Source organism: Bythopirellula sp., from assembly GCF_041737835.1.
GTDB lineage: Bacteria > Planctomycetota > Planctomycetia > Pirellulales > Lacipirellulaceae > Bythopirellula.
Map to the genome: position 1 here is coordinate 1 of NZ_JBGSQY010000051.1, position 91,926 is coordinate 91,926.

84 protein-coding genes and 1 rRNA gene are annotated in these 91,926 nt (G+C 55.0%); 42 read left to right on the forward strand and 43 right to left on the reverse strand.

The features are described 5' to 3' along the window. Positions 1-126, reverse strand: a 16S ribosomal RNA gene (locus AC6T8Q_RS16330); the annotation flags it as partial. Between the two features lie 599 nt (positions 127-725). Between AC6T8Q_RS16330 and AC6T8Q_RS16335 the strand changes: the two genes are divergently transcribed. Beyond that, entirely contained in the window at positions 726-902 is a 177-nt protein-coding gene (locus tag AC6T8Q_RS16335) for a hypothetical protein (protein WP_500680101.1), read from the forward strand. A gap of 436 nt (positions 903-1,338) precedes the next feature. Beyond that, positions 1,339-2,628: a DUF8689 domain-containing protein gene (locus tag AC6T8Q_RS16340; RefSeq protein ID WP_500680102.1), complete on the forward strand. Its 1,290-nt coding sequence runs from the start codon at positions 1,339-1,341 to the stop codon at positions 2,626-2,628. Positions 2,629-2,666: 38 nt separating this feature from the next. Here the strand turns inward: AC6T8Q_RS16340 and AC6T8Q_RS16345 are convergent, their stop codons facing one another. Together AC6T8Q_RS16345 and AC6T8Q_RS16350 are read right to left on the reverse strand one after the other, a co-directional pair. Next, entirely contained in the window at positions 2,667-5,186 is a 2,520-nt protein-coding gene (locus tag AC6T8Q_RS16345) for a DUF1592 domain-containing protein (protein ID WP_500680103.1), read from the reverse strand. Continuing rightward, a complete protein-coding gene (locus tag AC6T8Q_RS16350; RefSeq protein WP_500680104.1) occupies positions 5,186-6,499 on the reverse strand; it encodes a DUF1552 domain-containing protein in 1,314 nt (437 codons plus the stop codon). Before AC6T8Q_RS16350 ends, AC6T8Q_RS16345 begins: the two co-directional genes overlap by 1 nt. Positions 6,500-6,860: 361 nt before the next feature. Between AC6T8Q_RS16350 and AC6T8Q_RS16355 the strand changes: the two genes are divergently transcribed. Both AC6T8Q_RS16355 and ahr read left to right on the forward strand, forming a co-directional pair. Then, positions 6,861-8,066, forward strand: a complete 1,206-nt coding sequence (locus AC6T8Q_RS16355; protein ID WP_500680105.1) for a LamG domain-containing protein — start codon at positions 6,861-6,863, stop codon at positions 8,064-8,066. Positions 8,067-8,164: 98 nt separating this feature from the next. Next, on the forward strand, positions 8,165-9,175 hold the full coding sequence (ahr, locus tag AC6T8Q_RS16360) for an NADPH-dependent aldehyde reductase Ahr (protein ID WP_500680106.1): 1,011 nt from the start codon (positions 8,165-8,167) through the stop codon (positions 9,173-9,175). A 4-nt stretch (positions 9,176-9,179) separates the two neighbouring features. On the opposite strand, the gene AC6T8Q_RS16365 is transcribed toward ahr, so the two are convergent. Both AC6T8Q_RS16365 and solA read right to left on the reverse strand, forming a co-directional pair. Then, the gene (locus tag AC6T8Q_RS16365; RefSeq protein ID WP_500680107.1) at positions 9,180-9,395 is read right to left on the reverse strand and encodes a hypothetical protein; all 216 of its coding nucleotides are present in this window, start codon (positions 9,393-9,395) and stop codon (positions 9,180-9,182) included. Positions 9,396-9,461: 66 nt separating this feature from the next. Beyond that, positions 9,462-10,574, reverse strand: a complete 1,113-nt coding sequence (gene solA, locus AC6T8Q_RS16370) for an N-methyl-L-tryptophan oxidase (protein ID WP_500680108.1) — start codon at positions 10,572-10,574, stop codon at positions 9,462-9,464. A gap of 152 nt (positions 10,575-10,726) precedes the next feature. On the opposite strand from solA, the gene AC6T8Q_RS16375 reads away from it, so the two are divergent. Then, positions 10,727-11,317 carry a hypothetical protein gene (locus AC6T8Q_RS16375; protein ID WP_500680109.1) on the forward strand — a complete coding sequence of 197 codons (591 nt, stop codon included), beginning with the start codon at positions 10,727-10,729 and terminating at the stop codon, positions 11,315-11,317. On the opposite strand, the gene AC6T8Q_RS16380 is transcribed toward AC6T8Q_RS16375, so the two are convergent. The 3 genes from AC6T8Q_RS16380 to AC6T8Q_RS16390 are packed head-to-tail and all read right to left on the reverse strand — an operon-like array spanning position 11,314 to position 14,867. Next, entirely contained in the window at positions 11,314-12,453 is a 1,140-nt protein-coding gene (locus AC6T8Q_RS16380) for a bifunctional 2-methylcitrate synthase/citrate synthase (protein ID WP_500680110.1), read from the reverse strand. The two genes, AC6T8Q_RS16375 and AC6T8Q_RS16380, sit on opposite strands and share 4 nt — an antisense overlap. A gap of 15 nt (positions 12,454-12,468) precedes the next feature. After that, positions 12,469-13,359 carry a methylisocitrate lyase gene (gene prpB, locus AC6T8Q_RS16385; RefSeq protein WP_500680111.1) on the reverse strand — a complete coding sequence of 297 codons (891 nt, stop codon included), beginning with the start codon at positions 13,357-13,359 and terminating at the stop codon, positions 12,469-12,471. After that, on the reverse strand, positions 13,359-14,867 hold the full coding sequence (locus tag AC6T8Q_RS16390; RefSeq protein WP_500680112.1) for an MmgE/PrpD family protein: 1,509 nt from the start codon (positions 14,865-14,867) through the stop codon (positions 13,359-13,361). Before AC6T8Q_RS16390 ends, prpB begins: the two co-directional genes overlap by 1 nt. A 231-nt stretch (positions 14,868-15,098) precedes the next feature. On the opposite strand from AC6T8Q_RS16390, the gene AC6T8Q_RS16395 reads away from it, so the two are divergent. Continuing rightward, complete coding sequence (locus AC6T8Q_RS16395) at positions 15,099-18,200, forward strand: DUF4332 domain-containing protein (RefSeq protein ID WP_500680113.1); 3,102 nt, start codon at positions 15,099-15,101, stop codon at positions 18,198-18,200. On the opposite strand, the gene AC6T8Q_RS16400 is transcribed toward AC6T8Q_RS16395, so the two are convergent. Both AC6T8Q_RS16400 and AC6T8Q_RS16405 read right to left on the reverse strand, forming a co-directional pair. Further along, positions 18,197-19,468 (reverse strand): PEP-CTERM sorting domain-containing protein, encoded by a 1,272-nt coding sequence (locus AC6T8Q_RS16400; protein WP_500680114.1) that lies wholly within the window; start codon positions 19,466-19,468, stop codon positions 18,197-18,199. The two genes, AC6T8Q_RS16395 and AC6T8Q_RS16400, sit on opposite strands and share 4 nt — an antisense overlap. Positions 19,469-19,508: 40 nt before the next feature. After that, positions 19,509-20,096 (reverse strand): methylated-DNA--[protein]-cysteine S-methyltransferase, encoded by a 588-nt coding sequence (locus AC6T8Q_RS16405; RefSeq protein WP_500680115.1) that lies wholly within the window; start codon positions 20,094-20,096, stop codon positions 19,509-19,511. Positions 20,097-20,300: 204 nt separating this feature from the next. Between AC6T8Q_RS16405 and AC6T8Q_RS16410 the strand changes: the two genes are divergently transcribed. Next, positions 20,301-21,044, forward strand: a complete 744-nt coding sequence (locus tag AC6T8Q_RS16410; RefSeq protein WP_500680116.1) for a hypothetical protein — start codon at positions 20,301-20,303, stop codon at positions 21,042-21,044. Between the two features lie 6 nt (positions 21,045-21,050). Here AC6T8Q_RS16410 and AC6T8Q_RS16415 read toward each other — a convergent pair whose 3' ends face one another. Together AC6T8Q_RS16415 and AC6T8Q_RS16420 are read right to left on the reverse strand one after the other, a co-directional pair. Next, on the reverse strand, positions 21,051-22,421 hold the full coding sequence (locus AC6T8Q_RS16415) for a sigma-54-dependent transcriptional regulator (protein ID WP_500680117.1): 1,371 nt from the start codon (positions 22,419-22,421) through the stop codon (positions 21,051-21,053). A 16-nt stretch (positions 22,422-22,437) separates the two neighbouring features. Then, positions 22,438-23,832, reverse strand: a complete 1,395-nt coding sequence (locus AC6T8Q_RS16420) for an ATP-binding protein (RefSeq protein WP_500680118.1) — start codon at positions 23,830-23,832, stop codon at positions 22,438-22,440. A gap of 161 nt (positions 23,833-23,993) precedes the next feature. On the opposite strand from AC6T8Q_RS16420, the gene AC6T8Q_RS16425 reads away from it, so the two are divergent. Further along, on the forward strand, positions 23,994-25,010 hold the full coding sequence (locus tag AC6T8Q_RS16425; RefSeq protein WP_500680119.1) for a DUF1559 family PulG-like putative transporter: 1,017 nt from the start codon (positions 23,994-23,996) through the stop codon (positions 25,008-25,010). Then, complete coding sequence (locus tag AC6T8Q_RS16430; RefSeq protein ID WP_500680120.1) at positions 25,010-25,462, forward strand: carboxypeptidase-like regulatory domain-containing protein; 453 nt, start codon at positions 25,010-25,012, stop codon at positions 25,460-25,462. The genes AC6T8Q_RS16425 and AC6T8Q_RS16430 overlap by 1 nt, the downstream gene beginning before the upstream one ends. Positions 25,463-25,470: 8 nt before the next feature. Here the strand turns inward: AC6T8Q_RS16430 and AC6T8Q_RS16435 are convergent, their stop codons facing one another. The 6 genes from AC6T8Q_RS16435 to AC6T8Q_RS16460 form a co-directional block, all read right to left on the reverse strand. Beyond that, positions 25,471-26,973: an HTTM domain-containing protein gene (locus AC6T8Q_RS16435; RefSeq protein WP_500680121.1), complete on the reverse strand. Its 1,503-nt coding sequence runs from the start codon at positions 26,971-26,973 to the stop codon at positions 25,471-25,473. A gap of 108 nt (positions 26,974-27,081) precedes the next feature. Next, complete coding sequence (locus AC6T8Q_RS16440) at positions 27,082-28,431, reverse strand: redoxin domain-containing protein (protein ID WP_500680122.1); 1,350 nt, start codon at positions 28,429-28,431, stop codon at positions 27,082-27,084. A 133-nt stretch (positions 28,432-28,564) separates the two neighbouring features. Beyond that, entirely contained in the window at positions 28,565-28,963 is a 399-nt protein-coding gene (locus AC6T8Q_RS16445) for a response regulator transcription factor (protein WP_500680123.1), read from the reverse strand. 108 nt (positions 28,964-29,071) lie between these two features. Continuing rightward, entirely contained in the window at positions 29,072-29,563 is a 492-nt protein-coding gene (locus AC6T8Q_RS16450) for a DinB family protein (protein ID WP_500680124.1), read from the reverse strand. After that, on the reverse strand, positions 29,560-30,537 hold the full coding sequence (locus AC6T8Q_RS16455; protein WP_500680125.1) for a hypothetical protein: 978 nt from the start codon (positions 30,535-30,537) through the stop codon (positions 29,560-29,562). The genes AC6T8Q_RS16450 and AC6T8Q_RS16455 overlap by 4 nt, the downstream gene beginning before the upstream one ends. Positions 30,538-30,565: 28 nt before the next feature. Continuing rightward, positions 30,566-31,390 carry a fatty acid desaturase family protein gene (locus tag AC6T8Q_RS16460; protein WP_500680126.1) on the reverse strand — a complete coding sequence of 275 codons (825 nt, stop codon included), beginning with the start codon at positions 31,388-31,390 and terminating at the stop codon, positions 30,566-30,568. A gap of 223 nt (positions 31,391-31,613) precedes the next feature. On the opposite strand from AC6T8Q_RS16460, the gene AC6T8Q_RS16465 reads away from it, so the two are divergent. The 3 genes from AC6T8Q_RS16465 (at position 31,614) to cydB (ending at position 35,450) form a co-directional block, all read left to right on the forward strand. Then, entirely contained in the window at positions 31,614-32,705 is a 1,092-nt protein-coding gene (locus AC6T8Q_RS16465) for a Gfo/Idh/MocA family protein (RefSeq protein WP_500680127.1), read from the forward strand. A 169-nt stretch (positions 32,706-32,874) separates the two neighbouring features. Then, positions 32,875-34,431 carry a cytochrome ubiquinol oxidase subunit I gene (locus AC6T8Q_RS16470; RefSeq protein WP_500680128.1) on the forward strand — a complete coding sequence of 519 codons (1,557 nt, stop codon included), beginning with the start codon at positions 32,875-32,877 and terminating at the stop codon, positions 34,429-34,431. A 2-nt stretch (positions 34,432-34,433) separates the two neighbouring features. Next, positions 34,434-35,450, forward strand: coding sequence for a cytochrome d ubiquinol oxidase subunit II (gene cydB / locus AC6T8Q_RS16475; RefSeq protein ID WP_500680129.1), 1,017 nt, complete (start codon positions 34,434-34,436; stop codon positions 35,448-35,450). Positions 35,451-35,544: 94 nt separating this feature from the next. On the opposite strand, the gene AC6T8Q_RS16480 is transcribed toward cydB, so the two are convergent. From AC6T8Q_RS16480 to AC6T8Q_RS16490, 3 genes are all read right to left on the reverse strand, one after another. Beyond that, on the reverse strand, positions 35,545-36,690 hold the full coding sequence (locus AC6T8Q_RS16480; RefSeq protein WP_500680130.1) for a UDP-N-acetylglucosamine--N-acetylmuramyl-(pentapeptide) pyrophosphoryl-undecaprenol N-acetylglucosamine transferase: 1,146 nt from the start codon (positions 36,688-36,690) through the stop codon (positions 35,545-35,547). Between the two features lie 236 nt (positions 36,691-36,926). Then, the gene (locus tag AC6T8Q_RS16485; protein WP_496918872.1) at positions 36,927-37,412 is read right to left on the reverse strand and encodes a hypothetical protein; all 486 of its coding nucleotides are present in this window, start codon (positions 37,410-37,412) and stop codon (positions 36,927-36,929) included. A gap of 61 nt (positions 37,413-37,473) precedes the next feature. Next, on the reverse strand, positions 37,474-38,979 hold the full coding sequence (locus tag AC6T8Q_RS16490) for a Mur ligase family protein (protein WP_500680131.1): 1,506 nt from the start codon (positions 38,977-38,979) through the stop codon (positions 37,474-37,476). 332 nt (positions 38,980-39,311) lie between these two features. Between AC6T8Q_RS16490 and AC6T8Q_RS16495 the strand changes: the two genes are divergently transcribed. Together AC6T8Q_RS16495 and AC6T8Q_RS16500 are read left to right on the forward strand one after the other, a co-directional pair. Then, positions 39,312-40,019, forward strand: a complete 708-nt coding sequence (locus AC6T8Q_RS16495; RefSeq protein ID WP_500680132.1) for a PTS sugar transporter subunit IIA — start codon at positions 39,312-39,314, stop codon at positions 40,017-40,019. 64 nt (positions 40,020-40,083) lie between these two features. Beyond that, entirely contained in the window at positions 40,084-40,932 is an 849-nt protein-coding gene (locus AC6T8Q_RS16500) for a hypothetical protein (protein WP_500680133.1), read from the forward strand. On the opposite strand, the gene AC6T8Q_RS16505 is transcribed toward AC6T8Q_RS16500, so the two are convergent. Next, on the reverse strand, positions 40,918-41,661 hold the full coding sequence (locus tag AC6T8Q_RS16505; RefSeq protein ID WP_500680134.1) for an ImmA/IrrE family metallo-endopeptidase: 744 nt from the start codon (positions 41,659-41,661) through the stop codon (positions 40,918-40,920). The genes AC6T8Q_RS16500 and AC6T8Q_RS16505 overlap by 15 nt on opposite strands. 183 nt (positions 41,662-41,844) lie before the next feature. Here AC6T8Q_RS16505 and rimO point away from each other — a divergent pair, with 183 nt between their 5' ends. The 4 genes from rimO (at position 41,845) to ispG (ending at position 46,507) form a co-directional block, all read left to right on the forward strand. Continuing rightward, positions 41,845-43,242: a 30S ribosomal protein S12 methylthiotransferase RimO gene (rimO, locus tag AC6T8Q_RS16510; RefSeq protein WP_500680135.1), complete on the forward strand. Its 1,398-nt coding sequence runs from the start codon at positions 41,845-41,847 to the stop codon at positions 43,240-43,242. Positions 43,243-43,403: 161 nt separating this feature from the next. After that, entirely contained in the window at positions 43,404-44,033 is a 630-nt protein-coding gene (gene pgsA, locus AC6T8Q_RS16515) for a CDP-diacylglycerol--glycerol-3-phosphate 3-phosphatidyltransferase (protein WP_500680136.1), read from the forward strand. Between the two features lie 12 nt (positions 44,034-44,045). Further along, positions 44,046-45,152: a CPBP family intramembrane glutamic endopeptidase gene (locus AC6T8Q_RS16520; RefSeq protein WP_500680137.1), complete on the forward strand. Its 1,107-nt coding sequence runs from the start codon at positions 44,046-44,048 to the stop codon at positions 45,150-45,152. A 218-nt stretch (positions 45,153-45,370) separates the two neighbouring features. Continuing rightward, complete coding sequence (gene ispG / locus AC6T8Q_RS16525) at positions 45,371-46,507, forward strand: (E)-4-hydroxy-3-methylbut-2-enyl-diphosphate synthase (RefSeq protein ID WP_500680138.1); 1,137 nt, start codon at positions 45,371-45,373, stop codon at positions 46,505-46,507. A gap of 529 nt (positions 46,508-47,036) precedes the next feature. Here ispG and AC6T8Q_RS16530 read toward each other — a convergent pair. Next, entirely contained in the window at positions 47,037-48,359 is a 1,323-nt protein-coding gene (locus AC6T8Q_RS16530; RefSeq protein WP_500680139.1) for an esterase/lipase family protein, read from the reverse strand. A gap of 251 nt (positions 48,360-48,610) precedes the next feature. Between AC6T8Q_RS16530 and AC6T8Q_RS16535 the strand changes: the two genes are divergently transcribed. The 11 genes from AC6T8Q_RS16535 (at position 48,611) to cdd (ending at position 57,936) form a co-directional block, all read left to right on the forward strand. Then, entirely contained in the window at positions 48,611-49,000 is a 390-nt protein-coding gene (locus AC6T8Q_RS16535) for a hypothetical protein (protein ID WP_500680140.1), read from the forward strand. A 166-nt stretch (positions 49,001-49,166) separates the two neighbouring features. Continuing rightward, positions 49,167-49,751 carry an NADPH-dependent FMN reductase gene (locus AC6T8Q_RS16540; RefSeq protein ID WP_500680141.1) on the forward strand — a complete coding sequence of 195 codons (585 nt, stop codon included), beginning with the start codon at positions 49,167-49,169 and terminating at the stop codon, positions 49,749-49,751. 224 nt (positions 49,752-49,975) lie between these two features. Then, entirely contained in the window at positions 49,976-50,449 is a 474-nt protein-coding gene (locus AC6T8Q_RS16545) for a nucleoside deaminase (protein ID WP_500680142.1), read from the forward strand. A gap of 28 nt (positions 50,450-50,477) precedes the next feature. Further along, entirely contained in the window at positions 50,478-51,251 is a 774-nt protein-coding gene (locus tag AC6T8Q_RS16550; RefSeq protein ID WP_500680143.1) for an AMP nucleosidase, read from the forward strand. A 115-nt stretch (positions 51,252-51,366) separates the two neighbouring features. Next, positions 51,367-52,380 carry an endonuclease/exonuclease/phosphatase family protein gene (locus AC6T8Q_RS16555; protein ID WP_500680144.1) on the forward strand — a complete coding sequence of 338 codons (1,014 nt, stop codon included), beginning with the start codon at positions 51,367-51,369 and terminating at the stop codon, positions 52,378-52,380. Positions 52,381-52,429: 49 nt separating this feature from the next. After that, a complete protein-coding gene (gene deoC, locus AC6T8Q_RS16560) occupies positions 52,430-53,152 on the forward strand; it encodes a deoxyribose-phosphate aldolase (protein ID WP_500680145.1) in 723 nt (240 codons plus the stop codon). Positions 53,153-53,261: 109 nt separating this feature from the next. Then, positions 53,262-54,095, forward strand: a complete 834-nt coding sequence (locus AC6T8Q_RS16565) for a purine-nucleoside phosphorylase (RefSeq protein WP_500680146.1) — start codon at positions 53,262-53,264, stop codon at positions 54,093-54,095. A 3-nt stretch (positions 54,096-54,098) separates the two neighbouring features. Beyond that, positions 54,099-54,923, forward strand: a complete 825-nt coding sequence (locus AC6T8Q_RS16570) for a purine-nucleoside phosphorylase (RefSeq protein WP_500680147.1) — start codon at positions 54,099-54,101, stop codon at positions 54,921-54,923. 18 nt (positions 54,924-54,941) lie between these two features. Continuing rightward, positions 54,942-56,225: a thymidine phosphorylase gene (locus tag AC6T8Q_RS16575; RefSeq protein ID WP_500680148.1), complete on the forward strand. Its 1,284-nt coding sequence runs from the start codon at positions 54,942-54,944 to the stop codon at positions 56,223-56,225. Positions 56,226-56,228: 3 nt separating this feature from the next. Continuing rightward, entirely contained in the window at positions 56,229-57,500 is a 1,272-nt protein-coding gene (locus AC6T8Q_RS16580; protein WP_500680149.1) for a DUF2254 domain-containing protein, read from the forward strand. 40 nt (positions 57,501-57,540) lie between these two features. Beyond that, positions 57,541-57,936, forward strand: coding sequence for a cytidine deaminase (gene cdd, locus AC6T8Q_RS16585; protein WP_500680150.1), 396 nt, complete (start codon positions 57,541-57,543; stop codon positions 57,934-57,936). A gap of 6 nt (positions 57,937-57,942) precedes the next feature. On the opposite strand, the gene hpt is transcribed toward cdd, so the two are convergent. From hpt to AC6T8Q_RS16635, 10 genes are all read right to left on the reverse strand, one after another. Further along, positions 57,943-58,500: a hypoxanthine phosphoribosyltransferase gene (hpt, locus tag AC6T8Q_RS16590; protein ID WP_500680151.1), complete on the reverse strand. Its 558-nt coding sequence runs from the start codon at positions 58,498-58,500 to the stop codon at positions 57,943-57,945. A 68-nt stretch (positions 58,501-58,568) separates the two neighbouring features. Continuing rightward, the gene (locus AC6T8Q_RS16595; RefSeq protein WP_500680152.1) at positions 58,569-59,795 is read right to left on the reverse strand and encodes a NupC/NupG family nucleoside CNT transporter; all 1,227 of its coding nucleotides are present in this window, start codon (positions 59,793-59,795) and stop codon (positions 58,569-58,571) included. Between the two features lie 34 nt (positions 59,796-59,829). Beyond that, positions 59,830-60,513, reverse strand: a complete 684-nt coding sequence (upp, locus tag AC6T8Q_RS16600; RefSeq protein WP_500680153.1) for a uracil phosphoribosyltransferase — start codon at positions 60,511-60,513, stop codon at positions 59,830-59,832. Positions 60,514-60,662: 149 nt separating this feature from the next. After that, on the reverse strand, positions 60,663-61,508 hold the full coding sequence (hemQ, locus tag AC6T8Q_RS16605; protein WP_500680154.1) for a hydrogen peroxide-dependent heme synthase: 846 nt from the start codon (positions 61,506-61,508) through the stop codon (positions 60,663-60,665). Between the two features lie 41 nt (positions 61,509-61,549). Beyond that, positions 61,550-61,924, reverse strand: a complete 375-nt coding sequence (locus AC6T8Q_RS16610) for a hypothetical protein (protein ID WP_500680155.1) — start codon at positions 61,922-61,924, stop codon at positions 61,550-61,552. A 154-nt stretch (positions 61,925-62,078) separates the two neighbouring features. Beyond that, on the reverse strand, positions 62,079-62,564 hold the full coding sequence (locus tag AC6T8Q_RS16615; RefSeq protein WP_500680156.1) for a hypothetical protein: 486 nt from the start codon (positions 62,562-62,564) through the stop codon (positions 62,079-62,081). Beyond that, a complete protein-coding gene (locus tag AC6T8Q_RS16620) occupies positions 62,561-64,096 on the reverse strand; it encodes a SpoVR family protein (RefSeq protein ID WP_500680157.1) in 1,536 nt (511 codons plus the stop codon). Before AC6T8Q_RS16620 ends, AC6T8Q_RS16615 begins: the two co-directional genes overlap by 4 nt. Positions 64,097-64,146: 50 nt before the next feature. Further along, positions 64,147-64,338 carry a hypothetical protein gene (locus AC6T8Q_RS16625; RefSeq protein ID WP_500680158.1) on the reverse strand — a complete coding sequence of 64 codons (192 nt, stop codon included), beginning with the start codon at positions 64,336-64,338 and terminating at the stop codon, positions 64,147-64,149. A gap of 1 nt (position 64,339) precedes the next feature. Next, positions 64,340-65,446 carry a DUF444 family protein gene (locus AC6T8Q_RS16630; RefSeq protein ID WP_500680159.1) on the reverse strand — a complete coding sequence of 369 codons (1,107 nt, stop codon included), beginning with the start codon at positions 65,444-65,446 and terminating at the stop codon, positions 64,340-64,342. A gap of 78 nt (positions 65,447-65,524) precedes the next feature. Beyond that, entirely contained in the window at positions 65,525-67,576 is a 2,052-nt protein-coding gene (locus AC6T8Q_RS16635) for a PrkA family serine protein kinase (protein WP_500680160.1), read from the reverse strand. 986 nt (positions 67,577-68,562) lie between these two features. Here AC6T8Q_RS16635 and AC6T8Q_RS16640 point away from each other — a divergent pair. Together AC6T8Q_RS16640 and AC6T8Q_RS16645 are read left to right on the forward strand one after the other, a co-directional pair. After that, positions 68,563-70,035: a DUF6666 family protein gene (locus tag AC6T8Q_RS16640; RefSeq protein WP_500680161.1), complete on the forward strand. Its 1,473-nt coding sequence runs from the start codon at positions 68,563-68,565 to the stop codon at positions 70,033-70,035. A 362-nt stretch (positions 70,036-70,397) separates the two neighbouring features. Further along, positions 70,398-70,664 carry a hypothetical protein gene (locus AC6T8Q_RS16645; protein ID WP_496918904.1) on the forward strand — a complete coding sequence of 89 codons (267 nt, stop codon included), beginning with the start codon at positions 70,398-70,400 and terminating at the stop codon, positions 70,662-70,664. A gap of 74 nt (positions 70,665-70,738) precedes the next feature. On the opposite strand, the gene AC6T8Q_RS16650 is transcribed toward AC6T8Q_RS16645, so the two are convergent. Continuing rightward, on the reverse strand, positions 70,739-71,833 hold the full coding sequence (locus tag AC6T8Q_RS16650) for a PDZ domain-containing protein (RefSeq protein ID WP_500680162.1): 1,095 nt from the start codon (positions 71,831-71,833) through the stop codon (positions 70,739-70,741). A 98-nt stretch (positions 71,834-71,931) separates the two neighbouring features. Here AC6T8Q_RS16650 and AC6T8Q_RS16655 point away from each other — a divergent pair, with 98 nt between their 5' ends. The 3 genes from AC6T8Q_RS16655 to AC6T8Q_RS16665 all read left to right on the forward strand — a co-directional run bounded on the left by AC6T8Q_RS16655 (position 71,932) and on the right by AC6T8Q_RS16665 (position 75,577). Next, positions 71,932-73,092, forward strand: a complete 1,161-nt coding sequence (locus tag AC6T8Q_RS16655) for a Gfo/Idh/MocA family oxidoreductase (protein ID WP_500680163.1) — start codon at positions 71,932-71,934, stop codon at positions 73,090-73,092. A gap of 119 nt (positions 73,093-73,211) precedes the next feature. After that, positions 73,212-73,757: a hypothetical protein gene (locus tag AC6T8Q_RS16660; protein WP_500680164.1), complete on the forward strand. Its 546-nt coding sequence runs from the start codon at positions 73,212-73,214 to the stop codon at positions 73,755-73,757. 428 nt (positions 73,758-74,185) lie between these two features. Continuing rightward, positions 74,186-75,577: a trypsin-like peptidase domain-containing protein gene (locus AC6T8Q_RS16665; protein ID WP_500680165.1), complete on the forward strand. Its 1,392-nt coding sequence runs from the start codon at positions 74,186-74,188 to the stop codon at positions 75,575-75,577. A 2-nt stretch (positions 75,578-75,579) separates the two neighbouring features. On the opposite strand, the gene AC6T8Q_RS16670 is transcribed toward AC6T8Q_RS16665, so the two are convergent. The 4 genes from AC6T8Q_RS16670 to AC6T8Q_RS16685 form a co-directional block, all read right to left on the reverse strand. Next, positions 75,580-75,777, reverse strand: a complete 198-nt coding sequence (locus AC6T8Q_RS16670) for a hypothetical protein (RefSeq protein ID WP_500680166.1) — start codon at positions 75,775-75,777, stop codon at positions 75,580-75,582. Positions 75,778-75,830: 53 nt separating this feature from the next. Continuing rightward, entirely contained in the window at positions 75,831-76,070 is a 240-nt protein-coding gene (locus AC6T8Q_RS16675) for a hypothetical protein (RefSeq protein ID WP_500680167.1), read from the reverse strand. A 136-nt stretch (positions 76,071-76,206) separates the two neighbouring features. Further along, positions 76,207-77,694, reverse strand: coding sequence for an aldehyde dehydrogenase family protein (locus AC6T8Q_RS16680; RefSeq protein WP_500680168.1), 1,488 nt, complete (start codon positions 77,692-77,694; stop codon positions 76,207-76,209). Between the two features lie 159 nt (positions 77,695-77,853). Beyond that, positions 77,854-78,066 carry a hypothetical protein gene (locus AC6T8Q_RS16685; protein WP_500680169.1) on the reverse strand — a complete coding sequence of 71 codons (213 nt, stop codon included), beginning with the start codon at positions 78,064-78,066 and terminating at the stop codon, positions 77,854-77,856. 154 nt (positions 78,067-78,220) lie between these two features. On the opposite strand from AC6T8Q_RS16685, the gene AC6T8Q_RS16690 reads away from it, so the two are divergent. Beyond that, the gene (locus AC6T8Q_RS16690; RefSeq protein ID WP_500680170.1) at positions 78,221-78,634 is read left to right on the forward strand and encodes a VOC family protein; all 414 of its coding nucleotides are present in this window, start codon (positions 78,221-78,223) and stop codon (positions 78,632-78,634) included. A 19-nt stretch (positions 78,635-78,653) separates the two neighbouring features. Here the strand turns inward: AC6T8Q_RS16690 and AC6T8Q_RS16695 are convergent, their stop codons facing one another. From AC6T8Q_RS16695 to AC6T8Q_RS16710, 4 genes are all read right to left on the reverse strand, one after another. Further along, positions 78,654-78,977 carry a cupin domain-containing protein gene (locus AC6T8Q_RS16695; protein WP_500680171.1) on the reverse strand — a complete coding sequence of 108 codons (324 nt, stop codon included), beginning with the start codon at positions 78,975-78,977 and terminating at the stop codon, positions 78,654-78,656. Between the two features lie 105 nt (positions 78,978-79,082). Beyond that, positions 79,083-79,991 (reverse strand): GNAT family N-acetyltransferase, encoded by a 909-nt coding sequence (locus AC6T8Q_RS16700; RefSeq protein ID WP_500680172.1) that lies wholly within the window; start codon positions 79,989-79,991, stop codon positions 79,083-79,085. A 257-nt stretch (positions 79,992-80,248) separates the two neighbouring features. Further along, positions 80,249-81,181 carry a lysophospholipid acyltransferase family protein gene (locus AC6T8Q_RS16705; RefSeq protein WP_500680173.1) on the reverse strand — a complete coding sequence of 311 codons (933 nt, stop codon included), beginning with the start codon at positions 81,179-81,181 and terminating at the stop codon, positions 80,249-80,251. Positions 81,182-81,357: 176 nt separating this feature from the next. Next, a complete protein-coding gene (locus AC6T8Q_RS16710; protein ID WP_500680174.1) occupies positions 81,358-82,404 on the reverse strand; it encodes a Gfo/Idh/MocA family protein in 1,047 nt (348 codons plus the stop codon). A 168-nt stretch (positions 82,405-82,572) separates the two neighbouring features. On the opposite strand from AC6T8Q_RS16710, the gene AC6T8Q_RS16715 reads away from it, so the two are divergent. The 5 genes from AC6T8Q_RS16715 (at position 82,573) to AC6T8Q_RS16735 (ending at position 90,243) form a co-directional block, all read left to right on the forward strand. After that, positions 82,573-83,049 carry a tRNA (cytidine(34)-2'-O)-methyltransferase gene (locus tag AC6T8Q_RS16715; protein WP_496918920.1) on the forward strand — a complete coding sequence of 159 codons (477 nt, stop codon included), beginning with the start codon at positions 82,573-82,575 and terminating at the stop codon, positions 83,047-83,049. A gap of 241 nt (positions 83,050-83,290) precedes the next feature. Further along, positions 83,291-84,169 (forward strand): UDP-N-acetylmuramate dehydrogenase, encoded by an 879-nt coding sequence (murB, locus tag AC6T8Q_RS16720; protein ID WP_496918921.1) that lies wholly within the window; start codon positions 83,291-83,293, stop codon positions 84,167-84,169. A 107-nt stretch (positions 84,170-84,276) separates the two neighbouring features. Beyond that, positions 84,277-85,275: a cell division protein FtsQ/DivIB gene (locus AC6T8Q_RS16725; RefSeq protein ID WP_500680175.1), complete on the forward strand. Its 999-nt coding sequence runs from the start codon at positions 84,277-84,279 to the stop codon at positions 85,273-85,275. A 99-nt stretch (positions 85,276-85,374) separates the two neighbouring features. Further along, positions 85,375-86,538: a prenyltransferase/squalene oxidase repeat-containing protein gene (locus AC6T8Q_RS16730; RefSeq protein ID WP_500680176.1), complete on the forward strand. Its 1,164-nt coding sequence runs from the start codon at positions 85,375-85,377 to the stop codon at positions 86,536-86,538. 297 nt (positions 86,539-86,835) lie between these two features. Then, positions 86,836-90,243: a hypothetical protein gene (locus tag AC6T8Q_RS16735; protein ID WP_500680177.1), complete on the forward strand. Its 3,408-nt coding sequence runs from the start codon at positions 86,836-86,838 to the stop codon at positions 90,241-90,243. Here the strand turns inward: AC6T8Q_RS16735 and AC6T8Q_RS16740 are convergent. After that, on the reverse strand, positions 90,240-90,479 hold the full coding sequence (locus tag AC6T8Q_RS16740) for a carbon storage regulator (protein ID WP_496918924.1): 240 nt from the start codon (positions 90,477-90,479) through the stop codon (positions 90,240-90,242). The genes AC6T8Q_RS16735 and AC6T8Q_RS16740 overlap by 4 nt on opposite strands. A 243-nt stretch (positions 90,480-90,722) precedes the next feature. Here AC6T8Q_RS16740 and AC6T8Q_RS16745 point away from each other — a divergent pair, with 243 nt between their 5' ends. Both AC6T8Q_RS16745 and tsaE read left to right on the forward strand, forming a co-directional pair. Next, a complete protein-coding gene (locus AC6T8Q_RS16745) occupies positions 90,723-91,667 on the forward strand; it encodes a thiamine-phosphate kinase (protein WP_500680178.1) in 945 nt (314 codons plus the stop codon). Between the two features lie 5 nt (positions 91,668-91,672). Next, a partial coding sequence (tsaE, locus tag AC6T8Q_RS16750) for a tRNA (adenosine(37)-N6)-threonylcarbamoyltransferase complex ATPase subunit type 1 TsaE (RefSeq protein ID WP_500680179.1) occupies positions 91,673-91,926 on the forward strand: 254 nt, incomplete at its 3' end.

Below are 91,926 nucleotides of genomic sequence, written 5' to 3' on the forward strand. Positions count from 1 at the left end.
AGGGCATGTAACCACGCGTTACTCTCCCTTCCGCCGCTGTCCACCCCGAAGGGCTTCTCGCACGACTTGCATGCCTAATCCACGCCGCCAACGTTCATTCTGAGCCAGGATCAAACCCTTCAATTTTATATGCTTTAAACACCCAAGCCGAAGCTTGAATGCCTGTAAACAGTTTCAACCGAAAAATCTAATTGCTCTGGTCGGGTGCTCGGTAAAACACCCTATTTGCAATTCGCCATTTTTGCTTCAATTCACTCCGCTCGAAAGCTTCGCAAATCGAGGCTAAACGACCTCGCAATGCTGAACTCAACAGAAGTTTCATCACCAAATTGTCAAATATCAGTTAGCCTTAGGTCTCGTTCAGGCACTTCGTTTGCGAGCAAACTAAGTGTCCGGCGAGTTGTCTCAGGCAGGTCCCGTAGTATCGGGTTCGCAGGTCACTTCGTCAACCGCTCTTGCCAAAACTTCTTGAAAAACTTTTGGTTCGATCCGTTGACTTTTGCGTTTCACTCGGGTGAGTGGCACGCGTTCGGTAACAGCGAGGCGGAAAGATATAGGCACTCGGTCGTGCTCGCAAGAGCCTTTCGCAAGTTTCTTCAATTTCTTTTTTCTTACCGCTGTTTTTGGCTGTGAACACGTCATTCAACGCTTGTCTGTGAGCCTTGAACTCGTTTGCATCCTGAGTGTTTCGGTTGCTTTGAACGGTTTTCGTGATGGAAATCTGGATGAACCCGAGTTTCGGCATGTTCGGCACAGCTGTCTTTGGCTCGCTGACGGCGGGGGGTACCTGGAAGGGATTGGCTGAGCAAATGCGACTTGCTGGCCCGATGAAGTTCGATGACTGGGCACTAGTGGTTGGTCTCCCGGGGCTGTTTTGCAGCGGAAACTGTTATTTGGTCTAGCCTTTTGGTTTTTGTTGACATGACTCGAGCCTCCAACGATTCCAACGATTCGAGATTGCGGGAGTCATCCAAGGGCTCTTCAGTCGATCATCAACTCGATGCACTCATATCGAGAATCCAGTCATTAAGTGCTGGTGATCCGAGTTCACGGGCGTCGGATGATGCAAATCGCCCAAGACAACAGCCAAGGCCAGCATCCGGCAGCACGCCTCCGGGCTACGCCAGAGAGGTGAGTCAATCCTTTCAAGCGGAGGCAGTTGAAGTTGAGCCTCGCGAACGAAGGGATGCATCAGAACACGATTTGGCTAGCCGCGGTTCTGCGGGCAGACCAATGGCTCCATCCACGAACGAACCCAATCGCAACCCAGCACCGGCATCAATTCCGAGTTTGTTGCGAGCTACGCCAAAGAGCGAGCCCTCTCAAGGGCAGGTCGTCATGGCTCGCGGATTTACGCCTTGCCGTGATGAGCCTTGGCGACCGTCGGAGCCTGAGACCCTGCATTCCGCAAGGATCAATGAGACGATTCTGGAGGCGATTATTTATCGGGCGTTGCTTAATTCAGGCGAAATGGAGGGGCGTGCGGTCAGCGAGCAGATCAAACTGCCTTTCCGAATCGTTGAGCCTTTGCTTTCTCGGCTCAAGATGGAGCAGAATGTTGCTTACAAGAATTCGACGGCGACGAATGATTACGTTTATATCTTGACGGAAGCAGGCCGAGCGATCGCTCGCAATCACAATCAGGACTCGACGTATTTTGGTGCCTGTCCGGTTCGTTTGCAGGATTACATCCAAAGTGTCAAATTGCAAACGATTGAGGGGCAGTACCCCAAGAAAGTCGATCTGCAGAACGCTTTCAAGGATTTGTTGATCAATCCGCAAATGCTTCAACGTTTGGGTCCCGCAGTGGCCAGCGGTCGCGGAATGTTCTTGTTCGGATACCCAGGAAACGGCAAAACCTCCATTGCTGAGCGGGTGACGGGGGCTTTTGGTAAGTACATTTGGATCCCACGGAGTATCGACATTGACGGCGATATTCTCCGCGTTTTCGATCCCATGAATCATGAGTTGTCCATGCCCGATGCGTCGGTGGGGATTCTTGATGTCGTTGATTACGATCGGCGCTGGGTGCGTATAAAACGCCCCACGATTGTCGCTGGCGGCGAGTTGACGATGGATATGCTCGAGGTTCGCCAGAACTCGCAGAGCGGAATCAGCGAGTCACCGCTTCAGATGAAGAGCAATTGCGGAACACTTGTAATCGACGACTTTGGTCGCCAGAAAATGAGCGTCGACCAATTGCTCAATCGTTGGATCGTGCCGCTTGAAAAGCGATTTGATTATCTCAACATGGCCAGCGGCAAAAAGATCCAAGTGCCGTTCGACCAGCTCGTGATCTTTAGCACGAATCTTGAGCCGAAAGACCTGGTGGACGACGCGTTCTTACGACGTATTCCCTACAAGATCGAAGTTCCTAATCCGCCGGAAGCAGACTTTCGACGACTCTTTGAAATCATGTGTAAGGTGACGAAGATTCCGTACAATGCGGACGCGATTGACTACGTCATTAAGACGCATTACTTGCCGGTCAATCGTCCGTTTCGTAACTGCCAGCCTCGTGACTTATTGCTTCAAGTTCGCAATTTCTGTCTCTATAACGACTTGGAAGTCGAGCTCAAGAATGAATATTTCGACTTCGCTTGCGATAACTATTTCTCCGTGATGTAGTCGCTCACTGGTCGTGGTTTTGAGGCCAGTTGCGAGAACTATCGCTGGAAAAGCTCGCTTGTAACGATCGATTCGATCAGCTCAGCGGTGGTATAATCCTTGGCTTGAGCGTTCGTCAAAATTGCATCCACGGCGCCGCGGTCGAGCGGTTCGATCCGACGACCAAGCGCGTAGGTGAGTAAACGCTCCGTAAACGTTCTCGCAAAGAAGTACTTTCGATCGAGCAACTTTTGTTTCAACTCGGCGGGGCCGGCGAACTGTTCCCCACCAGGCAAAGTGCCCGACGTATCGATCGGGATCTTTTGTTTCTCGTCATAGAACTTGCGTGACTGGCCGATGGGATCGAATCCTTCCAGTGCAAAGCCAAGCGGGTCGATGCGTCGATGGCATTGGAAACACGCTTCGTCTTCGCGATGTTTCGTGAGTTGGTCTCGTATCGAAGAGGCTCCGCGAGTGTCAGGATCGATAGCGGGGACATTGTCCGGTGGTGGTGGCGTGGGTGTGCCGAGAATGTTCTCCAAGAGCCAAACGCCTCGAACGACCGGCGACGTTTCGATTCCATTCGCAGAGACCGTGAGAATGCTGGCTTGTCCAAGCAGACCTCCGCGATTGGGGTCGTCAAAAGTCACACGGCGAAACTCGTTTGCCGTATCCACCGGGACTTTGTCGACGATGTCATACAGCTTTGCGAGGTCTCGGTTGATGAAAGAGTGGTTTCCAGCGAGCATTTCAACGATGGAGCCATCGCGGTCGATCAGGTCTCGCAAGAACATTTGTGTTTCGGTCTTGGCGTCCGTTTCCAGGCCCGCGGCGTAGTAGAACCAGAACTCGCTGGGATCCGGTGGCATTGTTCCGACGTCTCGTAACGAGAGCCAGCTATCCAGAAAGTCTGCAACGAATGCGTCAGATGCTGGGCTCGCAAGCAAACGCCTTGTTTGGCGACTCAGTATCGCGGGATCCGATAACTCACCACGGTCGGCGCACTGACGCAATTCATCGTCTGGCATCGTGGACGTCAAGAAATATGACAGTCGTTCGGCCAGGGCGTAGTCGGTGGTGGCGGTGGTCTCATTCGCTGGTGATGGAGGTTCTTTGAAATACAGAAACGCCGGCGAGCACAAAGTTGCCTTGAGAGTGTCTTTGAACGACTGAAACGGACTTTTGTCATCGGCAAGTCGTGATTGATAAAACGCCATTAAGGATTGGACTTCTTCGACGCTTGCACTGCGGCGATAGGACCGAGACGCGAATTTTTCGATGAGCGATGGGGCGTTGGCTTCATGGAAGTCTGGGCTGCCTAAAATCGCTTGTTGGCTTTTTGTTGGCCATTCCGCGTCGACAGGTCCACGAATTTGGACTTCATCAATACGAATTTGTGGCATTTGCCCATGCTGGATGACTGCGACTCGCTGCTTCGCAATCCCCTGATCACCCTGAACGGACTTTGGCAGAGTGTCTTGGTGGTAGCGATAGACTTTGCCAAATGAGCTGCGGACGTCGTGTATTCCGTTTTCGAACGTGAAGCGAGGCGAGAATCCGCGGTCCAGCGGCACGCGAAATGTGTACCACCGGAACTCGTCGTCTGCGATCACTGCTTCAGCAAGTTTGGGTTGGATTGGCTGCACATGAACCATGTCGCCGATCGCGGTGTTACCGGGGCGAATGCCCATGCGAAAGGGTTCGTCGAGATCGATGCGGACGGCCTTGTTGCTGTATGGCGTATCGCGGTGCATGGCTTTCGCATGCACGCGGATTTCGTAGATTCCATCGACAGGCACACCCGAACGAAACTCGCCTAAGTGGCCGTAGGCGCCCTCCGGTTTATCGTTGAACGGATGGTCGTAAAGGCAGATGAATCGATTGCCAAACGATTTGCTATGGGCTGTCGCGAGTTCCGGCTGCTGGTAAAAGTTTTTGTTAAAAATCCATTCTCTCTGTTCAGGCCGTTCCATTACGGCGAGTGACTTTTCCACGCAAAGATCGGCGGCTTCGAGGTAGTTTTCTAAAAGATGTCCCGAAGTAATCAGTGCATCGCCAACGTTATCAAAGTTGGCTGAGAGGTTGTCGCCCGGAAACTCGATGGTGGGATCGAACATCGTCATGTCGATCGCAAGCAAATCACCGATCGTCCGACGATACTCCCGTTTGGAAAGTCGACGAAGGACGGTGCGTCCGCCTGTGCTCGTTGTGGCCTGGCGCATCGCGTCTAGCCGGGTCGTCAGGGCTTTGATTGCCGTTAATCGCTCTTTCGAAGTCGGCTGGCTCGCGTCCTCCGGCGGCATCGTTGCCAGAGTCAGTTGGTCAATGATGTCTTGTAGAAGGATCTGATTGTCAAGGCTTGGGGCTTCGAGATCCAAGCTTTCGAACTCTCGTTCGCCTGACGGATCGTCGGCGGTGTGGCATTGGATACAGTAGTTCTCGATCATGCTTGCCAAAGACTGTAGTTCGCCAGTGGCTTCCTCTTTCGCCAAGACAGCAGTCGCGAATGCGGTGAACGCGATGTAGGAGGTTGCAAGGACGATGGTTCGGACGATCCGGGGACATCCAAGAAGGTTCATCACGTCAAGCCTCGCAGTGTCCCCGTGGCTACACCGAACTGGTCGGTTTCGGCCCCGAAGTTTTGCAGTATCGAGACAAATAGGTTCGACAGTGGCGGTCGGTTTCGATCGCTTGGGTCGTAGGAAAGTAGGCGACCGTGGCGGAAACCACCACCCGCGAGCACAATCGGCAGGTTATTGTTCGTGTGTGAATTGGCGTTCCCCATGCCGCTGCCAAAGAGCACCGAGGTCTGGTCGAGCAGCGAACCGCTCTCGTCTTTGGTTTCAATGAGCTTTCCAACAAACCTCGCGAATTGCTCCACTTGGTATTGTTCGATTTTGATCAGTGCATCGATGTTATCTTGGCGTTGGCCGTGGTGTGAAAGACTGTGATAGCCACCGCGAATGCCAAGATCGCTCGGTTCAAAGTCGCCACCGATTTCGAGCGTCGCTATCCGTGTCGAGTCCGTTTGAAGAGCCAGTGCAATCAAGTCATAGAGCAACGGGAGGTCTTCGACCATGTTGCGATTTTTGGGTGTTGGGAACGGCGCATCTGGTTTGGGTATGTCGACCCAGTTACCTCGTAATTCGAGTCGCTTCTCAACATCGCGGACCGAGGTCATGTATTCGTCAAGCTTGTCCTTGTCTCGTTGATTGAGTTTTTTCTTTAGGTTGTTTGCGTCGCCTTGCACTAAGTCGAGGATCGATGTCTGCATCCGGAATCTATCTTTTTCCGCATCTCGGTGTTTTTCATCCGTGCTTTCAAACAGCTTTTTAAAGAGTTGTTGTGGGCCTGTGATTGGTGGGACTCGCGTGCCGCTACGAGTCCAAGACAATTGGCAACCGCCGTGGATTCCGGATTCACTACCGATTGTCAATGTTGGAAAACGAGTTTGGCCCGGTATGAACTCAGCGGCAAATTGGTCGAGCGTTACATTTGCCGTCGGCATGGATTTCGCATCGATTTGCCGTACACCCGACAGGAAGGCGTGGATGGCGAAGTGACCTCCTTTGAGGCCATGGTCGAGTCCGGAAACAACCGTCATCCGGTCCAGCAATGGTTCCAGCGAAGCCGTCGTTTCGCCCAGTTTGAATTGCCCCAGCGCTGACTCTCGCAAATCGGCTCGCGGCCCCGATGGCATGGCTGTGTGATCAGTTTTCGGCCAAAATGCCTCGGGATAAAAACCAAGCATGTTGCCAATGCAAACCATGCGTTTCTTGGGTGCTATCGCGTTTGGCTCGGCGGATCGTCCCAAGGAGGCAAAAAAAGGTAACCCCATGGAAACGCCGGCGGCTTGTAAGAAATGCCGTCGTTGAGCGGGTGAGTTCAGCATAATGCGAAATGGTTTGAGTCGAACGAAGTGACGGTCGGAGCCTTGGAAACCACAGCGTTCGAGTTAAGAGGAGAATGCTAGGTTTCCGAGCGGCATTTTAGCATAAACGCTCGGAAACTAGGGGGCTCGATTTCTGCATGTATGCACGCGTCGCCTGGCTCAATTTCATTTCGCTCCTGGGTTTCATTCAGGCTTGCTGATGCCAAGCGATGCCAAGCGATGCCAAGCGTCTCAAGGGAGGCGAAAAAGGAGTTTGAAGAGCTGTTAGCTCACTAAGGCTCGAATTTTGATAAACTCACAACCAGGAGTCATTCACCAACTCTGGTTGACCAGTTGTATGAATTTTAGAGCACCCAAAACGATGGTCTGTCAACTGGCCATCGTCTTTTTATTGCTTGGCATAGGTCAGTCCCGAACTGGCACGGCAGAAGAATCCACCACGCAACAATTCCGGCGGGCAAAGAATGCAGGTCTCGCATTAAAATTTGACAAGCAATCGACTGAGCTTCAACTCGCCCCTTCCGCCCAACTTGAGCCACCTGAATTGACAATCGAGCTCTGGGCCAAACTTGAACGTGGTCAGCCAGAACACGCCCAATTTATTCGCAAGCTTGCAAGTTGGGAGAAGCCAGGTCTAACTTTTGCTGCCAGTCAGTCAGGATATAACTGCGTTCAATTTCGTTGGTGGGATCAGTCCTTACAAACCCTCCCCGACTCACTGTTGGCTACGTGGTATTACGACCATTGGCATCATTTCGCAGCTGTCTACTCGAGAAGTTATCGTGCGCTCTACATTGATGGTAGAAAAGTGGCCAAACTGCCGAATGAGCCAAAGACTGCATTGCAGCACGATCACTCAGTGCCTTGGAGAATTGGGGCCGAAGGGTTATTAGGTGAAATAGACGAACTGCGGTTGTGGAGCGAAGCTCTCACCGAAAAAACCTTGCAGCAGAATCTGTATCGTACTCTCAAAGGGAATGAAAAGAACCTCGTTGGCTATTGGCGCTTTGATGAACCAGACGCCAACGACCTTTCGCCATCAAACTATGTTTGGCAAGACATTTCCAATCTGAGCGACCGTTTGGTCGAATCGTCTGCTCCGTTGCATACGCCTCGTTTTGTCCACGAGCATCGTCTTCGCTCACGTAAAATAATTTCTGGTCGCGAGGAAGTAGAAGCCGTTGCCAGCAAATTGCCGCCACTTAATGCCACTATTTATCGATTTGCAACGTCGCTGGCCAACGAGCCCTTCGGGAGTGGCGACTGTTGGAACTTTGTGAATCATGCCATGCATCTGGCAGGCGCGCGTGGGCGCGACGTTTATGTTTTTGGTGAATCGGTCAGTCGCGAAGATGCCATCCCGGGTGATCTCGTTCAATTCGAAAAATTCTCATCACCTTCCTTCAGTAGCAATCGTCACAGTGCGATACTCTGGCGGAATCACGGGGACGGAAAAATTACTGTAGCGCATCAGAATGCGCCACCTCATGGGATGAAAGTTGGCCTTTGGGAGATTGATACAAACAACGGCCAAGGCGAGGTTTATTTTTATCGCCCAACAAAATAACCAAGATTGCAGTTTCGCACCACACATGCTTACATCGAGGCTGGAGCGCGATACAATACGCTCTTCATCTCCGCCAGTAATCCGCAGGAGCCCTCGCCATGTCCACTGCCCAAGCCTGGGTTGCCCCCGCCGCTAAAGAAAAGTTTCTCCGCCAGGAAATTGATCTTGGTCAGCTCGCTCCAGACGACGTGGAAGTCGCCGTCGAGCATTGCGGCCTTTGCCACTCCGACCTTTCTGTATGGCACAACGATTGGGGCGGTTCGACTTACCCGGCGGTCCTGGGGCATGAAGTCATCGGCCGGGTTACCGCGGTTGGTTCAGCCGCCAAAGGACTTCAAGTGGGCCAACGCGTCGGCGTCGGCTGGACGGCAGGCAGCTGCATGTGTTGTCGCCAATGCCTTTCCGGCGATCAACATTTGTGCGCGCAAGCCATCCCGACCATCATCAAACATCTTGGCGGTTTCGCGAATGTGGTTCGCTCGCATTGGGCCTGGGCAGTGCCACTTCCCGAAAACATCAACGCCGCCGACTCCGGTCCCCTGCTCTGCGGTGGGATCACGGTATTTAATCCACTCGCCATGCATGCCAAGCCCACTGACCGCGTGGGTATTGTCGGCATCGGCGGCTTGGGGCACATGGGGGTGAAATTCGCCGCGGCGTATGGCTGCGACGTAACGGCTTTCACATCGAGCGAAAGCAAATTTGAGGAAGCCAAAGGCTTCGGTGCCCATCATGTTGTTTCCAGTCGCGATTCCGCAGCCATCGCGAAACTCGCTGGTTCGCTGGATATGCTGATCGTGACCGTGAATGTCCCGCTCGACTGGAATGCTCTAATCGGTTCCCTAGCGCCAAATGGTCGGATGCACGTGGTCGGTGCGGTGATGGAGCCGATTCCAGTTGTCGCGATGTCGCTCATCATGGGCCAAAAGAGCGTGTCGGGTTCCCCCACGGGTTCGCCCATCGATATGCGCACGATGCTCGAGTTCGCCGCGCGGCATAATGTGACGCCCCAGACCGAGCATTACCCCATGAGCCAGATCAACGAAGCCTTCGCACGACTCGAAGCGGGCAAGGCTCGTTATCGCATCGTGCTCGACGCTGACTTTTAACCTCTTACCCAGGTCCCACGGTGTTGAAAACATCGCTGACCCACCATTCGATGTAGCCATCGATGATCGGCACGGGGTGAAAAACTAGCATAGGGTAATACAACCACATCACGCCGTAAAAGCCGTCCCAGCGCGTGGCTTCGCGCAAGCGAAAGGCGATTCCCAGCACCGGCCCTATGCTGAGCAAATAGAGGAAAACGACAACGGTGATGATTATCACTCTGCGCCGCCACCGGCTGGGCGTAGGCGCATGAGAATACCGATCTTCTGGCATTGTTTGCATCAGCTACCCCCCAAACCGCCCCGCCCCTAAAAACTCCACTGCCAGCTCCGTCCCCCCTGCGAGCGCCATATCCGCGAGCGCCTTACCCAACACCGGTACAAACTTGAAGCCATGCCCCGACAATCCCGCGGCGAAGACGACGTTCGGCTCACTAGCATGTCTATCCACAATGAAATTCTCGTCGGGTGACATTGTGTAGAGACAGGTCTGGTGCTCTGCTAACCCGTTAGTAACTTCCGGCAAGTGTGTCTGAATAAAATTCTGCACGCGCTCGGCGTCGTAGGGATCAATCTCGCGGTTGTATTGCAGTGGATCAGGGATTGTTTGCCCGCCAGAGTGTTCCGCGACTTTCAATCGCCCTTCGATCTCAGGAAATCCATAAAACACGCCGTGCGGCAGTTCATATAAATAGCAAGGCACCTTGGCATACGGTTGCCTCGCCGCGTACCAAAAGACGCTCTTCCGCCGCACTTCGAGTTGTAAGTTGAGATCACCGAGCAAACTCTCAGCCCACGCCCCCGCAGTAATGATGAGTTTCTCGGCAATGATCGTTCCCTGAGTGGTGTGCAAATGTATGGGCGTCCCCGGTTCCCAATCCAAGACTTCACATGGCGCTGCAATGGTCGCTCCTGCTTGCTTCGCTGCTTCCAGATAGCTGGCCACGCATTCTTCAACTAACAAGTATCCGGCGCGCGGTTCGAGCACAGCAGTCAATTGCTTTGGTACGCGCAACGCTGGCCACTTGGCTTCGACCTCTATTGCCAAATATTGTTCGACACTGAGGCCATGTTCCTTAGCAGCCTGAAGAACGCCGGGGACCACTTGCCCATTTTCGGGTCCGACCTGCAATAGTCCCGACTCAAAAAAAAGTTGCTTGCCGGAGTGGCTTTCCAGTTCACTCCACAGCTTGTAGCTTTCCAGCAACAGAGGCGTGTAGCGCGGATCTTCGAAGTAGGCTTGGCGGATGATTCGCGTCTGGCCATGCGAACTTCCTCGGTTGTGCGGCGCGATAAACCGGTCAATGCCGATTGTGCGGGCCCCAGCCGAGGCCGCCTGCATTAAAGCGGCACTGCCAACGCCACCTGTTCCCAAAACAACCACGTCGTAGTTGGCCATTTTTAAGCTTTGATCCGATTACCATTCGGGGAAATGCCACAATCCACACATCTATTATGGTGGGTACTCCACACTCGTGAGATAGGTTTTGATATCGAATCAAAATTTCTCGTCGCTGCAATCTTATTTGTGCATCAAGGATCAGGCCACCGATGGAAGCCGTGCTCGAAAACACGGATGTTGGCTCATTACCGCTCATCGAGTGCGTAAATTGCGTCAAAACGTTGCCCTTGCGCATTTCGCGTGACTTGGAGCAATCGTCCGTTTGGATCTGCGCGGGTTGCGGTGTCTCATTTGTCGGTCTGGCTCACCCGGGATTGCTCGAGCGGCAAGGCCGTTTGATCCGCCTGCACGATCAATATTTCGATGACACGACGCTTCCCGATATTCCGGTACATATTCGCCGACACATTGCCTCGCTCGCGACGCGGAGTGCTCTACCCGCGCATCTGGAAAAGCGACGCTCGGAGCGGGTCTACAGCGCGATGGTCATTCAAGCCATCGAAATGGATCGCAACTTTGTCCTCCAAAACAAAGTGATGAAAGTGATCCTTACGGACATTTCGCGCGACGGCGTCGGGCTCGCGATTCCTCAAACATTGTCGCACAATCTGTTGGCCCTAAAATTTCCAGCGGCCAGCGGTAGCGCGATCCAAGCGATTGTTAGCGTTGCACGGCAACGCGACTTGTCTCCCCCGTTTATCGAATTCGGTTGCGAGTTCGTCGCGCGGTTGGGCAACTAGCGTCGATTCGTCAGCGTCACGACTTCACGCGGCGCGGGTCCAATATATTCGGCAAGCGGACGAACCAAGCGGTTGTCGGCCAGTTGCTCGGACACGTGCGAAACCCAACCCGCCGTGCGAGCCATCACGAAAATCGGCGTGAAAAGATCGATTTCAAAGCCCATCAAAAAGTAAGCAGGTCCCGCTGGGTAATCCAAGTTGGGATAGATTTTCTTTTGAGCAACCATGTGCTCTTCGAGGATATTGGAAATCTCGACCCACTTCTGTTCGCTTTTGAGCTCGGCCATTTGGTCGCGGAATTTGGTCATTGTGGGGACGCGTGAATCGCCCAACCGATAGATACGGTGCCCAAAGCCCATTACCTTTTCTTTGTTTGCCAGTTTCTTGTCGAGCCATTCCTTAGCTTTATCCGGTGAGCCGATTTCTTGCAGCATGTACATCACTTCTTCGTTCGCGCCACCATGCAGCGGCCCCTTGAGTGTTGCAATCGCTCCGGTGATTGCTCCGCACAAATCGGCGAGCGTCGACACGACGACCCGTGCCGCAAACGTCGAAGCGTTGAAACTATGCTCCGCGTACATCGTGAGTGAACCATCAAACGCCTTCACCACGACCGGATCCGGAACTTCGCCAAAGCACATGTGGAAGAAGTTGGCCGCTATCGACAAATCTTGCCGCGGAGCGATCGCCGGTTTGCCGTGACGCATCCGCTGAAACGCGGCGATCGCCGTGGGAATTTTGGCCAACAGCAACACGCCCTTCGCGAGTGCAGACTCGGCGGTTTCGTCGCCAGCGAACTCGGCTTCCATCCCCAGATAACTGACCGCCGTGCGGATCGCGTCCATGGGATGGCCCTTGCGGGGAAAACGCTCGATGACTTCGACCAAGGGGGCACTGAGCTCGCGGGCAGCACGTTCTTTCTTTTCAAATTCTTCAAGCTGCTTCTGTGTCGGCAGTTCGCCGTGCATCAACAGATAGGCCGTCTCTTCAAAACGGCAATTCTCAGCCAATTGCTGCGCTGGATAGCCACGGTAATAGAGCGCCTTTTCCGTGGCGATCACGTTGGAAATCGCCGACGTATCGAAGACAATCCCTTCTAGGCCCTTCTTGGCAACAAATTTATCGTAATCAGTCATGAGATTGTCCCGCCGTTACAGTTTGAAATTAAAAAGCTCTTTATCAATGGCTGCGTATTTTTCGTAACCAAGTAGTTCGTAAAGCCGCGCGCGAGTTTGCATCTTGGGCACAAGGGATTCTTGAGTTCCCTCGTCGGCAATGACGCGTAAACCATCTTCAACGGCTTTCATCGCCAGCCGCAATGTGGTGACCGGGTAGATGACCAAATTGTAACCCAATTCGGTCAGTTGCTTGGTGTTCAAGAGCGACGATTTCCCGAACTCCGTCATATTGGCCATCAACGGCACGTCGATCGCTTGCCGGAACGCCGCGAATTCATTTTCATCAGCGAGTGCCTCGGGAAAAATCATTTCCGCGCCTGCGGCGACATAACGGTGTGCCCTATCTATGGCGGCGTTGAGGCCATCGACACCGCGAGCGTCGGTGCGCGCAATGATCAAAAAGTTGGGATCAGTTTTCGCGTCCACGGCGGCTTTAATCTTTCGCACCATGTCGTCGACGCCGATCAATTGTTTGCCATCCAAATGTCCGCAACGCTTGGGGAACAATTGATCTTCCAAATGGCAACCAGCCAGTCCCGCTTGCTCCATCGTTCGCACGGTGCGAGTGACATTCGCGGGTTCGCCAAAACCCGTATCGATATCCACCAGCGTGGGCAGATTCACCGACCGTGTGATAGCCTCCGCGCGTGCGGACACTTCAGTAAGGGTCGTTAAACCAATATCAGGAAGTCCCAAGTCGGCCGACAACGCAGCGCCGGAAATGTAGACCCCTTCAAATTGCAATTCGGCGATCAACATTGCCACCAGCGGCGAAAACGCACCGGGAAAGCGCAGGAGCCTGCCACTCGCCAGTTCACTACGAAACTGCTGACGGCGTTCGGCGGCATTAACGACTTCATTCATCAGAATATCCCCGCCGTGTTGCGCTCAGTCGAATCGACAGATCCTGCGGGGAGTTGCACGTTGAGCATGCCGATTTCCGCCGCCGTTAAATTGTTCAAGCGCTCACACAATCCGAAAAAGCGTTCCTGCTCGGTGGCTTCCACCAAACCGGCTGTAATCGTGCTGAACTTATTCTTGTAGTCGGCCCGTGCAAATGGCCGAGCACCAAAGGAATGGGCATTCGCTACCGCGAGCTCGTCGCTCAGCTTCTCGCCGTTCTTGAACTCGATCACCACGCGCCCGCCAAACGCCTTCTTAGCGGGATCAGCTGTGTGATAGCGCTCGGTCCATTCGGGATCTTCGACGGTTTCAATCTTCCGCCATAACGCCACCGTGGCTGGCTGGCTCGCTCGCTCCGGCGTGTAACTATCCACATGATGCCAACGCCCATCTTCGAGTGCCACCGCAAAGATATACATGATGCTGTGGTCCAGCGTTTCACGCGAGGCCGTCGGATCGAACTTCTGCGGATCGCCCGAGCCGGTGCCAATCACATAATGGGTGTGATGGCTGGTGTAGATCGTGACTCGCTCGATATCGTTGATGCTTTTGATCTGTTCGCGCATTTTGAAAGCCAGATCAATCAACGCCTGCGATTGATATTCGGCGGAATGTTCTTTCGTATAGGACTGCAAAATTGCTCGTCGCGGCTCGCCCGGTTCTACTAATGGCACTATATATTCGCTTTTCGGTCCATCGAGCATGTAAGCCAACACGCTGTCTTCGCCTTCGTATATCGGCGAAGGACTTCGTTCCCCGCGCATCGCACGGTCGACCGCCTCGATGGCCAGCTTTCCTGCATGGGCCGGGGCGTAGGCCTTCCAGCTGGAAATCTCACCCTTCCGCGATTGGCGCGTTGTGAACGACACATGCACCGCCTGTTGAATTGCTTGATAGACCACTTCCGTGGGGAGCTTGAGCATCGCCCCAATCCCCGCAGCCTGGGCGGGGCACAAATGGGCGATGTGATCTTTCTTGTGCTTGTGCAAGCAAATGCCGGTCACGAGCGACATCTGCACTTCGTAACCAACCACCGCGCCGCGCACGAAATCCGCGCCCGAACAACCCAGCTGCTGTGCCACCGCGAGAATCGGCGGAATATTGTCGGCCGGGTGGGAATAGTCCGCGGCCAAGTACGTGTCGTGCATATCGAGTTCGCGCACCGCCGTGCCGTTGGCCCAGGCGGCCCACTCGGCATCAAACCGCTTGCCGTTATTGATTCCAAACAGCGTCGCCCCCGCTTCACGAGGATGAGCCAGCGCCTGCTCACGCGCGGTTCTCACCGGCTGCCGATTGATAGCAGCCACCGCCACGGCGGCGTTGTCGATCACACGATTGGCCACCATCTCAGCCACCTCCGGTTCGACCGGCACGGGATCGGTGGCCAACTCGGCCAATTTCCAGGCGAGTTGCTCTTCGCGCGGTGGCGTGGCGGCGGACGGAAAAACTCGAACGGTATGCTGCTTCATCGTAGATTGGGTAAGGTGCCGAGAATGAAAGATTTCTATTTTGCACAACCTGCCCACTCTATGCGAGGGCACAGCTATCACAACTTGCCAAAAGTAAACCCGTGTTGTGGTAATCTCGGTAATTCGGTACGTTGCCAGCCGCTCTAGCATTCGCCGACCTCCACTCCGCCGGGGTCAGCGACGCGCGACCACTTAGGGTCCGCGACGATTGCTTATTTCAAGGAAGAACCCATGAGAATCGCCCAGCTAAGCCTCGCAGGACGAGGGGCCTGGCCCGACCTGCATATCGAGCAGCTTGATCCCCAGCTTAACGTATTTTTTGGTAAGCCCGCCGCAGGCAAAAGCACGGTGGCTCAGCTTGCCAATCACCTGATCTACGGAAAATCGCACAGCCCCTGGCGGCAGCAGTTCGGCCAGACCGTTCCGCTGACCGAAGGCCGATTGGTCGTGGAAAGTTCCCGCGGCAATTTTGTGCTGCGCCGGCACTTGGACACCGACCGCACGAGCCGCCTGACCGTGGCTGCCGTGGGTGGTGGCGCTGTTGATAGCCGCACGGTGCAGCAACTGCTGGCTGATCTTACGCCGCAAGTGATCGCCCAATTGATGGCAGTCGACTTCGCCGAGGCTCCATCGGTCGATTGGTTGTTGAAAAAAGATTTCACCCGTGAGCTCGCCAAGAATCATGGCAAGCATTTGAATTCCCGCGCGGGGAATTACTGCACCGTGGGTCAAGAAATCGAACCCACGAATTCGCTCGATCGCCGCCGCGTGGACGAGCTTATCCGCCAGCGCGATGCGATCGCCGAAGCGATTGAAAAGCAATTGGGGATCCGCCGCCAAGAAGGCAGCGTGCTCTCCAATGAACTCGCCGACATCGAACATTTGCTCGAATCCAAACGCCGCGAACTCGAAGCCGTGCAAGCTGACTTGCGGGTCGTGGTTGGCGAAATTGCCGAGTGCGAAACACGCCTTCGCTATGTGTCGCTCGAAACGGCGGTCACTCGGCAAGCCAAAGATCACAACCTGCAGGCCAAACGCCAAGAACTCACGCAGCTGGAAAGCGAAATCACGCGCTGCCGACAAGCTCTCAATGATTTGCAAGCTCGTGAAGCGGTGGTCCGCGCGGAATTGGCACAAATTGCCCCCGACGGCACGGCCGACCGCGTGAGTTATCTGACCGATAGCCGCACGACGCTCAATGTTCTCGAAAAACTCGTGGCGGACCTCGACGCTGAAGTCGCCCTGCTCGCCCGTGCGCATGAACCGGGTCGCTGCTTGGGCCACGATTCGCATGCCAAGTTGTCCCCCGTCGCCGCGATGCTTCGCCAACAGGTCTATACGCTATGCGGATTGGTGACCGAACAAGAACGCTATAACCGCCGGCAACAACTCAACATCGAATCACGCCAAGTTTCACGGGCCCAACTCGATTTGAGCGAACGCCTGGAACACTTGCTCTCCCGGCGCGAATCGTTGGTGAACGAATTGAATTCGGTGGGGCAACCCGTTCTCTTGCGGCCACAATCCCCGGCCGTCGAGCATTGCCAATGCGATCATCACACCGAATTTGTCAGCCATGCCGATCCTTTGCTGGTTGGCTACGGCACGCGTCATCCGCAAGAAGCCGAATTACGTGCTCAGTATCAACACTTGTTGCAGCGGCAGGAAACTTTACAGACTGCGGCCGATGCACTTGCCAATGATCTGGCCGATTTGGAAACCCGCTGGAACGATGTTCAGCGCGAACGCGCGGGCCTCGTCGGCAATGCCAGTCTCGAAGAGCAACGGTTCGAACTAGAGCGGTTGGAAATCAAGATTCGCGAAGCGCTCAAGCCAGCGACTCAAACTGTTCCAACACAACAAGCCACTTGGCGGGCTTCCGATATTCTCGCGCAACTTACCGCTGGTAAGCTCGTGCAAATTCGTTTGGAGCGTGATGGCCGTCATCCTGTGGTGATCGATCATCTCGGCCAAGCCTTCGAACTGGGTTCGCTGAGCACCGCCGCACACGACCAATTGTATCTGTCACTCACGCTTGCGCTCGTTTCTTCGTTCGCTCGCCGTTGCGTGCATCTGCCGTTGATTCTCGACGAACCATTCCTCCGCCAGGATGCCAGCGGCAGCGCTGCCCTGGCAGGCGTGCTTGACGAATTCGCCCGCGCTGGGCATCAAATTCTCGTCTTCACGGAAGATATGGATGCACTGCGACGATTTGAATCGCTCAATTCGACGATCCACGATCTCGCTCGCCTCCGCCGTCAGGCGACTCCTGAACCGGCCCCAGAAGTAGCGACCGCGGAAACCACGCTCACTCGCTTAGTCCGTGAAACGGAAGACGGGAGAATTACTCCCATCCTGCAATTCCGCGATCCTGGCGTGAATCCAGAACATCACTTTTACTTGACCGAGGAAAGTTCCCTGGCGGAATTCCCCGTCCTGGGCAGCGGCACAACGGACGCCTTTGCAAAAATTCAAATTGTCGAAGTCGGACAGCTCATTGCCGCAGACCCTGCGGTTGTGGCCGCACAATTGAACCGCACTTCCGTCACTGCGGAAACCGTTGCCTTGTGGCAATCGCATATGCGGCTCATGTGCGCTGTGCCGGGGCTTACACTTAACGACGCGCAAGTGCTCACGGCCTGTGGGATTCGCAGTTTTGCTGAATTGCGCAAGGCCGTGCCTATCGAACTCGAAGCCACGATTCGCGAATTCTTGCGCAGCGATCGCGGGCAACGTTTTGCCAATGCGATTGGCCGATTCAACGCATCGCAGATCCGCGAATGGGTTCATCTCGGCACACATACCATCAAACCAAGTCAGTCTCCGGTACGAAACACGAAAACGCCAACTCCGAAGGCACCGAAACTCCGAACAATCGCACCCGCTGATCGTGAACCACAATTTCACTTGAGCCTTCACAGCGAAATCGAAGCGGCCCCTTCGATTGGCCCTCAAGCCGCCAAGCATTTCAATGCCGTGGGGATTCGCACGGTCGCGGATTTGTTAAATGCCAATGCCGCGTCCGTGGCGGCGGAACTGGGACAGCATCATATCACGGCTCACACGATTGCCGATTGGCAAATGCAGGCACGGCTCGTCTGCCAAATCCCCGAGCTCCGTGGTTATGGGGCGCAGCTTCTGGTGGCTTGTGGCTTCACGTCGCCAGAGCAAATCGCCGGCACGCGTGTGGCTGACTTGATTCGCAAGATTCAAGCGTTCTGCCAATCGAAGCAAGGACAGCGGATCTTGCGAAACAGCGAAGTTCCTTCGCCCGCGAAGATCAAGCGGTGGATTCAAAACGCGGCCCAGCGTCGTCCTCTCGAAGCGGCCTAACGAAGCCGACGGCCTGACAGTAGCAACACACTTGCCAGCAACAGAATCGTGCTTGGCTCGGGCACGGCCACGGCTGCAGTGAGTGGTCCTGGCCCCGTGTAGGCCCGCTGCCAGAACAGAAAATCTCGGCCATCGCTGTCGCCGTCGTTATCAGTATCGCCGTTGGGATTCACGCCGTAGGCGCTTTGCCAGATCAACAGATCGGCACTATCCACATCACCGTCTTCATTGAAATCGGCCGGATTGAAGACGGGTGTCGGGGTGATGGTCGTGTAACCGATGTCGCGCAAGAAGGCCAAATCGAGCGCCGTGAGCGATTTACGAGAGCCTTGCGTGAGTGTGGGGTCCATCACCGCTTCCTGGGCCGCACCATCGGAAATACGAGTGCTCATCACTCCTGAAGCGATGTGGTCGCCCGCGCCGTTGATAAGCCCCGCCCCGCTCCCCTGCAAGGCGATCACATTCGAGCCGGTCCAACTGGTTCCCGACAGTTTCGAGTCCCACGTATCCGAAGCGCCAATGCCGATGGCATGCATCATTTCATGCAGCGCGACGGAGTAAAGATCGTTCTTACCGGTAGCGACGGGAGTCGTATGGTCAAAATGCCAATAGGCATTAAGTTGGGAATCGCTATCTTTTGCGCCATTATTGTTGCCGTCCCAATCCAGACTCAAAAATCCATGGCTGATTGTGTAAGGCATAGCGATGATTGCATTGTTGCTACCGTAACTTCCTGATCCTTCGGCAACGCCGATTACTGGTCCACCACCACGGCGATAAGCAGTTTCTGACAGATCTTCTGCCTCCGCAACCGCCGCGACCCATTGATTTGGGCTACCACCTGCCGTGAATTGGTCGAGATCGAGCGAGACTCCTCCAGGTCCACCCAAGCCAAGAGTAGTCCCAAGGATACTTCGAGCTCCCACGTGCATGGTCACGGTATTAGCAGCAATTGTCGCTGTCGGTACAAACACATTGTTAGAAGACGTCGAAGGATCGAGATAATAAAACTCCCACCCTAAAGTAGCGGTTGTACCACTTACTGAACCCGTATAGGCATCCGTCGTGATTGCTGACAGATTTGAGGTAATCGCTGCGGAAAGATCAGCCGCTGCGGCATTGATGGCAGCTTTAGCGGTGGCTTCATATCCCTGAAACATATTACTGGCTGGATAGACTACATTGATATTGATCGCCGAAGCAGCCTGGGCCGCAGCCAACAACAAAAGAAATGCAGCACAACCCGGCAATACAAATCTTCGCCTCATACTTTGACTCCCTGAAGTCGAAATCTGTCTCTACCTTACTTTAATCAGACATAGCTGCACTGAGAACCTTATTTGCGATTGATGTTGCAAATCGGTCAGATTGCTCCATGTCCAGCAACCGCCGCTTCATCGTCAAACCTTCCGCCGCGGAATACCCACCAATCTTCCCGCCGGAGGCCAACACCCGATGACAGGGCACGATCAGAGGAAAGCGATTCTTGCGCATCACGGTCCCCGCGGCCCGGGCGGCACCGGCGTGGCCCACTTCCTCGGCCAATTCACCGTAGCTAACAGTTTTACCCCAGGGAATCGCCCGGCAGGCGGCAACGACTTCGGCTTGAAAATCACTCATGCCGCGTAGCGAGAGCGGCACATCATCGAAATCCACCGACTCACCCTCGGCGAAGCGAGTTAACAAGTTGACCACGTGCTCGCTGGTCCGCGCCGATGCCGTCGAGTTGTCCAGCATGGCCTCGCGAATTTGGTCGTTTCCTTCATGGGCCTGAAACCGCTCTAAGGACTGCCGCGCGGCACGAGCCGACGGGTGCCCAAACGAAATGCCAATGACTTCGCCGTCTAATACGGCCAGCGAAATGTATCCCAATTCCGTGGCAAACTCGACAATCATCCTCGACCTCCTTCGGAATCGACGAATTTCTAAGCATGCTCATCATAGCCGATTTTTACCCTGATCAAAGAAAAACTTGCAATGGTGCTGTTTTTCACGGGGTTTCTAAGTCGGCAGCCCATACCTATACTAAAATTAAGCCCGGAACTCATGGATTGAGAAACAGAGTCACTCCGGGCCGATCAACTGGGATGCCCTCACACGATGAATTCGTATCATTCGCTTGCCGACGACTACTACGTCAACATGAATCTCAGCACAGAGATGGAGCTTCCCAGCAATCGGGAAACGGTGCTGCATTTCTTCGAGCAGCTTCAAAAAGCCTATCCCGAGATGCGGAACTTCTACACCCGCGAGAACCGCGATTTCGTGTTGGAAGAAGACAAAGATCGTGCCAGCCATCGCTGGTGCACCGTCGAACCGCGGAGAATTTCCTCGGGCTGTGTTAATCCCGACGAGTTTGATACGGCGCTGATACAGCATCGCAGCGTGCTCGACATCGCTCCCTATGCCCTTTCGGTGAGCCCGCTTGATTGCGAAGCGATGGATTTGCTGATGGGTTTTGATTTCAATTACCGCGGCAACCACAACCAATTGATGGCCGAGGCATTGGGACTTAGCCCCGCGGTGGAAGGTTTGGCGGCTTTACCCGGTGCGACCATCATCAATCATGAGCCCAGCATCACGATCGCGCTCGATGACGATTGCCGTTTGCAATGCCGCTTGAGTGTCGAATCGCGAACCAATGCATTTCAGATTCGCACGGGCGATTATCAAGACGAGCAATTGAGCGTTTACGTCACGGCCCGCCACTACGGCAGCCTGCCGCCTGGCCAAACTTATCTCGACGTGCTCGTACGTTTGCAAGAAGTTTGCCGGAAGGTCGTCGACAATTACGCCGTGGAAGCGGTCTTGCATCCGCTCGCCCGCGCGATTGCCCTCGGCTAAGTGGGTCTACTTAGTCATGCCGTACTGATCGAGCTTGCGCTTGAGCGTCGTGCGATGTAGTCCCAAAGCCCGTGCCGCGGGGGCGCATTCATTCGAATAACGATCCATTGCACTCGCTAATAGCGCGGGCTCAAGTTCTTCAAGAAACTTTTCGTAGACGAAGCCCTCGGCTTCGGGATCGTCGAGCAAATCCGTGGCCCGTTGCTTGGCCAATTTCTCCAAGGTGTCGTGCGATCCCAGTCCTCTCGATTCCGTTTGTAGCATCGGCAGTGCCGCCGGCAAATGCTCGGGCAACACAAGCCCTGCCCGCGCAACCACGAGCGCGTGTTCGATCGCGTTGCGCAACTCGCGAACGTTCCCATACCAAGGCCGCGAACTCAGCTCATTGATTGTCTCTTCGGCAAAGCTCACCGTGGCGCCACGTTTTTCGAGTGCAAAATGCCGGGACAGCAGAGGAATATCGGCCTGTCGTTCGCGCAGCGGCGGAATCTCGATCTCAAAAGCGCTCAAACGAAAATACAAATCTTGCCGGCACTCACCGGTTTGAACTTTGCTAAGCAAGCTTTCGTCACTTGCCGCAATCAAACGGCAATCCATTTTGACCGGCTGTTCGCTTCCCACGGGAACAATTTCGCCCGACTCGAGCGCGCGCAGCAACTTGGCTTGCACGCCGAACGGTATCTGAGCCGCATCTTCCAAAAACAACGTTCCGCCCGCGGCTTCAGCCAAGAGGCCATCCCGGGCGTGACCGTGGCCTTCACCAAACAATTTGGCTTCAGCCTGAATTGCATCCAAGCCGGCCAAATTCACCCTCACGAACGGCCCCGCAGAGCGAGCGCTGTGCTGATGAATGGCCCGCGCGGCTGTGGCTTTGCCGACACCGCTTTCCCCTTGCAACAGAACCGCCGCATCGGAACTCGCCGCCAAGGCAATCCGCTTGAACACGGCTTGCATCACCGGCGTCTTGCCAACCATTCCCTCGGTTTGTTCGTTGGGTTGTTGATTGATCGTCGCATCATTGACGATCAAAGCGCGGCGGATCGTGCCGCGGATTTCTTCCAGATCAAAAGGCTTGAGCACATATTCGAACGCGCCGTTCTGCACGGCTTTGACGGCCGTGGGCAAATCGCCAAACGCCGTGATGACCACAATCGGTGCCTCGCCCAGAATACGGCGAAACTCCTGCATCGCGCTCAGACCGTCCATCCCCGGCAACCGTACGTCGAGAATAAGTAAATCAGGCTGACTTTCCGCGGCGAGCCGTAGTCCCTGCTCCGCCGAAGAGGCCACGAAGACTTGGGCCCCCAGCGACTGCCCCAGTTTTTCGAGGCCCCAACAAATGGTTTGTTCGTCATCCACGACGAGAATTTTGGACATGTGTTCCGTTCCTTTCTTAGGAGGCCAAACCTTGCATAAGCGGCAATCGCAAGCGGAAGCTTGTTTGGTTATTCGTTCGGCTCCAGGCAATCTCGCCGCCATGGGCTTGGGCCACCTGCTGCCCAACGGCCAATCCTAATCCTACTCCCTCGGCCTTGGTGGTGACAAATGGCTGAAAGAGCTTTTCCGCGACCGCATCGGCCAGCCCTGCCCCTGTGTCGTTGACTTCCAGTTCCGCCCAATGGTTTTCCGTGAGCCCTAGCCTCACTTGTACTTGGGCCGATTTCGTGTGGGAAAGTTTCTGCGCGGCCTCGATCGCGTTGAGCAGCAGATTGACAATCACCATGCTCAACAATTCACGATTGGCGAGCACTGTGATGGCTGCTTGACTCGGCTGCCAAGAGAGCGTCACACCCGTATGACGAGCCGCGGGCAGGACCAGTGGTATCAGTTCGTCGAGCAACAATTGCAAATCGAGGGGTTGTTTGATTGTTGTCGAATCTTCGCGGCCCAGTTGCAGAAAACTTTGCAATCGGCTTTCCATGAGTTGCAACTGACTTTTCGCGACGGTCAAGCTGTCATCATTCGCCGAAAGCGAACAATTTTCGGCATGAAGATCGACAGCTAAACGACAACCCGTCGCCGCATTGCGCATTTCATGGGCGAGTCCTGCCCCCAACATTGCTACCGTACGGACTTGTTCGGTCTGCCTGACATGCTGCTCGTATTCACTCAGCCGAGTGGCCGTTTGATTGACCGCGATGGCCAAATCTCGCACTTCATCATCGCGCTCAGGGAGTTCCAGTGGCTTGAATTCTCCGCCGGCCAAGCGCTGCACACCGGTTCCCAGGCGCGCGAGATTGCGACTGATTCGTTGCGCGATCCACTGAGTCACCATAGCGACCGCGAGAACTGCGAACATCCCGATCACCAGCGGCGGCAAGAACGCGCTCCGCCAAGCTGCGTCATACTGTTCGCGCGGAAACAACACATGCAGCACACCGCTCGCCGACTCGCCCAAGGGTCGCTTCAATTCCACGGCCGAGTGAAAGTACGCTTTATCACCCAAGGAAATCTGCGGGCCCAAGGCGACTTCTTCAGTCGTGTTCGCCAGCGGCGTGCGGGGAAGTTGCACCGAACCAGGGGAAATACTTTTCGAAATTGGCAAACCTTCCTGACTTATCAAAACAAACTCCGCGCCGGAAAGATCTTTCATTTGGCGCAGCACCGCGTCAGTCAATGGAAAGTTCGAAGACTTCAGAACGCGAACCACCCCCTGCAATTGACGGTCGATGGAGGCCTGCGTTTCTTGCGTGGCCCGCCGCGCATTGATAGCACCAACAGCCAATAAGCTCGCCGCGGCCACCACCACCAGCGGCATCATGATTTGATATTGAAGGGGAATTCGCACCGATACGCTCGAAATAAGGCCAACATGCCAGTGTCGCGCAAGTCGACAGGGGCGACGAATGTTTCAGCAGGCAATTTTAAGCACAGCTTCTACGAATACAATCTGACGACACCGCTCACAACTCGCGAGCAGACCGACTTTTACGAAAAGAGGGACTTATTATGACCCAACACAACCCGCGTCGAAATGGATTCACGCTCGTCGAACTGTTGGTGGTCATCGCTATTATAGGCGTGCTCGTGGCCTTGCTGTTGCCCGCAATTCAAGCGGCCCGCGAAGCGGCACGGCGCTCACAATGCCTTAACAATATGAAGCAAATGGGCCTAGCCTTTCTGAATTATGAAAGTGCTAAGAAAGAGTTTCCACTGGCAACAATCAATCCAGACCCATTAGCCCCTCCGGGCACTCCAGTCCCTGGTATTAACAATTGGGCACCTTTCATCTTGCCCTACGTTGAGCAGGGAAATTTAATCGTGGGCTACGATCTCGACGTAGATTGGTGGCGTGAACCGAACCGAACAATCGTACAAAATCCTCTGGCACTTCTGCTTTGCCCCTCCACTCCCAACCAAGAACGCTTTCAAGACAAGCCAGAATCGTCTCCGCCAAACAAGACGGGATATTGTGGCGATTATTTTGCTCCAACTGGGGTCCATATGGACATCAACACCTCCCTGCCCGCCGACCAGCAAGTCGTCAACTATAATGAAAAACTTTCGACAGGGGATGATAACCTCGTCCTTGATGGTGTGATCGCCGAGCAATACGAATTCAACAAGAGCAATCAAATCAAGAATGTCTCCGATGGGATGTCGAATACAATCATGCTAGGTGAATGCGTGGGACGCGAGGACGTTTACCATGGACGGGAATTCTTTGGAGTCGATTACACCGGAAGCCCACCTATTCGTGCCCGCGGCGGAGCTTGGGCGACTACGGACAACCCCTACCCCATCGGTTCGCGTAACCCTTGGAAGGCTGCCTTTGGCACTATTCCCGGCACGGTTTCGATTAACAACTCAAACGAGTGGGGACACTGCTACTACAGCTTCCATCCCAGCGGTGCTAATTTCACTTTTGCCGACGGCTCGGTTCGCTATTTAAATGAGGACATCAACTTACGAACTCTTGCCGATCTTACGACGCGCGCAGGCAGCGAAATCATAAGGGAACAGTAGTGGGTCGCCTGGGCATTAAGAATTTCAATCGCTGTAAAACTGGTTTTATTTTGCTCTTGGTTTGTCCGGTGTTTGCCGGATGTGGAGAAGCACTGCCCACGCTTGCGCCCGTGAGTGGCACGATCACACAGGCAGGCAAGCCCGTGGCCGAGGCGAAAGTCACTCTTTTTCCTCAAGGTGAACGACTGGCGGGCTTACCGTTGCCCATCGCGATCACTGATGAGAGCGGTAATTTTTCTATAACTACGATTTCGAGCAATGACGGCGCACTTCCGGGGACTTACACGGTAACAGTGGAATTGCGGGCTCCGCGGCGCGCAGGTGAAGAATTGGTGCGCGACGGCAGGCATCTGCTTCCACCTCGCTATGCCGATCCTGCCACCAGTGGGATTGTCAAAGAAGTTACGGCGGAACCGAATCAATGGGAAACCATTGAGTTGTCGGTGCGCTAGCTTGGCCGTCACTCACGAATAAACACGTCGTGATATTTCCGTGCTTCGTTTTGCCATTCGAATAGCACCTCTTTGTCGAGCGGCTGGGGCGTGGCGAAGCTTGCGCCCAGAACTTCGATTTCGTTCTCGCCGTCGGCATCTTTCGCAGGCTCCACGTAAACAATCTCGAGCCCTAACAGCTTGTGGACGTCGTGGTGCCGACGGTCGCGATCGAGCAGCAGGTAGTCGCCCAAGAATTCTCGCACGGTTTTGGCACCGGGCGATTTCAAATTCGTGCAGAGCTTTCGCCAACGCATGTTGGGGAAGTTTGCTGACGCCAGTGACGGTTTCTCATAGGAAACGGGACTAGCCCCGGAGAGCAAATCTTCGCTATGTCCGTCGGCGAACTGGGCGTGAAAGACGAACCAACCGTCGACCGCCTCGTGGATATTCGTGAACATTTTCCAGCTTTGCCGCCAACGGAACACTCGCTCCAGATTTCGCACGACTTCCGGCATCCGCCAACTTGGGGTGACAACGGTTACGCAGGACCAAAGCGATACCAATATCGCCAACGCCAGAAATGTCTGCTTGCAGCCCCGCAGCACAACGTGCGTTCTCGGCGGCTGATACATTCTCGTTTCGCTTGTAGCAGGATCTTTGAGCACCGCCGTCCAAAATTTTTCAGGCAGAAATGCCATGTAAGCCACCAAGCACACATACGGGAACAAGCCAATCGTAAAGCACGCCGCCAAAGCGATATGAAACAGAGCTAAGACCGCCAGCACCGCCACGCGCAGCCAACCTCTTGAAAGCAAAATCGCCAGCGGGCTCAAGAGCTCCAGATAGAGCGTCGCAGGCGTGAGCGGCTTGAGCCATTCAGGATGCCCGGCAAGCCACTGTCCCCAACCAGTGACGACATAATCTTTGGAAAGCGCCAGTTGAGTCGCATCGCCCGTTTGCCACACGTTCTGTTGCCACTTGAGCAGCGCGGTGCTCACATACACGAAAGCCACTTGCAAATAGAGCGCAAAACTCGCCAATGAAATGACTGTTGTAGCTTCGGTCTTAATGCCCTGCTTGGCATCAACAGACCACTTCGCCCCGCACGGCAAAAAAATCCCCCAAAACGTCAGCAGCGCCAGATACTTGTCCCCAGCGTTGAGAATCAGCGGGTTCCGGAGGTGAAGCGATGCCAAGAGTACCCAAGAAATCGTCGCGGCCCAGGTCGTTCGATAGCCGGCAACCAACATCCCGGCGGCGATCCCCGCGACACAAAACAATAGTGCCTGAAACCAGGGCGCACCATTAACCAAATGCAACGACCAATGAGTCAACGCATTTGGGCTGGTAGTGAGCAGCGACCGCGGCAAGAGACCTTGATCAGTGTAAAACGCCACGAGATCGCGCGAACGGAGCAACAGATCGATCAGTATCAGCAGCCCCAAGCCGATCCGCAAACAAGCGAGCGAGCGAAGATCGAGCGCAAACAAACGTTTGATCGGCTCAATAACCGACGAAAGTCGATCCATCGATTTCGCTCGTTACAATTACTGTTTGAAAATTTGTTGCAGAATCGAGAACGCCCAGGGATTGCAATCCCTGGGCGTTTATATCGTACTCTTGCGTTGATTTAGGACCTAGTCCACATCGGCGGCGTCTGCAGCTGGTGCCGCTTCCTCAGTTTCCGACTTTACCTCATCAGCCTCGTCTGCGGGCTCGGCACTTTCCTCTTCCTCGCCGCCTTCGTGTTCTTCCAATTCGGCGGTCGCTAAATCTTTGCCAGCCAGAATATCGTCCAACTCTTGAGTGAGCTTCTGTTCAAGATCGCCCCCAAATCCCACATGAACAACTTGAATCCGTCCCGCCTTGTCGATCAACACCGTTTGTGGAATCCCCGAAACTCCATACATGTCGCTGATCGAAGAATCTTCATCCAACAAGACCGGAACATTCAGATTGCTTTCGGTAAGAAACTCTTTGATCACATCCGGCGTTTCAGCCACATTCACTGCGTAAAACGTCACGTTTTTATCAGCAAACTCGCCAGCAACCTTCGAAATGATCGGCAGCGCTGCCGTACACGGTCCGCACCATGTTGCCCAGAAGTCGAGAATCACCGCGTCTTTATCTTTGTAGGACGCCAACGAAACTTCATTGCCTTCCAAATCCTTAACCGTAAACTCCGGTGCTGGTTCGCCCAACAGCGGATGTGGCGGCTGCTTGGGCGTCAACGCCTCGGCCAACGACTTGGCCTTCTTGGCTCCTTCGGGAGGAGTAAACACAAAAGCGCCGTCAGCAGGTTTTTTCTCGAGGTCCCAATCGGTGAAATCCAAGTTGGCGACTATTTTGACCGAATCAGCTTGCCCGGGGGGCGCGATCTTCGTAACGTCGGGCACAATCTCGACTCGCCGCACCAGCATGTGATTCGCCGGATCGGCCCAGACCTTCAGCTGCGTGCCGTTGTCCCGTTCAAACGTCGCGACCTGATATTCTTTGCCATCGATAACTTCACTGGGCAACAGTTTTGATTTCTTCGTGTCTTGCAATAAAAACTTTTCGAGCCCCTCGCCCTGGAAAATCTGCGCGAGTGAACCAGCCCCCAAGATCATCAACGACTGTTCATCGTCGAGTGAAGGGATCGTCTCGTCGGACAATTTTTCGACGACATAGCGATCCACCATGGGAAGATAGGTGGTCACCTGCTCGCCATCAGATATGCTCGTCCCCCCCATCGCGCCGCTTTTACGAACGATGGCCCAACGATTCGGTTTTTCGATCACGATATCGAACGCCGCGTCCATGTTCTGCTCTTGGCCTTGGACCGAGATATCGAGCGCCACTTCCAAGTCCGTGCTGTAGAAAGGCAATTCCTTGAGCGATTTCTCGATCTGCTCGACGAATTCCTGGGGAGTTTTGGCGGCTTGATTCGAGCAACCAAGCAAAGCGCACACACAGAGACAAACAGCGCACCAAACCGAGCGAGTCATGGTCAGCTCAACTTATATGAGTGTAAGGCCAAGAAAAGCGCACGAGCCAGCCGTGCCACGGCCACTCATTATCTGCGACTTGTCGAAACCCGGCAATTAGCAAATCGGCTGAATTCGCCGGTTATGTACCAACTCATGCACTCAGCAGACGGTCGACGCTTTGGATCAAGCGGTCCATTGGGAAAGGCTTGCGGACGTAATCGTCGACGCCCAGCATTTCGGCATAGGCTTTGTGCCGTGCCCCTTCGTTGGCGGTGATCATAATGATCCGATGCCTTTTTTCGCCCATTCGCTTCAAGCGTTCGAGCACCAAGAAACCGCTCCGCTTGGGCATCATCATGTCCAGAATGATCAAATCGGGCGATTCACGCTCGATCAAGGCGAGCCCTTGGTTGCCGTCGCGAGCCACCAGCACTTCATAGTCGTTGGCTTCCAAAGCCAAACGCAACGATTCGATGATTTCGGCATCGTCGTCGACGAGAAGAATCCGTTTATTTCCGCTTGCCTGACTATTTTCGCTTGACTGCGCCATGACCGGTTTTTCGTTCTGGGTTGTGCGTACACTGGCAAACCTTCAAGATTACCGATCTACCGGCAATTTACAAGGGTAAAGAGCCTTGGGAAATCGACGGATTCCCCGCTATTTTCCAGTCCGCAAGGCCGCCCGCTTGTCGCGAATAAAGGCCACATGATGGGGAATATGTTTGCTCACCCGCTCGATCAACTGCCGCAACGTGAGCGGGCCGTCGGTACTATGGATGCCGCGGCGTTGCCAAGCTTCATCGGGAATATTTCGCAAGATGAGGGCTGTTTGGTTGCGAATCGTTTGAATCAACGCCAGCTCTTCGGTAACGTCTCGTTTTTCGTAGAACAACGTGCGCTCAAAATTATCCGGCTCGCCGTTGAATAAGGTCGGATCATCTTCGGCTAGCACCCGGCGAATCCGCTCGGCATAAATGACTTCGAAATCGGCAATGTGGCAAACAACTTCCTGCACGCTCCACCTGCCGGGCGCGATCCGCGTTCGCAGTTCCTCCGGAGTGAGATCCGCAACCGCGTCGACCAATTCCCCCGCAGCGTCTTGGTAACCCGTGATGAGATCGTTGTTGGAGAGTGATTCTGAGGCGTTCATACGGTTTCCTTAGTATCTGCCCAAGTCTGCCTGTCAAAGGTCATCAGCATACCAGCTATAAACATCATCGCACCCAAATAAGCTGGAGCCAAATGAGTGAATGCGGTGTATCCGATGGGGTAGTGAACGCCGATGGCTGTACCAAAGCCCGCCAATCCAGTTATAGCCAAAGCTTGCCACAAACTTCGTGACGGTCCGCTGCAATAAATACACAGCAGCATCGTCAAACCACAGCAGCAAACCCCACCACCAAATCCAGCGCGATCGTGGGCGATCAATGGAATTAAGCGCGGATTAACGGCATCTAAATCTGCCGTGCAGAGGTTCATGAATTCCAGGTCTTCGGGCACAAAGACGACGGTCATTCCAATACCCATGATGATAAGTCCGCCAGCGATGAGCGATACCGAAGTCGCTAGCAAGAGAATTCGGCCAATGCCATAGCGAGTTTTCCACGCACCGTGCCAGCCTGCCATGAACAGAGCGCGAATTGATTGTTCCGGCGGGAGTAGCGTGATAGATCGATACATGCCGACGCAGTAGACGGGCAACAAAACGAGCGTTGCCACGCCGTGCCATGTATCAAGATAGCCGTAGCCCAAATAAGTCAGGAAACTCATAAAGCCCAGCATGCCGCTCAACAAAAAAGTCCACCAAGCCCAAACCGCGCCAGACCTTAGAGGAAATTCCGCAAGCCACAAATAAAGCACCCCCACGCCAAAGATCGCCCCACCAAAGGAAACGCGATCGTGGATCATGAAGTGGGCGAGCCTTTGGTCTGCAATGGAGTAAAGCGAATCCGCCGTTACACCGAGGTATTCAAGATCGTGCGGAAGGAAATGCCCCGTCGCGGCTAGAAAAAAAGCGAAGAGGCCCGACCCGATGAGGCCAATCCCGGTGAGTTTCAGAAGCCCAAGTCCATCGCCGACCAGAGCTTCGTACAAACTCTGCTGGCTGTTAAATCCTGCCGACATATCAAGAACATAACGGAGGGGCTGTTTGTCAAAATCCCAACTTAATCGGCTCAATACCAGCCGCATCGAGATAGGGGTCCAATCGACGCGCCAGTTCTGGCCAATGGTGGTGTGGCACCGCTGGATAGAGATGATGTTCTAAATGATAGAGATGCTCCATAGCAATAAGCGAAGCCAATTTTCCTCGAAAACGGCGTGTTCGGTGCAATTCATCCGCTCCATCCGCGCGGTGCGGCACGTAAGATGTGAACAGTGGTATCACCCAACTCCCCATGATCATGAGCGCGGTGTAGATAAAGAATATAGGCGTCCATGTAAGTGCAGCTATTGAGGCCGCAACGATGGCTGCACAACAAATACCTTCAAAAATAATCACGGCATGATCCTTGCTTGATCGGCGTAGTGACCAGATCCAGACGCGAGTTTGCAACAAAACTCCTTCTAAAAGAGTGCGTAGCAGCGACATATTTGCTGCCACTCCTTCAATATCATCATCGTGAGGAAATCGAGCATGATGATTGAGATGAGCCAACCGGTATGCGTGGCCGCTCCGCAGGGCAATCATTTCGATGACTGAAAGTAAAACATGATTCATCCGCCTTGGTAGGCCAAGATTTGCATGAACTAAATCGTGCGAAATCGAACCATAAGTCGTAAAGCTCAAGGCGGCCAAACAGAAGATTGCCGCAGTCCATAGCTCCGCGGCTGCGAAAGCAAAATACAGGCCACACCACAGAAAAGGCAAACTAAGACTAACGAAAAGCCTCAGGCCACTAAGCTTCGTCAAACCAAGCGAAATTTCCTTAAATGATGGTAAACAAAGGGGAGACCCCGAATCTTGAAAGTTATCCATGCCAGTGCTCATCCAAATAGCTTGTCAAATGCTTAGAGAACTAAAATCAGCTTATTCTGAAAACCGCACTTACCGACACTGTGTAAACAACATCAAACGGTTGTGCTACGTGGCTACCAAATTCGCCTAATCACAAGCGTGAAAGCATCGCGAACTGGCCCGAAAATTGCTACGCTATTGCCCTTTATTGAGACCCACCGCATACACCGCCAAGTTCGCCCCTATGAGCAAACAGCCTGCTAAAAAACCTGCCAAGCAAATCCCATTTCCGAATTTGCCTTATCTTCCGCGCGATCCCAAAAAGTATTCCCCGGAAATCGCGCTCATCGGTTGCGGTGGTATCACGAAGCATCATCTTACCGCCTACCACGCGGCGGGCTACCGCGTCACCGCACTCTGCGATGTGAAAATCGAGAATGCCGAAAAACGCCGGCAAGAGTTTTATCCCCACGCGCAAGTTTTCACCGACTACCGCGAGATGCTCAGGCTGCCCAACATCGAAGTCGTCGACGTCACAACGCATCCCCACAATCGCCCGCCGATTATTAAGGATTGTCTCAAAGCGAAAAAGCATGTCCTCAGCCAAAAGCCGTTCGTGCTCGATCTCGACGTGGGGCAGAAGCTCGCGGATCTCGCCGATCAAATGGGGGTGCTGCTGGCCGTCAATCAGAATGGTCGTTGGGCACCGCATTTTAGTTACCTGCGTGAAGCCGCGCATTCCGGCCTGTTGGGCGAGATCGTCGGCGTTCATTGCGGCGTGCATTGGGATCATAGTTGGGTCAAAGGAACTCCGTTTGAACAAGTCGAGCAACTCATCCTTTATGATTTCGCCATCCATTGGTTCGATTTTCTTTCCACGGTGATGAGTGCGGAAGCACCGACGCGTGTTTATGCTTCGACGGCCAAAACTAAAATCCAAACGATCAGCCCCGCGCTATTGGGGCAAGTGCTCATCGAATACGACAATGCGCAGGCCACGCTCACCTTCGACGGCAACGTGCCCAAAGGTTCATGGGATCGCACGCTGATCTCGGGCACACAGGGGTTGATTCGTTCCGCGGGAGTGAATCTCGCGGGGCAACGAATCGAAATTGTCACCGCCGACGGAATCATTTCTCCCAAGATCAAAGGGACATGGTTCCCCGACGGTTTCCACGGCACGATGGGCGAACTGCTCTGCGCGATCGAAGAGAAACGCCAACCCTCCCACAGCGCGCGAAACAATTTGCGTAGCCTAGAACTCTGTTTCGCCGCGGTAGCGAGTTCATTACGCCATAAGCCGATCGCGCCAGGAACGGTGCGCAAGCTCTTGTAAAATTATTTTCCCGCTCGCACAGGATTGAGCCACATCGCACGAAGCTTCGTGAATTCCTTGCCAAATCTTTGGCGGTCCCTAGGCCGCAAATCGCTTCTCTTGTAGACTGGCCGACGGATGAACATGCAGGCGCGTAAGACTAGCGCCGCAGTTGCATCGGACTTGGGCCATGTTGCTAACCGAAAATTTGCTGTTTGCCGAATGGTTGGACGTGGTGATGTTGTCGCGCATTCAGTTCGCGCTGACCATCATGTTCCACTATCTGTTTCCCCCGCTCACGATCGGTATGGGGGTCGTGCTTGTCTATCTCGAAGCCCAATATCTGCGCACTCGGGAAGCCATCTACGAAGAGGCCGCGCGGTTTTGGACGAAAATTTTTGCCGTCAACTTTGCCATCGGCGTTGCCACGGGCATCGTCATGGAGTTTGAATTCGGCACGAACTGGGCCACGTATTCCCGCTTCGTAGGTGACGTGTTTGGTTCGGCGTTGGCGGCGGAAGGCATTTTTGCGTTCTTTCTCGAATCAGGCTTCCTCGCCGTATTGGTGTTTGGTTGGGACAAGGTGAGCCCCGGCTTTCATTTCTTTGCCGCGTTGATGGTGTCGCTTGGTTCGATTTTCAGTTCGATCTGGATCACGGTCGCCAACAGTTGGCAGCAAACCCCCGCCGGACATCATATCGTCCCGATCATGCGCGACGGCCAGCCGTGGGTCATCAACGGCGAAGTCATCCGCCGGGCCGAGATCACCGACTTCTGGGCGATGGTTTTTAATCCGTCGACCGTGCACCGCCTCATCCACGTTTGGCTGGGGTGCTTTATTCTCGGTGCGGCGTTTGTAATGAGCATCTCCGCCTGGTATTTGCTCAAGAATAAGCATCGTGACTTTGCGGAACGCTCGTTCACGGGCGGATTGTGGCTCGCCACGATTTCGAGCCTCGCCATGCTGGTGAGCGGACACTTCCAAGCCCACAATGTTTATGAAACGCAACCGGCCAAGCTCGCCGCCTTTGAAGCCCATTTCAAAACGGGTCCCGCGGATATGAGCATCATCGGCTGGCCGGATTCCGAATCGGAAACGATCAATGGCAATCTCGCGATTCCCGGCGGGTTGAGCATGCTGTTGTTTAACGATCCCGACGCGACGGTGATCGGCCTCGACCAGTTTCGGGAAGAAGATCGTCCCCCCGTGGCGATTCCGTTCTTCAGTTATCACATCATGATCGCCATCGGCATGTTTTTTATTGCCATCACCTTGCTGGCGACGTTCTTGCGATTTCGCAACACGCTGTTTAGTCACCGCTGGCTGATGTGGACGTTTGTCTTTGCCGTGATCCCCGCTTTTATTGCCAACGAAGCAGGCTGGGTCGCCGCCGAAGTGGGCCGTCAACCGTGGATTGTCTATCCGCCGTTTGAACAAACGGAAAGTGGCGAGCGGCTTATCAACGACGCAGGGCAATTCGTTTACGACGAAGAGGGAGGTTTGCGAACCACCAAAGCCGTGTCGCAAGCCATCACCGCCGAGCAAGTCGTCGGTTCGATTATTATGTTCACTGCCATCTACATGTTGCTCTTTGTGATTTGGGTTTACGTCTTGCACCAAAAGATTCAAAAGGGCCCGGAGAGCGTGTCCCAGGAAGTGACGACTGACAAACCCGGAGCGATAGGTGCAGCCACCGCACGCGTCGAGCATCGCGAGTCGCTCACCGATGCCAAGGAGCAACACTAATCATGGATTTGAATCTGATTTGGTTTGTGCTGCTGGGGATTCTGCTCGCTGGGTATGCAATTCTCGATGGCTTTGATCTTGGCGTGGGCATTCTGCATCCGCTGGCCCGCAGCGACGAAGAACGCCGGCTCGTGATGGGTTCGATCGGTCCGATCTGGGACGGCAACGAAGTTTGGCTGGTGACCTTCGGTGGCGCGCTCTTCGCAGCCTTCCCCGAAGCTTATGCGACGATCTTCTCTGCGTTTTATACCCCATTCATGCTACTGCTGTTTTGCTTGATCTTTCGCGGCGTGAGCTTGGAATTTCGCAGCAAGGTTTCCTCGGCCCAATGGCGCAACTTGTGGGACTATGCCTTTTTCGGCTCGAGTTTGATCGCGTCGTTTTTGTTTGGTGTCACCACAGCCAACGGCCTGCTGGGTATTCCACTCAATGAACGGGGCGAATTCATCGGTGGCATTCACGATCTGTTGCGCCCCTACCCCATTCTCATTGGTCTGCTCACCGTGGCGATGTTCGCGTTGCACGGCGGGCTTTACTTGCATCTGAAAACCGAAGGGGGCACGCAGCGACTCTTCTATCGCTGGATTTGGCATGCCTGGGGTCTGTATCTCGTGCTCTGGAATTTGGCGACGATGTACACGCTCGCCGAAATCCCTCGCGCGACGGCGAATTTCAATCACGCCCCGTGGGCCATGGGTATCGTGTTGATCAATGTGCTAGCGATGGCCAACATCCCGCGCTGTATTTATTACAAGAGTATCGGCCAAGCTTTTATTTCGTCATCTCTAGGAATCGCTTGCCAAGTGGCACTTGTGGGGATCGCACTCTTTCCGAATCTCGTGACAGCCAGCAACGACCCCGCCAACAGTCTCACGATTTACAACGCCGCATCAAGTCAGAAAACGCTGACGATCATGCTGATCATTGCCGCGATCGGCATGCCCGCCGTCATTAGCTACACGACGGTCGTCTATTGGACCTTCCGCGGCAAAGTGACCGAAGACATTTACGGGCATTGAGTGCCATCTAGCCGGTCCGCAAGGCGGTCCGGGAAGCAGGACGAAGAAGTTTTCCCGGATTGCGTTGCAATCCGGCCATGAAGAAAACCGAAGATTACGCCGCGATGTTTTTCTTCGCGCCATACAGCGCTTCGCATATCGCAGTGGCTATCTCGGCCGAAGCATGAGGGCGAGCTAAGCCTCGCATGTTGAGCGCCATTGTCTTACGCAAATTTTCGTCAATCAGAATGTGCGTCAGTTCGCGGGCCAGGGCTTTATCGAGCGAGCCGACTTGCGACGCCTCATCAATCAAGCGGCAAGCCTTCGAGGCGGCGTAAACTTTGGCGTTCGCCAATTGTTGATCTTCGCGGGAAAAGGCGTACGGCACCAACAAAGCGGGCACACCGGCGAGTGCTAATTCCGCAAGCGTCGTGCCTCCGGATCGGCAAACAACCAAATCGCTTTCGAACATCACTGAGGCAATTTCATCGATGTACGTCACCGCCAACGCGGGCACGCCCAACTGGCGGTAACGCTGCTCGGTTTCTTGCAATTGGCCTTCGCCCGTTTGATGGACGATTTGCCAATCGGTCAAAAGTTCCTGAAGTTGCTTGAGCGCCGCAGGCATCGATTCGTTGAGCGAACGTGCCCCACCGGCACCGCCAAGGATAACCATTCGCTTTTGCCGGAGCGGATTCGGTTCGCGCATGCGTTTTTGCTGCAAGCGGTTAAACAGCGCTTCAAACGCTGGCCGAACGGGATTCCCCGTCACTTTCACAGGGGCCTGTACGTGCAGATGGGGCTTAGTTTCTTCAAAAGCCACGCACACCATTCGGGCCGCGCGTGCCAGCCAACGGGTGGTGCGGCTCGGCACGGAATTTTGTTCGAGCATGATAAACGGCGTACCGCGTTCGGCGGCGGCTCGCACGACGGAGGTGCTCGTGTGCCCGCCGAGCCCTACGACTAGCGACACATGCTGTTCTCGCAGAATCCATTTCGCGGCGCAATAACCGGCGATGTTGTCCGTGACAAACCGCAAGGCCTGCATTGGATTTCGCGGCAATGGCTGTGACGGCACAGTCACATATTGATATCCGGAAGTTCGGACAGAATGCTTTTCACGGCAACGGCCAGGACCAGCGAACGAAATCACGGCCTGAGGGATTTGCTGGGCAACGTGGGCTGCCACCGCGATCCCGGGAAAGAGTTGCCCCTGAGCCCCACCGCCGGCAAACATGATATGAGGCGACGACGTGGTCATGATTTGTGATCGCTACGGGTTTCAAGAAAATCCGCTGAGCAACCGGGGCAACGCGACGCGTTACCCCGGTGCCCAGACATAAGCTTCATCGTGAAGCACCTATCAGGCAGCTGACCCAGAAGCTGCCTCGGATAGGCTCTATTGCTCCGACCCCAGGGAGGGCAGTTTGTCAGACCCCGCAATCCAACAAAACTTACGATGAAGCTTCAACAGTTTCCAAAAGTTTCTAGCTGTGCTTAAGCTGCTGCCGACAACGAAAACTGGGCACGATCGTCGAGCAAATCGACGAGCCGGTCACAGCCTTCCTGATCGACGCCCAAGAGCAACACTGTGTCGCCGGGCAACAATCGACAGGCCAACAACTCACAAGCGGCACGACTATCGCGACAAACGACAACATTGGCAAGGTCAAGTCCGGAGTCGCGGGCACCGATGGCCACTTCACGGCCAGACATGCCGCAGCTCACCAGCACCGACGCGCCACCTTCGGCGACGATGGACTGACCAAGTTGCCGTCCCGCACTGATTTGCGACGTATCGCACAGCACCATGCGACGACCGGTGGCTCTGAATCCTCGCAGTAGCTCCAGGGCCTCGGTCGTTTCCTGATGCGTGACAATATCCGCACAGAGTAGTGATGTACCTTGTGCAACGCGTACTTGCATCGCTTCGCGATGGATACGCAGATGCGTGACTTTGTGTTGTGGTTTTGGCTCTAACATAAGAGTATCAATCCATTCCATGGTCAAACTGGGTCCTATCTTCAAGCGTTGACTGAAAACCTTAGGCAACCAAGCGAAGCATGGGCTGCTTCACTCGGGCATACAATAGATGGCGAGTCAACGCGGCATCGCCCTCTTCTCCGTTTACGGCAAATGTTCCATAAGCTCGCTGCGGCTCCCACCGACAGCCAGCAATCACAACTACGTCACCGGGTTGAGCCAGACCCACCGCACAAGCGATGGCTTCCGCCCGATCGGTCACGATTTCCACGGTCGCGCGTTGTTCGCTATCGCCGACGCCCACTTCCTCTTCGGGAAAGGGGCGGGCCACAATCGCGATGTCGGCCAAACGGCTCACCACATGAGCCACAGCCAATTGTTCTGTATAGGTTGCATGGCCAGGATCACCCAACACGCACACCACGCGGCCGGTGCACAACTGCCGAGCGGTTCGCAAGCTCGCCCGCAGCGACTCGGCGGTGTCGGCGGCATCGACATACACGGGAAATCCTTGCCCGCAGTCGACACGTTCCATCCGGCCGGGAAGATTCTCAACCGCTTCAATTCCCGCAGCGATCAACTGCAAGTCGATGCCGTATGTCAAAGCGATAGCCGCCGCAGCCAGACAATTCGAAATATGATGCTCACCGATCATTGTGGTCCGCATCGCAGCTGACTGGCTGCCGGCAGAAATCATGAAGACTTGTTCGTTGGAATGCTGTTCGATCAGGTACGCTGAAACTTCAGCTTGACCTTTCGTGCCGTAGGTCAGCACGGGTCCGTCGACGTGATTGAGCCACTTGATGCTCACGGGATCGTCGGCATTGAACACCGCCACGCCCGCTGGATCGAGTGATTCGAGAATCCGCCGCTTGAGATTACGATAACTTTGCACCGAGTTATGCAAATCGAGGTGAGCGTCCGACACGTTCGTGATACACACCGCATCAAACGCGACACCGGCAAAAGCAGATTGAGCAATCGCTTCGCTCGAAACTTCCATCAAAGCGTGGGTGCATCCCGCGGCAACCATTCGCTCCATCCGTGAAGCCAATTCAGGCGCCGAGGGAATTTCAATACCTGCGCTGTGGGACATGCCGTCGTAGCAGCCGAGGCCGCTGATCTTACCGCAATGCTTGCCTGCCATCGCGAAGATCGAATCCAACAAAGCGATAACCGTCGACTTGCCGTGGGTGCCGGTCACGGCGATCACGGGCAAAGTCACGTGAGGATTGCCCGACAAGGCTTGGCAAAGCTTGCCGTAAGCCACGCGGCTATCTGCCACGATATAGGTGGGCACGTCGAACACGGGAACCGGCTCTTCGCAAACAATCGCGATCGCGCCCCGTTCGACGGCTTGTTGAACGTAGGGGTGGCCGTCTTCTTCTTTGCCGAGTCGTTCGGAAAGGGCTACGAAAACGTCGCCAGCTTGAACTTCACGCCAATCGCTCGTGCAAGTCGTGGCGAGAATGGACTGAGAACCGGTACGGGTGGCGTCGGCCAACAACCGCTCCAGTGAAACACTGCCGTGCAAATCGGCGGCGCAAGTTTTTGTCGCGTGCATCATGCCAGGCCTCCTTGCCTGGGAGCCGACACCACTACCAATGCGGGGGGAGCGGTGTCTGCCGTGACGGCTCGTGCGAAGAAATCCGTTTCTCCGCTTTTGCCCTCGAGTGGTGAAGAATCTCTGGGAAGGCTCTTCTGCGAGGGCGAGCCGGATTGTGTTCATTTGCGAAAATGTGTCAAGGCGACTTGCACGAGATTCAAAATCAACACCCTATCAGCGTAATCCTGCTGGTTTGCCGTAGACTTTGTCCCCCGCTTGCGCTGACAATGCAGCTAGCGTTAGCCGGTATCGTGCCGATGCCGCGTCCAAAATTATCAAACATTTTGCTAACAATGGCTGAAGAAGATTTCGACGTCGCCGCGTTGGCTGCTTATTTGCATATGCTGCCCACGCAAATCTCCAAACTCGCCGATCGCGGTAAGATTCCCGCGCGGCGTGTGGGTGGCGATTGGCGCTTTTCGCGAGCCGAGGTTCACCATTGGCTCGAAGATCGTATTGGCCTCTCCGACGATGGCGAGCTCGCTCAACTTGAAACCAGCCTCGAACGCGCCGATAAACTGACTGAAGGCGATCTTTCGATTTCAGCATTGCTGCCCGTGGAAGCGATTGCCGTTCCCTTGGGAGCACGCACTCGCAACAGCGTGATTACCGATATGGCCCAACTCGCGGCCAACACGGGGTTGTTGTGGGACGCCGCCAAGATGGCCGAAGCGGTGACCGCGCGTGAAGCGATGCATCCCACAGCACTCGACATTGGCGTAGCGCTCATGCACCCCCGCCGACCGCAAATTTCAATCCTTAGCGAGGCCGTGATTGCACTGGGGATCACCAGCCAAGGCATTCCCTTCGGCGGATCCAGCGGTCTGACCGACGTTTTTTTCCTAATCTGTTCCACGAACGATCACGAACATTTGCGCATCCTGGCCCGTTTGAGCCGCATGATCACCGACCCCGATTGGCTGTTCGCATTGCGCGATGCCCCCGATGCAATCGCCGCCCACGATTTAGTCGCCCAACGCGACAGTGAACTCAATGACTAACGCGTCTCATCCCCCTCTCCGGTACTCCGGGAGTGGCTAGGGGAGGGCAACAGGCCTAAGAATAATGTTGTCCACTCCAACCATAGCCGAATCACGACACGTAACTTGCTTAGGTTCTTCCACAACTACCATCCTCACCATCGGTGATTGGAGCCAAGGCGAGTTCGCCATTTGTGTTTCACAAATCAAAGGGGCCAGCGACTGGCTGTTTGCCGAAGACTCCAACTCCGCCTGCAAAATCCTAGCGGGCGATCAATTCCAGCCGCAGCTGATCCTGCTCGCGCAAGCCTTGCCTGGCAGCGTTCAACAACGCGAGATCGAACACCTCCGCCAACACGCGCCGCTAGCGAAGATCGTTGTCGTCGCTGGCAGTTGGTGCGAAGGGGAACTTCGCACGGGAGTGCCTCTTACCGGCGTGCTGCGTCTGTATTGGTATGAATTCCTAACGTGGTGGCAACGACAACTGGCAGCTAACGCGGCGTGGTCACCTAACTTGGATGGCCCCCTGACGCCAAGGGATTTCGCGGTCGATTGGGATTGCGAGTTGGATGCAATCGCCGCCGTGCATTCACCCTCGCTCGCCAGCTTTGAAACTATCGCCGCGACTTTAGAGCATCACGGCATCAACTGCGTTTGGTCTCGTGAAACTTCGCAAATCCCTGCGGACGCAAATCTCGGTCTTTGGGACGGTGGGCAACTCGATCAAAAGGAATTGGCCCAGTTGCAAACCTTCGCCAGCACGATTCAACAAGCCGGTGGCAACATGATCGTGCTGCTCGACTTCCCCCGCAAAGAAAAATTCACCCAGCTCCGCGCGATGGGCATTCACACAATCCTCGGCAAGCCCTACATCATCAACGAACTCCTCGCCGCTTGCGGCTTAGCGATCCAAACAACTTCACCAATCTTCTAACGCCGTTCGCAAAATCTCGCGTTTCCAATCCGGCTCATGCACGGGCCAACACCGCACGTCGCGCAAACCCTCGGGCAAGTCCTGACAATCATATTGCGCTGGCTCGCCTTGTTTGTGAGCCACCTGCCAAGTGCTCAATTCCGCTGGCACCATCGCCGGTGACCGCCGCAGCACGTTACTCTTTCGCCAAACCAGCTTCCCTTGATCGAATAGCGAAATGATCACACTGGGCGACATCGAGAGCATCCGCCGCGCGATCAGTTCGTGGCTGGCCGTCGTGTAAATCTGCTTGAGCTCACACAGATCCCAATCAACGGCAAAACCATCCGCGCGAAACCACTCGAACGGCAACAACAGGGCGTTAGCCAAATGATTGGCCATCTGCTCACGCTCCGCCGCGACAAGATCGGTCGGATCGATCCCCAACTCTGAGAACACCCGGTGTGCAGCGTATTCGCCGATCTCGTGAGCGACCGCCCACTGCCGGCGTTCAGGCCGGGGATCATCGGCGAGCAATATTGTTCCCCGCCCCGCGCGATTGGGAAGCCCCACGCGGATAAAGCGTGCCCGCACCGCGGCTTGATCGTCGCGTGCGACGACCAATTTCAGCCGCTCCGCGATAAGCATGGCATCGATCGGTGGGCGGTCGATCCCCGCTCCGGCCAGCAATTCCTGGGCACAATCGTTGATCGTTTCCTTCAGTTGTTCGACGGGAATCTCGGTCAGCATGATCGCCCTCCGCAAAACAGTTTGTGTACATATGTATAGTACACGAGTTTGGCGATTTGGCAAGCCTTAGGGCCTTGGATCGCGGCTGCGCGGCTATTCCCAATCTCTTCCAAGAGGTATGATAGGGGATTGTCTGCCCCGTTCGGACGCGAACAGGGGGCGAGCCAACTCCAGGGACGTTTTGTGACCACAATATATAGTACCGACTACGATACGAAGACGGACCGCACTGGCCCCAAGGGTCGTTATGCCTTCATCAGCCTTGGCTGTCCCAAAAATTTGGTCGACAGCGAGCGAATGCTGGGCATGCTGCAGCTCGACGGCTATCAACTGGTCAACGATCCCCAGGGGGCCGACTTTGCGATCGTGAACACCTGCGGCTTCATCGAGCAAGCTCGCCAGGAGTCGTTCGGTGCGATCGATGAAATGCTTGAGCTCAAACGCCAGGGCAAACTCCGTGGCGTGATCGTTTCGGGGTGCCTCGCCGAGCGTCAAAAGGAATCACTCCTGGTCGACCGCCCCGGGATCGACCAGCTCGTCGGCGTGTTCGGTCGCGAAGAAGTCACTAAAGTTGCCGACCGGCTGATCGGTGGGCTCGCCGAACAGCGGAGCGTTTTTCAACCGGCCCCCACGCACACGCTCCCCGATAATCAGCGATTGCGGATCACCCCCAAGCATTTCGCCTTTCTGAAAATCAGTGAAGGCTGCGACCGGCTCTGCACGTTCTGCGCGATTCCTAAGATGCGCGGCAAGCATGTCACCAAACCGATTGAAACCGTCATCGCCGAAGCCAAAGAACTTGCCGCCGATGGCGTGCGTGAGCTGGTCGTCGTCGCTCAAGACACGACCTATTACGGGCTCGATCTGTACGGTGAAACTCGGCTGCCGGAACTATTAAGGGAATTGGAACAAGTCGAGGGCCTCGAGTGGATTCGGCTGATGTACTTGTATCCGATGTATTTCAGCGATGAGCTGATCGACGTGATTGCAGCCAGCAAAAAGATCGTGCCCTATCTCGACATGCCGTTGCAACATGCGAGCGACTTCATGCTCCGCCGCATGCAACGCCGCGTCACGCGGAGCGAAACCGAAACTTTGCTCGGCAAGCTGCGTGCTGCGATCCCGAATCTCGTCATGCGTACCACCATGATCACTGGCTTCCCCGGCGAGACCGAAGAACATGTCGCGGAACTTGAAGAGTTCATCCGCACGCAAAAATTTGAGCGGCTGGGTGTGTTTACTTATTCGTTCGAGCCCGACACCCCCGCGGCGAAACTTCCCGACCATCTTCCCGAAGAAGTAAAGGCCGCGCGTCGGGATCATCTGATGGGCGTGCAGCAAGAAGTTGCGTTCCAGTGGAACGAGAGCCAAATCGGTCGGCAGGTGGATGTGATCCTCGATTCGCAAGTCCCCGGCGAGACCAACGCCTGGATCGGCCGCAGCCACGCCGATGCCCCCGACGTCGACGGCATTATCTATGTTTCCGGCGAAGGCCTTGCCGCGGGGAAGATTGTCCCCTGCGAAATTGTCGCCCGGCAGGAATACGATCTCATCGGGGTGGCGATTGGTGAGCCGCGGTAGCTGACCATCAGTCAAGAGCTAAGAGACAAGAGTCCAGAGCCAATCAGCCTGGCTCTGGACTCTTGTCTCTCGACTCTCAGCACATTCACAATAGACCATTCTCGAAACTTCAATTAAGCTAATATCAGCGTCGATTAGCGTCCCTCCGCGGTTGATTTCTTATGTCTGAATCCACGGTCACCAACCCGTCCACCACCGTGTGGAATTTTCCCAACCAGCTCACGCTGGCGCGGATCGTGTTGGCGTTGGCGTTGTTCGTCTGCTTGCCGTTGGGTTGGTACAAAACTTCGCTGGCTTTGTTCGTTGTGACGGTCGGCACCGATTGGCTCGACGGCTACTGGGCGCGCAAATATCAGCAGATCACGCAGTTCGGCCGCGTGGTCGATCCGTTCGCCGACAAGTTGCTCATCTGCGGCGTCTTTATTTTGCTCGCGGCCATTCCACCCCTGACCAACGGAGTTTGGCCATCGGGCATTGCTGCTTGGATGGCGGTCGTCGTGACGGGCCGCGAATTGCTTGTGACCGCGCTACGAACTTTTGTGGAACAGCATGGCGGCGACTTCTCGGCCAAGTGGGTCGGCAAATGGAAGATGGCCCTGCAATGTCTGGCTGCCGGTTGGAGCATGGTGCATCTCACTTACGTCGATCAGGCCACGAACACTTGGCGAATTGCACCCCCCACGTGGATGACGCAGGGCCTCACCGCCGTGGCCTGGGCGATGGTGCTGCTCACGCTCTATTCCGGCGTGAGCTACGTCCGCTCCGCAGTGAAAAAATTTAGCGCCAACTGATGCGATACGAACATGCCTGTTGAAACCAGCTTCGCATCGCAGGTGTTCATCATCGGCACCTATCTGTCGAGCCTCGCGGCCTTGTTCTTCCTGTTTCAGCGTCACATTTTTGGCATGCGGCTGCTGGCCTACGAACCCCGCTACCGCGTTCCCTGGGGATTAAGTGTTGCGCTGTTGGCATTGCTTTTTCCACTACTGGGGATTGTCAGCGCGTTCTTGCAGGTCGATTCTCCGAAAAGTCCCCAGACCGTTGTCGAGCAACACACGCCGGAGATCGTCGAAGAAGTTGAAGCGGCAGCTACGGACGACGCGAATTCTGACGACGCAAACGACGACGACCATTCAAACTTTGTGATCAACGCCTTGGTGTCAACCACACTGATGCTGTTCTTTGTGGTGGCTATCGCGCTCCTCTTACGCTCCACAGTCAACGCGAATAGTAGCGATCTCGGCGTGCCGCAAAATAAAGAAGAATGGGTGCATGGTGCGAAAGCCGGCGTCGTGGCGGCCCTGGCTTCGATTCTGCCCGTCTTTCTGATTCAACTGTTTTTGATTCTTGCTTTGCAACCCGAGAGCGAGCATCCCCTCATCGAGGAGCTAAAGCAAACGCATACACCGGCGATGATGTTGATGGGCATGGTGATGGTCGTCGTCGCGGCTCCCATTTGCGAGGAATTCACGTTTCGTTTGTTGTTTCAGGGTTGGCTCGAAAAGTTTGAAGACGAACTGATGGGCTTCACTGCCACCGAACGGCCACAACCGGTTGAAGTTGAAGGCGACAACGCACTTTCGGAAGAGGACGAGGTAACTTCTGATCCGCTTGATGATGACGACGAAGAGCCCGACGTCATTCCGCTGCCTTTCACTCCGCAACCGATGCAACTCCCTCGCGAAGGCTTGCTCCCCGGCGTGCCGCACGGTTGGTTGCCAATTCTCTCCAGCGGCACGATCTTCGGCATCGCCCACCTCGGCCACGGCGTGTCCCCCGTCCCGCTGGTTTTATTCGGAATCGTGCTGGGCTACTTGTATCAGCGCACCCATCGCCTGGTCGCGCCAATTGTCGCCCACGCCGTGTTCAATTCCTACTCAATGATTCTGCTGTGGCTGAGTTTGCCTTAACAGCTTACTGAGCCCAATTAAGTCATCCTGAGAGAGGCTCGCCGACCGAAGGATCTAGCTTCCAATCCGTAATCGCGTGGCATTACCCTTGAAGATTCAAGCCAGATCCCTCTGGTCGTAGACCACAGAACACCCATAGGCCCTCGGGATGACAAGTTCAGCAGAGATTTCCTATAATTTGTCTTGAGACACACCACCCATCTGCTTGGAAAATCAGCTTGAATATCACCCGCAATCCCACCCGCTCGGTTCGCATCGGCACGACCTCCATCGGCGGCACGCATGCCATCGCCGTGCAAAGCATGACCGCCACGCACACGCAGAACATCGACGCCACGGTCGCGCAAGTAAATGCCCTGTATGAAGCTGGAGCCGACGTCGTGCGGATCGCCGTCGATAATCAGCAAGATGCCGCCGCGCTCGCCGAAATTCGTCGCCAGACAAATGCCAACCTCTCGGTCGACCTGCAAGAAAATTATCGCCTCGCCGAGTTGGTTGCCCCGCACGTCGACAAAGTTCGCTACAACCCGGGCCACCTTTATCATCACGAGCGCACCAAGCCGTGGCAGGAAAAAGTGAAATATCTCGCTGGGGTAGCCACCGACAACGATTGTGCCATCCGCGTCGGCGTCAATTGCGGCAGCGTCGATCCCGACAAACGCAATCAATATCCCGAAGATGATTCGATCAGCCCGATGCTCGACAGCGCGCTCGAGCATTGTCGGCATTTCGATGAGTTGGGTTTTACACGTTACTGCGTGTCGCTCAAGGATTCCGATCCCAACAAAGTAATTGAAGTCAATCGCCGCTTCGCCGAAGATCGCCCCGACGTGCCGCTGCATCTGGGCGTGACCGAAGCCGGCATGCCCCCCGACGGTATCATTAAGACCCGTATCGCGTTCGAGCAACTCATCAGCCGCGGCATCGGCGACACAATTCGCGTATCGCTCACGGTTTCCAATCCGCGCAAGCCCGAGGAAATCGCCGCGGGGCGGCAAATCCTGGCCGACATCGCCGCCGGGCGCGTCCGCTCGTTCGTCGATTACGGCCTCGACACCCTCAACATCATCAGCTGCCCCAGCTGCTCGCGGGTCGAAAACGAAGCCTTCATCGAGCTCGCCGAGCAAGTGAAGGAAATGACCCGCTACGCCGCGGAAAAGGCGATCACGATTGCCGTGATGGGTTGCCGCGTAAACGGCCCCGGCGAAACCGACGACGCCGACCTCGGCCTGTGGTGCGGCCCGAATTACGTCAACCTCAAACGCCGCAGCGAATCGCTGGGGCAATACCCTTACAACGAGATTTTGCCGAAGTTGAAGCAGGAACTGGATGCGCTGATCGCGGTGGGGAAATAATCACGAAGCATAGTTTTCTGCTCCTGTAAAAATGTGATTTTTATTTTTAAGAATTTGCTTTGGTGGTTCCAGAAAGTCTTGACAACCAATTGGCACTAGCTATTTTACACAATCTGTACATTGTAACTTTAATATTCACTACGGATTAGGTAATTATGATGTTAACTCGCTATCTTGCGATTAGCTTCGTACTCCTCGGCATGTTGTCTTCAGTCGCTGACGCTAGGCCATTTAGCAGAAGAGCTTGGCGTAGACAAACGACAACGAAATGTTTGCCCGATACAAGGGCGTGCAGAGAAGTAAAAGAGTGTTTGGATACCTGCTGTAATCCGTGCGCTGATATCGCCTCTTGCTGCCCGTGCGAGGACGGTTGCGGTTGCTGCGATAGTTCATACGGATGTTATGGCGAAGATATTTTAACAGTCGAAAGTGAAATAGAGCAATTACAGCGACAAATGGGATATTTAACAAAGCGCGTTGAAGAATTAGAAAAAAAACAATCCCTTGATACAAATCAGTAGAAGCTTTTTTATTTTCCCCTTTCTTCTAATGCCTCTTCCCAAAAAACGGATGGATTGAAATTCTCATCAATTCTTCTAAGGCTGATAATTTTGGATTCCTCTAAGATTAAACCTAAGTTATTTATTCCGAGTACACCTTCGACAATTAAAGCAGTGCTATTTGGGTTGACTTCCGGATCAAATTTTTCTGTTTTAAATCTAGCAATTAAGCCACCTTCTTTTGGCGATGGAATTCCGGGCATATCCTTAATAAGATCAAGCCCGTAACTCGATGAGTCTTTTGTGAAATTCATATCCACAATCTTAGCCAACCAGACTACAGATTTTCCTTGATAGTTCTTCTTGAACTCATTGAATCGTATAGGGTCATTGCGTCGCGTTGTAAAATCAGCCCAAACATCTTCGAGAGTTTTATCTAGTGGAATTGATGTTGACAAAAGATTGTTAGTGATTAATTCATCAACTGACAAGAATACTTGCTCTTCATCATTCTCCGGCTTGCAAATTGTAAAATGATTTGCATCAATTGGGAGTGTTGTGCAATTAGTTAATCCTGTTTCACTAGAGCCAATCGGCACAATCAGCCCAATACTCACACCACGAATTCTAACTGGTTCGTTTTCAAAAAAAGCCTTGTGTTCGATTTCGCTCATAGATGCAAAATTCTTGTACTGATTCGCTAGATCACGGAGTTCAGGATTATCGCGTATCAACTGCTCTGTTTGCACTGATTCTCCATACACTTCCGCAATAGCTGAAAGCTTTTCAGGCAAATCAGACCCATTATGAGGGGTACCCAAAAAAACGACGGCTTTTGCATTTTCTGCTATTTGTTTCCAGTTATTGCCCGCCTTCGCTGAAGCAGTCCATGCTTCAACCAACATTTTCTTGGTTATTATTCCCCCTAGACTGTGTGTCACAAATACCGTTGGCTTCTCACCTAACTTCTTCAATCTCATTTGCTCAAGGAGGTTTCGCGCTCGATCTTGTATTGGCATCGCATTGCCATACCAAGAAGTAGGCGATGCATTGTACTGGACTGACCAAACGCCTATATCTTGGTGTTTTTTTGCCAACTCCTCGGGCCAAACGAAATTATTACTTGCCGTCCAAGTAGTTAGATAACCGCCCCCTAGGCCATGGATGAAGACGACGTCACCACGCCTGTCATCTTCTTTGGACCCTCCAATAAAATTTATGAGCTTCGCATCAGAATCGTCCTTAGGGCCAGCTTGGGTAATAGCTGTATTTGAAGCTGGCTTGCTATCCGAAGAGCAGCCAGAGGTGAGAGCAATCGATAATATCGCATAGACCAATAGCAAACTTTCCACACCTAGGGATCCATTGCACTTGGAATTCATCTTGTCACCTTTAAGTAAAACGCAACTTCATGAGCCAATATCGAAGGGATTGTAATCATTTACATCTTCGATGCAATCACCCTAAATAGCTATCTAAATGAGTTAGTTACAACAATCACTTTTGTTGCCAGAAGCCTCTACTAAACAGCTGATGCTCCTCTAGGCAAGTGAAATTTGACGATATAATGCAGCTTTTCACTTCAAAACACAGGAAAGTCAACATGTTACGGCAATTCTTCACATGTCTTTTCATTCTCACTTGCCCCCTTTCCCCCGCCCTTGCCGCCGAGAAGTCTGCTGAGAAAACCATCACCGTTCCTCAAGAAGGCGTGACCAAGTTCACCGTCACCGGCAAGGCGCCCTTGTTTCGTCTGACGGCGTCGACAATCTCCGGCGGTTCGATTGAAGCCCCCAAGATCACTGGCAAAGCGAAACTTGTTGATTCCTATTCTGTGATCCACGTCGGCGAAGGGGGGCCATTGATCGGCGCGCATCAGAAGGAGTTTGTCTTTCAAGCCACGGGCACGGGGACGGTCACGATTGAGTTCAAGAAGACCTATCCGACGCAGCCTGAGCCGGAAACCGAGACTTATACGGTGACAGTGAAGTAGTTGCGAGTAGCGAGAGAGAATTTCACAAAAACTGAGGCTACTAAAGAAGTTCTTATCTCCGTGATCTCTGTGTCTCCGTGGTGAAGTAATTCCCGAATCCAAGTCGCTGGGCCAAGCTGCGTGGATTTTGCTACAATACGCTCTCACACACATAGGAGAGTAAAGCATGTCGCAAAAAGTTCCTCGCATCTTGGCCTTTGCTGGTAGCGCCCGCAAAGATTCTTACAACAAGAAACTCGTGAAGATCGCGGCCGATGCGGCCCGGGCGGCGGGTGCCGAAGTGACGCTGATCGATCTGGCCGATTATCCGCTGCCGATTATGGACGAGGACTTGGAAAAAGAAGGCTACCCGGAGAATGCCCTCAAGCTGCGCAAACTTTTTCTCGCCAACGATGGGCTCATGATCTCTTGCCCGGAATACAACAGTTCGATCACCCCCATGTTAAAGAATGTGATCGACTGGGTGTCGCGTCCCCAACCGGGCGAGCCCCGCTTGGCGGCTTACATCGATAAGGTGGCCGTCTTGATGGCCGCGTCACCCGGCACGCTCGGCGGCTTGCGTGGCTTGGTTCACGTGCGTGCGATCCTGGGGAACATCGGCGTGCTCGTGTTACCCGATCAACGTGCCGTCCCCAACGCTCATCAGGAATTCACTGACGATGGCCAACTACGTGACGAGCCGTTGCTTAAGGGCGTTCAAGGCCTAGGGGAATCGCTGGTGAAAATGCTTAAGCGTTTTGGCGAAGCTTAAGGCTGTGGTGGATTCTGCGTAGGCCCCGCATCCAAGCGGATTGACGCTAGGCGTTAGCTAGCTTTTTCTGGTATTCTAGTAGCAGCTAGAATTTTATTGGATGACCGTGCTGAGCCTGGGTGCCACTGCTGGCTTGCCCAGCAGTGTCTTCGCAGCACGGGTGGGCAAGCCACCCGTGGCACCCGGTATGGTTTGTTCACCACATTCAGTCTGAGGTGTAGCGAATGATCGATCCCGCCGAACTCATGCAAATGGCCATCGAAACCTGCCGTGAAGGGATTGCCCACGGCCAAAGCCCGTTTGGTTGTGCCATTGCCATCGGTGACCAAGTGATCTCCCGCGCCCACAACACGGTGGTGCTGACGACCGACATCACGGCCCACGCCGAAGTGAACGCGATCCGCGTCGGTTGCAAGACGATTGAGAACATCTTCCTTACCGACGCGGTTGTCGCCACAACCTGCGAGCCCTGCCCCATGTGCATGGCGGCGTTGCATTGGGCCCGCGTGGGGACCGTTTACTACGGTGCATCGATTGCCGATGCCGACACGGCAGGGTTCAACGAACTGCAACTCCCCGCCGCGGAATTGTTGCGGATCGGCAAGAGCGACGTGAAATTGATTAGTGGGTTGCTGACCGAAGAGTGTTGTGAATTGTTTGACTTGTGGAAGGCCAATCCCAGCAAGGTCGCGTACTGAAATTTAATGAGAAAGGATTGCGGCGACGATGGTTACCAAATTGGATCTGACGAGAGACTGGCTCCCCCGCTACACGGGCATGCCGCTCGAAAAATTTGGGCCTTACGTGCTGCTCACGAACTTCCGCAATTACGTCAGCAAATTTGCCAAGAAATTTGATTGCGAAGTCCACGGCGAGGATCGCCCCATGCAGGCGGCGACGAACAGCGAAGGGCTGACGATCATCAATTTCGGCATCGGCTCGCCGAACGCCGCGACGATCATGGACTTGCTCACGGCCTATCATCCGCAGGCCGTATTGTTCCTAGGTAAATGCGGCGGGCTCAAGAATTCCACCGAAATCGGCAATTTCATTTTGCCGATTGGCGCGATCCGCGGCGAAGGAACCTCGGACGACTATTTGCCAACGAAAGTCCCCGCGCTCCCGTCGTTTAAGCTGCATAAGTTTGTGTCCGATAAACTCGTTTCGCGCAATCTCGATTATCGCACAGGTGTGATTTACACCACCAACCGCCGCGTGTGGGAGCATGACGACGAGTTCAAGGAACGGCTCAAGGATTACACGCCGATCGCGATTGATATGGAAGTCGCCACGCTATTTATCGTCGGGCACAAAAATGAAATCGCCCGCGGGGCGTTGCTGTTGGTGTCGGATCTCCCCATGACTGAGCATGGCATCAAAACCCAAGCCAGCGATAAGCACGTCGACACGAATTGGTCGGACGTGCATCTGGATATCGGCATTGAATCGCTCACCGAGATCGGTGAAAAGGGCGAAGAAATCAAGCACTTCCGCTATTAGTTTGCCTTTCGTTCTTCCACATCGCTCGTGGAATCCCCCGGGCAATTCGGTTACGATTGAGCCTGCTCTTTGCCTCGCTAACTCTGCGCGGCTTCATCATGCTGGAAGGTTTGCTATGCGTTTTTGCCTTGTTGTGTTTGCAATTCTGTTATCGAGTTATTTTCCAGCGCAAGCAGAAACGCCTCTCCGCATCATGACGTTCAACGCCGAGATCCTCACGGCCCCCGGCGAGCGCGGCGGCGACATCGAAAAATATCGCTGGGACGTTGCCCGCGAAGAGCAGTTCGAGCAAATCGCCGCGGTGATCGAAGGCCTCAACCCCGACGTGCTGAACCTCGTGGAAGTTGTTTCCAAACAAGGGGTCGATAAGCTCGTCGAGATCTTGCATGAGAAAGGACTCACCGATTATCGCGGTTATCACATTGATGGATTCGACGATTATTCCAAGTTAGACGTTGCGCTGATCAGCCGCATTGAACCCGAAACGATCGACGGCCAGCAGATTCGTTTGTTCCATTCTCCGGAAAGTGATCCTACGTGGCGGCAAAGTTTTCAAGCCCCTGGTCGCGATGGCAAGCCATTCAATGCGAATGCTTCGTTGCAACGGCATGCCGTTTATATGATGGACATCGGTGGCCACAAGCTGGGCTTTCTCGGTTTGCATCTTAAATCGAATCCCAGCGATGATTACTCCAACGCCCAGCGGACGGCGCAAACCGATATCGCGCGCCGCATTTTGCGTTCACAAATCACCGGCAAAGGTTATCAGCCGATCGTTCTGGGGGACATCAACGATTTTGATCCCGACGTGCCCGATCAGGATGACAATCAGGACACGGTCACCGATGTGATCAAGAATCTCAAGGATTTTGATCCCGAAAGGCCGGGGCCAGAACTCGAGAATGTCGCCAAGCTGATGCCCCGCAAGCAAGACCGATTCACCTGCTTTTGGGATCGTAACGAAAACGGCGTGAAAGATCCTTATGACGTTTTCTCGATGCTCGATCACATTTTTTTCCCCGCGGAAATGATGCCTTACGTTAAACGGGCGTTCATTTTCCACGGCGTGCCGCTCACCGCTTCGGATCACTATCCCGTGGTGGTCGACTTGGTGCTGCCCGACCGATAAGATGGAGCGGTCAATTTTGTGAATCAGAGAATCTGTGAGTAGGTAGTTTATGAGTCAATCCGTTGTTGCACTTATCGATCATGCTGTACTGAGCCCGACGCAAACCGACGCCGATCTGCGCGATGCCTGCGCAATGTGCGTCAAAGTCGGCACGGCCAGCGTCTGCGTGAAGCCTGCGATGATTCCACTAACGGCGGAGTTGCTCGCGGGTTCAAGCGTCGTGCCGAGCACAGTCATTGGCTTTCCGCATGGCGGGACGACCACCGGTACCAAGGTTCGCGAAACGGAAATCGCCTGCCGCGAGGGGGCCAAAGAAGTCGACATGGTCGTGAATATCGGCCGCGTGATTCAGCAAGATTGGGGCTATGTGGCCGACGACATCCGTGCGGTCGTTGAGGCAGCAAAGGCCGGCGGCGCGATCACCAAAGTGATCTTCGAGACGGGCCTGATTCCCAACGACGACCTCAAGATTCGTCTGTGCCAGATTTGCGAAGAAGCCGGGGCAGCGTTTGTGAAGACCAGCACGGGCTTCGGCTACGTCAAAGGTGCCGACGGCGCGATGCAGGCCACAGGCGCCACGGAAAATGACATCAAACTCATGCGCGCCAACGTCAGCGAGAAGGTGCAAGTGAAAGCCTCCGGAGGTATTCGCAACTACGCCGATGCTTTGAAGTTCGTTCAGCTCGGAGTGACACGGCTCGGCACGAGCGGCACACAAGCCATCTGGCAAGGCGAACAAGGCCAACACGCCGAAAACACCGCTGCTTACTAATTTTTTGAACCACGAATCTTACGAATAGCACGAATGAAGAATATTCAACGCAGTATTTCCTGATTCGTGCAATTCGTTCTATTCGTGGTTAATCAGTTTGGAAGAAACTATGCTAGAGCTTTACGATCAAATCCAATCGGCGGCTGCCGCGATTCGTCAACAATGGGATTACACACCGCGCGCGGGAATCATCCTTGGCACGGGCCTTGGTGGTTTCGCCGAGCGGATCGAATCGCCCGTTGCGATCGACTACGAGAACATCCCCAACTTCCCACGCTCCACCGCGACGAGCCATCGTGGCCGCCTCGTGTGTGGGATGCTCGAAGGAGTACCGATCATGGCGATGGAAGGCCGCTTCCATCAGTACGAAGGCTATCCGCTCAAGCAAATCACGTTGCCGGTCCGAGTGATGAAGGCCATGGGAGCCGATCTGCTGATCGTCACTCAAGCCGTGGGGGGCATGAACCCACATTATGTTCCTGGCGACGTGATGATCATCGACGATCACATCAATCTGATGGGCGACAACCCGCTCGTGGGAATCAACGACGACCGGCTCGGCCCGCGCTTTCCTGACATGAGCGCGCCTTACACGCCCGAGTTGATTGCCGTGGGGCAGGAAGTCTCGCGTAGGGGCAACTTCCCCGTCCAGCGCGGCGTGATGGTGGCCGTCACCGGCCCCAACTTGGAAACCCGTGCCGAGTATCGCTTCCTGCGTGCGATGGGCGCCGATGTCGTTGGTATGTCGACCGTGCCCGAAGTCGTTGTCGCGGTGCATAGCGGCATGCGTGTCTTTGGTCTCTCGGTGGTTACCGACATGTGTTTCCCCGATTCGCTCAAGCCGGCCGACATTAACGAAATTATCGCGTTCGCCAATTCCGCCGAGCCGAAACTACGTGCCCTTGTGCTGGGTGTGCTGGCGCACGAGAAAGCGCGAGGCTAACCGATGCTGCACGTTGCTGAACAAATCAACGCCGCGACGAAAGCCGTCCGTGAGCGCTGGTCCGTCACTCCCGCCGCAGGCATCATCCTGGGCTCAGGCCTGGGAGGGCTCGTTGAAGAAATTTCCGTTGAGGGAACCATCGATTACGGTGACATTCCTCACTTTGTGAAGAGCACCGCGATTGGCCACAAGGGCCAACTGGTTTGCGGTCGGCTCGAGGATGTACCCGTCATTGCGTTTCAGGGTCGCTTCCATTTGTATGAAGGTTACTCGGCGGAACAAGCAGCACTGCCCACGCGATTGACGAAAGCCCTGGGCGCTAACGCGCTCGTGGTTTCCAACGCTGCCGGGGGATTGAATCCGCATTTTGTTGTGGGCGACGTGATGGTGATCGAAGACCATATCAATCTGATGTTCGCCAATCCGCTTATCGGGGTAAACGACGACCAACTCGGCCCGCGTTTTCCGGATATGTCGAGCCCCTACGATCGTGAATTCATGGAAACCGCGGCTCGCGTGGCGCGGCGTGAAGATTTCGTGCTGCATCGCGGCGTGTATGTCGCGATGAAAGGTCCCACTTACGAAACCCGCGCGGAGTATCGCATGGCCCGCCGCTTGGGTGGCGACGTCGCGGGCATGTCGACCGTCCCCGAGGTGATCGCCGCGCGGCATGCCGATATGCGTGTCTTTGGTTTGTCGACGATCACGAACGTCGGTTCCCCCGATGCTCCTGTGGGAACCACCGGCCACGATGTCATCAATGCCGCCCAATCGGCCACCTCGAAACTTAACAAACTCGTGCGAGGCGTGGTCGCCACTCTTCGCTAACTCAGCAACGAGACAATCATGAATCCCGTTTGGATTATCGCCAAGAAACGCGATGGCGAAGAACTCACTAGCGAAGAAATTGGCTACTTTATCAGTAACTACGCCAAGGGGGACATACCCGACTACCAGATGTCGGCTCTCGCGATGGCGATCTACTTGCGTGGCATGACCACAGCCGAGATCGCCGCGCTGACCGACAACATGCTCGCCTCGGGGGCGCGATTTTCTTGGGATGCCGGTGGTCCGCCGAAAGTTGACAAGCACTCCACCGGCGGCATCGGCGACAAAGTTTCTTTGCCGCTCGCTCCGATGCTCGCCTGTTGCGATTTACAGGTGCCGATGATTTCTGGCCGCGGCTTGGGTGCGACCGGCGGCACGCTCGACAAACTCGAAGCGATTCCCGGCTACCGTACAAATCTCTCGATGGACGAAATGCGCGCCGTCATGGAGCGCGTTGGCTGCGTGATCAGCGGTGCGACGGCCGATTTGGTTCCCGCCGACCGCAAACTTTATGCACTCCGCGACGTAACTGCCACTGTACCTTCGATTCCTTTGATCACCGGCAGCATCATGAGTAAGAAGCTCGCCGAGGGGCTCGATGCTTTGGTGCTCGACGTCAAATTCGGTAGCGGGGCGTTCATGAAGTCCGCGGAGCTCGCCCGCGAGTTGGCCGTTTCGATGGTCAACACCGGCAAGCGAATGAACGTGTCGACAACCGCCGTGCTGACCGATATGAACCAACCGCTCGGCCGCATGGTGGGGAACGCCGTGGAAGTGAACGAGTCAGTGGCATCGCTCGAAGGCCGAGGCCCCGCCGATTTAATGGAAGTGACGCTCGCGCTGGGCGCCGAGTTGCTCGTCTCTACGAAGAAGGCCACCACGATTGAAGCGGCTCGCAAACAGTTGCAAGCCACGATCGATTCCGGCAAGGCGCGTGAAAAATTCGCCGAGATGGTTGCCGCCCAAGGAGGCAATCTCGAAGCTCCACGCCCGTTGGCCCCAGAAAGCCCCGTCACAACGGACCGCGCGGGTTACATCGCCGCGATGAACGCCGAAAAGCTGGGACAGGCCGTCATCGCCATGCGCGGCGGCCGCAAACAACTCGGCGACGAGCTCGATCTTTCCACCGGCTTCGAAATGCTCGTCCGACTCGGCGACCGCGTTGAAGCAGGACAGCCACTAGCCACGCTGTTTTCCCCGGCTAATCTCGCCGACGAAGGCCGCCGCATGCTGATCGAAGCGATACAAATCAGTGAAGAGCCATCGAGCGTCGGGCCGTTAATTTTGGAGCGAATCGGTTAAAGCATGATCTCTAAGTGGCGATGGATTCTCCTGCAGGTATCGCGCAAGCTGTGGGTCCGTGCGACCCTCTTTGCGGTACTCGGCGTCGTGACCGCCCTGATTTCCATCGTTGCCGAAGATCATTTGCCGTGGGAACTTCCGGGGAAAATCGGCGCCGATGCCGTCGATAATATTCTCAATATTCTTGCTTCGAGCATGTTGGCGGTGACCACGTTTTCGCTTAGCGTGATGGTCGCCGCTTATGCGTCGGCAACGAGCAACGCGACACCACGCGCGACCAAGTTGCTCATGCAGGACACCACGACGCAGAACGCCTTGGCCACGTTTATTGGCACGTTCCTGTATAGTCTTGTGGGGCTGATCGCGTTGAGTACCGGCGCGTATGGAGATCGTGGTCGGGTTGTTTTGTTTATTGTAACGGTCGGCGTCGTTATTCTGATCGTGGTGACGATTTTGCGGTGGATTGATCACCTCTCTCGCCTGGGCCGCGTTGGCGAGACAACCGACCGGGTTGAAAATGCAACCGCGAAAGCGATTGAAGGGCGAATTGATCATCCCTGCTTGGGAGGCAGACCATTAACAACGGACCTTCCAGCACATAAGTCGCTCATTGATGTCTTTCCGGAAACGATTGGCTATATTCAGCATATCGACGTTCAACAGTTATCGACGTTCGCGGACGATCACGATTGTCTCGTTTACTTGATGTCGCTGCCAGGAACGTTTGTTCATCCTGCTCGCAAATTATTTTGTTTGCAGGGCGTGGATGATGAGGAAGCAGCACAAAAGCTTCGCTCGGCATTCACCATCGCCGACGAGCGAAGCTTTGACCAAGATCCCAGATTTGGACTGGCCGTCTTGGCCGAGATCGGCTCAAGGGCCTTATCTCCGGCCGTTAACGATCCTGGAACGGCCATCGACGTCATCGGCCGCGGAGTCAGATTGCTGGCACAGTGGCGCGATTGCCCAACGGATGTTGACGAAGATGATCTTCCATATCCGAAGGTGTTCGTGCCCCCCTTAGAAATTGACGATCTCTTTGATGACGTTTATTTGAGCTTGGCCCGCGATGGTGCCGGCATGATCGAAGTGCAATTGCGTTTGCAGAAGGCTCTGCTGGCTCTGGCTCAGTTGGGGGATGATCGCTACAAGGCCAACGCGGCACGAGTTTCCCGTATCGCCTTCAAGCGTAGCGAACAAGCGATGCAAATTGATTCAGAAATTTCGGCCTTACGTGAAGTAGCAAGTGAAATTGAAAGTTTAAATTCCAACTAATTCTGTCTCGTTCCCTGAATTGTAAGAGGAAACTCTCCCCATGAACCACGCCTTTCAACCACTCATCGACGCTGCTTTGGAAGTTCGCAAGAACGCCTACGCGCCCTATTCCAAGTTTCTTGTAGGGGCCGCCGCACTCACCGAAGATGGCACGATCTTTACTGGGACGAACGTCGAGAACGCTTCCTACGGGCTCACGATCTGCGCGGAACGCATTGCCGTAGGTTCGGCTGTGGCCGCAGGGCATCGCATGATCACGGCAATTGCTGTCGCTACGGAAGCCGCGGCCTCACCCTGTGGGGCCTGCCGACAATTCCTGTGCGAGTTTGGCGGCGACATGAAAGTTTTACAGGTGAACGCCGATATCCCGTCGCACATCATCGAGACATCGCTCGACGTGCTGCTACCCGAGCAGTTCGACTTCGAGAAGAAATAACGCCGTCTAAAGCGCGTGCGTTTCGCGGGACATTTCCTGATGCTTCAGAAGGTCTTCATCCTCAAGTGCCGCGAGGTAGGGCAGATTGCGGTACATGTCCTCGTAATCGAGGCCGTACCCCACCACGAATTCATCGGGAATATCAAACGCTGTGAAGTCGGGTTCGTAAACCACTTCTTGCCGACCATGCTTTCGGAGAAGTACGGCGGACTTCACGGACTTCGGTTCAAACTCGTGCAGCTTTTCCACGACGTTCTTGAGCGTGTGGCCGGTATCGAAAATGTCGTCGACCAACAACACGTCGCGGCCCGAGATATCGAGCATCAACTCGGAATTGATAATCAACCCACCGCGTTCGGTCGTGGCCCCGCGATAGCTGGAAGCTTGAATCACCCCGACGCGCATCGGCTGCTCGATCAAGCGGATCAGATCGGCAAGCAACACGACGCTCCCCGTCAGCACGCCGACAATCGTCAACTGGCGGCCTTCGTAGTTGGCCTCGATCTTGGCCGCCATGTCGGCAACGCCGCGATGCAAGGTTGCTTTGTCAAATAGAGTTTTCATGTCCGCCAATCCTTGGTGCTAAAATTGCCGAAATTGCTGAGATTCATGCCTTCGAGGAACACTTGTTTTTACAGCAATAGCCCGGCGAAGCAAGCCGTCATAAAACTGGCCAAGGTCCCGCCGAGCATGGCTCGCAGCCCCAAACGGGCGAGATCACCCCGCCGATCCGGAGCAATGCCACCGATTCCGCCGAGCTGAATGCCGATCGAGCTAAAATTGGCAAAACCGCACAAGGCAAACATCATGATATCACGCGAACGCTGGCTGATTTCAATCGTGCTGTCGGGGGTATTGAATTTGGCCAATTGACCGTAGGCCACGAATTCATTGGTGGCCATTTTCAAACCCAACAACTGACCAGCAGCAGCGCAGTCGTTGGTTTCAATCCCGATCAGCCAAGCGATGGGCCAAAACAGCTTGCCGAGCCCCGCTTCGAGAGACCAAGCATTGGCATCGACAAAGCCGAAATAGCCACCGATCCAGCCGAGCAATCCATTGATCACGGCAATCAATGCCAGAAAGACAATCAACATGGCTCCGACGTTGAGTGCCAGTTGCAGCCCCCCCACGGTGCCGTTGGCGACCGATTCCAACACGTTGGCGCTCTCATCTTTGATATCGATCTTCAGCGAGCCCATCGTCTTGGGCTCGTCCAACTCGGGTTGAATCACCTTCGCCAACAACAAACCACCCGGGGCCGAAATCATCGACGCGCATAACAAGTTGCCAGCATCGAAGCCCATCGAAGCCAAGGCCCCCAGCACGCCCCCCGCCATCGTTGCGAAGCCACCGATCATGACGGCATTGAGTTCCGATATGGTCATGCTGCTAATATAAGGCTTGATCACCAAGGGAGCTTCCGTCTGGCCAACGAAAACATTCGCTGCCGCGGAAAGCGTCTCTGCCCCCGAAGTCCGCATCGTTTTCTGCATGACGATGGCCATCACACCAACGATCTTCTGCATCACGCCGTAGTAGTAAAAGATCGACATGAAGGCCGAGAAAAAGATGATCGTCGGCAGCACTTTGAACGCAAAGAAATGGTCGGCATAGGTAGGACCAAAGACGAAACTTGTCCCCGCGTCGACACAACTCAGCAGCGACACAAAAATGAAGTCGACTTGCTCAAAAAGCCATTCCCCTTGCGATGTCTTGAGAAAAATGACTGCAAAAACAAATTGCAGCGCCAAGCCACTCACTACGGTCCGCCAAGGGAACTTATCCTTGTGCGAACTCATTAACCAGGCCAGGGCGATCATCGCCACAATGCCAAACACGCTTGTCAGATTTTGCATAAATCGATCTCGGAGCTAGGCCGCACGTTGAGAATTAGTGTGGATGGACGGTGTTGAAAATGCGGTCACCGGCGTCGCCTAGCCCCGGGACAATGTATTTGCGGTCGTTGAGAATCGGATCGACCACGCAGACAAAAATTTGTGCCTCTGGAAATTCCGCCGCCACGGCATCGACCCCTGCTTGTGAAGCGATCAGTGAAACGACCTTCACTTGCTTCACGCCCCAAGCCCGCAAGGTCGTGAGCGCCGCCATGACCGAGCCCCCCGTGGCCAACATCGGATCGAGCACAATCGCGACGTCGACCGGTGACTTCTCCGGCAACTTGTCGTAATAGCGCACCGGCTGGGCCGTTTCCTCGTCGCGGTACAAACCCAAGTGCCACACTTCCGCCGTGGGAACCAAATCCAACACGGGATCCACCATTCCCAATCCAGCACGCAGAATAGGGATCAACCCCACGCGCTCGGCCAACTCGACGCCATCGGTTTCTTCGAGCGGCGTCTCCACGCGGGTCTGTTCGAGACTTAAATCCTTCGTGGCTTCGTACGCAATCAGCGCGGCGAGTCGCCGAACCGACGCCCGAAACAACGAGGGGTGAGTGAACTTGTTCCGCAGCTTGGTGAGATGCACTTGCACAAGCGGGTGATCGACCACGGTCACGCCGCCGATTTGGCTGGCCGGGAGGTCCATAGATTTGTCCAAGGTACTGCTGGGCATGGGGAAATCCTCGACAACGGGCGGAGGTGCACGAGTGGCCCCATTCTAATCGTGCGATTCTGCGGTGAAAAGCAGCAATGGCCGCGATTCAATGAATCGCTGAAATCCGCAACTCGTGGAGTCGTGGCAATCAACACCAACGCTACACTTTAACCCACCTGGCAATGCTCGATCATCTCGGCGGGGGTGCAGACATAGCTCACCACGAACGGCCCGAACTCAGCATAGCGGGCACTCGCTTCGTCGAAGCGCATCCGGTAGACGATGTCTTTGAGATACTCAGGCTTGGTCGCCCAGAGCGTGACGCCCCATTCCCAGTCGTCGAGCCCCAAACCAACGGTGATGAGCTGGCTCACTTTCCCCGCAAAGGCCATCCCGCTGCGGGCGTGCTCGCTCATCAAATGGTTGCGATCTTCCTTGGAGAGCGTGAACCAGTTCTCGCCCACTTTGCGCTTCTTGTTCATCGGATAGAAGCACGTGTTGGGATACGCCGGGAAGTCGGGCGTGAGCCGCTGCTTGTTCATCCCTGCCAAGCGATTGGCATAGCCTTCGACCTTCGCCGCGTAGGTGGGGCTGTCGGCCGTTTCCCCTTCGGCAATCAAACGCTGACCGAATTGCTCGACCGAGGGAACATATTCGCTAATCTCGGTCATCGAAACAAACGAGTAGCCGGGAATGAGCGCCTGGCCCAAGGGCGATGCGAGAAGTCGTTGATTGACCCGTTCCACTTTCAATGGATCGGGATCCATCAGCATCAAACCGAAATCGGCCTTGTGGCCACTGACCAGCGACGTTTGCAATCGCAGCGGAGCGTCTTCAGCCGCGGGGTCTAGTGCTGCAATTATTGCGGCAGTGGCTGCGGAGCGTTCCGCTCGGTCCATCCGCGCGAGAGCGGCGCGATTCCACGAGTAGTAGAGATGGCTGCAATGCCATCCGCCCGCGGCAGGCGCTAAAGAGATCTCGGTAGGAGTTGAAGTAACGTGCGGGCGGCTCATGATGGCTAAGTCGACGAAGCAATTGGAGCAAGTGAGCAAAATCAGTCCGCATCGTAACAAATCTCCCGTAATGGTGGTAAGGGGTTAGAAAGTTCGAGGCAAGATCCACTCAACGCAGGACAAGGAGCGTATCTACTTTTGTGTACGCAGAATTCAAGGATTTGTTGGCTGCACAAGTTCATTCCTTGCGCAAGTTGCTGAGAAAAGCCATAAACACGGCGACAGCCGTCAGAGAAGAGCGCCATCCCAGCGGCGATCACGTAATCGATGCCGCCACATTTAACGGGATTGGCTTCGACACGCCCGGCTAACCGCCGCAGCGTGCGATGCACGGCACTGTTGCCCTCGAAATGCATGCTTCCCTCGATGAGGGCCCAGTTGAGATCGCCATTAAGTGGGCTTTCGTAACTCTGCATATCTTTAATTTTAATTCGGCTCCTCGGGTTGGCTAGTTAACGAAAAGCAAAATCTTAATAGGATTCGTTAATTGTCTTCATCCTAGCCGCAGGCGGCAGCCAGCGGTGGTAACTTGTAAACCGTTGGCTCCCGCCTGCGGCTAAGATAAGAGCGTTAAGTAGTCACCTCCACCACGGCTCGATCAAAATCTTCAACCAAACGGGCGAGCACCTCATGCGTCAACGTCGCGGGCACGATCGCCCGTGGGTTCGCCGGTTGCTTCTCATAGCGGCACAACGACACACACCCGCCACGGCGTAGGGTGAGCTCGTAGTACTTCAGCCCGTTATCATCTTTATGGGGGGGATTGCTGCGCATCTGCACCACACACCCCGTCGCATCGATTTCAATAGGCGAAATCGGTTCGAGCAAATAGGTCACCCGCAGGCACAGCGCCCGACTAGCTGCTTGCAGTTTCGCGATATCGGCGTGGGCAAGTTCCGCTGTTTCCAGCGTGAAATCACACACCGAAGCACTCAGGCCATCACACTGCTCGACGCGGCACTTCACGGTACGCGGTCCATCCGTTGCCACGACACGCTGCTGTGTCTGCCCGATGAGTTTGCGTAATTCCTGCAAGAAATCGTCGCGGAGTTTCATATCCCCCCCTCCGCTTCGTCGAGCAAATCAATCATGTCTCCTTTTTCGATCTCGTGGTCCGAACCGTCAAAGGACAGTACGGTGCGGGTCTCTTCCAGACACGTTTCTAAATGGACCGGCCGGCCCCAAATCCGCTGCAAATTTTCGAGCGTGTCGCGGGCGTAATCCATCTGCAACTCGACACCCGAGAATTTGTGTTCCAGATACAACTCGCCACGGTTTTTGTAATTGCCGTCAACCACGGCGATCCTCGGTCGGCCGCGATTGGTCAGACTTTCGAGCAGTTGCTGTTTGACCTTGGGAAACTCCCGGCTCTCGATCTCATAGACGTCGCTGCGCGTGTTGTAACCAAAACGAAACAGTTTGTGCTCGCGAACGAATTCCAACGTCAAAAATTCGTCGATAAACGTCAGGTCATTGTGAATCTGACGAACCTCAAAAATCTTTTTGCGGCCCAACCCCGCATCGGTGTTCCAGGTTTCGCGGACTCGGTGGTCGTCACAATTTTCGTACTCCGAACCAAATGCGCCTCGATTCCAGCGATCTTCAATGTTGCGGAACAGTTCTATACCCACCTTATAGGGATTCAACTGCGTAGGCGAACTCGCCAGCGTGCCACTGTGATGGTCGCAGTAATTAATAATGTCGGCCCCGGTCAGCCCCTGACGGATCATGATCGTTGAGTGCCAGTAGCTGGCCCAACCTTCGTTCATGATCTTGGTCTGCGCCTGCGGAGCGAAGTAATACGACTCATCGCGCAAAATCGCCAACACGTCGGCCTGCCAACTATTGAGGGGCGCGTGCTCCAGCAGGAACAACATCACGTCTCGTTCCGGCCGCTCGGGAAATTTGCGCACCGGTGGAGCTTCTTCATCTTCTTCGGCCTGCATCCGATGCCGAGGATTTATGAACGCATCCATGTAATCCTTAGCCTCAAACCTCGCCGGGCCACGTCGTTCTTCCTTGGCATCGCCGTGAAAGTCGTAGCGGCTTTTATCGTCGCGGCGGCGGATGAACGGCGAGTGAATATCGATCAAGTCCTCGATGCTCAGGCAGGTGTCGATAAAGCTTTCCACCTTTTCGATCCCGACTTCGTCCATGTAGCGGCGAATCCGGTTACCGTGATTCGCCATCTCGTCCATCATCTTGCGGCTGGTGTGGGCAAACCACTGATTGTTCTTGAAGAAGTCGCAATGCCCATACACGTGAGCCATCACCAGCTTCTGGTCGATCAAGCCGTTGCTCCGCATCAAGTAGGCGTAGCACGGATTGTTGTTGATGACCATCTCGTAGATTTTTTGCAGCCCGTAGTGATAGCCCTTGCTGAGCTGCTCGTACTCCATCCCAAACCGCCAGTGCGGATAGCGCGTGGGAAAACCACCGCGAGCGGCGATTGCGTTCAGCTGATCGGCGTCGATCAACTCGAATATTGTCGGATAGAAATCCAGGCCATAAGCGGCCGCATAACCTTCGATCTCCACTTGGATCGCGGCCAGTTCCGGCGTCAAATTTCCGAGTTCCGCTAATGCCATGTTGATACTTCAGTGCTAGCCGCAGGCGGAAGCCAGCGGTTCAATTACATCTACGCAGCCTTCTGCAACTCAAATCGCGTCGACTCCAGCGCACGGATCAAGTCATAAAATCGTGGCAACTCACGAGCGAACTCCCGCCGCGCGAGCGCGATTGCTTCGACTTCATCGTGCGCGATCACCACGACTTCCAAATGACCAACCCGCACCCGATAGCGGTGTATTGTTTCAGCCGAGTTCACCATATCACTTGCCCTTCCCTAAAAATGTCTTGATCGATTGATAGATGGCTTCTTTGTCAGGAATTTCTGAAAGGATTAACGAGGGATGATTCGCGAATTGCTTCTGCAAGGCGTCGATAAAATCGCCGCTACCGTACGGGCTTTCAACCTGCCCGTAGCAAAAGGCATTCACCGCGGGGAGGAGTTTCTGTCCCAAAATGTCAAACGCCACGCGATTGTCGTCACCCCAGTTGTCGCCGTCGGAAAATTGGAAGCAATAAATGTTCCATTCCGATAACGGGAAATCGCGTTCAATCAAGTCAGCACACACCTTGTAAGCCGAGCTGATCCGCGTCCCACCACTTTCCCGGGTGTGATAAAACGTGTGTTCGTCGACTTCTTTCGCCACGGCGTCGTGAATGATGTACCGCTTCTCGATTCCCTTGTATTGGTGACTGAGCCAGGCATCGATCCAAAACGCTTCGTTCCGCACAATTTCCTTTTGCTCGTCCGTCATCGAACCCGAAACATCCATCAAATAAATCGCCACCGCATTCACTTCCGGCAGCGGCACGTCGTTCCACGAGCGATACTGCTTGTCGCCCTTGATCGGCACGACATTCGGATTGTCGGGGACGTATGTTCCGGTCGAAATCTGCCGCTTGATCGCCCGCAGATAAGTCTTCTTAAAATGTTTGAGCGATTCCGGGCCCGTTTGGCGGATGCTGTTGTACTTGGCTTTTTCGCTTTCAATCGTGGCCGTGCCTTTGGGTTGAATCCGCGGCAGTTCCAATTCCTCGCCGAGCATTTGCGCCAACTCGTCGAGTGAAACCTCCACTTCCATCAAGTGGCCCGAACCTGGCTCGCTCCCCGCACTGCCGGCGCCTTCTTGACCTTCGCCTTTTCCCAACGGATCGCCAACGTCGCCGTCACCTTGCCCGACTCCACCCGAACCGTTCTTGCCATATTTGAAATGCGGCACGTCGAGCTGCGGCACGGGGATGCTCACCGCATCGCGTCCCTTGCGGCCGATCATTTCGCCATGAGTGATGTACTTGCGCAGATTCTGCCGAATTCGTCCGCGGACGATTTGCTTAAACCGGCGTCGATCGCGTTCAATGTCCATCACCATTGGTCAATCCTCTTGTCCATACCCTAGCCCGTCGCGCAAGCAATGGGTCCATCGGCTCGCGCCGACGGCTATTAGAGGTTAATGCTTCTCTTTAGCATCACCCCGCGCGAAGATGCTCGCCACGTAGTTCAACACGTCGGTCGCACTTTCGTCGTCGTAGCCGTGATCTCGAATCAACCGGCCTTTGACCACGTCGATTTTCTTTTGGGTATCTTCGTCGATCACGTTGGAAACCAAGCTCGTGAGCTTGATGGAATCCTTTTGATCTTCAAAGAGCTTCAATTCCAGCGCTTTGTTCAGCCGTTCATTCGTCTTGTAATCAAACTTCTTGCCGTCGATTGAAAGCGCGCCGATGTAGTTCATGATCTCGCGGCGGAAATCATCCTTTCGGCTGTCGGGGATATCGATTTTCTCTTCAATCGAACGCATGAGCCGTTCATCTGGCTCTTCATTCTGGCCGGTGAAGGGATTCTTCACTTTTTCCTTCTGCGTGTAGGCTTTGATATTGTCGATGTAGTTGCCGCACAGCCGCTTGAGCGCATCCTCGTCGGCGGCAATCGCCCGCTGCACTTCCAGCTTCACGATGTTTTCGTACTCTTCCTTCACAACGCCCAAGAGATCGCGGTATTCCTGCTTCAATTCCTCGTCGTTGATGAGGCTATGATGCTTAAGCCCGCTTTCCAATTCGTTGATCACCATGAACGGATTGATTGAACGTGCTTCGGGATGTGCCACCAACGCGTTGGAGATCTTGTCCTGCACATACCGCGGCGAGATTCCCACGAGCCCTTCGTTGTGAGCATGCTCGCGCAGCTCGGCGATGTTTTCCTCGGTGAAGCCGGGCAAACTCTTGCCGTTGTACAGCTTGAGTTTCTGCAAGCGGGTCAAACCAGCGTGCTTTGGCTCTTCCAATCGCGTGAGAATCGCCCACATCGCGGCCATTTCAATCGTATGCGGAGCGATATGCCGATCCTTCACCGTCTCCGCGTTGTAATCCTTCTCATAGATCAGCTTCTCATGTTCGAGCGTCGTGACGTACGGAATATCGATCTTCACCGTTCGGTCACGCAGCGCTTCCATGAACTCATTATTCTTCAACCGGCGATATTCTGGCTCGTTCGTGTGGCCGATGATCACTTCATCGATATCAGTCTGCGCGAATTTCTTCGGCTTGATCCGATGCTCCTGGCTCGCGCCCAATAAGTCGTAAAGGAACGCCACGTCGAGTTTCAACACTTCCACGAACTCGATAATCCCGCGGTTCGCGACGTTGAATTCGCCGTCGAAGTTGAACGCCCGCGGGTCGCTGTCGCTGCCATAAACGGCGATCTTGCGATAGTTGATATCGCCGGTCAGTTCCGTAGCGTCTTGGTTCTTCTCGTCCTTGGGCTGGAACGTGCCGATGCCGACGCGATCCTTTTCGCTCAAGATCACGCGCTTCACGCGAATATCTTGAATCACGCGGGTCCAGTCGCCATCGTACTTTTTCAGCCGCTGCTGGTACATAAACCGGCAGTACGGATCGAGTTCACCGCGAATGCGAACCTTGAAATCGCCTTCTTTGTGGCCTTCATTGAGACTCGTCGCGACGCCCTCGCGGAAGCGCTCGGGAATCAGGTGCAACGGCTCCTCGTTCATCGGGCACCAATGCACTTCCTCGGGATCCTCGTCGTCGACCCAACCCAAAGTGTAGAGCGCGCCTTCATCTGATTCGCTGTAACGCTGCAAACCTTGCTTCAACAGCCGCACGATCGTGCTCTTGCTGCTTCCCACGGGACCATGCAACAGCAACACCCGCTTCTCGATGCCATATTCATAGGCCGCGCTCTTGAGCGCGTTCACCAAAAGATGCAACGGTCCCCGCAAGCCATACACGGCGTCGTGACCTTCGTTCGTGGGGTCGTCGAAGAAGTGGTAGTGATGCTCCTTCTCGCGGCCTTTTTGGATAACGTCCACGCCGTACGAGAGGATCATGTCGTAGATGCGCTGATAAGCGGTCCGCGTCACCTTGGGGTTTTCGCGAACGATGTCTAGATATTCCTCGAAGGTACCGACCCAATTCTTACGGCGAAATTGGTCGCGGTCCTGACGTTGCGATATGATCGAGATGATTTCACTTCCATTGACCATCGTAATGCTCCTTGGCGCGACGGTGGCCCCCGCTGTATCGGAGGTCGGCGTGACGCGGATTCCTCTCTGTGGCTCTGGGTTGGTAAGGGGATGTTAGGAAAGCGAATAGTGATTCAGTCGTGGGGACGTAGGTCTCCTTCATCGGGTATGGTTTTCAACAGCGCTTCGTTCAACTGGGCGCGTCCTTGCGCGGACACTTAGAGACACATCCCAACCATTCGGGTTCTCGCGATCAATTCACACTGCGGGGAGAGCGGGTGCGAACGGCCAACAAAAGCAGTCGGGCAAAGTTGGCCAAGGCGGGGAGTCGGCGATCAAGATCGTGATGCCGAGCGGCGCGAGACTCGTAAGCAGGGTTGGTAAACTGACCGGGCCCTATCTTACAAGCGAGGGGGCGGACCTAAGCGAAGGTTGGCAAAGAGCGTGGAGAATTTCTCTATCCGGGTGGGGCGTGTCGTCGTCTGGCGGTGCCCGCGAGAGCGAGCACAACATTTGGCTTGTTATTGTGCTGTCTCTATCTCCAGTATCGACTCCGATTTCAATGCAGGCAACATCGACTTCGTGTTGAGTTTCTTGGCGCGATACTCGTCGAGACAGCAGACACCACTCGCAAACTATTGCTAGCAAACAATTTGTGGCCGAGCAAAATCCGAAAATGGAATGCAAGATCAGGCCAAAATAACTTGGAATTTGACTCGATTATCGCACTCGCGACATTCAATTTCATTGAAGAAATCGCAGGAATCTCAAGACGAAACATAAATTCCAACCGGTGCTGGCACCCAAAAGGAAAACTTGAACGGTTGTGCAAAGTTTTCTCAAAGTTCCTGTCGTAGCGGGTCGATAACCTCATTACACGTTTTGTTCTCGGGGGGGCTACCGAGACGCAAGCGGTGCTGGCATTTATCCAAGCCACGACCTGCTGCGTCGATCTCCAAGGCAAAACCAACGTGAAAAACTCACGCTGGTGGCCTGAGAGGCGATCGATGACTAGCTCACGACTCTGCAGCATTAAGCTTCTCTTCACTAGTTTCGTCGCGACGATGCTCTGCATCGCCACGGCCAGTGCCCAAGATAATTCGCTCCGGTTTCAACGTCCGGGTCGCGCTGGCGAATCCTCGGCAACGACCAGCCAACAAAAATTCCGCGCGCCTTCGCAAGCCGTCGCACAACCGGTGAAGCAACCAGTTGTGGTACAACGAGCAGCCGAGCAACCTGTTGCTCAGTCCGTTGCGAAGAAGCCGGCTCCCAAGAAAGTTGCCGCCAAGGCACCGGTTCAAAAAGCAGCCGTTCCGGTTGCGACGAAAAAAGTCGTCAAACAACCCGTGCGACGAGACACTCAAGTTCGTCGCGCTCAAAGCGAAGAACTCCCCATGACCACCGAAGCGGAAACTTGGGAAGAGCCCGTGTACGTCGATGGCTCGGGTATGGATCCTTCGATGCAAGGTGATATGGGCGGCTATTCCGAGATGGCCATGGGTCCACAGCAAATGGGCGGCTGCCAATGCGATTCCTGCATGCGTGGCGGAGTCGGTTGTGGCATGATCGATCCGGGCTGCGGCATGACGGACCCCGGCTGCGGCTGTGCCGAGCCAAGCTGTGGTGTAGCGGGTTGCGGTGATGCCGTTCGTCCCCGCGGGCCCGATTACTGGTGCTTCCCCGTGTGTCTGCCTCGCTTGAAGGACGTCAGCGCCTGGGGTGGTGTCCACGGTTTCCGCGGTCCGCGTGACTTCATTCCTGCTGGCCGGAGCGATTCCAACTTTGGTTTCCAAGAGGGGATCAACCTCAGCGGTCGCGCCCCGTTCATCGGTTTCATGTTTCCTGAACTGAACTATCAATTAGGCTATCAAGCCTTGCAAAGTCGTCTCTCCGGTACTGAAACTTCGACGGACAGCCGTGACCAACAGTTTATCACTGCCGGTCTCTTCCGTCGGACTTGCACCGGCTTGCAATTCGGTGTGGTGTGGGACTCGATGCACGACGACTTGGACGAAAGCGTTTCGCTCCACCAAGTCCGTTACGAGTTGAGCCTCAAGACCCCAAAAGGCCGGGAAATCGGTTTCTGGGGGGCAAGCCCCACCAACAGCGGGACGTCGTTCAACGGTGTAAACGTTGTTGAATACGAAACGGTCGGCCAGTATTGCGGCTTCTATCGTTGGAACTTCCGCGGTGGCAACCAGGGTCGCATCTGGGGTGGCGGTTCGAGCGAAGGGGAAGGCATCGTTGGTGCCGACTTCTATGCTCCGCTCAACGATCGTTGGTCCGTGCAAACCGGCTTCAATTATCTGATTCCCGACGAAGATGCGGGCCTTGCGGGCGTCTCGCAAGAATCATGGAACATCGGCATCAACCTGGTCTGGCATTGGGGCCGCACGGCTCGCGAAGGAAACACCAGCCCCCACCGGCCACTGTTTTCCGTGGCCGACAATGGCTGGATGTTTGTTGATCGGGTTCAGTAATCAAGTCATTCTGAAGGAGCCTAGGCGACAGAAGAATCTGGTATCAGTCTCAGCAAGTCATCCATAAGTGGAGATAGTGCGAAACAGTTCCTTCGGTCGACGAGCCTCCCTCAGGATGACTTTGAGTTTGCCTTTTCGCGCCTAGGCGTGATTATTCATCTTCCGGTGATATCACGCAGCAATTGCCAGCACTTGCCGTCTGCCCCTAGCGACCCGGGTAATTTCCTCAATGTCGCGAAATTTGGGTAATTTCGGCGCTGCGGCAAGCCGAAGCCGTGATTACACTCAGTTGTTTATCAAGGCCAGGTGAGAGTTCACCGAGAAGAGGCCGCAACCGAACATTGTCATTTGGAGTGAGATTCATGCACACGATTGAAACCCATTGGGAGGACGAAGAGAATAATCGCCACGTGGCGTTCGCGGTGGAATTTGTCCGCCGGAACGACGCCGTTGAGATTCAATCGCTCACTCCCAAGCAAGTCACGTTTCTTTGTCCCCAGTCGAACGCCCCGCTGCGCAGCATCGGCGTCTGGACCGAAAAGGGCCGCGAACTCTTGGCCAACCAATTCCGCGCCAGCGAGCAGATCGCTCAACTGGAAAAAGAAATCGACGCGCATCTGGCCGTCTAGGCAAAGACACTTTATCGAACAGCAATAGCCCACGGCGCAAGCCGTGGGTTTTTTCATACAAATACGCCGCTGTATTACCGTCGATCCAAGCGAAACTTATGCAGATCCACTTTCGGCAACGTATTCACTTCGCGACCCATGTTGATCGGTGTCACGGCCCCCGCACCTTTAATGCCCCATTGGGCGAACGTCACTTTGAGTTCAAGCGTTTCCGGTGTATCGTTCGGCCGCGGCCGCAGGATGGTGAACATCACGGAATCCCCAGGCTCGTGTTGGGCAATCAGGTCTTTCATCGCCAAAAAATCTTTGATCTCTTCGCCGTTGATCTTGGCAATGATGTCGTTCTCTCGAATGCCCGCCTTGTCGGCGGCACTTTCGGCCACGACCTTCGCAACGATGGCTTGATTACCAGAGGTCATCCCCTGCACACCTAGAAAGGCACCGCTCCCCACGTCGACCGTGGCCTTAATCTTACCTTTCAGATTTTCGATGGCCTCCGGCGTAATTTGCTTCGCGCCATAAAGTTCCACGCGTAGCAATTGCGGCATCCGCTCCAAAACTTCCAACGCCTCATCACCGAGCGGAGCAGAATGGTAACAAACCAGCACCGCATGAGGAACTTGCGTCAGATGTTCAAGCCCTTCAACGCCACCGTTCCATTCCGAGCCAATCACAATTTGAATGCTGTGGTCGGGGCGTGTAATCATCATTCCGTTGATCTGCACGCCAACTTGGAAAGAGCCCCCTAGTTTCGCGATCTCCTTGAGCGCGACATTCTCGCGCACCTGGGCCAACATTTCTTTGGCTATGGCCGCTTCTTTGGGGCGATTGTCCAGCCCCGCCAGTGCTTCGAGCGCCGCAACCTGCAACTTGGCGTCTTCGGCTTCCGACCATGTGAGCAAAATATTCAGCGCCCGGGTCGAGCTTTCCAGCGTGCCGTTTCGAGCCGCTTCCACGACCTCGTTAATCGCGGGAATTCCAGCTTCGGTGATCCGTTTTTGCGACCTTTCGCGAGTATCGAACAGTTCGCTGTCGAGCTCGCCGACCCACCAGGAAATCTCGCTCTCGGAATTGGGGGACGATTCCTGAACCGGCGCAGGCTCGGCCCACAGTGGGCCCGGCACCACGGAGGCCAGCGTCACAAGGCAGGAAAACAAGAGATTACGCATGTCGTAATTGTACCACTTTCTGCGTTTTTGTCCGCGACCAATATTTCGTCTCGCGCGGTCTCTTTATTTAAATTGCCCATTCGATTACGCTCGCAGACATGAAATTTGCCCTGCTAGGCGCCGATCCCGAAAGTTGCCTGCTCGTCGCGAGTGCCGCGGAATTGGGCCACGAAATTGTCTGGTATGGCGACGTCGCCCAGGTCGACCGGGCGACCCACCCCTGGCTCGCCGAGGCCGATCAGGCCGACGACTGGGAAGCACTGTTCGACCGCGACTTCTGCGATTTCGTCATCGTGGGTCGTGGCGATGCTCCCTCCGCTCGCCGGATCGAGCAAGTCATCCAGCTCGTCCGCATCGGCATACCACTGCTCACTACGTTTCCGCTGCACGAATCGGTGCTGACCTATTACGAAATCGACATGGCCCGGCTCGATAGTGGCGCGGTCCTGTGGCATTTCAATCCGCTGGTGGCTCAAACCAATCGCATCGAAGAATTCGCCAGTTGGATTCACAAAGGGCATCCCGAGCTGGGCCCCATCGAGCAATTCATCTGCGACCGTCCGCTGGACGACCGTTCCAAAGACAAAGTCTTGTGGCATTTCGCACGCGATGTGGAACTCTTGGACAAGATCGCCGGACCGCTCGATCGCCTCGGCGCGCTTGGCTCGCCCGACGAAGCGGCGACCTACTCGGGTTTGAGCGTTCAACTCCTGGGCAAAAGCCAAGTCCCCATTCGCTGGGCCGTGGGTCCCGCGGATCAATCAGCTTACCCAACGCTCACCTTCGTGGGTCAAAAGGGTCGCGTGCGATTTGAGTTTGATAAAAGCAGCGTTTTTCGCTCGCTCGAAACCTCAATTCCTCACGAATTGCTTCCCACCACGGCCGCGACGCATTGCATCAAAGAATTCGTCACCGCGGTGGATGAAATGCGTTCGCGCACCACGTGGCTCGCGGCACTCCGCGCGATGGAGCTCACCGACACGATTGAAATCAGCCTCCGCCGTGGACGCATGATCGACGTCCATCATCAGCAACTCACCGAAGAGTTATCATTCCGTGGCCGGATGTCAGCCGTGGGCTGCTTCGTGCTGCTGCTCTTGCCGCCACTACTGATCTTTGCCGGTTGGTTTGGAGATCTGCTGGGCCTGCAATTCGCCAAAAACTGGTGGGCCATCGGCCTGTTGGGGTTACTCGCCCTCTTTCTACTCGTACAGTTCGCACCCAAGCTACTACTGAAAAAGCCGAACAACGGTCGTTAACCTGCATCGTCCCGATGCCGTGCCGCACACGATTTGCTAGCACCCTCTTCCCGAGTTTAACGGTTACACAAAAGTTGTCACCCGTCGCGTGCCGATTTTGCGTTTAGGGGAAAATGCCGTTGGCTCGCGACCTTGGGGGGCCGAGCCAGCCGTTTGCCCCGTTATCCGAAACAGGGGGGGCCGTGTTTCAACGCGTCTTGCTATATTCAGCGTTCATGCTGACGGCGGCTGGGATCAGCGGCTGCGCACCAATTGCCTGCGGCACGAACCAATGCGGCTGCGCAATCGATAGCGTACTCGGCTGTGGTCAATACGGCGGTGGCGGCAATTGTTGCGATTGCGGTGATGGCGTTTGCTGCGCCCCTGGTGGTGGCTGTCACAACGGCTGTGGCATTCGCGGACGATTGGCGGGTTGCACCTGCGGCGGCTTAGGTCGCTGTGGCATCTGCCAAGCCCACGCTCGCCTGCTAGCATTGAAGCACCAGCATTGCATGATCGCCGTGGGACCTCCTGCCGTCAAATTTCAGCCTCAGATGCCACCCGAGTTTCTGCCGGTTCCGACGCAGCCGATCATGGCCAACGTCAACACGTGTGCCCCGGTGGAAATGCGCGGCTCGGTCGACGCCGGCTGGGGCCGCTACTTCGTGGTCGAGCCTCACGACTGAGTTCATTCTCAAACCTACCGACCTCAAAGATGTCGGCTACAGCTTTTGACTGTAGCCGAGGTCTGTGACCTCGGTCTTTCTCCGTCCTCGCTCTTTTCTGGGGCTGAGGTCTCCGCCATCGGTCTTGGCAATCTCCGACCTCAAAGAGGTCAGCCACAGCTTTCAAGATCAGCCACAGTTAGGGCCAACTCTGATCACGGCTGAATCGCAGCACAATTTTCGTGACCGGCCTATCCGCCCCACAACTTGAGCCGTGTTTTCCACGACTGACAATCTGGGGGTTTTATGAGGGAGGCCGGTCGTAGCGTTTAAGCGCCCCGTGACGGCTGGCCGATCAACGCTTCTGTCTAACACCGACTTTCCCCGCAGATTGTCGGCCCGGCATTATGGCGCGTCGGCGTGCCAGTACCCTCATTCGGACGACCCACATGCACGACCTGCGCTCCCGCGACGCCGTTCTGAAGTTGTTTCCCGCCGGCCTGCGATTGCTCGCCATTTTGGGATTGGCCTGTTCGGTGCAACTCGCGAGCGCGGCCGAAAGTGCCCGCATGACGCCCATCGTGCGTGCGGTTCGCAACGCCAGCCCCGCCGTCGTCAATATCCAAGGCCAGAAGTCAGTTGTCGAAACCACTGAATCCTCACGCCAGGTTTCCAAGCAAGTCAACGGCATGGGCACCGGCGTGATCATCGATCCCCGGGGCTTCATTCTCACGAACTTCCACGTCGTCGATGGCGTGAAGCGGATCAACGTGACACTTTCCACCGGCCAAGCCTTCGTCGCCAAGATTGTGGCCCGCGATGCCCAAACCGATTTGGCGATTATCCGTATCAATGCATCGTTTGAACTGCCGGTGATCAACATTGGCTCGTCCCGCGATCTGATGACCGGCGAGACGGTTGTCGCCGTCGGCAATGCCTTTGGCTATGAAAACACGGTCACCACGGGTATCATCAGCCAACTGCACCGCAATGTGCAGGTGAACGAAACTCAACAATATCTTGATCTGATCCAAACCGATGCCAGCATCAACCCCGGCAATTCCGGCGGCCCGCTACTGAACATCGACGGCGAAATGATCGGCGTGAACGTCGCCGTCCGTGCCGGGGCGCAAGGGATTGGCTTTGCGATTCCCGTAGACAATGCCTTGGAAGTCGCCACAAAGCTGATAAGCATCGAGCAGCTTGATAACAACTGGCACGGCATGGCCGCACTGACGTTAAACACAGCTGGCCCGGTGACGATTGCCCGCGTCGACCGCAATAGCCCCGCCGAGGTTTGCGGCATCGCTCGCGGCGATTTGATTCAAAGCATCGGCAGCACCCAAATCCGCCGTCCGATGGACATCGAGCGAGCTTTGCTGGGACGGCGCTCCGGTGAAAAGATTCCCGTGCAAGTTGTTCGCGACAACCAGGAAATGACCGTCGACCTGCAACTCGCTAGCAAGACAGGTGCTCCCACACGAGTGAAAGAACGCGAACCAGCCAATACCTTCGATCAAGCCACCTGGGAAACGCTCGGGCTGATTCTCGAAGAAGAACCCGCCGAAGGCTTCCGTGAAAAATCGTTGCCCTACGAAGGGGGCATGCGAGTTGTCTCGGTGAAGCCTGAAAGTTCCGCCGCCCGCCAAGGGGTTCGCGAGGGCGACATTCTCGTTCGCTTCCACCGCTGGACCACCGTCTCACAAGCCGACGTGCAATTCTTAGTCGACCACGCCGACACGCTCTCCCAAGCCGGGTCACTCAAGTTCTACATCGTTCGCGGCGACAAGACCCACTTCGCCCAGATGGAAGTGGCGAATCGTACGGGCACCGTGCGGTAGATTCAGTTCCAATTGAGAACGCGAATAATAGTTACAAGCATGTCTTCGGCTTCTGCTTGAAAATCTATGGCAATTGGTGGCTCAATCACCAGGCGTCGTTTGCCGCCGCGCGATTCACCAGTGTTTAAGGGATCTGTTTGCAATTGAGTCTCGATCGTTTCAGCAGCTGTCGTGACAGCGTTTCGATCGAGTGCATCCATCCAGAGAGTAGCCAATTCGTCACGAGCAGACGGCCTGTATGTCACCGTCCACTTCATTTGACGCCCAGTTGCTTCCAGATTTCTTCCAAAGTATAGCCGCCAGTTTCCGCTCTCCGGCGTTCCCATTCTTCCTCGCTCAAATCACATTTGTAGCTGGCATAGAGCATCTTGACGTACTCGTCTTTGGGCAAGAAATGACCAAGCACGTGACCGTCGGTGTCTCGCAACTCGATATGCGACGACATTCCTCCAAGCATTTGTTGAATCGACGGATCAACGGTAATTTGTGTCATGGTCGTAGCCCTCGCAAATGGAAAAAGCCTTCTCAGCCTTAAATTATACCATAGTGTTAGGCGGCGAACACATCAACAAAAATGGCCGCTACCGACTTTAACCGGCAACGGCCTTTGAGATTAGTAATGGTTGGCCTTAGCTCATCGCCACCGTCACGGTCTTAAGTTCCGTGTACGCCGCCAGGCCGGCTTCGCCCAGTTCGCGGCCTAGGCCGCTTTCTTTGAAACCGCCAAACGGCGCAGCTGCATCGAAGACGTCGTAGCAGTTGACCCACACGGTGCCCGCGCGGATCTTCGAGGCCAGCGTGTGCGCCTTGCCGATGTCACGGGTCCACACGGCGGCGGCCAAACCAAATTGCGTGCCATTCGCACGACGGGCAATCTCATCCAGATCGCTGAATTTCAGCACGCTCATCACGGGGCCGAAGATTTCTTCCTTGGCGATCCGCATGTCGTCTTCGACGTTGGTGAACAACGTAGGCTCGATGAAGAAGCCTTTGTCACCATGGCGTTTTCCACCGCTGACGAGCTTCGCGCCATCTTTCTTGCCGTATTCGATATACTGCAAAATCTTGTCAAACTGGGCCTGATCGACCTGTGGGCCTTGCTCGGTTTCGGGATCAAACGGATCACCCACCTTGCGAGCCTTGTTCTTCGCTTGGAGACGATCGACGAATTCGTCGTGAATCTCGTCCTCCACGAACAATCGGCTCCCCGCACAGCAGCACTGGCCCTGATTGAAGTACAGTGCGAAGTGCGCTCCATCCACCGCGGCATCGACGTCCGCATCGGAGAACACCACATTTGGGCTCTTGCCACCGAGTTCGAATGTCACGCGCTTCATGGTTTCGAGCGCGCTGCGTTGAATAATCTTGGCCGTGTTGCCTTCGCCGGTGAATGCAATCTTGTCCACGCCGGGATGCGCGACAAGCGCCGCACCTGCCGTGGGACCGTAACCCGGCACGACGTTGATCACGCCGTCGGGAATTCCCGCCTTCTGAGCCAGCCGTGCCATCCGCAAACAGGTGAGCGGTGTTTGCTCGGCGGGCTTCATCACGATCGTGCAACCGGCAGCCAGCGCAGGCCCCCATTTCCAGGCGGTCATCAGCGCGGGAAAGTTCCAAGGAATAATCTGCCCCACCACGCCGACTGGTTCGCGCTTGGTGTAGCAGAAATAGTTACCGCGGATGGGAATCGTTGAGCCATGAATCTTATCAGCCCAACCGGCGTAGTAGCGGATGCAATCGATCACCAGAGGAATGTCCGCGGCGCGCGAATCACGAATCGGCTTGCCGTTGTCCAGCGTTTCGAGTGCGGCGAGTTCTTCGGCATTCTCCTCCAACAAATCGGCGAACTTGTACATCAAGCGACCACGATCGCGAGCATCCATCCGCGACCATTCGCCGCCGTCGAATTGCTTGCGCGCGGCCTTCACGGCCAGATCGATGTCGGCCTTGTCCCCCTCGGCCACTTGCGCGATCACTTCCTCAGTGGCGGGATGAATCGTCTCAAATGTTTTGCCGCTCACCGACGGCACCCATTGACCATCGATAAAGCATTGCGACTGGCGCACCTTGGGTTTGGGAACTTTTTTGGACGACGGTTTTTCGGTAACGGTGGCCATGATTGAATCTCCGCGGGAACAGATGGCTCGATAAGACGCTAAGCAAGAAATTATAGGCGTTTAGCGTCCCAACATTCTAGCATCGCGGATAAGCAGTCGCCTAGTTGCAATTTTTCGCAACTAACTTAGCGACATAAAGCGGTTGACCTGAAAGCCACACTAGAGTTCACGGTCGCTCGGGCGCTCAATCATTTTGTTGACGCTTAAAGTGAGCGCGGACGCAATAAAGAAGACGCCAATCGTCAGAGATCCTTTCCAAGCAAGCTTGTTATTAATATCACCCCAGATCAGAGTCAGAGCAAAAACGATCCCGGCAATAATGCAAACGATGCAGATGGTGTAGCAGATGAGATTGAGTTGCTTCAAATTCATGTATGCTCCTTGCCTCTTGAGCCCATTGATTCGCACTCAATAATAATTAATCGGCTGTAAGAGAAACTCTGCTCATAGCTGAAGTATAGCAGAAATCTTAGAATCGACGAAAACGCAATTCGCATCTACCCCACGCTACGCAGGAATAGTCAATATGCCCAAGATCAACGGCATCCTCGAAACCGCACTCTATGTCGCCGATCTTCAGCGCGCGACCGATTTCTACTGTACGCTCTTCGGCTTTGAAATCCTCTCGCGAAGCGAACGGTTGATCGCGCTCAACGTGGCCGACTGCAACGTGCTGCTCTTATTTCTAACGGGAGTCACCCAAGAACCGTTGGAATTTGAATGCGGAGTCATCCCGCCCCACGGCCCGGCTTGCGGGACGCACTTCGCCTTCTCGATAGCCAAGGAAGACTTCAAAGACTGGCAAGCGGAACTCTCTGCCCAACATGTTCCCATCGAAAGCATCGTCAACTGGCCCGGCGGCGCGCGAAGCCTTTACATCCGCGATCCCGACGACAACTTGGTTGAGTTGATCACGCCAGGGTTCTGGGCGCTGAAATAAGTGATCGTCTTATTGGGCTTCAAAGTAGGATGGTCACTAATACTGAGGCGTCCTCAAGCCCCTTCAGGGCATGCTCTTCTTCGCCGCTTAAATAAAGCATCTCCCCGGATTCGATGATCCTTGGCCCACGCGATGTCGTGAACTCGACGCATCCCTCCAAACATTGCACCGTGATCTCGCCCGCGACCTTGTGCGACGGTATGACTTTACCCGCGGGCAACACGAGCCGTATCACTTCCAAGCGTTCAGTTTTAATGAGAGTTTTGGTGCTGGAACTAGGTATCGCGCCAGTCAAAGGGCGAACGTCAATCACCTCTCCAGGTGCAGCGTGAGCAAGAGCCATCGTGATTTCCTTGGATGAGAGCTAGAAAAGGGTCTCAGCTAACGATGGCAGTATATCAGATACTCGCAAGGCGAGTGGACAAGCCACGTCAATCTGGGATTACACTCAGCTGGCGACTTTCGATAGCGCCGGACGTGACGAGCCGTTTTGCACCGACGTTCCTTTGCGGAACACGAAGCCCCGGTCGACTTCGATAAACCCGAGACTTTGATAGAAGGCGAGTGCTTGTTCGTTGGTCGACATGCACTGGGCCTCGATCGTGGCGACGCCGCGACGGCGTAAGAGGCGAAATGCTTCGCCCAAGAGAAATGAGGCACAGCCTTGCCGCCGCCACTCGGGCAGCACTTCCAACTCGAATAGCCCCGCGGTACAGATGCCCCAACAGGCCGACAGAGGTTGCACGTCCCAGAACGACGCCGTGGCGATGGGCGTTCCGCTGTTCTTGTCGAGCAACTGGAAGCGGTCGCGTTGCTGTGAACCCCACACGCAAGCTTCCCACCAATTGCAACTCAACGGATCGACTGTTTCTTCAAATCGCGTGACGCGACCGATCTGCCGCACTTTGCGCGAAATGGGCGGCCGAAAACGCACGAGATCGTTTTGCAAAATACAAACTTGCCCAGCTTCGCTATAACCGCGGCGCGAGCATGATTCGCGGAGCAGTTTGTTCGCTTGCAGGACACCAGGGATCTCGCTGCCGCCGTACAGTCCCAAATAAAATGAGTTAAGCGGCTTGATTCCACCGGCGTAAATCACCGTGGCCCCCGACGAACGCAAATACTCTTCGCTCGCGGCCAGCAGCATATCCACCAGCGCGTTGTCTTCGAAGCCGGCACGCAACATAAGCATGTGCGTCGTGCCCATTGTTTTATCGAGCTTCGTGCCGTCGTCGTTGGGACCGAAACCAGCGTGGGCAAAACCGACGACCTGTCCATCGAGTTCGGCAACGATCAAACCATTGCGATCGAAGTGCGCCTTCGAGAACACCGCGAATTCCAACATCGGTGCCGACACTGGCTGTAGAATCCCCCGCTGCGGCGGTTGGCTGCGCCAAATTTCCGCTAAGTGCGGTGGATCCGTGTTACGAAACGAGCGAAGGTGATACACGTTGCGAACGACATCCAAGGTGGGACTGGGGGGATGTATTAGGAGGGAGCTCTCTGAAGTTCCAAATTTCAGCAGCTTTCCAGATTATGGCACGGTTGGCATCCGTAGCAAGTGGAAGTGCAAATTCTGGCCCTACAATTATGCTTTTGCGAAATTGTCACCTGTCAGGCAGCATGTTGTTTTCGCAAAAGCCGACGATTTTGGCGGTCATCGGGTGATCCACGCCACCGCCGATGAACCCACCAATACTGATCCGGGGCATCGCGGACCAGCTTTTCGAGGTTTTTCGTATACCATTCGGTGAGCAAAGGAATCGTTCCCAAGGCAAAGTCCTTCTCTGCCGGGTCCACGATTCCAGTGATATCCATCTTGATGCAGAGTGGCCCGCCCCTTCGCACCGCCGCCGATACCAAAGTGCGTGCCTTACTTCCTAAAGAGAACACGGCTACCGCTTTATGAGTCGAAGCCGGTCGGCCAAAGAACTCGACCCAACATCCGGCGGTGCTGGCGAATTGATCCCCTAACAGCACCAGGGTCCCACCCTGATCCAACACCTCGGCGATCTGCGGCCCGCTGCCATGTTTGGGCAACATGTACTGCCCCTTCGAACCGCGAAACTCATTCACAAAGCGATCCAAATAGGGATTATCGAGCGGCCGGGCAATCGTGTGGGTGGGAAAGCCATGCAGAGCCAGCAAATAGCCGCCGAGTTCAAAATTGCCAAGGTGGCCGGAAATAATCACGCTTGGCCGATCGTCGATCAATGCTGCAATCGCCGCGCGCATGTTTGTGAAGCTAGAATGCTGCCGCCAGTTGCTGCGATGCAGCTTGCGCGGTGCATGGGCGATCTCGGCGATCATCAAAAACAGATGCTGCCACATGGCGAGCGCAATTTGTTCGCGTTCACCTTGAGACTTTTCCGGAAATGCGATCAGCAAGTTTTCTTCGACGACCTGCCTACGAAAACGGAGTACGTTCCAACAAACCCAACCAAGTTGATCGCAAATCGGCGCAAGCATCTTGAGCGGCATGGCCTGCAAGCCACAGATCAAAATCCGCACGATGAGATAGACAACGTAATCAAAGACCGGCTTCATGCGCCCCGCAGCTCCTTCCTTGGAGCGAACATTGTCGCCGAAAACACGGATTCGCGGAAATACCGATTCCCCGCTAGCTTGTCACGCAAATACTGCTAGCCGGAGAGCAACGCCTTTCCGGGAACACCCGTGATTTTGCAGAAGCCCGCGCTCTCCGCGCCTCTGCGTGAGACCTCTTACCCCGCCAGCTTCACCGACTTGCCCGTCTTCGCCGATTTGTAGATCGCCAGAATAATCTCAACCGACTTTCGTGCTTCAGCGCCATCAATCGCCGGCGTCGTGTCATTCTTGATCGCTTTCACAAAGTCTTGAAACTGCTTGGCGTGGCCGTGGTGGCCAATCGCGGCGGGATCGGCGGCACCGCCCCCCGAGCTTTTTTTGTTTTTCATCGCATCGAGAATCGCGTCATCGCCCCGCGCCTTGTCGGCGAATTCCCAACTCTTGATGTCCTCTTCTTCTAACACGGCCGAGCCGCGCGTGCCGTGCAGTTCGATCCGCTTGAGATAGCCTGGATAAACGCCCGTCGACGCTTCGATCACGCCGAGCGCGCCGTTGGCAAACGTCAGCGTGGCCGTGGCGACGTCTTCGACTTCGATCCGCTTGTGCGCGAGCGTGGCTGTGAATGCCTGCACTTTGGCCACCGGTCCCATCAACCACATCAATAGATCGACCGTGTGAATCGCTTGATTCATCAGCGCGCCGCCGCCGTCGAGTTTCCAAGTCCCTCGCCAGGCGCCGCTGTCGTAATACTCCTGCGACCGCCACCACTTCACATAAGCATCTCCCAACGTCAGTGTGCCAAACCGGCCCGTGTCGACGGCTTGCTTCAGCTTGAGCGACGAATCGTGAAACCGCGATTGAAACACGGTCGACAGTTTTACGCCATATTTTTCACACGCATTGATGATTTGATCGCAACGCTTGAGCGTCACTTCCAGTGGCTTTTCAATGATGACGTGCTTGCCCGTCTTCGCCGCGGCGACGGCCGGTTCCATGTGCGCACCGCTTGCAGTGGTGATGGCCACGGCGTCGACCTTTTCGTCGGCCAGCATCGCCTCGAGCGAATGATAAGCTTGGCAGCCAAACTCTTCGGCAAACTTGTCGGCCTTCTCCGGCGTGCGATTGAAGCAGGCCACCAGCTTCGCCCCCCGCACGTCGCCGATCGCCCGTGCGTGAAACTTGCTAATCATCCCCGTGCCAATAATCCCAAACCCCACCGACATGATACCTCCCACGATTCACCACAAAGGCTCAAAGAGCACGAAGAAAAGTAGTTCTTAATTTGACGACACTTGCCCAAAGAGCATATTCAATTTGGCGATGTTTCGACATACTTGGAACTTCATAAATTGATGTCCTTGGTGCCCTTTGTGTCTTCGTGGTTAACTTCCGTGCCCAACGAACCCCAACTTCACGTCGTCCTCTACCAGCCCGAGATTCACTACAACACCGGTAACATCGGCCGGACCTGTGTGGCCGTCGGCGCGAAACTGTGGCTCGTCAAACCGCTGGGCTTCAACATCGACGATGCCTCGGTGCGGCGGGCCGGGCTCGATTACTGGGAACTCCTGAATCTGGAAGTCGTCGAGAATTGGGCTGAGTTGGTGGCACGGCTGCCCGCCGAGAATCATTGGTACTTCACCAAAAGGGCGACCATCAATTACGGCGACGCGCAGTTCCTGCCAGGGGCCGCGCTGGTTTTCGGCAGCGAATCGGCGGGTCTTCCCGGCGAAATTCTCACCCGCCCCGAGCGTTGCTTACGAATCCCGATGCGTCCGGAAGTGCGCTGCCTCAATCTGTCGAACGCAGCTGCCCTGGGCTGCTACGAGGCTTGGCGGCAGTGGGGCGGCCTGTCGGAAGGTGTTTAACCGACCACCGAGTCTCCGCCTTGAGTAGATTCTGCCCAAATCCACAGAAAAACGGCGAATTTTTTCGCGTCTGCGCGGATTGTTCGCTTCGGAACACCCCCATTTTATGCAAGAATAATACTCTGCCGAAACAAGAATCAGCGGCGGTGCGCCGTGGCGGTTGGCGCAATTGTCACAGGAGAATTGACGACTGGCGGCCTACAAGTCACGATAATGCCTGCTCTTTGAGGTGGAATCTGCAATGACTGTTGTCAGTGGCTTTGAAAAAATTGTTCGTGTAAATGAACCGCTCGCCGAGCGGACTTGGCTCAAGATCGGTGGACACGCCGAATTCTTCGCCGAGCCCAAGACCGTCGACGAACTGCGGGCCCTCGTGCGCCGTTGTCGCGACGAAGAAGTTCCGATCCGCATTCTCGGTGGTGGTTCGAATATCTTGATCCGCGATGATGGTGTTCCCGGCATGGTGCTGAGCCTCGCCGGTGGCGATTTCGCGGAAATCCAAATTCGCGGCAACCGCCTCACGGCCGGTGGCGGAGCAAAGCTCGCTCATGCGATTAGTGAATCGGTCCGTGCTGGCCTCGCTGGCCTGGAGCCACTCGTTGGCATTCCCGGCTCGGTAGGTGGTGCACTCCACGGCAACTCGGGTAGCCGCGCAGGCGACATTGGCCAATGGGCCTGCCGCGCGACCGTGATGACCCGTGCTGGCGAAATCCTCCAACGCGACCGTGAAGACCTCGTCTTCGCCTACCGCCAAAGCAGCCTCGACGAGCTGGTGATCCTCAACGCCGAATTCTTGCTAGAAGAAGACGACCCCGAGCAACTCACCAAGCGGATGCAGAAGCAGTGGATCGTCAAGAAAGCCGGCCAACCGCTTTCGCATCAGAATTGTGCCACGGTCTTCAAGAACCCACGCGGCATGAGCGCGGGGATGTTGATCGATCAGGCCGGGCTCAAGGGAACCCGCGTCGGCGGGGCCGAAGTCAGCCAACGCCATGCGAATTTCATCGTCGCCACCGAAGGTGCCACGAGCCAGGACGTGCTGCGGCTTATCGACATGATTCGCAGCCGCGTGGCCGAGCGTCTCGGCGTGGAATTAGAAACCGAACTCGAGATTTGGTAAGGAAACGTAGTGGTGGCTTCCAGCCGCCATTGAGCGAGTTAACCAACGGCTAGAAGCCGACGTTACAAAATTAAGAAATGTCGCGACTCAACGCAGGAGGTGTTCGAGTGGCTACGATCAAACGCAAGAAATCCGCCGAAGTCAAGAATCCTCAGCCGGCAGCGCCGACGAAGGCTCCCAGCAAGAAGCTTTCTTTTGCAGTGCCACGTATGCGCGTGTTGCTCTCTCTCGTGGTTGTTGCGATGCTCGGTTGGGGCATGCAGACCGTTTGGCAGCACGTCGCCCCGCTTGTGATTCATCGCCAACCGTATCTGCTTTCCGCCGAGCGAATTACGATGACCCCACAGCCCGAATGGATCAGCTCAGATATTCGCGCCGAAGTCATCCGCAACGCGGGCCTGGATCAGCAACTCTCCGTGCTCGACGATGCCTTTATGAATGTCGTGCAAGACGGTTTCGTTCTGCACCCCTGGATTCGTTCGGTCGAAAAAATTACCAAGCAGCTTCCCGCGGGCGTACACGTTGATGTCACGTTTCGTAAGCCCGTGGCGGTCGTGGAAATGGCTAGCGAAGAAGGGATGTTGCTCGTACCTCTCGACGAACAAGCCGTTGTGTTGCCGATTGGGGATGTCCCCGAAATTCGCAAGCGCTACATGCCACGGATTCAAAACATCGTCGATCGTCCCCCGGTGGGGCAAAAATGGGACAGCCCCCGCGTACAAGGTGCGGTCGATCTCGCCGTGAAACTCTCGGACGTATGGGAATCGCTGCATTTGGTCGATATCCTCCCCTCCACCCGGCCGGAGATTCTCGACGAGCATCGCTTTTTCGTCTACGACCTCATGACCCGCGGCGGGACTCGGGTTGTGTGGGGAGCGGCCCCTGGGCAATCGCCGCCAGGTGAGGCCGACTTCGCATCTAAGCTCGACCGCCTGCGCAGCTGCGTCAATCAACACGGCCCGCTCGACACAGTGCAAAGCCCCGCGATTGTCGATGTGCGTAATCAGCTTACCGTCACGCCCAGGACCGTGAAAAAGACCGATGGCCCGGCTCGCACGGTGAAGAAGGAAGACCCTGTCGACGAAGATACTTCGGTGGTGAAATAGCAGTGTTCAGATTTGTGTGTGACGTTTAACAGAGAAACGTCAATTTAATGGAGGACCTTTTCTGCTTTTCAAATTTCGATCTTCTCTTAGCTCATGCGCATGGGAACTCCCTACTTGATCGGAGCCATTCTGCTGTTCGGTTTTACCGAGGCTTCGTTTGCGCAGCTTCCCAACCTACCTGAATTGAATCCAGGTTCTTATGAAGATCCACAAGCGGCTCTATCCGTCGAAAAATGGGATGAAGTCGACAAGTCGGTTGAAAAAGCATTGGCATGGTTAGCCAGCCAGCAGCAACCCGACGGCTCGTTTGCGACGCTCCCGACCGGACAACCTGGGGTGACCAGTCTCGTGGTGATGGCATTTATGGCACAAGGGGAAGTTCCCGACGAGGGCATCTATGGCAAGCAACTCGCCCGTGCCATCGACTTTGTGACGAGATGCCAAAAGGATAATGGCTTGTTGTCACTTGTGGGGCCGCTGGGCCTGATCGATCCCGGCTCGAATTATGAATGGACGGGGATACCAGCGTCTTACAACCACGCAATTTCTTCGCTCATGCTCAGCGAATCCTACGGCATGCATGGCTCTCGCAATAGTGCGAAGCGCCGTCAGATTCTTGAGTTGGCTCTGAAGCTGACACTCTCGATCCAGGATTCTCCGAAACGCGAAATCGATAAAGGTGGCTGGCGATACGTCTGCCACTGGGACGAAGCTGAGTCAGACCTTTCCATCACGGGTTGGTATCTCATGTCGCTTCGATCCGCGCGCAATGCAGGATTTGATATTGCCGATGAACCCATCGACGAGGCGATGGCCTATGTGCTCAAGTGTTATGACAAACAGGCACAAACTTTCAGTTACACACTGGAGCCTCCGGGCCGACCATATAGCCGCGCGATGTCAGGGGCAGGCATTCTAGCATTGGCCCATGGCGGCCGTCATGAAAGCGTGGAGGCCCGCTCCGCGGGGGACTGGTTATTGCGGTACCGCTTCCGAACTTATAACGACGTCATGGGAGAAAAAGACAGTTACCACTACGGCACGTTCTATTCATGTCAGGCGATGTATCAGCTCGGCGGCCAATACTGGAAAGTCTACTACCCAACCGCTGTTGCACAACTTCTTGCTGGCCAGGAAGCAAACGGTTCTTGGAGCGTCGATTCCAATTACAACGAGGCGAACTATGGACAGTGTTACACCACGGCCTTAAGCGTTTTAGCCTTATCCGTTTCCAACGAGCTATTGCCCATCTTCCAGCGGTAAGTTTTTCTTTGGAACTTAGACCAAGCTTCGACTGACCAAAATGTGGTCATTTCTGAGCAAATGCCCAGCTCCCACCCGCGGCAAAGCGCAGGTGACAAAACCGTTATAATACGGCCACGAAACCGACCAATCGGCCAAATTCCTTGTCCAATCGGGAGCGCCCATCTATTCTGGAAACTGCGGCACTCGACGCATCTCCCAGAGAGCGGTTTGGCAATTCACTGCTCTCTTTTCCGACCGGAACAGGGCAACTTGATGATTCAGTATTTATTCTCCGTGGTGAAGAAGCGCTCATCCATGCGCCCTGTCCCCAGCAGTTGCACGTTGCGCATCGAAATGCTGGAACCACGCTATGCCTTTTCGGGCGAGTCTCCACTGACGCTTGAAAATTGGCAATCGGTCGTTTTCGACAACGGCGTTCAAGGCACACTGCCTTTTCAATTCACGCGAAATTCCGAATCGGTTGATCCCCAAGGGGAGCAAGTTGATACCGGCGTTCCTCGCTACGGTGACGAAACACTGCTCAGCGAGATCAATACATGGACACAAGTCTATTCCGACGTTGGCCAATCAGAAATTCTGGGCTCGGGCTGGGATCACGACGGTGCGACACCGCTGGCAATATTATATGATCGCAATGCTCAGCGCATGCAATTCTTACGTGGCGAAGAATTTACCGTTGTCAATACGCTGCAACTCAACACCGTAAACGGTGATCTGATGCAAGGCACCGTCGAAAGTTATCGCTACAATGCCCAACATGCGATTATCCACGAAGGGCTTGTCGTGATTATGTGCCAACGCGAACGACGCGTTGGCAACAGTTGGGCAGCCGAAGGGGTTTCGTTTGTTTACACCCAAGATTGGGGACAAACTTTTGCCCGCGTTGAACAAGTAGGAGGTGGCTTTGATGTGCCTGCGATTGCTGGTAACGTTACCGACACCATGCAACGAGCACGGAGCTGGTCTTTTGCAAATGCGTTCCCCGAACAATCACCCGACGACTTGCTCGGCGCTTGGTTTCCCTGGGCTGATTATCTGCAAAAATCGGGGGACCCCAAGGGGGGGCAAATTGGTTTGTTCCGTGCCCGCCGATCCGCCGTGGGAGAACCTTGGGTCGTAGAAGCAAATAAGTTGGTCTACGAAACGTGGGAAACGGCCGACGCCGGAGGTCTCCATGCCCACACCGCCGGAATGTTCGCCGATGGAATGGCCTCGTTCTGGGGCGATGTCTCGTATCGAAACCGGGTCGTGCGTCACGTTGCCGCCGACCTTGAGAACTACACGACCACCACTTGGACTCACGAACTCAATTTTCAAGGAGGATGGAGTCCAAACGACGCCAAGGAGCATCTGATCGGCACGCAGGCCGTGGCCGCTGCTCCGGGAGGGCAGTTGGGCGATATTATTGTCGCCGGTGACGAACAGGCAGAAGTCATCATGAAGGTCGAGGCGCCTGATCAAATTGGTGAAAAGGCTATTGTTTCCAACCTCCGGGGATCATTTCCGGGGGTTGGCTCTGGCAGCGGCTATGCGGGTCGCCTTTCGATTTGGTTGCAACACATACGTGGTGTTGGCTACATTTCCAAGGAATATAGCTCTCAAGTCAGCAATATAGATGCGCTCTACTTTTCCATTGATGGTGAGAATTGGGGAACTCTCTTAAATCTCGGAGCTTCGGAACCGTATATCTATGGCAACCGAGTGATCGTGTTGCACCAAGGTTCTCTGCACGCCTTGGAACTGCCACGCAAAAGTGAAACAAATACCCAGGCCCCACTGTTGATTAATCCCGGTGGCTTCAACCTAGCAACGTCCGAATGGACGCAGGTCACCGCTCCAGCTTCCGGTAATACTATTCGACGTGTTCTTTATGAAGATGGCCAATACATTTACGCCGACAATCTGCAACCCTTAGACGTACAACCGCAAGGGGCGCCTCCGGTCGATGAGAACATGCCGCTTTATGAAGTCCGCAGTGACGGGACAAGTCGCAATCTGGGCGCTTGGGACGTTACGGGAGCAACCAGCTTAGGAAGTCAACTCCACTGGCTCTCATCATGGCATTACTCACTCGATGGCAATGGAATTGCCCCGCAAATACGCATCGGCAATGCGATCGGATCTGAGAGAGAATCAGTTTGGTACGCCAATAATCAATGGGTTCCGTCGCTCGATTATGTCATTCCTAGCCCTACTAGTACCTCCTCGTCTGAGCAACTGTTGCGCCTTTATAACGGTACTGATACTGCGCCACGCCGTTGGCTCATGGCGATGGGGGGGCTAACACAATCAACGGACCCAACGTATCCTATGCCACCCGACTCAAGTGGGGGGCATGAACTGGCACAGGTCAATTTGCCCGCCACGACTACGACCTCATGGTCGACAGCTCTAACATTTGGCCTCTCAGAATTGAGTTCTTTTTCAAGTTACTTCGATGCCAACGGCAACGGCACGGTTCATACCATCGCTACGATTTTTAATAGTCTGTCCGAGCGCATTGACGTGACATTCACAAGAACATCCGCTGCCGCCGGCGTGCTATCCATCGATGTCTACAGCAGCGGTCTGTTGCTCGACAAGATGTCGTTCAAATCCATTTATTGGGATCGAGAAGATCAAATTCGCCTTGTGATTTCTAATTCTCCCGAAGAGTTGGGTGTCACGATGCTCGTCACTCGCAATGGCTATGGATACGATAGCAAGTCGTTATCAGGATCGACCACCGATCTGATTCCTACGGCAATTCTTCTCAGCAATGCCAACAAGACTCAAGTCACGCCACTCGAATGGTATGCAATCCAGTTCAGCCCGACCCAATCCTTAACCACCGAGGAGCGTGAAGTATTCGTTGGCAGTTCGTACATGTTTCAAGCACTCGACATTCCACCTCAGCCCGTCGCGCCTGATTTCGATAGCGATGGTGACATCGATGGCCGTGATTTTCTTATCTGGCAGCAGGGAGCCTGGCTAACATCTGGAGCCTCACTTGAAGATGGCGATTCCAATGCCGATGGCCGAGTCGACGGACTCGATCTCGCAACCTGGCAAGCTGGTTATGGATTAGGAATCAATGTTGGTCCACCCGATGGCGATTTCAACGATGATGGTGTGATCGACGATCTTGACCTGCAAGCCTGGCAAGCAGGCTACGGCATCCTGTGGACTTACGGCGTTCACGCGCAGGGTGATGCCGATTTCGATGGCGACGTCGATGGCCGCGATTTTCTCATTTGGCAGCGTCAGCATTCTGGACCGGATGCTGAAGAAATCACGGCCCCTTCATCAGCAATCGTTGCTATTGAAGAATCGGAAGATGCTGATGAAACTGGTATCGCTGTCGTCGAATCCGTTCCGAGCATTCAGCAAGAAACGTCTTCACAACAAGCGTTATCTACCACCCTAATCACGACAACCAGCGAGCCAGTCGAAAATCAGATGTCGACTGCCAATTTCTGGCTGGCTCCACTACCGGTGGTGAATTGGATCGACCGCAGCGAGTATCAAGCCACAGCATTGATCGCCGATAATCTCGTGCTGCAGGAAACAGCTTTCAACCAACAAAGCCTCCAGCCCGCTGATCTGGCGTGGGAGACCGCGCCCAGCATAATTCTGCGGGAAAATGAAAACAGCGATCTGGCAGAAGAAGTTATCTGGTCCGACGCCGCGGATTCCGCGCTCAATGATTGGCAAACGCTCTAGCGCTCTGCCGAATCCATGGATGCCGATTCGCCGTTTGTCGACGGATCTTGCGCAAGTTTGATTGTGAGCTCCTCGGCCCGGCGGACTTGCTCCGCGAGCTCTTCCCGCACGACGGCCATTTCTTTCGGCGCTTGGATACCAATCCTCACGCCGCCACTGCCAACTTTGATGACGGTGACGCAAATTTGCTCACCGATCAAAATTCGTTCACCAACTTTTCGCGAGACGACCAGCACGAGGTGAACTCCTTTTCACAACCCGCTTCGGGTTTCGAGGGCCTGGGTTTGCAAAACGCATCCATTACCTGAAAATAGCTGAGGACCGACAATCCAACGGCTTGTGATCGCCTCATTAAACGTAACGCTAATGCTGGCGGTGCTAGAACGCAAGCAGTTGGTCGAGCCGCGTTCAGCATTTTCCTCGAAGAATTCCCATGCTAGCAAGCCAAGTTGGTGGTTTGCGTAATTTAGGTTATTCCTTTGTCGCTTGAAGCAGAACTCATCGACTGGCTTGAAAAAAATTTGCCCTCGGGCGAACGGCTGAAAATTGCGCTCGGCGATGACGCCGCAGTCATCGCTGCGCAAAACGCCGACACCGTGGTCACCACCGACATGCTCACCGACGGCGTGGATTTTTTGATCGACGAAGTCGACCCCCAACTCATCGGTCGCAAGGCGCTTGGCGTTAATCTCAGCGATCTGGCCGCCATGGCCGCGAAACCGGTTGCCGCGTTTGTGTCGCTGGTGTTGCCCAAGCAAGGCACGGCGAAACTCACGGCCTTGGAACTCGCGATCGAACTCTATCGCGGCATGATCCCGTTCGCGCAAACCCACGGCATCATCATCGCCGGCGGCGACACCAACACTTGGGACGGCCCACTCGCGATTAGCGTCACCGCCATCGGCGAAACAACCGCGCGCGGTCCGCTCACCCGTAGCGGCGCGAAAGTTGGCGATCAGATTCTTGTCACCGGTTCGCTCGGCGGCAGCATATTAGGAGGTCACCTTACCGTGGAACCCCGCATAACCGAAGCATTGCTGCTCAATGAACGCTACACGCTGCACGCAGGAATGGATATCTCCGATGGCCTCGCCATCGACGCCGCGCGACTCGCCAAAGCGAGCAACCTCGGTATTGTGATTGATCCGCAATTAATCCCCATCTCCTCAGCCGCTCGCCGGCTTAGCGAACAAGATCACCGCCCCCCCCTTGAACACGCCCTTGGCGATGGCGAAGATTTTGAATTGCTCCTAGCCGTGCCGACCGACGCCGCCCGCGAAATTTTGAGCGATCAACCCCTTTCCATTTCCATCACGCGGATCGGTGAGGCAATCGCCGACGCCGGTTTGTGGCAAGTCGATTCCCACGGCCACCGCCAACCGCTCGCCCCCCAGGGTTTCCAACACCACGCAGACAACGACTGAACATGATGAGTTTTCATTTTCTCGCTACGAACGAAGCCGATACCGACCGCCTCGGAGAAATGCTCGCCGAGGTCCTGAGCTCCGCGACAACCGTCGCGCTGGTCGGCACGCTCGGCGCGGGCAAAACGCGGCTCGTGCAAGCCGTCGCCGCAGCGCTCGGCAACCCACGTGAGGCCATTACAAGCCCCACGTTCGTACTCGTGAACGAATATCTCGGCGGACGGATGCCAGTATTTCATTTCGACACCTACCGACTCCG

What these genes read in the sequence shown, in the direction of transcription:
- AC6T8Q_RS16345 (WP_500680103.1), bottom strand. Translation starts at nt 5,186, where the DNA reads ATGAACCTTCTTGGATGTCCCCGGATCGTCCGAACCATCGTCCTTGCA.
- AC6T8Q_RS16500 (WP_500680133.1), top strand. Translation starts at nt 40,084, where the DNA reads ATGTTGTCCACTCCAACCATAGCCGAATCACGACACGTAACTTGCTTA.
- AC6T8Q_RS16580 (WP_500680149.1), top strand. Translation starts at nt 56,229, where the DNA reads ATGATCTCTAAGTGGCGATGGATTCTCCTGCAGGTATCGCGCAAGCTG.
- AC6T8Q_RS16520 (WP_500680137.1), top strand. Translation starts at nt 44,046, where the DNA reads ATGCCTGTTGAAACCAGCTTCGCATCGCAGGTGTTCATCATCGGCACC.
- AC6T8Q_RS16455 (WP_500680125.1), bottom strand. Translation starts at nt 30,537, where the DNA reads ATGTCGGCAGGATTTAACAGCCAGCAGAGTTTGTACGAAGCTCTGGTC.
- AC6T8Q_RS16505 (WP_500680134.1), bottom strand. Translation starts at nt 41,661, where the DNA reads ATGCTGACCGAGATTCCCGTCGAACAACTGAAGGAAACGATCAACGAT.
- AC6T8Q_RS16635 (WP_500680160.1), bottom strand. Translation starts at nt 67,576, where the DNA reads ATGGTCAATGGAAGTGAAATCATCTCGATCATATCGCAACGTCAGGAC.
- AC6T8Q_RS16380 (WP_500680110.1), bottom strand. Translation starts at nt 12,453, where the DNA reads ATGACTGATTACGATAAATTTGTTGCCAAGAAGGGCCTAGAAGGGATT.
- cydB (WP_500680129.1), top strand. Translation starts at nt 34,434, where the DNA reads ATGGATTTGAATCTGATTTGGTTTGTGCTGCTGGGGATTCTGCTCGCT.
- AC6T8Q_RS16355 (WP_500680105.1), top strand. Translation starts at nt 6,861, where the DNA reads ATGGTCTGTCAACTGGCCATCGTCTTTTTATTGCTTGGCATAGGTCAG.
- cdd (WP_500680150.1), top strand. Translation starts at nt 57,541, where the DNA reads ATGAACCACGCCTTTCAACCACTCATCGACGCTGCTTTGGAAGTTCGC.
- AC6T8Q_RS16485 (WP_496918872.1), bottom strand. Translation starts at nt 37,412, where the DNA reads ATGTTAGAGCCAAAACCACAACACAAAGTCACGCATCTGCGTATCCAT.
- AC6T8Q_RS16415 (WP_500680117.1), bottom strand. Translation starts at nt 22,421, where the DNA reads ATGTCCAAAATTCTCGTCGTGGATGACGAACAAACCATTTGTTGGGGC.
- murB (WP_496918921.1), top strand. Translation starts at nt 83,291, where the DNA reads ATGACTGTTGTCAGTGGCTTTGAAAAAATTGTTCGTGTAAATGAACCG.
- AC6T8Q_RS16645 (WP_496918904.1), top strand. Translation starts at nt 70,398, where the DNA reads ATGCACACGATTGAAACCCATTGGGAGGACGAAGAGAATAATCGCCAC.
- AC6T8Q_RS16445 (WP_500680123.1), bottom strand. Translation starts at nt 28,963, where the DNA reads ATGGCGCAGTCAAGCGAAAATAGTCAGGCAAGCGGAAATAAACGGATT.
- AC6T8Q_RS16655 (WP_500680163.1), top strand. Translation starts at nt 71,932, where the DNA reads ATGAAATTTGCCCTGCTAGGCGCCGATCCCGAAAGTTGCCTGCTCGTC.
- AC6T8Q_RS16555 (WP_500680144.1), top strand. Translation starts at nt 51,367, where the DNA reads ATGCGTTTTTGCCTTGTTGTGTTTGCAATTCTGTTATCGAGTTATTTT.
- AC6T8Q_RS16465 (WP_500680127.1), top strand. Translation starts at nt 31,614, where the DNA reads ATGAGCAAACAGCCTGCTAAAAAACCTGCCAAGCAAATCCCATTTCCG.
- AC6T8Q_RS16670 (WP_500680166.1), bottom strand. Translation starts at nt 75,777, where the DNA reads ATGGATGCACTCGATCGAAACGCTGTCACGACAGCTGCTGAAACGATC.
- ahr (WP_500680106.1), top strand. Translation starts at nt 8,165, where the DNA reads ATGTCCACTGCCCAAGCCTGGGTTGCCCCCGCCGCTAAAGAAAAGTTT.
- AC6T8Q_RS16335 (WP_500680101.1), top strand. Translation starts at nt 726, where the DNA reads ATGAACCCGAGTTTCGGCATGTTCGGCACAGCTGTCTTTGGCTCGCTG.
- AC6T8Q_RS16400 (WP_500680114.1), bottom strand. Translation starts at nt 19,468, where the DNA reads ATGAGGCGAAGATTTGTATTGCCGGGTTGTGCTGCATTTCTTTTGTTG.
- AC6T8Q_RS16570 (WP_500680147.1), top strand. Translation starts at nt 54,099, where the DNA reads ATGCTGCACGTTGCTGAACAAATCAACGCCGCGACGAAAGCCGTCCGT.
- AC6T8Q_RS16340 (WP_500680102.1), top strand. Translation starts at nt 1,339, where the DNA reads ATGGCTCGCGGATTTACGCCTTGCCGTGATGAGCCTTGGCGACCGTCG.
- AC6T8Q_RS16690 (WP_500680170.1), top strand. Translation starts at nt 78,221, where the DNA reads ATGCCCAAGATCAACGGCATCCTCGAAACCGCACTCTATGTCGCCGAT.
- AC6T8Q_RS16425 (WP_500680119.1), top strand. Translation starts at nt 23,994, where the DNA reads ATGACCCAACACAACCCGCGTCGAAATGGATTCACGCTCGTCGAACTG.
- AC6T8Q_RS16595 (WP_500680152.1), bottom strand. Translation starts at nt 59,795, where the DNA reads ATGCAAAATCTGACAAGCGTGTTTGGCATTGTGGCGATGATCGCCCTG.
- AC6T8Q_RS16625 (WP_500680158.1), bottom strand. Translation starts at nt 64,338, where the DNA reads ATGGTGAACTCGGCTGAAACAATACACCGCTATCGGGTGCGGGTTGGT.
- prpB (WP_500680111.1), bottom strand. Translation starts at nt 13,359, where the DNA reads ATGAATGAAGTCGTTAATGCCGCCGAACGCCGTCAGCAGTTTCGTAGT.
- deoC (WP_500680145.1), top strand. Translation starts at nt 52,430, where the DNA reads ATGAGTCAATCCGTTGTTGCACTTATCGATCATGCTGTACTGAGCCCG.
- AC6T8Q_RS16735 (WP_500680177.1), top strand. Translation starts at nt 86,836, where the DNA reads ATGCGCCCTGTCCCCAGCAGTTGCACGTTGCGCATCGAAATGCTGGAA.
- solA (WP_500680108.1), bottom strand. Translation starts at nt 10,574, where the DNA reads ATGGCCAACTACGACGTGGTTGTTTTGGGAACAGGTGGCGTTGGCAGT.
- AC6T8Q_RS16535 (WP_500680140.1), top strand. Translation starts at nt 48,611, where the DNA reads ATGTTACGGCAATTCTTCACATGTCTTTTCATTCTCACTTGCCCCCTT.
- AC6T8Q_RS16540 (WP_500680141.1), top strand. Translation starts at nt 49,167, where the DNA reads ATGTCGCAAAAAGTTCCTCGCATCTTGGCCTTTGCTGGTAGCGCCCGC.
- AC6T8Q_RS16490 (WP_500680131.1), bottom strand. Translation starts at nt 38,979, where the DNA reads ATGATGCACGCGACAAAAACTTGCGCCGCCGATTTGCACGGCAGTGTT.
- AC6T8Q_RS16695 (WP_500680171.1), bottom strand. Translation starts at nt 78,977, where the DNA reads ATGGCTCTTGCTCACGCTGCACCTGGAGAGGTGATTGACGTTCGCCCT.
- AC6T8Q_RS16410 (WP_500680116.1), top strand. Translation starts at nt 20,301, where the DNA reads ATGAATTCGTATCATTCGCTTGCCGACGACTACTACGTCAACATGAAT.
- AC6T8Q_RS16650 (WP_500680162.1), bottom strand. Translation starts at nt 71,833, where the DNA reads ATGCGTAATCTCTTGTTTTCCTGCCTTGTGACGCTGGCCTCCGTGGTG.
- AC6T8Q_RS16395 (WP_500680113.1), top strand. Translation starts at nt 15,099, where the DNA reads ATGAGAATCGCCCAGCTAAGCCTCGCAGGACGAGGGGCCTGGCCCGAC.
- AC6T8Q_RS16665 (WP_500680165.1), top strand. Translation starts at nt 74,186, where the DNA reads ATGCACGACCTGCGCTCCCGCGACGCCGTTCTGAAGTTGTTTCCCGCC.
- AC6T8Q_RS16390 (WP_500680112.1), bottom strand. Translation starts at nt 14,867, where the DNA reads ATGAAGCAGCATACCGTTCGAGTTTTTCCGTCCGCCGCCACGCCACCG.
- AC6T8Q_RS16620 (WP_500680157.1), bottom strand. Translation starts at nt 64,096, where the DNA reads ATGGCATTAGCGGAACTCGGAAATTTGACGCCGGAACTGGCCGCGATC.
- AC6T8Q_RS16710 (WP_500680174.1), bottom strand. Translation starts at nt 82,404, where the DNA reads ATGTCGGTGGGGTTTGGGATTATTGGCACGGGGATGATTAGCAAGTTT.
- AC6T8Q_RS16680 (WP_500680168.1), bottom strand. Translation starts at nt 77,694, where the DNA reads ATGGCCACCGTTACCGAAAAACCGTCGTCCAAAAAAGTTCCCAAACCC.
- AC6T8Q_RS16615 (WP_500680156.1), bottom strand. Translation starts at nt 62,564, where the DNA reads ATGAAACTCCGCGACGATTTCTTGCAGGAATTACGCAAACTCATCGGG.
- AC6T8Q_RS16435 (WP_500680121.1), bottom strand. Translation starts at nt 26,973, where the DNA reads ATGGATCGACTTTCGTCGGTTATTGAGCCGATCAAACGTTTGTTTGCG.
- upp (WP_500680153.1), bottom strand. Translation starts at nt 60,513, where the DNA reads ATGCCCAGCAGTACCTTGGACAAATCTATGGACCTCCCGGCCAGCCAA.
- AC6T8Q_RS16675 (WP_500680167.1), bottom strand. Translation starts at nt 76,070, where the DNA reads ATGACACAAATTACCGTTGATCCGTCGATTCAACAAATGCTTGGAGGA.
- AC6T8Q_RS16630 (WP_500680159.1), bottom strand. Translation starts at nt 65,446, where the DNA reads ATGGTGATGGACATTGAACGCGATCGACGCCGGTTTAAGCAAATCGTC.
- AC6T8Q_RS16495 (WP_500680132.1), top strand. Translation starts at nt 39,312, where the DNA reads ATGGCTGAAGAAGATTTCGACGTCGCCGCGTTGGCTGCTTATTTGCAT.
- hpt (WP_500680151.1), bottom strand. Translation starts at nt 58,500, where the DNA reads ATGAAAACTCTATTTGACAAAGCAACCTTGCATCGCGGCGTTGCCGAC.
- AC6T8Q_RS16705 (WP_500680173.1), bottom strand. Translation starts at nt 81,181, where the DNA reads ATGAAGCCGGTCTTTGATTACGTTGTCTATCTCATCGTGCGGATTTTG.
- AC6T8Q_RS16550 (WP_500680143.1), top strand. Translation starts at nt 50,478, where the DNA reads ATGGTTACCAAATTGGATCTGACGAGAGACTGGCTCCCCCGCTACACG.
- AC6T8Q_RS16350 (WP_500680104.1), bottom strand. Translation starts at nt 6,499, where the DNA reads ATGCTGAACTCACCCGCTCAACGACGGCATTTCTTACAAGCCGCCGGC.
- AC6T8Q_RS16685 (WP_500680169.1), bottom strand. Translation starts at nt 78,066, where the DNA reads ATGAATTTGAAGCAACTCAATCTCATCTGCTACACCATCTGCATCGTT.
- AC6T8Q_RS16470 (WP_500680128.1), top strand. Translation starts at nt 32,875, where the DNA reads ATGTTGCTAACCGAAAATTTGCTGTTTGCCGAATGGTTGGACGTGGTG.
- hemQ (WP_500680154.1), bottom strand. Translation starts at nt 61,508, where the DNA reads ATGAGCCGCCCGCACGTTACTTCAACTCCTACCGAGATCTCTTTAGCG.
- AC6T8Q_RS16440 (WP_500680122.1), bottom strand. Translation starts at nt 28,431, where the DNA reads ATGACTCGCTCGGTTTGGTGCGCTGTTTGTCTCTGTGTGTGCGCTTTG.
- AC6T8Q_RS16575 (WP_500680148.1), top strand. Translation starts at nt 54,942, where the DNA reads ATGAATCCCGTTTGGATTATCGCCAAGAAACGCGATGGCGAAGAACTC.
- AC6T8Q_RS16610 (WP_500680155.1), bottom strand. Translation starts at nt 61,924, where the DNA reads ATGCAGAGTTACGAAAGCCCACTTAATGGCGATCTCAACTGGGCCCTC.
- AC6T8Q_RS16460 (WP_500680126.1), bottom strand. Translation starts at nt 31,390, where the DNA reads ATGGATAACTTTCAAGATTCGGGGTCTCCCCTTTGTTTACCATCATTT.
- AC6T8Q_RS16375 (WP_500680109.1), top strand. Translation starts at nt 10,727, where the DNA reads ATGGAAGCCGTGCTCGAAAACACGGATGTTGGCTCATTACCGCTCATC.
- AC6T8Q_RS16405 (WP_500680115.1), bottom strand. Translation starts at nt 20,096, where the DNA reads ATGATTGTCGAGTTTGCCACGGAATTGGGATACATTTCGCTGGCCGTA.
- AC6T8Q_RS16480 (WP_500680130.1), bottom strand. Translation starts at nt 36,690, where the DNA reads ATGACCACGTCGTCGCCTCATATCATGTTTGCCGGCGGTGGGGCTCAG.
- AC6T8Q_RS16640 (WP_500680161.1), top strand. Translation starts at nt 68,563, where the DNA reads ATGACTAGCTCACGACTCTGCAGCATTAAGCTTCTCTTCACTAGTTTC.
- AC6T8Q_RS16565 (WP_500680146.1), top strand. Translation starts at nt 53,262, where the DNA reads ATGCTAGAGCTTTACGATCAAATCCAATCGGCGGCTGCCGCGATTCGT.
- AC6T8Q_RS16545 (WP_500680142.1), top strand. Translation starts at nt 49,976, where the DNA reads ATGATCGATCCCGCCGAACTCATGCAAATGGCCATCGAAACCTGCCGT.
- pgsA (WP_500680136.1), top strand. Translation starts at nt 43,404, where the DNA reads ATGTCTGAATCCACGGTCACCAACCCGTCCACCACCGTGTGGAATTTT.
- AC6T8Q_RS16450 (WP_500680124.1), bottom strand. Translation starts at nt 29,563, where the DNA reads ATGAACGCCTCAGAATCACTCTCCAACAACGATCTCATCACGGGTTAC.
- AC6T8Q_RS16730 (WP_500680176.1), top strand. Translation starts at nt 85,375, where the DNA reads ATGGGAACTCCCTACTTGATCGGAGCCATTCTGCTGTTCGGTTTTACC.